At 68.3% G+C, this 111,983-nt stretch carries 106 protein-coding genes and 1 tRNA gene (2 of these 107 running past the window's edge); 59 read left to right on the top strand and 48 right to left on the bottom strand.

Annotated features, from left to right (window positions below):
• From coxB to AC3A6G_RS17645, 3 genes are all read right to left on the bottom strand, one after another.
• Positions 1–169, bottom strand: partial view of a cytochrome c oxidase subunit II gene (gene coxB, locus AC3A6G_RS17655; RefSeq protein ID WP_487874198.1) — the start only. The gene continues 1,010 nt to the left of window position 1, outside the view; the window shows 169 of its 1,179 coding nt (coding positions 1–169); it begins with the start codon at positions 167–169; its stop codon lies beyond the left edge, outside the window.
• A gap of 59 nt (positions 170–228) precedes the next feature.
• Positions 229–705, bottom strand: a complete 477-nt coding sequence (locus AC3A6G_RS17650) for a DUF2244 domain-containing protein (RefSeq protein WP_487862816.1) — start codon at positions 703–705, stop codon at positions 229–231.
• 158 nt (positions 706–863) lie between these two features.
• Positions 864–1,781, bottom strand: coding sequence for a class I SAM-dependent methyltransferase (locus tag AC3A6G_RS17645; RefSeq protein WP_487865186.1), 918 nt, complete (start codon positions 1,779–1,781; stop codon positions 864–866).
• Positions 1,782–1,804: 23 nt separating this feature from the next.
• Between AC3A6G_RS17645 and AC3A6G_RS17640 the strand changes: the two genes are divergently transcribed.
• The 3 genes from AC3A6G_RS17640 (at position 1,805) to AC3A6G_RS17630 (ending at position 3,422) form a co-directional block, all read left to right on the top strand.
• A complete protein-coding gene (locus AC3A6G_RS17640) occupies positions 1,805–2,521 on the top strand; it encodes a ComF family protein (protein ID WP_487874197.1) in 717 nt (238 codons plus the stop codon).
• A gap of 29 nt (positions 2,522–2,550) precedes the next feature.
• Positions 2,551–3,012: a tRNA (uridine(34)/cytosine(34)/5-carboxymethylaminomethyluridine(34)-2'-O)-methyltransferase TrmL gene (gene trmL / locus AC3A6G_RS17635; protein ID WP_487865184.1), complete on the top strand. Its 462-nt coding sequence runs from the start codon at positions 2,551–2,553 to the stop codon at positions 3,010–3,012.
• 110 nt (positions 3,013–3,122) lie between these two features.
• Entirely contained in the window at positions 3,123–3,422 is a 300-nt protein-coding gene (locus AC3A6G_RS17630; RefSeq protein ID WP_487862812.1) for a DUF4148 domain-containing protein, read from the top strand.
• Positions 3,423–3,428: 6 nt separating this feature from the next.
• Here AC3A6G_RS17630 and AC3A6G_RS17625 read toward each other — a convergent pair whose 3' ends face one another.
• Together AC3A6G_RS17625 and AC3A6G_RS17620 are read right to left on the bottom strand one after the other, a co-directional pair.
• On the bottom strand, positions 3,429–3,890 hold the full coding sequence (locus AC3A6G_RS17625; RefSeq protein WP_487865183.1) for a MaoC family dehydratase: 462 nt from the start codon (positions 3,888–3,890) through the stop codon (positions 3,429–3,431).
• Positions 3,891–3,944: 54 nt separating this feature from the next.
• Positions 3,945–4,565, bottom strand: coding sequence for a nucleotide-binding protein (locus AC3A6G_RS17620; protein ID WP_487862810.1), 621 nt, complete (start codon positions 4,563–4,565; stop codon positions 3,945–3,947).
• Between the two features lie 92 nt (positions 4,566–4,657).
• On the opposite strand from AC3A6G_RS17620, the gene kefF reads away from it, so the two are divergent.
• Both kefF and kefC read left to right on the top strand, forming a co-directional pair.
• Positions 4,658–5,287, top strand: coding sequence for a glutathione-regulated potassium-efflux system oxidoreductase KefF (gene kefF / locus AC3A6G_RS17615; RefSeq protein WP_487862809.1), 630 nt, complete (start codon positions 4,658–4,660; stop codon positions 5,285–5,287).
• A gap of 1 nt (position 5,288) precedes the next feature.
• Positions 5,289–7,154, top strand: coding sequence for a glutathione-regulated potassium-efflux system protein KefC (gene kefC / locus AC3A6G_RS17610; RefSeq protein ID WP_487874196.1), 1,866 nt, complete (start codon positions 5,289–5,291; stop codon positions 7,152–7,154).
• A 27-nt stretch (positions 7,155–7,181) separates the two neighbouring features.
• On the opposite strand, the gene AC3A6G_RS17605 is transcribed toward kefC, so the two are convergent.
• Positions 7,182–7,865, bottom strand: a complete 684-nt coding sequence (locus AC3A6G_RS17605) for a TetR/AcrR family transcriptional regulator (RefSeq protein ID WP_487862807.1) — start codon at positions 7,863–7,865, stop codon at positions 7,182–7,184.
• Between the two features lie 211 nt (positions 7,866–8,076).
• Between AC3A6G_RS17605 and AC3A6G_RS17600 the strand changes: the two genes are divergently transcribed.
• Genes AC3A6G_RS17600 through AC3A6G_RS17580 form a run of 5 tightly spaced genes read left to right on the top strand, consistent with a single transcriptional unit; the run spans position 8,077 to position 14,630 of the window.
• Entirely contained in the window at positions 8,077–10,254 is a 2,178-nt protein-coding gene (locus AC3A6G_RS17600) for a hydantoinase/oxoprolinase family protein (protein ID WP_487862806.1), read from the top strand.
• Positions 10,254–11,987, top strand: coding sequence for a hydantoinase B/oxoprolinase family protein (locus tag AC3A6G_RS17595; protein WP_487862805.1), 1,734 nt, complete (start codon positions 10,254–10,256; stop codon positions 11,985–11,987). The genes AC3A6G_RS17600 and AC3A6G_RS17595 overlap by 1 nt, the downstream gene beginning before the upstream one ends.
• A gap of 41 nt (positions 11,988–12,028) precedes the next feature.
• Entirely contained in the window at positions 12,029–13,030 is a 1,002-nt protein-coding gene (locus tag AC3A6G_RS17590; RefSeq protein ID WP_487862804.1) for an ABC transporter substrate-binding protein, read from the top strand.
• Between the two features lie 25 nt (positions 13,031–13,055).
• The gene (locus AC3A6G_RS17585) at positions 13,056–13,829 is read left to right on the top strand and encodes an ABC transporter ATP-binding protein (protein ID WP_487862803.1); all 774 of its coding nucleotides are present in this window, start codon (positions 13,056–13,058) and stop codon (positions 13,827–13,829) included.
• Positions 13,830–13,832: 3 nt separating this feature from the next.
• Positions 13,833–14,630 carry an ABC transporter permease gene (locus tag AC3A6G_RS17580; RefSeq protein ID WP_487862802.1) on the top strand — a complete coding sequence of 266 codons (798 nt, stop codon included), beginning with the start codon at positions 13,833–13,835 and terminating at the stop codon, positions 14,628–14,630.
• A gap of 13 nt (positions 14,631–14,643) precedes the next feature.
• On the opposite strand, the gene AC3A6G_RS17575 is transcribed toward AC3A6G_RS17580, so the two are convergent.
• On the bottom strand, positions 14,644–15,510 hold the full coding sequence (locus AC3A6G_RS17575; RefSeq protein ID WP_487862801.1) for an amidohydrolase family protein: 867 nt from the start codon (positions 15,508–15,510) through the stop codon (positions 14,644–14,646).
• 103 nt (positions 15,511–15,613) lie between these two features.
• On the opposite strand from AC3A6G_RS17575, the gene AC3A6G_RS17570 reads away from it, so the two are divergent.
• From AC3A6G_RS17570 to AC3A6G_RS17540, 7 genes are all read left to right on the top strand, one after another.
• A complete protein-coding gene (locus tag AC3A6G_RS17570) occupies positions 15,614–16,387 on the top strand; it encodes a crotonase/enoyl-CoA hydratase family protein (protein ID WP_487865180.1) in 774 nt (257 codons plus the stop codon).
• A complete protein-coding gene (locus tag AC3A6G_RS17565) occupies positions 16,384–18,237 on the top strand; it encodes a feruloyl-CoA synthase (protein WP_487874195.1) in 1,854 nt (617 codons plus the stop codon). Before AC3A6G_RS17570 ends, AC3A6G_RS17565 begins: the two co-directional genes overlap by 4 nt.
• A gap of 19 nt (positions 18,238–18,256) precedes the next feature.
• Positions 18,257–19,021 carry an SDR family NAD(P)-dependent oxidoreductase gene (locus AC3A6G_RS17560; protein ID WP_487862798.1) on the top strand — a complete coding sequence of 255 codons (765 nt, stop codon included), beginning with the start codon at positions 18,257–18,259 and terminating at the stop codon, positions 19,019–19,021.
• Between the two features lie 34 nt (positions 19,022–19,055).
• Positions 19,056–20,045 carry a Bug family tripartite tricarboxylate transporter substrate binding protein gene (locus tag AC3A6G_RS17555; protein WP_487865177.1) on the top strand — a complete coding sequence of 330 codons (990 nt, stop codon included), beginning with the start codon at positions 19,056–19,058 and terminating at the stop codon, positions 20,043–20,045.
• 17 nt (positions 20,046–20,062) lie between these two features.
• Complete coding sequence (locus tag AC3A6G_RS17550) at positions 20,063–21,817, top strand: acyl-CoA dehydrogenase family protein (RefSeq protein ID WP_487874194.1); 1,755 nt, start codon at positions 20,063–20,065, stop codon at positions 21,815–21,817.
• A 102-nt stretch (positions 21,818–21,919) separates the two neighbouring features.
• On the top strand, positions 21,920–22,399 hold the full coding sequence (locus AC3A6G_RS17545) for an SRPBCC family protein (protein WP_487862795.1): 480 nt from the start codon (positions 21,920–21,922) through the stop codon (positions 22,397–22,399).
• Positions 22,383–22,736, top strand: a complete 354-nt coding sequence (locus AC3A6G_RS17540; RefSeq protein WP_487862794.1) for an ArsR/SmtB family transcription factor — start codon at positions 22,383–22,385, stop codon at positions 22,734–22,736. Before AC3A6G_RS17545 ends, AC3A6G_RS17540 begins: the two co-directional genes overlap by 17 nt.
• Here AC3A6G_RS17540 and AC3A6G_RS17535 read toward each other — a convergent pair.
• The gene (locus tag AC3A6G_RS17535) at positions 22,675–23,313 is read right to left on the bottom strand and encodes an NAD(P)H-dependent oxidoreductase (RefSeq protein WP_487865173.1); all 639 of its coding nucleotides are present in this window, start codon (positions 23,311–23,313) and stop codon (positions 22,675–22,677) included. The two genes, AC3A6G_RS17540 and AC3A6G_RS17535, sit on opposite strands and share 62 nt — an antisense overlap.
• Before the next feature lie 84 nt (positions 23,314–23,397).
• On the opposite strand from AC3A6G_RS17535, the gene AC3A6G_RS17530 reads away from it, so the two are divergent.
• Positions 23,398–24,009 carry a TetR/AcrR family transcriptional regulator gene (locus AC3A6G_RS17530; RefSeq protein WP_487862792.1) on the top strand — a complete coding sequence of 204 codons (612 nt, stop codon included), beginning with the start codon at positions 23,398–23,400 and terminating at the stop codon, positions 24,007–24,009.
• Between the two features lie 24 nt (positions 24,010–24,033).
• Complete coding sequence (locus tag AC3A6G_RS17525; RefSeq protein WP_487862791.1) at positions 24,034–24,519, top strand: MarR family winged helix-turn-helix transcriptional regulator; 486 nt, start codon at positions 24,034–24,036, stop codon at positions 24,517–24,519.
• Between the two features lie 18 nt (positions 24,520–24,537).
• On the opposite strand, the gene AC3A6G_RS17520 is transcribed toward AC3A6G_RS17525, so the two are convergent.
• A complete protein-coding gene (locus AC3A6G_RS17520) occupies positions 24,538–25,200 on the bottom strand; it encodes a TetR/AcrR family transcriptional regulator (protein WP_487865172.1) in 663 nt (220 codons plus the stop codon).
• A 125-nt stretch (positions 25,201–25,325) separates the two neighbouring features.
• On the opposite strand from AC3A6G_RS17520, the gene AC3A6G_RS17515 reads away from it, so the two are divergent.
• Genes AC3A6G_RS17515 through AC3A6G_RS17500 form a run of 4 tightly spaced genes read left to right on the top strand, consistent with a single transcriptional unit; the run spans position 25,326 to position 28,051 of the window.
• Complete coding sequence (locus tag AC3A6G_RS17515) at positions 25,326–25,757, top strand: VOC family protein (RefSeq protein WP_487865171.1); 432 nt, start codon at positions 25,326–25,328, stop codon at positions 25,755–25,757.
• A gap of 15 nt (positions 25,758–25,772) precedes the next feature.
• Positions 25,773–26,192, top strand: a complete 420-nt coding sequence (locus AC3A6G_RS17510) for a VOC family protein (RefSeq protein WP_487865170.1) — start codon at positions 25,773–25,775, stop codon at positions 26,190–26,192.
• A 25-nt stretch (positions 26,193–26,217) separates the two neighbouring features.
• The gene (locus AC3A6G_RS17505) at positions 26,218–27,681 is read left to right on the top strand and encodes a DHA2 family efflux MFS transporter permease subunit (protein ID WP_487874193.1); all 1,464 of its coding nucleotides are present in this window, start codon (positions 26,218–26,220) and stop codon (positions 27,679–27,681) included.
• Positions 27,682–27,691: 10 nt separating this feature from the next.
• On the top strand, positions 27,692–28,051 hold the full coding sequence (locus tag AC3A6G_RS17500; protein ID WP_487862786.1) for a DUF1428 domain-containing protein: 360 nt from the start codon (positions 27,692–27,694) through the stop codon (positions 28,049–28,051).
• A 25-nt stretch (positions 28,052–28,076) separates the two neighbouring features.
• On the opposite strand, the gene AC3A6G_RS17495 is transcribed toward AC3A6G_RS17500, so the two are convergent.
• A complete protein-coding gene (locus AC3A6G_RS17495) occupies positions 28,077–28,835 on the bottom strand; it encodes a sulfite exporter TauE/SafE family protein (RefSeq protein WP_487874192.1) in 759 nt (252 codons plus the stop codon).
• 98 nt (positions 28,836–28,933) lie between these two features.
• On the opposite strand from AC3A6G_RS17495, the gene AC3A6G_RS17490 reads away from it, so the two are divergent.
• From AC3A6G_RS17490 to AC3A6G_RS17475, 4 genes are all read left to right on the top strand, one after another.
• A complete protein-coding gene (locus AC3A6G_RS17490; RefSeq protein ID WP_487874191.1) occupies positions 28,934–29,776 on the top strand; it encodes an alpha/beta hydrolase in 843 nt (280 codons plus the stop codon).
• Between the two features lie 2 nt (positions 29,777–29,778).
• On the top strand, positions 29,779–30,732 hold the full coding sequence (gene lhpI / locus AC3A6G_RS17485) for a bifunctional Delta(1)-pyrroline-2-carboxylate/Delta(1)-piperideine-2-carboxylate reductase (RefSeq protein ID WP_487874190.1): 954 nt from the start codon (positions 29,779–29,781) through the stop codon (positions 30,730–30,732).
• A 139-nt stretch (positions 30,733–30,871) separates the two neighbouring features.
• Positions 30,872–31,123, top strand: a complete 252-nt coding sequence (locus tag AC3A6G_RS17480) for a hypothetical protein (RefSeq protein ID WP_487865165.1) — start codon at positions 30,872–30,874, stop codon at positions 31,121–31,123.
• Positions 31,124–31,283: 160 nt separating this feature from the next.
• Positions 31,284–32,831, top strand: coding sequence for an Ig-like domain-containing protein (locus AC3A6G_RS17475; protein WP_487874189.1), 1,548 nt, complete (start codon positions 31,284–31,286; stop codon positions 32,829–32,831).
• Positions 32,832–32,834: 3 nt separating this feature from the next.
• Here AC3A6G_RS17475 and pcaF read toward each other — a convergent pair whose 3' ends face one another.
• The 3 genes from pcaF to AC3A6G_RS17460 are packed head-to-tail and all read right to left on the bottom strand — an operon-like array spanning position 32,835 to position 35,435.
• Positions 32,835–34,040, bottom strand: a complete 1,206-nt coding sequence (gene pcaF / locus AC3A6G_RS17470) for a 3-oxoadipyl-CoA thiolase (protein ID WP_487874188.1) — start codon at positions 34,038–34,040, stop codon at positions 32,835–32,837.
• Positions 34,041–34,083: 43 nt separating this feature from the next.
• Positions 34,084–34,737, bottom strand: a complete 654-nt coding sequence (locus AC3A6G_RS17465; protein ID WP_487874187.1) for a 3-oxoacid CoA-transferase subunit B — start codon at positions 34,735–34,737, stop codon at positions 34,084–34,086.
• Positions 34,734–35,435, bottom strand: a complete 702-nt coding sequence (locus AC3A6G_RS17460) for a 3-oxoacid CoA-transferase subunit A (RefSeq protein ID WP_487874186.1) — start codon at positions 35,433–35,435, stop codon at positions 34,734–34,736. The genes AC3A6G_RS17465 and AC3A6G_RS17460 overlap by 4 nt, the downstream gene beginning before the upstream one ends.
• Positions 35,436–35,572: 137 nt before the next feature.
• Between AC3A6G_RS17460 and AC3A6G_RS17455 the strand changes: the two genes are divergently transcribed.
• The gene (locus tag AC3A6G_RS17455) at positions 35,573–36,361 is read left to right on the top strand and encodes an IclR family transcriptional regulator domain-containing protein (RefSeq protein WP_487874185.1); all 789 of its coding nucleotides are present in this window, start codon (positions 35,573–35,575) and stop codon (positions 36,359–36,361) included.
• A gap of 109 nt (positions 36,362–36,470) precedes the next feature.
• Here AC3A6G_RS17455 and AC3A6G_RS17450 read toward each other — a convergent pair whose 3' ends face one another.
• Positions 36,471–37,490 (bottom strand): Bug family tripartite tricarboxylate transporter substrate binding protein, encoded by a 1,020-nt coding sequence (locus tag AC3A6G_RS17450; protein ID WP_487874184.1) that lies wholly within the window; start codon positions 37,488–37,490, stop codon positions 36,471–36,473.
• Between the two features lie 208 nt (positions 37,491–37,698).
• Between AC3A6G_RS17450 and AC3A6G_RS17445 the strand changes: the two genes are divergently transcribed.
• The 16 genes from AC3A6G_RS17445 to AC3A6G_RS17370 all read left to right on the top strand — a co-directional run bounded on the left by AC3A6G_RS17445 (position 37,699) and on the right by AC3A6G_RS17370 (position 54,237).
• Positions 37,699–38,826: a YybH family protein gene (locus tag AC3A6G_RS17445; protein ID WP_487865159.1), complete on the top strand. Its 1,128-nt coding sequence runs from the start codon at positions 37,699–37,701 to the stop codon at positions 38,824–38,826.
• The gene (locus AC3A6G_RS17440) at positions 38,793–40,211 is read left to right on the top strand and encodes a L,D-transpeptidase family protein (protein WP_487862774.1); all 1,419 of its coding nucleotides are present in this window, start codon (positions 38,793–38,795) and stop codon (positions 40,209–40,211) included. The genes AC3A6G_RS17445 and AC3A6G_RS17440 overlap by 34 nt, the downstream gene beginning before the upstream one ends.
• A gap of 426 nt (positions 40,212–40,637) precedes the next feature.
• Positions 40,638–40,826, top strand: a complete 189-nt coding sequence (locus AC3A6G_RS17435; RefSeq protein ID WP_487874183.1) for a Flp family type IVb pilin — start codon at positions 40,638–40,640, stop codon at positions 40,824–40,826.
• A 10-nt stretch (positions 40,827–40,836) separates the two neighbouring features.
• Positions 40,837–41,337: an A24 family peptidase gene (locus AC3A6G_RS17430; protein WP_487874182.1), complete on the top strand. Its 501-nt coding sequence runs from the start codon at positions 40,837–40,839 to the stop codon at positions 41,335–41,337.
• 78 nt (positions 41,338–41,415) lie between these two features.
• Entirely contained in the window at positions 41,416–42,432 is a 1,017-nt protein-coding gene (gene cpaB / locus AC3A6G_RS17425) for a Flp pilus assembly protein CpaB (RefSeq protein WP_487874181.1), read from the top strand.
• 124 nt (positions 42,433–42,556) lie between these two features.
• Positions 42,557–43,873, top strand: a complete 1,317-nt coding sequence (locus AC3A6G_RS17420; RefSeq protein WP_487874208.1) for a type II and III secretion system protein family protein — start codon at positions 42,557–42,559, stop codon at positions 43,871–43,873.
• Positions 43,874–43,883: 10 nt separating this feature from the next.
• Complete coding sequence (locus AC3A6G_RS17415) at positions 43,884–45,167, top strand: CpaE/TadZ family protein (RefSeq protein ID WP_487874180.1); 1,284 nt, start codon at positions 43,884–43,886, stop codon at positions 45,165–45,167.
• Between the two features lie 6 nt (positions 45,168–45,173).
• The gene (locus AC3A6G_RS17410; protein ID WP_487874179.1) at positions 45,174–46,487 is read left to right on the top strand and encodes a TadA family conjugal transfer-associated ATPase; all 1,314 of its coding nucleotides are present in this window, start codon (positions 45,174–45,176) and stop codon (positions 46,485–46,487) included.
• Entirely contained in the window at positions 46,480–47,481 is a 1,002-nt protein-coding gene (locus tag AC3A6G_RS17405) for a type II secretion system F family protein (protein ID WP_487874178.1), read from the top strand. The genes AC3A6G_RS17410 and AC3A6G_RS17405 overlap by 8 nt, the downstream gene beginning before the upstream one ends.
• A complete protein-coding gene (locus AC3A6G_RS17400; RefSeq protein ID WP_487874177.1) occupies positions 47,478–48,437 on the top strand; it encodes a type II secretion system F family protein in 960 nt (319 codons plus the stop codon). Before AC3A6G_RS17405 ends, AC3A6G_RS17400 begins: the two co-directional genes overlap by 4 nt.
• Positions 48,434–49,312, top strand: a complete 879-nt coding sequence (locus tag AC3A6G_RS17395) for a tetratricopeptide repeat protein (RefSeq protein ID WP_487874176.1) — start codon at positions 48,434–48,436, stop codon at positions 49,310–49,312. The genes AC3A6G_RS17400 and AC3A6G_RS17395 overlap by 4 nt, the downstream gene beginning before the upstream one ends.
• 44 nt (positions 49,313–49,356) lie before the next feature.
• A complete protein-coding gene (locus AC3A6G_RS17390) occupies positions 49,357–49,740 on the top strand; it encodes a DUF3613 domain-containing protein (protein WP_487874175.1) in 384 nt (127 codons plus the stop codon).
• 35 nt (positions 49,741–49,775) lie between these two features.
• Positions 49,776–50,255, top strand: coding sequence for a TadE/TadG family type IV pilus assembly protein (locus AC3A6G_RS17385; RefSeq protein ID WP_487874174.1), 480 nt, complete (start codon positions 49,776–49,778; stop codon positions 50,253–50,255).
• On the top strand, positions 50,252–50,734 hold the full coding sequence (locus tag AC3A6G_RS17380; protein ID WP_487874173.1) for a TadE/TadG family type IV pilus assembly protein: 483 nt from the start codon (positions 50,252–50,254) through the stop codon (positions 50,732–50,734). Before AC3A6G_RS17385 ends, AC3A6G_RS17380 begins: the two co-directional genes overlap by 4 nt.
• A gap of 14 nt (positions 50,735–50,748) precedes the next feature.
• Entirely contained in the window at positions 50,749–52,785 is a 2,037-nt protein-coding gene (locus AC3A6G_RS17375) for a TadG family pilus assembly protein (RefSeq protein WP_487874172.1), read from the top strand.
• A gap of 15 nt (positions 52,786–52,800) precedes the next feature.
• Positions 52,801–54,237 (top strand): sigma 54-interacting transcriptional regulator, encoded by a 1,437-nt coding sequence (locus AC3A6G_RS17370; RefSeq protein ID WP_487874171.1) that lies wholly within the window; start codon positions 52,801–52,803, stop codon positions 54,235–54,237.
• A gap of 101 nt (positions 54,238–54,338) precedes the next feature.
• On the opposite strand, the gene AC3A6G_RS17365 is transcribed toward AC3A6G_RS17370, so the two are convergent.
• The 7 genes from AC3A6G_RS17365 to AC3A6G_RS17335 form a co-directional block, all read right to left on the bottom strand.
• Positions 54,339–55,898, bottom strand: a complete 1,560-nt coding sequence (locus AC3A6G_RS17365) for a TolC family protein (RefSeq protein WP_487874170.1) — start codon at positions 55,896–55,898, stop codon at positions 54,339–54,341.
• A complete protein-coding gene (locus tag AC3A6G_RS17360) occupies positions 55,895–57,211 on the bottom strand; it encodes an HlyD family type I secretion periplasmic adaptor subunit (RefSeq protein ID WP_487874169.1) in 1,317 nt (438 codons plus the stop codon). The genes AC3A6G_RS17365 and AC3A6G_RS17360 overlap by 4 nt, the downstream gene beginning before the upstream one ends.
• A gap of 50 nt (positions 57,212–57,261) precedes the next feature.
• The gene (locus tag AC3A6G_RS17355) at positions 57,262–59,094 is read right to left on the bottom strand and encodes a peptidase domain-containing ABC transporter (protein ID WP_487862757.1); all 1,833 of its coding nucleotides are present in this window, start codon (positions 59,092–59,094) and stop codon (positions 57,262–57,264) included.
• Positions 59,095–59,172: 78 nt separating this feature from the next.
• Positions 59,173–59,445: a hypothetical protein gene (locus AC3A6G_RS17350; RefSeq protein ID WP_487874168.1), complete on the bottom strand. Its 273-nt coding sequence runs from the start codon at positions 59,443–59,445 to the stop codon at positions 59,173–59,175.
• Entirely contained in the window at positions 59,442–62,510 is a 3,069-nt protein-coding gene (locus tag AC3A6G_RS17345; protein WP_487874167.1) for a glutamate ligase domain-containing protein, read from the bottom strand. The genes AC3A6G_RS17350 and AC3A6G_RS17345 overlap by 4 nt, the downstream gene beginning before the upstream one ends.
• A gap of 49 nt (positions 62,511–62,559) precedes the next feature.
• A complete protein-coding gene (gene pal, locus AC3A6G_RS17340; protein ID WP_487874166.1) occupies positions 62,560–63,066 on the bottom strand; it encodes a peptidoglycan-associated lipoprotein Pal in 507 nt (168 codons plus the stop codon).
• Between the two features lie 91 nt (positions 63,067–63,157).
• Positions 63,158–66,484, bottom strand: coding sequence for a hypothetical protein (locus AC3A6G_RS17335; RefSeq protein ID WP_487874165.1), 3,327 nt, complete (start codon positions 66,482–66,484; stop codon positions 63,158–63,160).
• 283 nt (positions 66,485–66,767) lie between these two features.
• Here AC3A6G_RS17335 and AC3A6G_RS17330 point away from each other — a divergent pair, with 283 nt between their 5' ends.
• Positions 66,768–67,202: a DUF1841 family protein gene (locus tag AC3A6G_RS17330; RefSeq protein WP_487874164.1), complete on the top strand. Its 435-nt coding sequence runs from the start codon at positions 66,768–66,770 to the stop codon at positions 67,200–67,202.
• Here the strand turns inward: AC3A6G_RS17330 and AC3A6G_RS17325 are convergent.
• Positions 67,199–68,206, bottom strand: coding sequence for a LysR substrate-binding domain-containing protein (locus tag AC3A6G_RS17325; protein ID WP_487862751.1), 1,008 nt, complete (start codon positions 68,204–68,206; stop codon positions 67,199–67,201). The genes AC3A6G_RS17330 and AC3A6G_RS17325 overlap by 4 nt on opposite strands.
• Positions 68,207–68,315: 109 nt before the next feature.
• Here AC3A6G_RS17325 and pcaH point away from each other — a divergent pair, with 109 nt between their 5' ends.
• Complete coding sequence (pcaH, locus tag AC3A6G_RS17320; protein WP_487862750.1) at positions 68,316–69,053, top strand: protocatechuate 3,4-dioxygenase subunit beta; 738 nt, start codon at positions 68,316–68,318, stop codon at positions 69,051–69,053.
• Positions 69,054–69,070: 17 nt separating this feature from the next.
• Positions 69,071–69,697: a protocatechuate 3,4-dioxygenase subunit alpha gene (gene pcaG, locus AC3A6G_RS17315; RefSeq protein WP_487874163.1), complete on the top strand. Its 627-nt coding sequence runs from the start codon at positions 69,071–69,073 to the stop codon at positions 69,695–69,697.
• An 89-nt stretch (positions 69,698–69,786) separates the two neighbouring features.
• Here pcaG and AC3A6G_RS17310 read toward each other — a convergent pair whose 3' ends face one another.
• Positions 69,787–70,482, bottom strand: a complete 696-nt coding sequence (locus AC3A6G_RS17310; protein WP_487863113.1) for a c-type cytochrome — start codon at positions 70,480–70,482, stop codon at positions 69,787–69,789.
• Positions 70,483–70,650: 168 nt separating this feature from the next.
• Here AC3A6G_RS17310 and AC3A6G_RS17305 point away from each other — a divergent pair, with 168 nt between their 5' ends.
• From AC3A6G_RS17305 to AC3A6G_RS17275, 7 genes are all read left to right on the top strand, one after another.
• On the top strand, positions 70,651–71,505 hold the full coding sequence (locus AC3A6G_RS17305) for an AAA family ATPase (protein WP_487863114.1): 855 nt from the start codon (positions 70,651–70,653) through the stop codon (positions 71,503–71,505).
• The gene (locus AC3A6G_RS17300; RefSeq protein ID WP_487874162.1) at positions 71,502–71,753 is read left to right on the top strand and encodes a hypothetical protein; all 252 of its coding nucleotides are present in this window, start codon (positions 71,502–71,504) and stop codon (positions 71,751–71,753) included. Before AC3A6G_RS17305 ends, AC3A6G_RS17300 begins: the two co-directional genes overlap by 4 nt.
• Before the next feature lie 31 nt (positions 71,754–71,784).
• Entirely contained in the window at positions 71,785–72,381 is a 597-nt protein-coding gene (locus AC3A6G_RS17295; RefSeq protein ID WP_487863116.1) for a GNAT family N-acetyltransferase, read from the top strand.
• Between the two features lie 15 nt (positions 72,382–72,396).
• Positions 72,397–73,584, top strand: coding sequence for a vWA domain-containing protein (locus AC3A6G_RS17290; RefSeq protein WP_487865136.1), 1,188 nt, complete (start codon positions 72,397–72,399; stop codon positions 73,582–73,584).
• Between the two features lie 74 nt (positions 73,585–73,658).
• Positions 73,659–75,575 carry an autotransporter assembly complex protein TamA gene (locus tag AC3A6G_RS17285; protein WP_487865135.1) on the top strand — a complete coding sequence of 639 codons (1,917 nt, stop codon included), beginning with the start codon at positions 73,659–73,661 and terminating at the stop codon, positions 75,573–75,575.
• A gap of 3 nt (positions 75,576–75,578) precedes the next feature.
• Positions 75,579–79,703, top strand: coding sequence for a translocation/assembly module TamB domain-containing protein (locus AC3A6G_RS17280; RefSeq protein ID WP_487874161.1), 4,125 nt, complete (start codon positions 75,579–75,581; stop codon positions 79,701–79,703).
• A 167-nt stretch (positions 79,704–79,870) separates the two neighbouring features.
• A complete protein-coding gene (locus AC3A6G_RS17275; RefSeq protein WP_487863120.1) occupies positions 79,871–80,089 on the top strand; it encodes a hypothetical protein in 219 nt (72 codons plus the stop codon).
• Here the strand turns inward: AC3A6G_RS17275 and AC3A6G_RS17270 are convergent.
• A complete protein-coding gene (locus AC3A6G_RS17270) occupies positions 80,082–80,957 on the bottom strand; it encodes a LysR family transcriptional regulator (RefSeq protein WP_487865133.1) in 876 nt (291 codons plus the stop codon). The genes AC3A6G_RS17275 and AC3A6G_RS17270 overlap by 8 nt on opposite strands.
• 120 nt (positions 80,958–81,077) lie before the next feature.
• Here AC3A6G_RS17270 and AC3A6G_RS17265 point away from each other — a divergent pair, with 120 nt between their 5' ends.
• The gene (locus AC3A6G_RS17265; protein WP_487874160.1) at positions 81,078–81,317 is read left to right on the top strand and encodes a hypothetical protein; all 240 of its coding nucleotides are present in this window, start codon (positions 81,078–81,080) and stop codon (positions 81,315–81,317) included.
• Between the two features lie 25 nt (positions 81,318–81,342).
• Here AC3A6G_RS17265 and AC3A6G_RS17260 read toward each other — a convergent pair whose 3' ends face one another.
• The 11 genes from AC3A6G_RS17260 to oxc form a co-directional block, all read right to left on the bottom strand.
• The gene (locus AC3A6G_RS17260) at positions 81,343–82,272 is read right to left on the bottom strand and encodes a LysR family transcriptional regulator (protein WP_487865132.1); all 930 of its coding nucleotides are present in this window, start codon (positions 82,270–82,272) and stop codon (positions 81,343–81,345) included.
• 33 nt (positions 82,273–82,305) lie between these two features.
• On the bottom strand, positions 82,306–83,721 hold the full coding sequence (gene pyk, locus AC3A6G_RS17255; RefSeq protein ID WP_487865131.1) for a pyruvate kinase: 1,416 nt from the start codon (positions 83,719–83,721) through the stop codon (positions 82,306–82,308).
• 21 nt (positions 83,722–83,742) lie between these two features.
• Positions 83,743–84,750 carry a 2-dehydropantoate 2-reductase gene (locus AC3A6G_RS17250; RefSeq protein WP_487874159.1) on the bottom strand — a complete coding sequence of 336 codons (1,008 nt, stop codon included), beginning with the start codon at positions 84,748–84,750 and terminating at the stop codon, positions 83,743–83,745.
• Positions 84,751–84,805: 55 nt separating this feature from the next.
• The gene (locus AC3A6G_RS17245; RefSeq protein WP_487874158.1) at positions 84,806–85,579 is read right to left on the bottom strand and encodes a fumarylacetoacetate hydrolase family protein; all 774 of its coding nucleotides are present in this window, start codon (positions 85,577–85,579) and stop codon (positions 84,806–84,808) included.
• Between the two features lie 54 nt (positions 85,580–85,633).
• On the bottom strand, positions 85,634–86,494 hold the full coding sequence (gene sucD, locus AC3A6G_RS17240) for a succinate--CoA ligase subunit alpha (RefSeq protein ID WP_487874157.1): 861 nt from the start codon (positions 86,492–86,494) through the stop codon (positions 85,634–85,636).
• 1 nt (position 86,495) lies between these two features.
• On the bottom strand, positions 86,496–87,683 hold the full coding sequence (gene sucC, locus AC3A6G_RS17235; RefSeq protein WP_487874156.1) for an ADP-forming succinate--CoA ligase subunit beta: 1,188 nt from the start codon (positions 87,681–87,683) through the stop codon (positions 86,496–86,498).
• Between the two features lie 14 nt (positions 87,684–87,697).
• A complete protein-coding gene (locus AC3A6G_RS17230) occupies positions 87,698–88,027 on the bottom strand; it encodes an HAD family hydrolase (protein ID WP_487863129.1) in 330 nt (109 codons plus the stop codon).
• Positions 88,028–88,236: 209 nt separating this feature from the next.
• Positions 88,237–89,487, bottom strand: coding sequence for a formyl-CoA transferase (gene frc, locus AC3A6G_RS17225; protein WP_487874155.1), 1,251 nt, complete (start codon positions 89,485–89,487; stop codon positions 88,237–88,239).
• A 1-nt stretch (position 89,488) separates the two neighbouring features.
• Positions 89,489–89,932: a PAS domain-containing protein gene (locus tag AC3A6G_RS17220; protein WP_487874154.1), complete on the bottom strand. Its 444-nt coding sequence runs from the start codon at positions 89,930–89,932 to the stop codon at positions 89,489–89,491.
• Positions 89,933–90,009: 77 nt separating this feature from the next.
• A complete protein-coding gene (frc, locus tag AC3A6G_RS17215; RefSeq protein WP_487874153.1) occupies positions 90,010–91,287 on the bottom strand; it encodes a formyl-CoA transferase in 1,278 nt (425 codons plus the stop codon).
• Between the two features lie 30 nt (positions 91,288–91,317).
• The gene (oxc, locus tag AC3A6G_RS17210) at positions 91,318–93,141 is read right to left on the bottom strand and encodes an oxalyl-CoA decarboxylase (RefSeq protein ID WP_487863133.1); all 1,824 of its coding nucleotides are present in this window, start codon (positions 93,139–93,141) and stop codon (positions 91,318–91,320) included.
• A 156-nt stretch (positions 93,142–93,297) separates the two neighbouring features.
• Here oxc and AC3A6G_RS17205 point away from each other — a divergent pair, with 156 nt between their 5' ends.
• Positions 93,298–93,906 carry a Crp/Fnr family transcriptional regulator gene (locus tag AC3A6G_RS17205; protein ID WP_487863134.1) on the top strand — a complete coding sequence of 203 codons (609 nt, stop codon included), beginning with the start codon at positions 93,298–93,300 and terminating at the stop codon, positions 93,904–93,906.
• Positions 93,907–93,928: 22 nt separating this feature from the next.
• On the opposite strand, the gene AC3A6G_RS17200 is transcribed toward AC3A6G_RS17205, so the two are convergent.
• The 4 genes from AC3A6G_RS17200 to AC3A6G_RS17185 all read right to left on the bottom strand — a co-directional run bounded on the left by AC3A6G_RS17200 (position 93,929) and on the right by AC3A6G_RS17185 (position 98,007).
• A complete protein-coding gene (locus tag AC3A6G_RS17200; protein ID WP_487874152.1) occupies positions 93,929–94,765 on the bottom strand; it encodes a cytidylate kinase family protein in 837 nt (278 codons plus the stop codon).
• A 24-nt stretch (positions 94,766–94,789) separates the two neighbouring features.
• Complete coding sequence (locus tag AC3A6G_RS17195; RefSeq protein ID WP_487863136.1) at positions 94,790–96,319, bottom strand: tripartite tricarboxylate transporter permease; 1,530 nt, start codon at positions 96,317–96,319, stop codon at positions 94,790–94,792.
• 21 nt (positions 96,320–96,340) lie between these two features.
• Positions 96,341–96,859 carry a tripartite tricarboxylate transporter TctB family protein gene (locus tag AC3A6G_RS17190; RefSeq protein ID WP_487863137.1) on the bottom strand — a complete coding sequence of 173 codons (519 nt, stop codon included), beginning with the start codon at positions 96,857–96,859 and terminating at the stop codon, positions 96,341–96,343.
• 119 nt (positions 96,860–96,978) lie between these two features.
• Positions 96,979–98,007 (bottom strand): Bug family tripartite tricarboxylate transporter substrate binding protein, encoded by a 1,029-nt coding sequence (locus AC3A6G_RS17185; protein WP_487865121.1) that lies wholly within the window; start codon positions 98,005–98,007, stop codon positions 96,979–96,981.
• A 298-nt stretch (positions 98,008–98,305) separates the two neighbouring features.
• Here AC3A6G_RS17185 and AC3A6G_RS17180 point away from each other — a divergent pair, with 298 nt between their 5' ends.
• Positions 98,306–98,545 (top strand): hypothetical protein, encoded by a 240-nt coding sequence (locus AC3A6G_RS17180; RefSeq protein ID WP_487863139.1) that lies wholly within the window; start codon positions 98,306–98,308, stop codon positions 98,543–98,545.
• Between the two features lie 43 nt (positions 98,546–98,588).
• A tRNA-Arg gene (locus AC3A6G_RS17175) sits at positions 98,589–98,663 on the top strand.
• Positions 98,664–98,716: 53 nt separating this feature from the next.
• Here AC3A6G_RS17175 and AC3A6G_RS17170 read toward each other — a convergent pair.
• The 8 genes from AC3A6G_RS17170 to AC3A6G_RS17135 all read right to left on the bottom strand — a co-directional run bounded on the left by AC3A6G_RS17170 (position 98,717) and on the right by AC3A6G_RS17135 (position 104,995).
• Positions 98,717–99,226 (bottom strand): pilin, encoded by a 510-nt coding sequence (locus AC3A6G_RS17170; RefSeq protein WP_487874151.1) that lies wholly within the window; start codon positions 99,224–99,226, stop codon positions 98,717–98,719.
• A gap of 63 nt (positions 99,227–99,289) precedes the next feature.
• Positions 99,290–99,820, bottom strand: a complete 531-nt coding sequence (locus AC3A6G_RS17165; RefSeq protein ID WP_487874150.1) for a pilin — start codon at positions 99,818–99,820, stop codon at positions 99,290–99,292.
• Between the two features lie 626 nt (positions 99,821–100,446).
• Positions 100,447–101,193, bottom strand: coding sequence for a lysophospholipid acyltransferase family protein (locus tag AC3A6G_RS17160; protein ID WP_487874149.1), 747 nt, complete (start codon positions 101,191–101,193; stop codon positions 100,447–100,449).
• 1 nt (position 101,194) lies between these two features.
• On the bottom strand, positions 101,195–102,478 hold the full coding sequence (locus AC3A6G_RS17155) for a dihydroorotase (protein WP_487874148.1): 1,284 nt from the start codon (positions 102,476–102,478) through the stop codon (positions 101,195–101,197).
• Positions 102,475–103,437, bottom strand: coding sequence for an aspartate carbamoyltransferase catalytic subunit (locus tag AC3A6G_RS17150; RefSeq protein ID WP_487865112.1), 963 nt, complete (start codon positions 103,435–103,437; stop codon positions 102,475–102,477). Before AC3A6G_RS17150 ends, AC3A6G_RS17155 begins: the two co-directional genes overlap by 4 nt.
• A gap of 12 nt (positions 103,438–103,449) precedes the next feature.
• Positions 103,450–103,956, bottom strand: coding sequence for a bifunctional pyr operon transcriptional regulator/uracil phosphoribosyltransferase PyrR (pyrR, locus tag AC3A6G_RS17145; RefSeq protein WP_487874147.1), 507 nt, complete (start codon positions 103,954–103,956; stop codon positions 103,450–103,452).
• Complete coding sequence (gene ruvX / locus AC3A6G_RS17140) at positions 103,953–104,396, bottom strand: Holliday junction resolvase RuvX (protein WP_487863170.1); 444 nt, start codon at positions 104,394–104,396, stop codon at positions 103,953–103,955. Before ruvX ends, pyrR begins: the two co-directional genes overlap by 4 nt.
• Positions 104,396–104,995, bottom strand: a complete 600-nt coding sequence (locus AC3A6G_RS17135; protein WP_487863152.1) for a YqgE/AlgH family protein — start codon at positions 104,993–104,995, stop codon at positions 104,396–104,398. The genes ruvX and AC3A6G_RS17135 overlap by 1 nt, the downstream gene beginning before the upstream one ends.
• Between AC3A6G_RS17135 and AC3A6G_RS17130 the strand changes: the two genes are divergently transcribed.
• Positions 104,996–106,513, top strand: coding sequence for a cryptochrome/photolyase family protein (locus AC3A6G_RS17130; protein ID WP_487874146.1), 1,518 nt, complete (start codon positions 104,996–104,998; stop codon positions 106,511–106,513). It abuts the gene before it with no gap.
• Positions 106,514–106,525: 12 nt separating this feature from the next.
• On the opposite strand, the gene AC3A6G_RS17125 is transcribed toward AC3A6G_RS17130, so the two are convergent.
• On the bottom strand, positions 106,526–111,983 hold the 3' portion of the coding sequence (locus AC3A6G_RS17125; protein ID WP_487874145.1) for a hybrid sensor histidine kinase/response regulator. Its footprint extends 554 nt past the window's final position; 5,458 of the gene's 6,012 nt are visible here — the last part of the coding sequence; the start codon falls outside the window, past its right edge — the gene reads right to left on this strand; it ends in the stop codon at positions 106,526–106,528.

The raw sequence follows: 111,983 nt of genomic DNA, 5'->3' as shown, positions 1-111,983 counted from the left end.
GGAAATGCTGTTCCTGCGCGATCTTGGTGACGCCGATCGGGAGGTTCAGCTGGCGCACCGAGGGGCCGCCGGGCAGATCGTTGACTGCGTGCGCCGCGCCGCTGAAAGCCGCGCCGGCCGCCAGCAACAGATTTGCCAGCCTGTACTTATTGCGCCAAATGCTCTTCATCGTGTTCACGTTTCTTCAATTTTTTCAACAAACCCAACCCAGCAGCGCCGCGCGGACCCTCAGGCGCCACGCAACGCCATGCGAATCTCGCGCGCCAATGCGGCCCGCAACTCCGGGCGCACAAAGCGCCCCACCCTGACCGTCCGCCCCTGGCCCGAGACCTCGATCAGCGAACGATCGCCCGACCAAGGCTCGATGCGGACCTGATGCGGCAGGAATTCCGTGCGCTCAAAGTCACCACCGTTCTCGAGCTCCACCACCAGCCGGCCGCCCTGCAGCGCGATCCTCTCTCCGTCGGTCGCGTGCCGTGCATACAGCATGAAGGCGAAACCCACCGCCGCCAGCTCGAGCCAGGCAAAAGGCAGGACCAACGGCGCCCCGTTCAGCCAGAAGGCCGTGCCGATACCGAGCGATACCACGCACAGCGATGCATAGAGCCAGCCCAGCTGGCTCGGCGTCACCGAGCAGTTGCGCTTCAGGAACCATTGGATGCCCTGGCCTGAAACGGTGGCAAAGCGAAACACGGAATTCGACACGGGCGAGTTCTGCAAATCGGTGCGTCGACGCTGTCCAATCCCTTGTCTCCACAGGATCCGGCAGACCTCGTTCGCGGAACCATTCCCGCGAGTTTCACGCAACGGCGGATTGTAGCGGGTCGAGAGAGGCGGCCGCTCGTGAAATGCGTGTTCGCGGCCTACGGCCCGGGGCGGCCGCGCTGGAGCATCGAACGCATTTCGCGCAGGGAAACCGCGCTCTCGGCCGACAGCGCCACGCGCGGTGCCGGCTTGAAGGCATGGCCATAGATCACTTCGAAGGTCATCGCGATGCCACCGCCGCCGGCTTCTGCCGGTGCCAGCTCGGGCAGCGCGCGCTTCAGCGCCGCGTGCCAGGCCTTGCCGCGCAGTGCCGGGAAGCGCGCGGGATGCAGGTTGCGCCCAAGCGTGCGCAGCTCGGCCAGCGCCGCCTCGGGCGTGGTCCAGGTCAGCACGATGCGTTCCATGTCCATCACCGGCTCCGCGAAGCCGGCATGCACCAGCATGTCGCCCCAGTCGTGCATGTCGGTGAATTCGTGACCCGCCGCCGGCCAGCCGAGCCGGGCATGCAGCGCGCGCAGTTCGCGCACCGTGTCGGGTCCGAGACACGAGAACATCAGGAAGCCGTCGGTGGCGACCAGGCGATGCCAGTGCGCGATGAGCGCCTCGGGGTCGGCGGCCATGTGCAGCGACATGTTGGCCCAGAGCAGGTCGACGCCGTCCTCGGGCGGCGGCTCGAAGCGCGTGCGGCCGCCAGCCTGCCAGCGGCGCGCGCTCCACCAGGGCGCGGCGAGCGCCTGGCCGGTCGCGGCGGCGAGCGCCGGTTCGGGCTCGATCACGAAGGAGGCGGCATCGCTGTAGCGCCGGGCCACCAGGTCGTGTGCCTCGAGCCCGCCGCGCAGCGGCGCCCAGTCGGCCCAGGTGCGCGGCTGCGCCTTGATCCATTGCAGCCGGTCTTCCATGCGGCGGCCCACTTCTTCGTGCAACCAGGGCGATCCGGCCTCGGGCACGGTCCGGCGCCAGCGCGAAGCCGCCGTGGGGTCGATGGTCGGCGGTCTTCTTGCGGGGTCGGTGGCCATGGGGCCGTGAGTATATTGAGCCCATGTTCAGCCGCTGGAGCCACCGGCCTTTGACCTCTCTGCTCGCACGGCTGCCCAGCCAGTGCGAGGTCTGCCGCGCCTGGCCTTCGCAGCGCGTCTGCGATGCCTGCGTGGCCCGCTTCGCGCCGCCGACCACGCGCTGCGCCACCTGCGCCTTGCCCGTGCCCGCGGGCGTGGTGCGCTGCGGCGAATGCCTGCGCGATCCACCGCCGCTCGATGCCTGCCTCGCCGCCTGCGCCTATGCGTGGCCCTGGCCGGAGTGCATTGCCCAGTTCAAGTTCCGCGGCGAAGCCGGTTGGGCCGGCCCGCTGTCCACGCTGATGCGCAGCGTGCCGTGGGTGGAGCCGGCGCTCGAGCGCTGCGGCCTGGTGCTGCCGATGCCGGTGGCGCCGGCGCGGCTACGCGAGCGCGGCTTCAACCAGGCGCTCGAGCTCGCGCGCCGGCTCGCCCCGGCCAAGACCGATGCCACGCTGCTGCTGCGCACGCGCGAGACGCCGCCCCAGCGCGGCCTCGCGCGCGCCGAGCGGCTGCGCAACCTGCGGGGCGCCTTCGCCGTCGAGCCCTTGGGCGCCGAACGCCTGCGCGGCAGCCGCGTGGTGCTGGTCGACGACGTGATGACGAGCGGCGCCTCGGTGTTCTCGGCCGCCGCGGCGCTGCGGCTGGCCGGCGCCGCGCATGTAACGGCGATCGTGTTCGCGCGCACCGACCCGCCGCATTGAGCGGCCTCGCCCGCGCCGACAATCGGCGCATGTTCCATATCGTTCTGGTCCACCCCGAAATTCCCCCTAACACGGGCAACGTGATCCGCCTTGCGGCCAACACCGGCTGCGCGCTCCACCTGGTCGAGCCGCTGGGTTTCTCGATGGACGACCGGCTGCTGCGCCGGGCCGGACTCGACTACCACGAATATGCCGAGGTCAAGCGGCACGGCAGTTGGGAGGCGCTGCTCGACAGCGAACGTCCGGCGGCCGAGCGCATGTTCGCGCTCACGACCCGCGGCACGCGCGCCGTGCACGACGTGCGCTTCGCGCCGGGCGACTGGCTGGTGTTCGGCTCGGAAACCAGTGGGTTGCCACCCACGCTGCGCGAGCGCTTCGGCGAAGCCCAGCGGCTGCGGCTGCCGATGCGCGAGGGGCAGCGCAGCCTGAACCTGTCGAACGCCGTGGCGGTGACGATCTTCGAAGCCTGGCGGCAGAACGGTTTCGGCTGAACATTTTTTCGCCGGTGGTGTATCCAACCGGCGTTCGGCTGCGTATAGAAGAGCACGTACGGGGCACAACTGCACCCGACCTCTTCAATCATTCTTTCAAGGAATTTGCCATGGCCATGAACCTCTCCACCCTCCTCGTCGCTGCATCGGCAGCCCTCGCCGCAACGACCAGCGCGCAAGCCTTCCAGGGCGAGCAGAACCCGCTGCCGCCCGCGCCGTTCCAGTCGACGCTGTCACGCGCCGAAGTGCAGGCACAGGCGCGCAACCCGCTGCAGATCAGCAATGGCAGCACCGGCGTCCATCACCTCGCCGGCTCGAAGATCGATCGCGCAACGGTGCGCGCCGGTGCGGTCGGCATCACGGCGGACGGCCACTCCGCCTATGGCGAGGCATCCGGCACGATGCTCTGACGTGCTTCAACGGTAGCGGCGCGCCACCGATTCGGCCACGCAGGCCGGCTTGGCCGCGCCTTCGAGCTCGATCGTGGTTTCCCAGGTCATCTGGTAGCCGTCATCGGCGATCGGCTCGGCCGTAAGCAGCTTCATGCGCGCGCGCAGCCGCCTGCCAACGGGCACCGGCGACATGAAGCGCACCCGGTTGAGCCCGTAGTTCACGCCCATGCGCGACTCGACCACCTCGATCGCCGTCTCGAAGAAGCGCGGCAGCAGCGACAGGGTCAGAAAGCCATGGGCGATCGGCGCACCAAACGGCCCGTTCTTGGCACGCTCGATGTCGACGTGGATCCACTGGTGGTCGCCGGTCGCCTCGGCGAACTGGTTCACCTGTTCCTGCGTCACGGTGATCCAGTCGCTCACGGCGACTTCCTGGCCCACGCAGGCGGCAAGGTCCTGCAGCGTCTGGAATGTCTTCTTGGTCATGCGCGGCACTCTAGCGGGTTGCTGCATGCAGGCGGTGTCGGCCGCGCGACAGCGTCAGCCTTCGAGCCACTGGCAGATCGGCTGCCACTGCTCGAGGTCGCGCTGCACCCGCCCGGGCGCGATGTCGAACAGCGTCAGTCCGCGCGCGGCGAGCTGCACATAGTTCTGCGTGTCGCGCACTTCGCCGAGCACCGGCACGCCGAGGCTCGCGACGAATTCGCCGAGCCGGTCGGCCGCGAGCGTGCGGGCATTCACGCGCATGCCCACGAGGCCGATCTTCGTCTTCTCGGCGCGGCGCTGCGCCATGAGCCGGTCGATGAAGTCGCGCGTCGCGTAGATGTCGAAGATGCTGGGCTGCAACGGCACGATCACGCGGTCGGCCAGCGCCAGCACCTCCTTGAAGCGCCATCCGTGCAGGCCGGCGGGGGTGTCGAGCACGGCATGCGTGGTGCCCTTCGGCGGGCGCACCACGGCGCTGTCGCCCGACGCTTCCCAGGTGGCGATCGGCCGCGCCTGCGGCGGGCGCAGCCCGAGCCAGAGCCGCGACGACTGCTGGCGGTCCACGTCGCCGAGCATCACGGCATGACCCCGGCTCGCGAAATAGCCCGCAATGTTCGTCGCGAGTGTCGATTTGCCCACGCCACCTTTCGGGTTGGCGACCAGAACCACCGGCATAGATAAGCCCTCCAGAGCTGGAACAGCCCGCATCGTAGTGCCTGCCCCTGCGCCCGGGCGGGCCGGCAACTTTGCGCTATGTTCGCGAAATGATGACAACAACAACTACAAGATCCGCCGGCGCCATCTATGTGATTGCCGCCCATCCGCACTGGCGCGAATCGCGCGTCAACCGCCGGCTGCTGGCCGCAGCGCGCTCGGTGCCCGGCGTGGAGGTGAACGATCTCTACGGCACCTACCCCGACCTCGCGATCGACGTGCAGGCCGAGCAGGCGCGTCTCGCCCGGGCCAGCCTGGTGGTGCTGATGCACCCGATCCAGTGGTATTCGGCGCCCCCGCTGCAGAAGCTCTGGTTCGACGACGTGCTCGGCTACGGCTGGGCCTACGGCCGCGGCGGCACGGCACTCCAGGGCAAGGACTGCTGGCTCGTCGCCACCACGGGCGGCCCCGAGCGCAGCTACCACCCGCAGAGCTACAACCGCTATTTCTTCGACGCCTTCCTGCCTCCCTACGAGCAGACCGCCACGCTCTGCGGCATGCGCTTCCTGCCGCCGCTGGTCTTGCATGGCGCGCGCAGCGCCTTGGAGGCGGAGGTCGAGGCCCACCTGGAAGTTTTCGTGCAACGCCTCCAGAGCTATCCCGACTGGCCCGAGATGGACGAACTCGATGCCTGCATCGCCTGCCCGGTGCCGCAGACCGACCGGCCCGCGGAGTCGACCTGAGATGGAACACGCACCCGCCTGGCTGACCAGCAGCCTGATCTACCTCAGCGCCGCGGTGCTCGTGGTGCCGCTTTCCAAGGCACTGGGCCTCGGTTCCATCATCGGCTACCTCGTCGCGGGCATCGCCATCGGCCCGTGGGGGCTCGGCCTGGTCTCGAGCGTCGAGGAGGTGCTGCATTTCGCCGAGTTCGGCGTGGTGCTGATGCTGTTCCTCGTCGGCCTCGAACTCGAACCCAGGCGCTTGTGGAACCTGCGCCGGCCGATCTTCGGCTGGGGCACCGCGCAGGTGCTCGCCTGCGCGGTGGCGCTCTTTGCCGTCGGCTTTGCGGTGGGCGCGCCATGGCGCGTGGCGCTGGTCGCGGCGCTCGGCCTTGCGCTGTCCTCCACGGCGATCGCGCTGCAGGTGTTCGGCGAGCGCAACCTGCTGAAGGCGCCGAGCGGCCAGGCCGGTTTCTCGATCCTGCTGTTTCAGGACGTGGCTGCGATCCCCATCCTCGCGCTGCTGCCGCTGCTGGCCGGCGCCACGGCCGCCGAGCCTGCGATCTCGGGACTGGACCGCACGCTCGAGGGCCTGAAGATCGTCGGCGTCATCGCCGCCATCATCCTTGGCGGCCGCCTCGCGTTGCGGCCGCTCCTGCGCTGGATCGCGCGCAGCAACACGCCCGAGATCTTCACCGCCGCGGCGCTGCTGGTGGTGGTGGCCATCGCCGCGCTGATGCTGTTCGTCGGCCTCTCGATGGCGCTCGGCGCCTTCCTGGCCGGCGTGCTGCTGGCCGAAAGCGAATACCGGCGCGAACTCGAGACCGACATCGAACCTTTCAAGGGCCTGCTGCTCGGGCTGTTCTTCATCGCGGTCGGCATGTCGATCGATTTCGGCGTGCTGATCGCAAGCCCCGGCATGATGGCGCTGCTCGTGGTCGGCTTCATGGCGATCAAGCTGGCCGTGATCTACGCGCTCGCTAAGGCCATGGGCATCGCCTACCAGGAGCGCCCCGTGTTCACGCTGCTGCTGGCCCAGGGCGGCGAGTTCGCGTTCGTGGTGTTCCAGGCGGCCGGCCCCGACGTGCTGCCGCCCCAGACCACCTCGCTGCTGATCGGGGCCGTGGCGCTCTCGATGCTGCTGTCGCCGCTCCTGCTGGTGCTGCTAGACAAGCTGGTGCTGCCGCGCTACAGCCGGCCACCGGCCACGCAGCTCGAGGAAATCTCGGAGCAGCAGGATGCCAAGGTGCTGATCTGCGGCTTCGGCCGCTATGGCCAGATCGTCGGGCGCATGCTGATGTCGCAGGGCCTTGCCGTCACGGTGCTCGACCACGATGCCGACACGGTCGAGGGCTTGCGCCAGTTCGGCTTTCGCGTGTTCTACGGCGATGCGACCCGCCTCGACCTGCTGCGCACCGCGGGCGCGGGCACCGCGAAGGCGGTGGTCGTCGCGGTCGACGACGTGGAGCAATCGCTCGAGATCGTCGACCTGTTCCGCGCGCACTTTCCGCAGGCGGGCATCGTCGCGCGGGCACGCAACGTGGGGCACCTGTTCCAGCTGCGCGACCGCGGCGTGGAACACATCGAGCGCGAACTCTTCGAATCGTCGCTGCGCAGCGCGCGCTCGGTGCTCGAGGTGCTGGGCTGGCCCGCGGCCGAGGCGCGCGAAACGAGCATGCGCTTTCGCCTGCGCAACCTGCAGCTCACCGACGAGATCTACCCGCACTACAAGGACCGCGCCAAGTTCATTGCGGCCAACAAGGAGGGTCGCCAGCAGTTCGAGGCACAGATGGCGCGCGAGCGCGAAGAACGCAAGCTGCGCTCGGGGCAGGACTGGGACCGGTTCGGGGAAGAAAAAAAAAACTCGAACGTCGAAGCCGACGGCTGAGGTGCATACCGCAAGCCGGTCCTCTTCTTACGATGACGCTCCCGAACCCGGCGTACCGGGATGCGTGTTGCACAGATAGCTGAGCACCATGTCCGCCGCGTGCGCGAGCCGCCCTTCGACACGCGCGGGCGTGCCCAGGTCCACGTCCAGCACAAACGACAGCGTGTAGCGGTTGGTGATGAAGTAGGAGCCCAGGCCCGAGATCGACACATAGAGGTCGACCCAGTCTGCGTCCAGGCGGAACACGCCCTTGTCCTTGCCCTTCTGCAGCACCTCCGCGAGCGCGATGCGCAGCGGATTGAACATCGCCTGGATCTGTTTCGACTTGCGGATGTGCGTGGCCTTGTGCAGGTTCTCGTTGGACAGAAGGTGCAGGAAGTCGGGCTGGTCGATGAAGTGCTGCACCGTCTTCATGACCAGTTGGCGCATGTCGGCCACGGGGTCTTCGCCCGTCAACGCAAGCTCGTTCTGTCGCACGCGCATGGCCCCATAGGCCTGCTCCATGACCTCGATGAACAGTGCCTCCTTGCCGTCGAAGTAGTGATAGACCAGGTTCTTGCTGATCTTGCAGCGCGCCACGATGGCATCGATGCGCGCGCCGTCGTAGCCGCGAGCCGCGAACTCCTTGGTCGCGAATTTCAGGATGCGCTCGCGGCTGGCCACGGCGTTGCGGGGGCGTTTTTTCGCGATGGCTGGGAGGGTCGGCGTCATGAGCTCGCTGGTAGGTTCGGGGCCGGACGCCCGACGCGCGGAGTTTACAGATCCCATGCCGTTCCTCCGCGCAAACCCGTAGAAGGAATTCGTTGACAAGCGTGCATTGCGCCTCCTATATTCGCCTCTAATAGTACTAGCCAGTTAGTTAGTAAATGACCGGTGGTAGCGATTATCAACCAGCCGCAAGGCACATGGATCGGAGTGTCGGATGAACTTGAAAAATGAGGCTCCCCGCGGGGTGCGGGTCGGTTGCGACATCGGCGGCACGTTCACGGACATCGTGATGGCCATGCCGGACGGCCGGCTCTACGTGAACAAGACATCGACCACGCCTAACGACCTTGGCCGCGCGATCGTGCAGGGCCTCGGGGCGTTGATCGAGCAGGCCGGCATCGCGCCGGGGGACATCACGGAGATCGTGCATGGCACTACCACAGCGTCGAACACGATCCTGCAGAAAGTCGGCGCGAAGACCGGCGTGCTGACCACCGAAGGCTTTCGCGACGTGCTGGAAATCGGCCGCATCCGCACGCCGACCATGTTCGACTTGGGCTGGTCCAAGCCCGAGCCGCTGTCGCCGCGCCGCTGGCGCCGCGGCATCCGCGAACGCATGGATGCGCGCGGCCGTGTCGTCACACCGCTGGACGAGGCGCAGTTGATAGCCGAGGCGGGCGCGCTCGTGAACGAGGGCGTCGGCTCGATGGCGATCTGCTTTCTCAACAGCTACATCAATCCCGCGCACGAGCTCGCCGCCAAGGCCTTGCTGCAGGCGCATTTCCCCGACGTGCTGCTGAGCGTGTCGTGCGAAGTGCTGCCCGAGATCAAGGAGTACGAGCGCACCAGCACCACGGTGGTCAATGCCTACATCCTGCCCGCTATGCGCACTTACCTGGCCCGGCTGCGCAAAGACCTTGAGCGCATGGGTGTGAAGGCATCGCTGCAGGTCATGGCGTCCAACGGCGGCATGATGGGCATCGCCTCGGCGACCGACAAGCCGGTGTTCGCGGTGGCCTCCGGTCCGGCCGGCGGCGTGGCGGGCGCGGTCGAGATCGGCAAGCTCGGCGGCGACGCGGACCTGATCGTCTTCGACATGGGCGGCACGACGGCCAAAGCATCGATCATTGCCGCCAGCCAGCCTTCGCTCACCAACGAATACGAGTTCCGCGACGGGATCAGCGCGCCGAGCCGCTTCGTGAAGGGCGGCGGCTACGTGCTCAAGGTGCCGGCCATCGACATTGCCGAGGTCGGCGCGGGCGGTGGCTCGATCGCCTGGATCGATTCCGGCGGCCTGCTGTGCGTGGGCCCCGAGTCGGCCGGCGCCATGCCTGGCCCAGCCTGCTACGGCAACGGCAACGACCGCCCGACCGTGACCGACGCCAACATGGTGCTGGGCTACCTCAATCCGCGCGCGCTGGCCGGCGGCAGCCTGCGCGTGTCGCCTGAGCTGTCGAAGGCCGCCATCGCGCGCCACGTGGGTGAGCCGCTCGGCCTTGAGCTGCTCGCCGCGGCGCACGGCATCCGCCAGGTCGCCAACGTCAACATGGCGCGCGCCATCCGTGCCGTGACGGTCGAACGCGGGCGCGATCCGCGCGACATGTCGATGATCGCGTTCGGCGGCGGCGGCCCGCTGCATGCGGTGTCGGTCGCGCGCCTTCTGGGCATCCGCCGGGTGATCGCCCCGATCATGGCGGGCGTGTTCTGCTCGGCCGGCATGCTGTCTGCGGATGCGGAGCACAACTTCGTCAAGGCCATCCTCCAGCCGCTGGCCGACTGCACGCCGGCCGAACTCGGCAGCATGGCAGCCGCGCTTGGCGACAAGGGCTATTCGGTGCTGGCCTCGGAGGGCTACCCGCCCGAAGACGCCACCATTGTTCTTGCCGCGGACCTGCGCTATGTGGGCCAGAGCTCCGAGCTGACCGTGCCGCTTGCGTCGGCACGCGTCGGCAAGGACGCCATCGCACAGCTCACGCACGATTTCCAGGCCATGTACCACCAGACCTTCGGCTACAGCAGCGATGAGCCGCTCGAGCTGGTCAACCTGCGCGTGTCGGCCCGCGGGCGCAGCAAGCACCGGCTCGACTTCGCGACCTGCCAGGTCGACGGCACCGCGTTGCAGGGCGAGGCGGGCACGCGCCTCGTGAGCTTTGCGGCCGGTGAGGCGCCGATCGAGACACGCGTGGTACCGCGCTCGCAACTCGCGCTCGAGCCGCAGCAGGGCCCGGTCGTGATCGAGTCTTACGACACCACCATCGTCGTGCCGCCGCACTGCAGCGCGCGCGCCGATGCCGTTGGCAACATCATCATCGACCTGCAGGAGCAGGAAAGCGCCGCGCAGGCCCGTCCCAAGCAAGCGGGCACCGCAGTGCCACGCACGGAGGTTATCTAATGAGCAACGCCATCGACCCGATCACCTTCGCCGTGATCAAGAACGCGATGGATTCCATCGTCGACGAAGTCGCCTACACGGTCCTGCGTACCGCGCGCTCGGAGATCGTCAAGGACGTGATGGACTATTCGGCCGCAATCTGCGACCGCGAGGGCCAGATGATCGCGCAGGCCAAGACCATCGCACTGCACCTGGGCGCCATTCCAGAGGCGATGGCCGCCGTGAAGGCGCGCTACGACGGCAAGCTCGTGCCCGGAGATGCGGTCATCGTGAACGACCCCTACCAGGGCGGCATGCACCTGCCGGACATCTTCATGTTCGTGCCCTTCTTCTTCCAGGGGCAAATCGAGGGCTTCTGCGTCGTCATCTGCCATCACACCGACGTGGGCGGACGCGTGCCGGGCTCCAACGCCAGCGACTCGACCGAGGTCTACCAGGAGGGCCTGCGTATCCCGATCCTGAAGCTCTACGAGGCCGGTACGGTCAACGACACGGTGGAGCGCATCATCGCGCAGAACGTGCGCCTGCCCGACCGCGTGCTGGGCGACCTTCGTGCGCAGTACGCCGCGTGCCAGGTGGGCGTGCGCGAACTCACAGGACTGTTCGAACGCTACGGCCGCGAGCCGTCGCGCATGTACTTCGCCGAGCTGCTCGACTATGCCGAGCGCCTCACGCGCGCCGAGATCCGCACCTGGCCCAAGGGCACCTTTACCTTCGAGGATTTCATCGACGACGACGGCCTGTCGCCCGAACCGATCCCGATCCGCGTGGCGCTTACCGTGCACGAGGACCACGTCAGCGTGGACTACACCGGCTCGGCGCCGCAGGTGCGCGCGGCCATCAACTCCACGCGCTCCTACACCCACTCCTGCACCTACCTGAGCGTGCGCTGCGCGCTCAAGGGCGACGTGCCCAACAACGCCGGCGTGTTCCGCTGCGTGAGCATCCACGTACCCGAAGGCAGCGTGCTGAACCCGGTTGAGCCAGCGGCCGTGGCGGCGCGCGCGCTCACCGGCTACCGCGTGTTCGACACCATGCTCGGCGCGCTCGCGCAGGTGGTGCCCGACCGCATTCCGGCCGCCGGCGAAGGCGGCAACACGGTGGTCTGCCTCTCGGGCCAGGACGATGCGGGCAAGCCTTACATCATCGTGGACATGATCTGCGGCGCGTGGGGCGCCCGTCCGCATGCGGACGGCGTGGAGGCCATCACCAACGCATCGCAGAACCTGTCGAACACGCCGGTCGAGACGCTGGAGGCGCAACACCCCGTGCGCGTCGAAGCCTACGAAATGGAGCCCGACTCCTGCGGCGCCGGCCGCTACCGGGGAGGGCTCGGCATCCGCCGCAGCTACCGCGTTCTGGCCGACGACGTGCTGCTGCAACTGCGCGCCGACCGCATGAAGTTCCAGCCTTACGGCCTGGACGGCGGCGGCCCCGCCAAAGCTGCGGTCAACACGCTGACGCGCGGAGCCGACGATGAGATCGACGAAGCGCTGCCGAGCAAGGTCGGCATGCGAATTGCTCGCGGCAATCGCGTGACGCACATCCAGCCGGGCGGCGGCGGCTTCGGCGATCCGATACTGCGGCCGCTGGCCGAACTCGAGCGCGACGTCTGGAACCACAAGCTCAGCGCGGCCTTCGTTCGCGAGCACTATGCGGCTGTGCTCGACCCCGACACCGGAAAGCCCGACCTCGCCGCCACCCGGACCCTGCGCGACGTACGACCGACCTGACGCCCTCTCACCCACGACCAACCTGCAACCGGAGAAAAGCAATGAAACGACGGATCCTCAACCAGGGCTTGGCGGCGATGCTCGCAGCGCCCGCACTGTCGCTGGGCAGTTCGCTGGCTCGTGCGCAAGGCGCCGAAAAGCTGCGCGTGCGGCTCGACTTTTCACCGTGGGGCATGCACGCGGCCATGCACCTTGCGTTGCAGAAGGGGCTGTTCAAGGCACAGGGCCTGGACGTAGAGGTGCAGGACGGAACGGGCACGATCTCCACGTTGCAACTGCTCGCCGCCGGCCAGGTCGACATCGGCCAGGTGGCACTGGGCACCATGGCCGTCGCCAAGGAAAACGGGCTCGACCTCATGTCGATCGCCGGCTTCGCGCGCACCGGCGACCTGGCCGTTCTGGTCGACCAGACCCAGGGCGTGAAGACGCCGAAGGACCTGACCGGCAAGAAGCTCGTGTGTTTCACGACCAGTCCCTGGGCGCCGTTCATCGAACCCTTTCTCAAGGCTAACGGCATGAGCAAGAGCAGCATCAACCTCGTGATGGTCGCGCCCAGCGCCATGATCTCGACCTACGCTTCGGCCAACAGTGACGGCTTTCTCTCGCAGGCGCCGTTCGGCCAGCCCATGGTGCTCAAGTCTCGCAAAGCCTCGGCCCTGCTGCTGGGCGACAGCGGCATCAGCTTCCCGAGCTATGGCCTGGCCGTGACACCCAAGGCGCTGGAGAGCAGGCGCGAGGCGATCGCCAGATTCGTGCAGGTGCAGGTTCGCGCATGGCAGTACATCTACGACGGCCATGTCGACGAGGCGCTGGCGGCCATCGTCGCGCAACGGCCCAACGCGCGGCTGGATCCCGAGGTGCTGCGTGGCCAGATCGTGGCCTATCGCCCCTTCTTCGAAAGCCCCAGCAGCAAGAACCAGCCCTTCGGCCTGCAGAGCGATGCAGACTGGGCCGCCGCCATCCGGTCGATGGAACAGACCGGGCAGATCAAGCCCGGCCACAAGCCTTCGGACTACTACACCAATGCGCTACTGGCCGTCTGACCTTCCCCCCGCGAGGAGCACGCCCGTGTCCAGCTTTCTCGAGATCGAACGGCTGAACAAGATCTACCGGTCGGAGCGCAAGCCCATCCACGCCCTGCAGGACATCGACCTGCGCATCGAGGAAGGCGAATTCGTCTGCATCGTCGGACCGAGCGGCTGCGGCAAGAGCACGCTGATGCGCTGCATGGCCGGCCTCGAACCGATCTCCAGCGGCAAACTGGCGCTGCACGGGCGCGACATCGTGGCGCCGCCGGACGACATGGGCGTGGTATTCCAGCGCGACCTGCTGCTCGAATGGCGCAACATCCTCGACAACGTGCTGGTGGCGGCCGAGTTCCACGACCGCGACAGGCGCTCCCTCGAGCCGCGCGCACGCGAACTGCTTGCCCTGTTCGGCCTGTCGGCCTACCTCGACCGCTTTCCGCGCGAGCTCTCGGGTGGCATGCGGCAGCGCGTGTCGATCTGCCGCGCGATGCTGCTCGACCCCCAACTGCTGCTGATGGACGAGCCCTTCGGCGCGCTCGATCCGTTCACGCGCGACGAGCTCAATGCGGAGCTGCAGCGCACTTGGCTGGAGACACGCAAGACCGTGGTCTTCATCACGCACTCGATCACCGAGGCCGTGTTCCTCGGCAGCCGCGTGGTGATGATGGCGCGCGGGCCGGGGCGCATCGCTGACATCGTGCCGATCGAACTCGAGCGCCCGCGCGGCCTGGATGTTCGCGAGAGCGCCGCGTTCGCAGCCTACGTCGCGCGCATCCGCGACACCTTCCGTGAACTCGGCGTCTACAAGGGATAAGCCATGAAAAGCATCTGGGCGCGCACGCAGCGCAACTGGCAGGCCGTCGTCACCATCGCGGTGCTCCTGGTGATCTGGGAAGCGGCCGTGCGGCTGATCGGCATCCGCGACTTCCTGCTGCCCGCGCCGACGAAGATCGTGGGGCAGTTCTTCGCGCAGCCGGGCTATCTGTTGCTCGAGACGCTCGACACCATGCGCACCACGCTCTACGGCTTTGCGCTGGCGCTAGCGCTGGGCGTGGCCGCAGCCATCGGCATCGTGTATTCGAAGTTTCTCGACCGCACGCTCTACTCGCTGTTGGTAGCGCTCAACGCGGTGCCCAAGGTTGCGCTGGCGCCGCTGTTCGTGATCTGGATGGGCACGGGCACGATGCCCAAGGTGGCGATCGCGATGCTGATCGCGATTTTCCCGATCCTCATCGACACCGTGCTTGGCCTGCGCTCGACCGATCCGGACATGCTGGACATGGCGCGCGTCAACCATGCGTCGCGGGCCAAGATGCTCTGGAAGATCCGCTTCCCGAATGCCTTGCCGAGCATCTTCGCGGGCATGAAGGTGGGCGTGTCCTTCGCGCTGGTGGGGACCATCGTGGGCGAGTTCGTGGCCGGCGAGTCGGGCCTGGGGCACGTGATCCTCGTGGCACAGGGCAGCTTCGACACCTCGACGGTGTTCGTGGCCCTGGCGCTGCTGTGCGTGCTGGGGGTGGTGCTGTTCAAGGCCATCGAGATTGCCGAAGCGCACTGGCTCGTGTGGCACGCGTCGCAGCGCGAAAAGCCCGCGCTGGAAAGCGTGCCGACCTGAGGCGGGCGCCAGCTCAGCCTTCGAGCCCCAGCAACCGCACCGCGTTGTCCTTCAGGATGCCCGGCATCACCTCGGGCTTGAAGCCCGCGGCCTCGAAGTCCTTCATCCAGCGATCGGGGGTGATCAGCGGGTAGTCGCTGCCGAACAGCACGCGATCCTTCAGCAGCGTGTTGGCGTACTGCACCAGCTGCTTCGGAAAGTACTTGGGGCTCCAGCCCGACAGGTCGATCCAGACGTTGGGCTTGTGCGTGGCCACGCTCAGCGCCTCGTCCTGCCACGGAAAGCTCGGGTGCGCCATCACGATCTGCATGTCGGGGAAGTCGATCGCCACGTCGTCCAGGTGCATCGGGTTGCTGTATTCGAGCCGCAGGCCGCCGCCGCAGCGCATGCCCGAGCCGATGCCGCTGTGGCCGGTGTGGAAGATGGCCGGCAGCTTGTGCTCGGCAATCACCTCGTAGAGCGGCCAGGCCATCCGGTCGTAGGGATGGAAGGCCTGCACCGTCGGGTGGAACTTGAAGCCCTTGACACCGTGCTCCGCGATCAGCCTGCGCGCCTCGCGCGCGCCCATCTTCCCCTTGTGCGGATCGATGCTCGCGAAGGCGATCATCATGTCGCTGTTCTTCTGGGCGGCCTCGGCGATCTCCTCGTTCGGGATGCGCCGGCGGCCCATGTTCGACTCGGCGTCGACCATGAACATCACCAGCCCGATCTTGCGCTCGCGGTAATAGGCCACGCTCTCCGCAATGGTCGGACGGCCGCTCGAGCCGAAGTACTTGTCGGCGGCGCGGTCGTACTCTTCGCCGTAGTTGTCGAACGGATTCCAGCAACTCACCTCGGCGTGCGTGTGGATGTCGATGGCAATCAGGTTCCGGTGGTCCATGTCGTGGTCTCCAGTACGGGTAAGTCCCTAGGAATCAGTGCGCTCCAGCGCCTTGAATTGGTTATTTATCATAACCATAATCGAACTCACGGACGAACGCAACATGACCCATCCCGACCTTCACCTCGACATCCGCGACGACGTCGCCATCATCCGCCTCGCGCGCGGCGCCAAACGCAATGCCCTTTCGGACGGGCTGATCCTCGCGCTGCGCGATGCCTTCGAGAACCTGCCCTCGAGCGTGCGCGCGGCAGTGCTCGACGGCGAAGGCCCGCACTTCTGCGCCGGTCTCGACCTCAGCGAGCTGAAGGAGCGCGACGCGGGCCAGGGCATGCAGCACTCGCGCATGTGGCACAGCGCGCTCGATCTGGTCCAGCACGGCCCGGTGCCGGTGGTTGCGGCGCTGCACGGCGCGGTGGTCGGTGGCGGCCTCGAACTGGCGAGCGCCTGCCACATCCGCGTGGCCGACCGCTCCACCTTCTATGCGCTGCCCGAAGGCTCGCGCGGCATCTTCGTGGGCGGCGGCGGCTCGGTGCGCATTCCCAAGCTGATCGGCGTGGCGCGCATGACCGACATGATGATGACCGGCCGGGTCTACAACGCCGAAGACGGCGAGCGCGCCAACTTCGCGCAGTACCTGGTCGACGAGGGCACGGCCTTCGACAAGGCGTTCGAGATCGCCAAGCGCGTGGCCACCAACGCGCCGCTGACCAACTACGCGCTGATGCATGCGCTGCCGCGCATCGCCGAGCAGTCGGCCGACCATGGCTTCTTCACCGAGGCCCTGATGGCGGGCATCGCGCAGGCCGCACCCGAGGCCAAGGCCCGCGTGCGCGACTTCCTCGAAGGCCGTGGCGCCAAGGTGAGCAAATCATGACCCCGATTCGCTACCGCCCGCTGACCTTCGGCGTGACGCGCGCCGTGCTGCGCGCCGGCCCGCCCGGCACGCAGTACCTGCAGGCCGAGACGCCGCTCGGCGCGTACCGCGGCCGCATGACCGACCGGCTCGTGCACTGGGCCGAGGCCGCGCCCGACCACACCTTCATCGCCGCGCGCGAGCGCCTGCCCGACGGCAGCACCGGCGAATGGCTGCGCGTGAGCTATGCAGAGGCGCTGTCGCGCGCACGCAGCATCGGCCAAGCGCTGCTCGAGCGCGGCCTCGGCCCCGAGCGCCCGCTCGCGATCCTCAGTGAGAACAGCATCGACCACGCGATGCTCGCGCTCGGCTGCCTCTACGTGGGCGTGCCGTACTGCCCGGTCTCGCCGCCCTATTCGCTCGTGAGCCAGGACTTCGAGAAGCTACGCCACGTGCTGGCGACGCTCACGCCGGGCCTGGTGTTCGCCGCCGATGCCGCGCGCTATGGCCGCGCCATCGAGGCCGCGGTGCCGCACGACACCGAAGTGGTGCTCGGCGAAGGCCGGCTCGAAGGCCGTGCCGCCACGCCGCTGGCCGAGCTGCTCGCCACGCGGCCCACGCCCGCGATCGACGCCGCGCTGCAGGCCACCGGGCCCGACACCATCACCAAGTTCCTCTTCACCTCGGGCTCGACCAAGATGCCCAAGGCGGTCATCAACACGCACCGCATGTGGTGCGCCAACCAGCAGCAGCTGCGCCACTCGATCCCCGCCTTGGGCGAGGAGCCGCCGGTGCTGGTCGACTGGCTGCCATGGAACCACACCTTCGGCGGCAACCACAACGTCGGCATCGTGCTCGACAACGGCGGCACGCTCTACATCGACGAGGGCAAGCCCACGCCCACCGGCATGGCCGAGACGCTGCGCAACCTGCGCGAGATCGCGCCCACCATCTACTTCAACGTGCCGACCGGCTTCGAGGCCATCGCGAATGCGATGGAGACCGATGCGGTGCTGCGCCGCAACCTGCTCTCGCGGGTGCGCATGTTCTTCTACTCGGGCGCCGCGCTGGCGCAGCCCATTTGGGACAGCCTGCACCGCACGCAGGAGGCCGAGGTCGGCGAGCGCATCGTCATGGGCACCGGCCTCGGCATGACCGAATCGGGCCCGTTCGCGCTCTACGTCACCGGTCCCGACGTGAAGTCGGGCGACATCGGCCTGCCGGCGCCGGGCATCGAGCTCAAGCTGGTCGAGGTCGACGGCAAGACCGAGGTGCGCTACCGCGGCCCCAACATCACGCCGGGCTATTGGCGCGCGCCCGAGGCCACGGCCGAGGCCTTCGACGAGGAAGGCTTCTTCTCGACCGGCGACGCGGTGACGTGGATCGACGAATCGAACATCCACCGCGGCCTACGCTTCGACGGCCGCATCGCCGAAGACTTCAAGCTCGCCACCGGCACTTTCGTGAGCGTCGGGCCGCTGCGCGCGAAGATCATCGCGGCCGGCGCGCCCTACGTGCAGGACGCGGTGCTGACCGGCATCAACCTGAAGGAAGTCGGCGCGCTGATCTTCCCGACGCAGAAGGTGCGCCAGCTCGCCGGGCTCGCAGCAGACGCGCCGATGCAGCAGGTGCTCGAAAGCGCGCCGGTGCAGGCGCACTTCCAGCAGCTGGTCAACACGCTCGCCGCAAGCGCCACCGGCAGCGCCAACCGCATCGCCAGGCTGCACCTCGTGGCCGAGCCGCCGTCGATCGACAAGGGCGAGGTGACCGACAAGGGCTCCATCAACCAGCGCGCCGTGCTCAAGCACCGCGCCGCGCTGGCCGATGCGATGCACGCGGGCACGCTGCCCTTCACCCTCATGCCCCGCTAGACATTCCAGGAGACATCCCATGAAGATCCAAGGACAGGCCGCACTCGTGACGGGCGGCGCATCGGGCCTCGGCGAGGCCACCGCGCGCGAGCTCGCGCGGCTCGGCGCCAAGGTCGCGGTGCTCGACCGCAACGCCGAACTCGCCGAGAAGGTCGCGGCCGAGATCGGCGGCATTGCCTGCGCGTGCGACATCACCGATACCGACAGCGTGACCGCGGCGCTCGACAAGGCCGAAGCCGCGCACGGCAGCGCACGCATCCTGATGAACGTGGCCGGCATCGGCAGTGCCAAGCGCATCGTCGGCAAGGACGGCAACCCCGCGCCGCTCGAAGACTTCGTGCGCGTGGTCAACATCAACCTGATCGGCAGCTACAACATGGCGCGGCTGTTCGCGGCGCGCTGCGCGAAGCTCGAGGCGCTCGACAACGCGGAAAAGGGCGTGATGCTCTTCACCGCGTCGGTCGCAGCCTTCGACGGCCAGGTCGGCCAGCAGGCCTACAGCGCATCGAAGGGCGGGCTCGTGGGCATGACGCTGCCGATGGCGCGCGATCTCGCGCAGCACGCGATCCGCGTGTGCACCGTCGCGCCGGGCCTGTTCGCCACGCCGCTGCTGATGGAGCTGCCCGAGCCGGTGCAGCAGTCGCTCGCGGCGTCGATCCCGTTCCCGCCGCGTCTCGGCAAGCCGTCGGAGTTCGCCGAGCTGGCCTGCCACATCGTCACCAACGGCCATCTGAACGGCGAGGTGATCCGCCTCGACGGCGCCCTGCGCATGGCGCCGCGCTGATCCCATTCCAAGAACATCCAGGAGACACAGCACCATGACCAACCGACGCCAATTCGTGAACCTGCTCGGCGGCGCCGCCGCGCTCGGCGCGCTGCAGCCGCTGACCGCGTTCGCGCAGATCGTGCAGCAGGCCAAGATCTACTACGGCTTCCCGGCCGGCAGCGCTGGCGACAGCGTGGCCCGCCGCGTGGCCGAGAAGCTCGGCGACACCGCGTTCTCGAAGAACAGCGCGGTGGTCGAGAACAAGCCGGGCGCGGGCGGGCGCATCGCGCTCGACACGCTCAAGGCCTCGGTGGCCGACGGCTCGGTGCTGGCGCTCGCGCAGGCCTCGGCGATCTCGACCTATCCGCACATCTACCGCAAGCTCGGCTACACCATGGCCGACTTCGCGCCGATCTCTATCGGCGCCGTCATGACGCACGGGCTCGCGGTCGGCCCGATGGTGCCGGCCAGCGTCAAGACGCTCAAGGACTACATCGCCTGGGCCAAGGCCAACCCGGACCAGGCCAGCTACGGCTCGCCGGGCGCGGGCTCGACGCCGCACTTCCTGGGCGCGCTGCTGGGCATCCACACCGGCACCGACCTGCGGCACGTGCCGTACCGCGGGTCGCTGCCCGCCGTCAACGACGTGGTCGGCGGCCAGATCGCCTCGAGCATGACGCCGGTCGGCGACTGCCTGCCCTTTGCCAAGGCCGGCAAGCTGCGCGTGCTCGCCAACTCGGGCACGCAGCGCCCGGCCTACCTGCCCGACGTGCCCACCTTCACCGAACAGGGCTTTCCCGAGATCGTGGCCGACGAATGGTTCGGCTTCTTCGCGCCAGCCAAGACGCCGGCCGCCACCATTGCTGCCGCGAGCAGCGCGATCCAGGCCGCACTCAAGGACAAGGCCGTCGCCGACGGGCTGCTCGCGGTCGGGCTGGTGGCCAGCGGCTCCTCGCCCGAGGACATGCGCAAATCGCTCCAGTCCGAATTCGACCGATGGGGTCCGCTGGTCAAGAAGATCGGCTTCACCGCCGAGTCCTGATACTTCTTCCACCATCGATGAGCTACACCCCCCGCCCTGAAGACCAGCGCTTCCTCCTGAACGCGGTGCTCGATGCACCGTCGCAGCTGCGCGCGCTCGCCCCGTTCGCCGAAGTGGATGATGCGCTCTGTCAACAGGTGCTCGGGGAGGCGGCGCGCTTCGTCGGCGAGGTGATCGCGCCGCTCAACCGCGGCGGCGACGAGATCGGCTGCCGCTTCGCCGATGGCGAGGTCACGACGCCGCCCGGCTTTCGCGAGGCCTACCGCGCCTTCGTCGACGGCGGCTGGCCCGCGCTCGCGGTCGCGCCCGAAGACGGCGGCCAGGGCCTGCCGACGGTGCTCGAGGCCATCGTCTACGAATGGATGAGCGCGGCCAACCACGGGCTCACGATGGCGCCCGGCCTGCTGCATGGTGCCTATGCCTGCCTCAAGCACCACGGCAGCGATGCGCTGAAAGCGCGCTACCTGCCGAAGCTCGCGAGCGGTGAGTGGCTGGCCACCATGTGCCTCACCGAAGCCCATGCGGGCAGCGACCTGGGCCAGGTGCGCACACGTGCCGTGCCGCAGGCCGACGGCAGTTTGCGCCTCGCCGGCGGCAAGATCTTCATCTCGGGCGGCGAACACGACCTCACGCCGAACATCGTGCACCTCGTGCTGTGCCGCCTGCCTGATGCACCCGCCGGGCCCAAGGGGCTTTCGCTCGCGCTGGTGCCAAAGCACCTGCCCGATGGCGCGCGCAATGCGGTGCACTGCGAACGCATCGAAGAAAAGATGGGCCTGCACGCGAGCCCCACCTGCGTGATGCGCTTCGACGAGGCCACGGGCTGGCTGGTCGGCGAGCCGGGCCGCGGCCTGGCCGCGATGTTCGTGATGATGAATGCGGCGCGGCTGCACGTGGCGCTGCAAGGCATCGGCCTGCTCGACGCCGCTTGGCAGAAGGCCAGCGCGTATGCCGCGGAGCGCCGCCAGATGCGCGCGCCCGGCCCCGCGCCGGCCAGCCGTGGCAGCGAGGCCGCCGACCTGATCGCCGAACATCCCGCGATCCGGCGCATCCTCGACACGCAGCGCGCCTGGGTCGAGGGCGCACGCACCCTCGCCTACCGCAGCGCGCTGATGCTCGACGTGGCCGCGCACGACGCCGACCCCAAGGCGCGCGAGCGCGCGCAGCGCTGGTGCTCGCTCGTCACGCCGGTGCTCAAGGCGGCCTGCACGCACCAGGCCTTCCATGGCGCGAGCGACTGCCTGCAGGTGTTCGGCGGCCACGGCTACGTGCGCGAATGGGGCATCGAGCAGATCGTGCGCGACGCGCGCGTGACCATGATCTACGAAGGCACCAACGAGATCCAGGCCATCGACCTGCTGGTGCGCAAGGTGCTGCCCGACGGCGGCGCCGCAATGTCGGCGCTGCTGCTCGAGCTGCGCGACACGCTCGACGCCGCGCGCGAGGTCGATGCCGACGTGCAGCGGCGCCTGGCGCAGCTGCGCTACCTGGGCACCACGATCGCGATGGCCGCACATGCCGACCCCGCGCTGCCGCACGAGGTGGCCGACGACTACCTGCGCCTCGTGATGCTCGCGCTGCTGGCCTGGGCCTGGGCGCGCATCGACGCCGCCGAGGCCACGCCAACGGAACGCGCCGCACGCACAGCGCCCGCTGCGGCCTTCCGGCGCTGGGTGCTGCCGGAGTTCGAGATGCGCCACGGCATCGTCAAGCGTGCCTGCGAGGGGATTGCGCTGTCGCATGCGGCTGCAGGGACTCTCGCGCGACCTTGAAGGATTTGCAACCATTCAGTTGCGGATTTTGGCGGACCATTGCACAATAGATAGGCAACCATTTTGTTGCTCATTGATGTCCGCCATTCTTCAGGAGACCCCATGACCGACGACTCCCGCACCGAATCCGCCGACTGCATCGAGCGCAGCATCGTCATCCAGGCGCCGCGCGCGAAAGTGTGGAGCCTGCTGTCCGACGCCGAAACCTTCGGCCGCTGGTTCGGCGCCGACCTGAAAGGACAGCGCTTCACGCCCGGAGAGGTGACCCGCGGCCCGATCACGATCGAGGGCTTCACGCACGTCATGTTCGACGTCCGCGTCGAGCGCGTCGAGCCGCAGGACCTGCTTTCCTGGCGCTGGCATCCCTATGCCGTCGATCCCGAGGTCGACTACAGCCAGGAAGAACCCACGCTCGTCACCTGGACGCTGCACGACGCGCCGGGCAACGCCACGCTGGTCAAGACGGTGGAGTCGGGTTTCGACAAGGTGCCGCCGCAGCGCCGCCTCGAGGCTTTCCGCATGAACACGGGCGGCTGGAAAGAGCAGCTCGACAACGTGCGCCGCCATGCCGAACAAGGCTGAGCCGCCCGCTATCGCCGCGCCGCCCGAGCGGCTCGCGAATGTGTTCTTCGCGCTCGGCGATACCACGCGACTGCGGCTGGTGGCGGTGCTGTGCGCGGGCGGCGCCTTCTCGATCGCGCAGCTCACGGCCAGCACCGACATCAGCCGGCAGGCCGTGACCAAGCACCTTCAGGTGCTCGGCGACGCCGGGCTCGTGACCGACCTGAAGCTCGGCCGCGAACGGCTCTGGCAGTTCGATCCGACGCAGCTCGAGGAGGCACGCCGCACGCTCGAAGTCATTGGACGGCAGTGGGAAGCGGCGCTGGCGAAGCTGAAGGCGTTCGCCGAATCGGACTAGACGCCACCTTGCCACCGAGCGCGTCGGCCAACTCGAAGTTCTCGCGCCAGTCGCCATCGGCTGGCTCGAGCAGCAGTTCGGTGCGCGGCACCTGCGCGCCGCAGTAGTCGAAGATGCCGTGGTCGATCTGGGTCCGCATGGCGCCGAAGTAGCCATGCCGCGCATAGGTGCGCCAATCCGCGCCGCCGACCGCGGCCAGGTACACCGGCAGCCCGCTGAGCTTTCGGGTCAACGGTGTGCCGGGCGCCTCGTCGTAGGCCCAGCCGTTGGAAAACACGCGGTCGATCCAGCCCTTGAGCAACGCTGGAAACGACCACCAGTACACCGGATAGACCAGCACCAGCGCATCGGCACGGTCGATGCGCGCCTGCTCCGAAAGCACGTCGGCGGCGGGCGCGCGTCGCTCCCGATGCACCGCGACGTCGTGTTCGGTGAAGCGTGGATCGAAGCCTTCGGCCGCCAGGTCGGCGATCTCGGCCGAATGCCCGGCGCGGCGCACGCCTTCGGCGACGCGTGCCGCGATGGCATGGGTGGCGGAGCTGGGCTTGGGATGGGCAACGACGATGAGCGCATGCATGAGGAGACTCCTTCGCTATATACGTTTGGTAGGTTAATGCCTGCAATGTACCATTCGTACATAACCACACCGAACACCCCGACATTGACCGAAGCTCCTCCTCGCAAGCGCCTCGCGCGCAGCGACCGCTACCGCCAGCTCATCGGCGCGGCCTGGGCGCTGGTGCGCCATGAAGGCATGGACGCCCTGACCCTTGGCCGGCTGGCCGAGCAGGCGCAGGTGGCCAAGCCCGTCGTCTACGACCATTTCGGCAGCCGCAACGGCCTGATCTCGGCGCTGTACCTCGACTTCGAGGCGCGCCAGACACTCATCATCGACGCCGCCATCGCAGCGAGCGCCCCGACGCTGCCCGCGATGGCGAACGTCATCGCCTCGACCTACGTGGACTGCGTGCTTGCGCAGGGCCGCGAACTGCCGGGCATCGTCGGTGCGTTGGCCGGTGCGCCCGAACTCGAACTCATCCGTCGCGAATGTTCCGACGCGTTCCACGCCAAGTGCCGCAGGGTGCTGGCGCCGTTCGCGCCCGGCGGGCAACTGGCGCCGCTGCGCGTGCGCGCAATGCTCGGCGCGGCGGAGGCCCTGTCGTACGCCGCGGTCTCGAACGAGATCACGCCCGCCCAGGCTACGGCCGAGCTGCATGCAACGATCGTGCTGCTGGTCACGACGCCGAAGACGCAAATGCCGTCGGCGCGGTAGGCCGACGCGTTACGCTCCGGGCCTATGCCTCGACCCTCCAAGAAAAGCACGCCCAAGGCCGAACCCGCGGCCGCCGGCAAGCACGACCGGCTCGATGCCCGCGTGCTAGAAGACTTCGTCGGCTACAACGCGCGGCGTGCCTGGCTCATCGTGAGCGACGTGTTCGCCGAACGCATGGCGCCCTACGGCCTCAAGCAGATCGATTTCTCGGTGCTGTCGCTGCTGGCGCACAACCCGGGCGCCACCTCGCGCCAGCTCTGCAACACGCTCGACATCCTGCCGCCCAACCTCGTGAGCCTGGTGTCCACGCTCGACAGCCGCGGGTTGATCGAGCGCCGCCCGCATCCGCACGACGGCCGCGCGGTGGGCCTGCACCTCACAGAAGCAGGCGAGAAGCTGATCCGGGAAGCCGAGCAGACGGTGGTGCAGCTCGAGGCCGATGCGAGCGCCCGGCTCACCGCGCGCGAGCGCGAAACGCTGATCCGGCTGCTGCAGAAGATCTATCTCTAGGCCGCGCGCCGCGCCGCGTCAGAGGCCGCGCTCCACCATGTCGATGAGCTGCTGGCCGAGCGCATGGATGCCGGCCGCATCCATGGCCTTGAGCGGGCCGTCGATGATCAGCAGCGCGAGCCCGTGCACCGCCGACCAGGCCAGGTACTCGGCATTCAGGCGGCGCGCGGGATCGAGCGCTCCCGCCTCCACGAGCTTGTCGATCGCGCCGCCCAGCAGCTGGAACGGGTCGAGCCCGCTCTCGCCCGCGCTCCCCGGTCCGACGTCGCCCTGCGCATCTTCGGACGACACCACGAACGCGGTGCGGAACAGCCCCGGCTCGGCCTGCGCGAAGCTCAGGTAGGCCGTGCCGATGGCGCGCACGCGTGCGCGCGCGAAGTCGGCGGGCGGCTGCTCGCAGGGCAGCACCGCCAGTTCCTTTTCCATCGCCACCGCCGCGGCCGAGAGCGCGGCGGCACGCACCGCCAGCAGCAGTTCGCGCCGGCTCGCGAAGTGGCGGTAGGCCGCGTTGGGCACCACGCCGGCGCGCCGCGTCACTTCGCGCAACGCCACCGCCTCGGGGCCGCCGTCGCGTGCCAGCTCGATGCCCGCGTCGAGCAGCGCCCGGCGCAGGTCGCCATGCCGGTAGGTGCTGCGGGCGGCAGGCGGCTTCGGGGCGGGCGGGACAACGCGCGGACTCATCGGAAAATCTCCATGTGGACAGTGTCCATTATGTCTGCTATTCTTTGTGGACGGTGTACACAAACTAGGTATTCCGTATTCGCGCAGTGTCTTGCGCGCCCGTTCATCCCTCCAAAGGAATCGCCATGAAAGTCCAGTCCTATCTCTCGTTCGAAGGCCGTTGCGACGAAGCGATCGCTTTCTACAAGCAGGCGCTCGGCGCCGAAGTGGTCCAGTTGATGCGCTACAGCGAGGCACCCGAGATGCCTGCGTCCGAAGCCGAACAGGGCTGCGCGGGCGGCACGCCCGCAGCCGACAAGGTGATGCATTCGGTGCTGCGCGTCGGCGAAACCGAGCTGATGCTGTCCGACGGGCAGTGCTCGGGGCAGGCGGAGTTCAAGGGCATCATGCTGGCGATCACCGCCGCCACCGACGCCGACGCACGCAAGTGGTTCGATGCGCTGGCCGCCGGGGGCCAGGTGATGCAGCCGCTGACGCCGACCTTCTTCACGTCGAACTTCGGCATGCTCGCCGACCGCTTCGGCGTGGGCTGGCTGATGGTTGTCGCTGCCGCGTAATCCGAAGGAAACACCATGTCTCCCATCCACGCCTATCTCACCTTCGACGGCCAGGCGGCCGAAGCCATGCGCTTCTATGCAAAGACGCTCGGCGGCACGCTCCAGATGATGATGACCGTCGGCGAAACGCCCGACGCCGAGCACTTCCCGCCCGAGGCTCGCGGCCGCATCATGCATGCCTCGCTGGCCTACGGCGACGGCATGCTCATGGCCTCCGACAGCATGCCGGGCCAGCCGTACGAAGGCATGAAGGGCTTCGGTGTCGCGCTCACCATCGACTCGCTGGCCGAAGCGAAGCGCGTGTTCAACACCTTCGCCGAAGGCGGCCAGGTCGGCATGCCCTTCGAGAAGACCTTCTGGGTCGAAGGCTTCGGCATGGTCACCGATCGCTTCGGCACGCCGTGGCTCATCAACGGCGGCAAGCCCCTCGTCTGATCTTGTCTTTCTTGCAGGAACACCCATGACCGACTCACCCGACAACAACAACCGCAAGCGCTGGCTGGCCCTGATGGTGCTGTGCCTCGGCGTGCTGATGATCGTGCTCGACACCACGATCGTGAACGTGGCGCTGCCGTCGATCCGCACCGACCTCGGCTTCACGGAAACCTCGCTGGTCTGGGTGGTGAATGCCTACATGCTGACCTTCGGCGGCTTCCTGCTGCTGGGCGGACGGCTCGGTGACCTTTACGGCCACCGCCGCATGTTCCTCGCCGGCCTCGTGCTGTTCACGCTCGCCTCGCTGGCCTGCGGCATCGCCAATTCGCAGGGCCTGCTGATCGCGGCGCGTGCGGTGCAGGGCCTGGGCGGCGCAGTGGTGTCGGCGGTGGCGCTCTCGCTGATCATGAACCTCTTCACCGAGCCGGCCGACCGCGCCAAGGCCATGGGCGTGTACGGCTTCGTGTGCGCGGGCGGCGGCAGCCTCGGCGTGCTGCTCGGGGGCCTGCTCACGAGCACGCTGAGCTGGCACTGGATCTTCCTGGTCAACCTGCCGATCGGCGTGGCGGTGTATGCGCTGTGCGTGGCGCTGCTGCCGAAGGCGCGCGGCCATGCCCACGGCGAGAAGCTCGACGTGGCCGGCGCGGTGGCGGTAACGCTGTCGCTGATGCTCGCGGTGTACGCCATCGTCAACGGCAACGAGGCCGGCTGGCAGTCGGCGCAAACGCTCGGCCTGCTCGGCGCGGCCGTGGTGCTGATGGTGCTTTTCATCGCCATCGAGGCACGGGTGCAGCATCCGCTGATGCCGCTCGGCCTGTTCCGGCTGCGCAGCGTGTCGGTGTCGAACGTGGTGGGCGTGCTGTGGGCGGCCGCGATGTTCGCGTGGTTCTTCATCTCGGCGCTCTACATGCAGCTGGTGCTCAACTACACGCCGATGCAGATCGGGCTGGCCTTCCTGCCGGCCAACCTGCTCATGGCGCTGTTCTCGCTCGGCGTGTCGGCCCGGCTGGTGATGCGCTTCGGCATCCGTGGGCCGCTTGCCATTGGGCTCGGCCTCGCGGCCGTCGGCCTGGCGCTGTTCGCCTGGGCGCCGGTGAACGGCAGCTTCATGCTGCATGTGCTGCCGGGCATGCTGCTGCTCGGCCTCGGCGCGGGCATGGCGCTGAACCCACTGCTGCTCGCCGCGATGAGCGAGGTGAGCCCTACCGAATCGGGGCTGGCCTCGGGCGTGGTGAATACCGCCTTCATGATGGGCGGCGCCCTGGGCCTGGCCGTGCTCGCGAGCGCGGCGGCGGCACGCACCGGCGCCATGACCGCGGCCGGCGCGCAGCTTCCGCTCGCGCTCACCGGCGGCTACAACCTGGCCTTCCTGATCGGCGCGGTGTTCGCGGCCGTGGCGGGGCTGCTCGGCGGGTTGCTGCTGCGCACTGCGTCGCCGGCTGCATCGCAGGATAGCGACAACAAATCGTTCTTTTCCCCTCAACCCTAGGAGACTTTCAATGGCTCGCTATATCGATGGTTTCGTCGTTCCCGTTCCCTCCAACAACATCGAGGCCTACCGCAAGCTCGCGCGCAAGGCCGGCAAGATCTGGATGGAATACGGCGCGCTCGAATACGTGGAATGCATTGCCGACGACGTGAAGCCCGGCAAGTACACGTCCTTCCCGCAAAGCGTGAAGCAGAAGGCCGACGAGACGGTCGCCTTCTCGTGGATCGTCTACAAGTCGCGCAAGCACCGCGACGCGGTCAATGCCAAGGTGATGGCCGACCCGCGCCTCGCCGCGATGGACCCGAAGACCCTGCCGTTCGACGGCAAGCGGATGATCTTCGGCGGCTTCAAGCCCATCGTGGAGTTCTGAGCGAGCGCTGCGCCGGGCCTGCTGTTCAGGCCAGAAAGCCGTCGTAGACGAGCTTCAGGCCCGTCAGCAGCATGCCCAGGTACACGAAGCGGTAGAACCACGTGGCGTCGATGCGCCGCGCGATGCGGATGCCGACCCAGACGCCGAGGGGCGCGAGCGGCATCAGCACGACCGAGGTGGCCAGCGTGCGCAGGTCGATCAGGCCGAGCCACGCGTAGGGAATCCACTTGCTGAGGTTCACCACGAAGAAGAAGTACGCCATCGTCGCGGTGAACACCACGGGCTTGAGCCGCAGCGGGATCACGTAGGCATTGATCGGCGGCCCGCCCGCATGCGCGATGAAGCTCGTGAAGCCCGACACCGCGGTCAACACCGCACCCACCGCGCGCGAGGGCAGCGGATCGTCGGGCTTGGGCGGAAACACCAGCCGCTGCGCCAGGAACAGCAGCGTGAACACGCCCACGATGCCCGCCACCGTGTGCGGCGGCAACACCCGGAACAGCAGCGTCCCCACCACCGTGCCGACGAGCCCGAACGGGATCAGGAACTTGAGCAGCGCACGGTCGAAGTCGTTGCGGAATGCGGCCAGGCCCAGCAGGTCCATCAGCAGCAGCAAGGGCATCAGGATGGCCGCGGCCTGCGGCACCGTGACGGCCAGCGCCATCAACGGCACCGCGAGTGAGCCGAAGCCCGCGCCGAAGCCGCTCTTGCTGACGCCGAGCAGCAGCACGGCGGGAATGGCGACCGCATAAAAATGCGGATCGGTGATGAGGGGAAAGACCATGGGGGAGGCGGCGCAGAAAAATGCCCGCGCGGCATTCGGGGCGGGCCGCCCGAGCGTAGCAGGATGGCGTGAGCGATGCCTGCGCTATCCTCCGCGCGATGAACTGGCACAAGCTGGCCTCGATGCTCGTCCTGCCCGCCTTGCTCGGCGGCTGCGTCCAGTCGATGTTCTATTACCCCGACCGGGTGCGCTACGAGACGCCCGAGGCGCTCGGCCTGCAGTACCTGGCGGTGCGTTTCCACAGCGCCGACGGCACGGCACTCGCGGGCTGGTTCATTCCCGCCAGCGGGCGCGCGGACCCGCGGCAGGCCAGGGGCACCGTCGTGCATTTCCATGGCAATGCGCAGAACATGTCGTCGCACTGGCGCTTCGTGGCCTGGCTGCCGAAGCAGGACTTCAACGTGTTCGTGTTCGACTACCGCGGCTACGGCGAGTCCGAGGGCAAGCCGGAGCCGAAGGGCGTCTTCGAAGATTCGAATGCCGCGCTCGACCATGTGCGCTCGCGCGCCGATGTCGATGCCGAGCGGCTCCTGGTGTTCGGCCAAAGCCTCGGCGGCACCAACGCGATCGCCGTGGTGGGCGCGGGCAACCGGGCCGGCGTGAAGGCCGCGGCCATCGAATCGACCTTCTTCTCGTATTCGTCGATCGCCAGCGAGAAGCTGCCGGGCGCCGGCCTGCTGGTAGGCGACACCTACGCCGCCTCACGCCACGTGGCAGCGGTGTCGCCCATTCCGCTGCTGCTGATCCACGGCACCGCGGACGCGGTGGTCCCGCATTCGCATTCGCAGCGCCTGCTGGCGGCGGCGCGCGAACCGAAGCGGCTGATCGAGGTCGCGGGTGCCGGCCACCTCGGACCCATGGCGGCCGCGCGCTTCGGCACCACGTACCAGCGCGCGCTGGTCGAGTTCTTCAACGCTTCGCTACCGCCACGGCAACCCTGACCATGCAACATTTCGACGAAGCCGTCACCCGCGCGCCGCTCGGCTTCGAGCAGCTGGTGCCCGCATTGCGCGCGGCCTTTGCAGCCGATGCCCAGGTGCCGCCGCGCCATGTGCACGCCATCGAGACCACCGGCGCCGACCAGGGCACGGTGCTCATCATGCCGGCCTGGAGCGACGCGGGCTTCCTGGGCATCAAGACGATCAACATCTTTCCGGGCAATGGTGCGCGCGGCCTGCCGGGCCTGCATGCGACTTACGTGCTGTACGACGCACGCACCGGCGTGCCGCTCGCGCTGATGGACGGCAACGAGATCACCGCACGCCGCACCGCGGCCGCCTCGGCGCTCGGGGCTTCGTTCCTCGCGCGCCAGGACGCGCGCCGCCTGCTGGTGCTCGGCACCGGTCGCATTGCGCGGCTGCTGCCGGCCGCGCATGCGAGCGTGCGCCCCCTCGGCAGCGTGCAGGTGTGGAATCACCGCCCCGAAAGCGCCAGGGCGCTGGCCGCGCAATGGCGCGCCGAAGGCTTCGACGCCAGCGCCGCCACCGACCTCGAAGCCGCCGTGCGCGAGGCCGACATCGTGAGCTGCGCCACGCTCGCGACCGCGCCGCTGGTGCGCGGCGAATGGCTCGCGCCGGGCTCGCACCTCGACCTGATCGGCAGCTTCACGCCCGCCATGCGCGAGGCCGACGCGCGCTGCTTCGAGGGTGCCCGGGTCTTTGTCGACACCCCCGAGGCACTGCAGAAGGCCGGCGAACTGCTCGACGCGATCGCCGCCGGCACGCTGCGCGCCGACGCAGTGCAGGGCACGCTGACCGCACTCTGCCGGGGCGAAAGCACCGGCCGCGCAGGCCGCGAGGAGCGCACGGTCTTCAAGGCGGTGGGGAGCGCGCTCGAGGATCTGGCTGCGGCCACGCTGGTTTGGCAGAACGCAGGGCCGTTTTTTCCTAGGCCTTAAGGACTACCCATCGTCGCCACAGCGCGCAACGAAAGCCATTGACTGACACGCGCACCGGTCATGCGGCCGATGGCACGCCTCTTGCGCGCTGGCTAAGCTGAAGCGCCCTGGTTCACAGAGGTTCAGAGAGGCCCGCCGCATGCTTACCGTTCTCCAGAAAGCCACCATCCTCGGCAAGGCCGGTTTCGACGTGCCGGCTCGTCCGGTCGACGACGCCACTGCCGCTGCGCCGGGCCTGGCCACCCCCTCGCTCGCGGTGCACGACTGGGCCCGCGCCATCGAAACGATGTACGTGAGCTACGTGGCCGCCCGCGCAGCCAAAAGCCTGCGCGACGCCGAGGAATCGCGCCAGGCCGACCTGCTGCGGCGGCTGTCGCTCGCCGGCTCGTAACGAGTCCGAAACCACCATTGGCTCGTTAATGTGTAGAAAAGTTCACACTTTCGGGCATTTGCCAGGTAACTCGCGCCCCACCCACCCCGGATAGACAAGGAGCGTCGACCGGACTGCCGGCAGGCCGACGCGTTTGCGTCCTGCCGGCGGGGGTTCGTGCATGTTGTTCAGGTTGGGGAGTCGCTTCGCGGATCGCGCCGTCGAAGCCGTCGGTGCAGTGGCGCACCTGCGCCGGGCGGGTGCAGCCGTCGCTTGGGCCATGGTCCTGCTGCCGCCGTCGATGGCCTTGGCAGCGCTCGACGAGGTCGGCAAGGCGCCGCAGAGCGTGCACCGGCTCAAGTTCTACGTCGACCCGGTGCATGCCTCGGCCATCGGCGCGGAAGAGGCAGGGCGGCGGCTCGCCCGGTACGTGGCCGACATCAACAGCGTGTTCGCGCGCGAAACGGTGCGCAGCTTCGTCTTCGACCCGGCGCAGGACCTCCGGCTGGTCGCGCCCAAGGCCGCGCCGCCCTGCACCTTCAACGACCTCGTCGACCGGGAGATCGTCGTGTGCGTATCGGCTTCGCAGCGCGGCTACAGCCATGGCGGGCTCGCGATGAGCTGGACCTACCCGCAGAAGGGCGTGATCTGGAACCTCAACTGGACCGCCATCCACGACCCGGATGCCTTGTCGCGCGATATCGTGCCCGCAGCGCCCGAGTCGGTCGAGAAGGACTACCTCGGCCGCCAGCTCAAGACGCTGCTGCACGAGCTGGAGCATGTCTTCGGCGCGGGCTCGGGCGAGTACTACAACGCGAGCCATGTGACCGACACCACGGGCGTCGCGCCGAAGGCCGATCTCGCAATCTCCAATCCGCGCGATGCGTACTGGTGGCCGCGCCAGCACTGGCGGCACGATCCGCTGCTCGGCAGCGTGTTCGAGGAGCGCTTCCGCCCGCAGGCCAACCGCACCGCCACGCTCGCGATGACCCGCTTCACCGCGGGCACCAGGGCGATGATCAACACCGACTGGCGGCAGTGGCCGCGCTGGGCCAGCTCGACCTACATGGCCGGCACGGCGCACACGCAGGTGGCGGTTACCGATCGCCGGACCGGGGCCGTGCTGCCCGGCGCGCGCGTCGCCGTCTGGCGCGATCCGGGCCGGCACAAGCCGCTGGTGCAGGTGGCCGAGGGCCGCACCGACGCCAGCGGCCGCTTCGTCTTCGACTGGGGCTGCGGGCACAGCTGCTTCGCGGTCGGCAAGACGACGCTGCTGGTCAAGGCGCAAGCCGAAGGCCGCGTGGCCGGCGCCACATGGTTCACCATCTTCGATGCCTTCGAGCAGAAGGCGGTGCAGGGCCGCGACGGCTTCACGATCGACCTGGCGCTCGGCACACCCGACAGCCACCGGCCGAGCGTTTCGGTCGCCGCGCCCGCGGCCGCGGTGGTCGGCCAGGCCACGGTGGTGACGCCCACCGTGTCGGACGACGCCGGGGTGACGGGCGTGAAGGTGATGCTGGCCGGCAGCAGCCTACCGCTGTGCACCTTCACTGCCGCGCCCTACGTCTGCCACTGGACCCCGGGCAATGCCGGACTGCAGACGATCGAGGTGCTTGCGACCGATGCAGCGGGCAACACGGCCGTCGCATCGGCGCGCGTGCAGGTGGCGGCGCAGGCCGACGAGCGCGGCCTGGCCCTGGCCTTTGCGGAGATCTTCACCGCGCCGTAGCGTTCAGACCCGTTCCAGGATCACGGCGATGCCCTGCCCCACGCCGATGCACATCGTGCACAGCGCATAGCGGCCGCCGCCCTTGTGCAGCTGGTTCACCGCAGTGGTGGCCAGGCGTGCGCCGCTGGCGCCGAGCGGATGGCCGAGCGCGATGGCGCCGCCGTTGATGTTCACGCGCGCATCGTCGTCGGCGAGGCCGAGCAGGCGCAGCACCGCGAGGCCCTGCGCGGCGAAGGCTTCGTTGAGTTCGATCACGTCGATCTGGTCGAGCGTGAGGCCGGTGAGCGCCAGCACCTTCTGCGTGGCGGGCGCGGGGCCGATGCCCATCACGCGCGGCGCGACGCCCGCCGTGGCCATGCCGACGACGCGGGCGCGCGGCGTGAGGCCATGCTTCGCGGCGCTGGCTTCGTCGGCCAGCAACAGGGCGCAGGCGCCGTCGTTCACGCCGCTGGCGTTGCCCGCGGTCACGGTGCCGTCGGGGCGCACCACGCCCTTGAGCTTGGCGAGCGACTCGAGGCTGGTCTCGCGCGGATGCTCGTCCTTGCTGACGATGAGCGGATCGCCCTTCTTCTGCGGCACGGTCACGGGCACGATCTCGGCGTCGAAGAAGCCGGACTTCTGCGACGCCACGGCGCGCAATTGCGAGGCGAGCGCCATGCGGTCTTGCGCCTCGCGCTCGATCTTGTAGTCGGTCGCCACGTTCTCTGCCGTCTCGGGCATCGAGTCGACGCCGTACTGCGCCTTCATGAGCTTGTTGACGAAGCGCCAGCCGATGGTGGTGTCGTACACCGCGTTGTTGCGGCTGAACGCGCTCTCGGCCTTGGGCATGACGAAGGGCGCGCGGCTCATGCTTTCGACGCCGCCGGCGATCATGAGGCCGGCTTCGCCCGCGCGGATGGCGCGCGCGGCGCTGCCCAGTGCATCGAGGCCCGAACCGCACAGGCGGTTGATGGTGGCGCCGGGCACTTCGATCGGCAGGCCCGCGAGCAGCGCCGCCATTCGCGCGACGTTGCGGTTGTCTTCTCCGGCCTGGTTGGCGCAGCCGTAGAGCACGTCGGTCACGGCCTGCCAGTCGACCTTGGCGTTGCGTTCCATCAGCGCCTTGAGCGGCACGGCGCCGAGGTCGTCGGTGCGCACGCTGGAGAGCGATCCGCCGTAGCGGCCGAAGGGGGTGCGAACGGCGTCGCAGATGAAGGCTTGCTGGGTCATGTGTGTGTCTCTGTGGAAGGGGTGGTCGGTTCTTGGGCCGGTGTCATGCAGCGATCGGCAGGCCCACGAGCTGTTCGAGCTGCTCGCGGCTCAGCCCTTCGACGGTGTCGATGAGCTTCAGGCCCTGGGGCGTGCATTCGAGCGTGGCGAGGTCGGAGTACACGCGCTTGACGCAGCCGATGCCGGTCAGCGGATAGGTGCATTCCTGCACCAGCTTGCTCGTGCCCTGCTTGGTCAGCAGGTCCATCATGACCCAGGTCTGCTTGGCGCCGATGGCCAGGTCCATCGCGCCGCCGACGGCGGGGATAGCGTCCTTCTCGCCCGTGTGCCAGTTCGCGAGATCGCCGGTGGCCGAGACCTGGAACGCACCGAGCACGCAGATGTCGAGATGGCCGCCGCGCATCATCGCGAAGCTGTCGGCGTGGTGGAAGAACGCGCCGCCGGGCAGCAGCGTCACCGGTTGCTTGCCGGCGTTGATGAGGTCGTAGTCCTCTTCGCCGGCCTCGGGCGCGGCGCCCATGCCGAGGATGCCGTTCTCGCTCTGCAGGATGACCTCGCGGCCCTGCGGCAGGTGGTTGGCCACGAGCGTCGGCTGGCCGATGCCGAGGTTGACGACGGCGCCGTCGAAGATGTCCTGCGCCACGCGCGCGGCGAGCTGGTCCTTGGTGCGGCGGGTGTAGTTGTTGCTGCTCATCATGCTGCCTTCTTGAAGCCGCCGGCCTGCGTGACCGTGCGTTCGATGCGCACCACCTGGTGCACGAAGATGCCGGGGGTGACGATGGTCTCGGGGTCGAGCGTGCCGAGCTCGGCAATGTCGTGCACCGTGGCCACGGTCTTCTTCGCGGCCATGGCCATCACCGGGCCGAAGTTGCGCGCGGCCTTGCGGTAGACCAGGTTGCCCCAGCGGTCGCCGCTCTCGGCCTTGATGAGCGCCACGTCGCCGTGGATCGGGTACTCGAGCACGTATTGCTTGCCGTCGATTTCGCGCGTTTCGCGCTCGCCCGCGAGCTGCGTGCCGTAGCCGGTTGGGCAGAAGAAGGCGCCGATCCCCGCGCCCGCAGCGCGGATGCGCTCGGCCAGGTTGCCCTGCGGCACCAGCTCGAGCTCGAGCTTGCCGCTGCGGTAGAGCCCGTCGAACACCTGGCTGTCGGCCTGGCGCGGGAAGCTGCAGATGATCTTGCGCACGCGGCCGGCCTTGAGCAGCGCGGCCAGTCCGGTCTCGCCGTTGCCGGCGTTGTTGTTGACCACGGTGAGGTCCTTGGCACCCTGCTCGATGAGCCCGTCGATGAGCTCGCCGGGAATGCCGGCGGTGCCGAAGCCGCCGATGAGCACCGTGGCGCCGTCGGGAATGCCCGCCAGCGCATCGGCGACCGAGCGCGCGATCTTGTTGATCATGAAGCCTGTCTCCGGAGAAGAAAGAAGAAGGAGCGAACCGGGCGGCCGACCGCGCAACGGGACGCTGTGCAATGCGTCAAAATGTTCGTATAAAGAACATTTGTTCGTATAATGAATTCTAAGGACGATCGCTCAGCATGGCAACCCACCCCCTCCAGACCGGCACCACGCCCGCGCCCGGCGACAGCTACGTGCAGTCGTTCGCGCGCGGCCTGCAAGTGATCCGCTCGTTCAGCGAAAGCGCGCCGCGCCAGACGCTGAGCGAGGTGGCCGCCGCGAGCGGCCTCACGCGTGCGGGTGCGCGGCGCATCCTGCTCACGCTGCAGACACTGGGCTACGTCGTGAGCGACGGCAAGTTCTTCACGCTCACGCCGCGCATCCTCGACCTGGGCTTTGCGTACCTTTCGTCGATGCCGATCTGGAACCGCGCCGAGCCCGTGATGGAAGCGCTGGTGCAGCAGGTGCAGGAGTCATGCTCGGCCGCCGTGCTCGACGCGACCGACATCGTCTACGTGATGCGCGTGCCGACGCAGAAGATCATGCGCATCAGCCTGGGCGTGGGCTCGCGCCTGCCGGCCTACTGCACCTCGCTAGGCCGCCTGCTGCTGGCCGACCTCGACGACGACGAGGTGCGCGCGCGCCTCGAAGCCTCGCCGCGCGAGGCGCTCACCGAGCACACCGTGACCGACGTCGACACGCTCATGGACAAGGTCGCGCAGGCGCGCCGGCAACAGTGGTGCCTCGTCGACCAGGAACTCGAGGAAGGCCTCGTCTCCGTGGCCGCGCCCATCGTCGATCGCCAAGGCCGCATGGTGGCCGGCCTCAACATCAGCGGCCAGGCCAACCGCACCAGCGCCAAGGCGATGCAGGAAACGATGCTGCCCGCACTGATCGACGCCGCCAAAAAAGTCTCGCAACTGCTTTAGAACCCGCTTCCAACCCATTGCACCCGTGGAACGGGCTTTGCCCGGCCACCGGGTGCGCCCCCCAGTGGGGGGAGGCGGCTACACGAAGTGAGCCGCATCGGGGGGCGTCTTATCCTTCTGACTGAATGCCCTTCATGATGATCACGCCGCCGAGCCGAGCCGTGTCGGCGCGCATGCGGCGGGCCAGCGCCTCGGGCGGGCCGGGCTGGGCCTGCCAGCCGGTCTTGAGCAATGCGGCCGCGACCTCGGGTGAACGGATCACCTCGGTCAGCGCGGCATTGAGGCGGGCCACGGCGGCCGGCTTCATGCCCGCGGGCGCGGCAAGCGCGGTCCATATCTCGAGATCCGCGCCGCGCACGTCGACGTCGCGCACCGTCGGCAGGTCGCCGGCCAGCGGACTGCGCTCGGGCGAGGTCACGCCGATCGCCTTGATCTTGCCCGACTTCACATGCGGCAGCGCGAGCCCCGGCGGCAGCAGCGCCAGCTGGATCTCGTTGGCGAGCAGGCCGGCAATCACCTGCGGATTGCCGGTGTAGGGCTTGTGCTGCGCGGTGATGGCCGCACGGCTCTTGATGAGCTCCATGCCCAGGTGGCCCACCGTGCCCACGCCCGGCGTGCCGTACCTGCCGCCGCTGCTCAGGTTGCGCACCCACAGCAGTTGCTCGGCGGCCGTCTTGCCCTCGGCCGCACCCGACACCGCCAGCACCAGCGGCGCGGTGCCGACCAGGCCCACGGGCGCGAAGTCCTTCTCGGGGTCGAAGCCGAGCTTGGGATTGAGCAGCTTCGCGATCGTGAGATTGCCGTTGATCAGCGCGCCGATGGTGTGGTCGTCGGTGGCCTTGGCCACCAGGTCGGCCACCAGATTGCCGCTTGCACCGGGCTTGTTCTCGACGATGACCGGCTGGCGCAGGATCTTCGACAGCGGCTCGGCGATGGCACGCGCCGCGAGGTCCGGCGAAGCGCCGGCCGGAAAGCCCACGAGGATGCGCAGCGGCCTGGTGGGCCATGCGGCGTCGCTGGCGGCGGCAGCCGGCGCGGCGGCGCGCTGGGCCAGTGAAGCGGGCGTGAAAAGCGTTGCGGCAAGGGCGGCGGCGCCACTTTCGAGCAAGCGGCGTTTGGTGATCTTCAAGGCGGCTCCAGAGAGTGAGAGGCAGGAAGTGTCGGGGGAGGTCTCGGCGAGGCCGGACTTACAGAACGTTACATGAATGTTTCCTATCGCGCAAGCCAGGCGCCTTGCCCGTTAGCGACGGCCATGCTCGGTATCCGGAAGTTACCCGCCCACATACAATTCCTGCCGCGTCCCACTCCCTTTTCTCCCCTACGAGGTCTTGCCCGCAATGCCCAAGAGCCCCCTGCTGCGCGCCCGTTTCGGCTCGTTGTCCCCCGTTGTTCGCGCCCTGCTCGTGGCGACGGCTTGCGGCATCTCGTTTTCGGCGCTCGCAGCACCGGAGCACGACGAGGTCGACCGCCTCGTGCAGGCCGGCAAGTTCGACGAGGCCCAAACCCGTGCCGACGCGTTCCTGAAGGACAAGCCCAAGGATGCGCAGATGCGCTTTCTGAAGGGCGTGATCCAGCTCAACGCAGGCAAGCGCAACGAGGCGATCGCCGTGTTCACGCAGCTCACGCAGGATTCGCCCGAACTGCCCGAGCCCTACAACAACCTGGCGGTGATCTACGCCGGCCAGAACCAATTCGACAAGGCGCGTGCCGCGCTCGAAAGCGCGATTCGCACCAATCCGAGCTACGCCACGGCGCAAGAGAACCTCGGCGACGTGTATGCACGGCTGGCCAGCCAGGCCTACAGCAAGGCGCTGCAGCTCGACCAGAACAATGCGGCGGCCGTGCAGCCCAAGCTGGCGGTGATCCGCACGCTGTTCACGCCGCCGGCGGGCAGCGCAGCGGCGGCGCCGGTCGCACCGGCACCTGCACCGGTCGCGAAGGCGCCGGCCGCGCCCGCGCCCGCAGTTGTTGCCGCTGCAGCCGTTGCACCGCCGGCGCCCGCGCCGGCCCCGACCCGCGCCACCACTGTCCCTGCCCCGGCCGCACCGCCCGTCGCGATCGCCAAGGCCCCCCCGTCGGCTGCTGCACCCGCGCCCGCGCCTGCACCAGCCGCCGCGCCCGACGCGAGCGCCGACGTCGAGAACGCTGTGCGCACCTGGGCGGCGGCCTGGGCGGCGCAGGACATGGACCGCTATCTCGCGGCCTACGGCCCCGACTTCAACCCCGGCGGCGGCCAGAGCCGCAAGGCCTGGGAAGAAGAGCGCCATGCGCGCATCGTCGGCAAGTCGAACATCAGCGTGAACCTCGAGAACCTCGTGGTCCACGTCGACGGCCAAGTGGCCACCGCCAAGTTCCGCCAGATCTACCGCGCGGACAACCTCAACATCAGGAGCCGCAAGACGCTGGAGCTGCAGCGCACGTCGGGCAGCCAATGGCAGATCCGCAAGGAAAGCGTCGGCGGCTAGTGACGGGTGTCGTCCGGCCCCAGACGCCTCCGCTGCGGCGCGGGGGGCGCCTGCTCGCCGCGCTCGCGGCGGCAACGGCGCTGCTGGTGTCCGCGCCCGCTGCCCTCGGTGCTTCGGCCAAGCAGGGTCAGGGCAAGACGAGCAACGCCAAGAGCGCGAAAGCGACCAAGTCGAAGGTGGCGACCGGCAGCCGCCGGGCGGAGCTAAAAAGCGCGGCCCGGCCGAAAAACGCCACGCGCAGCAGAAGGGCCGCCCCGGCCGGCCCGATCGAGCAGGCCAGCAGCGCCGAGGCCCGGCTCATCGGCGTTTACGAACTGTTCGGCCGCGGCCAGGCCCGCCCGGCCTTGCAGAAGGCGCGCGAACTGGTGCGCGACCATCCCAACTTCCAGTTGGCCCAGTTGGTCTATGCCGACCTGCTCGCCACCCAGGTGCCGCCCGCGCACGGTTTTTCGGATGCCGCGAGCGTCGGCAAGCTGCGCGGCAGCGCCGCCATGGCCGAACTGCGCGAAGAGTCGCGCCGGCGCCTGCAGGCACTGCGTGACCGGCCGCCGCCCGGCACCGTGCCCTCGCAGTTCCTCGCGCTTTCCACGCGCAGCCGCTATGCCATCGCCGTCGATGCCTCGCGCTCGCGCCTGTACCTGCTCGAGAACTCCGACAAGGGCTTGCAGCTCGTCGCCGACTACTACGTCTCCGTCGGCAAGTCGGGCATCGGCAAGGTCAGCGAAGGCGATGCACGCACCCCGCTCGGCGTGTACTACGTCACCAGCAAGCTCGACCCGAAGTCGCTGAAGGACTTCTACGGCGCGGGCGCGCTCCCGATCAACTATCCGAACCCGTACGACGTCCGCCGCGGCAAGACCGGCAGCGGCATCTGGCTGCACGGCACCCCGCCGCAGCAGTACGCCCGCGCGCCGCTCGCCAGCGACGGCTGCGTGGTCATGGCCAACCCCGATCTGAAACAGCTGCTGCGCAAGGTGCAGATCGGCGCCACGCCGGTGGTCACCGCACCGAGCCTGCAATGGATTTCGCGCGCGCAGGCCGAAAAGGAAGCCCAATCGTTCACCAGCGCGATGGCGGCCTGGAAAGACGCGCGCGCCATTGGCAATGAAGCGCAATTGAAGAAATTCTATTTGCCGGATTTCCAGCGCGGCGGCAGGAAATCGGCAGAACCGGCTTCGGTTTTCCAGGACGAAGTGGAATACGCCCAGGGCAAGCGTGTCCAGTTCAAGGAAATGTCGTACCTGCACTGGCGCGACGGCGACGACACCATGGTCGCCACCTTCGGCGAAGTGTTCGAAGGCGAGAAAAGCGGGCGCACCCGGCGCCAGTACTGGCTGCGGCAAGGCAGCGAGTGGAAGCTTTTCCACGAGGACATCCTCGGCTAAAGCCTCAATTTGCCCCTGCCAACCGGGGGGCTATGGGGCTGGATGTGTGACTTTTTTCTCACTTTCTCCCCCAATATCGACCGTTACATCTGGTCGCTCAACCGTGGTGTTACGTGACGCGAAACGCATGTGTTCCCGTAACGTCAACACCTTCGCACCCCTCTGTTCCACGTAACGTGGGTACCACATTCATGGTATGGGTACCTCTGTTTACAGAGGTAAGAATCCGCCTACGAACCGGTCAGGGCGCGATGGCGCAGAGGTGGTTCGGAGGGTGGCGCTGGGCTGGCAGCCATCCTGCTTAGTGAGTAGGGCTATCACAACCGCGGCCGCTTCCCGTTGGTTGGCCCTGTTGATACACAGAGTTACGCCGTATAACATCAAGCCTCCCAGCCGTTCGTTAACATTTTTCAAAGGGTAAAAATCATGCTTCGCTCTATCACTCGGTTCCTGCGCGACGAAGAAGGCGCTACTGCAATTGAATATGGAATTATTGCGGGGCTGATGGCAATTATTTTGGTGGCGGTTTTTGGCACCAGCGCCACCACTGGCCTCGGAAAAATTCTGTCGGACATTTTTGTCGGCGTTGGCAATGCAGTGAAGGCGCCGGTTTAATTCACGACAGATGCCCTATTTGTGGCTGCTCTGGCTGCTGCTGATCACGGCCTATGACTCCCGACAACGTCGCGTCCCCAACTGGCTGGTGCTGGTTGGCGCGGCGCTTGCCGTGGGGGCGCTTGCCATGAATGCACAGCCTTTCGGCATCCACTGGAAAGACGCGCTGACAGGGGCCGCCTTGGGCTTCGGTTTTCTCCTCCTTTTCTACGTGGCCGGCCTCATGGGGGCGGGCGACGTCAAATTTGCCGGTGCGCTCGGCCTTTGGGTCGGTGCGGCACCCCTGCTGCCGATCTGGATCGGCGCCAGCCTGCTGGCCGGTCTGCATGCGGTGCTCTGGCTGGTGCTGCAGCGGCTGCCGTGGTTCCCGGGCATCGCACTGATGCTGTCGGGCAGGCCGCGCGCCACCACTGGCGCCCCGGGTCCGCGCAAGTACACGCGCCCGATCCCCTTTGCGGCCTACCTCGCGGTAGCTGCCGCGGTCTGGATGGTCTGGGGCCGACAGAGTTAGCCCCGCGCTGCTCGTCACCGTGGGCTTTCACCTTCCTCCTCCTGCCGACAGGCTGCCCCACCTCCTCAACCGCCGTTCATGATCCACCTCACCAAAATCATCGCCGCCATCCTGGTACTGCTGGCCATCGCGCTTGGCGGCTATGCCTGGGTCCTGAGCCGGCAGCCCGCCAAGCCGCCGCCGTCCGCCGCAGCGCCTGCCGCGGCCTCGTCGAACACTGCGCGTGTTCCCACGTTCCCGGTGGTCGTCGCATCGAAGCCCGTGGCGGCGGGCCAGGCCATCGCGATCGACGCAGTGCGCGTGGAACAGCTGCCGATCAACCCCGCCGGCGCCTTCAAGGAAACCGCCGACGTGATCGGACGCGTGCCGGTATTCGATCTCGGCGAAGGTACCCCGCTGCTCGAAGGCCAGCTCGCCTCGGGGCTGGCAATGCGCGTCGAGGAGGGCGAGCGCGCCGTGGCAGTCAAGGCCGACGAAGTCATGGGCGTGGGCAACAAAGTCCAGCCCGGCGACTTCGTCGACGTGTTCGTGATGCTCAAGTCCGATGGCAGGGATGTCGACCGCACGCAGGCGCGCTTGCTGCTGTCGCGCAAGAGGGTGCTCGCGTTCGGCAGCGCCTCGGTCGACGGGCTACCGTCCAAGGCTGGCGAAGGCCGCGCCACACCGCCGCAACAACAGCAGCAGCAGCGTGCCGAAGCGGCGCGCACGGCCGTGCTCGCCATCCCGGTGGCCGAAATCAACCGCCTGACGCTCGGCGAATCGAGCGGTCGCCTGCTGCTGGCACTGCGCAACCCGCTCGACACCGCCCTGCCCGACCCCGCACTGCTGGCCGAGCTGCCGCCCGCACTGCAGCCTCCCGCGACCAAGCGTGGCGAGCCGGCGCGCGGGCCGCTCGAAGGCCTCGACAGCGCCCAGGCAGGCCTGACCACCGTGGACCTCGTCACCGGGGGCGGTGCCACAGGCCGCCGGCTGCTGGCGGAATCCCGGGCCGCCAACGCCGCCGCACCGCGGCCAGCCAGTGCCGGCACCGGCGGGCGCGGTGGCAACGAGGTCGAAATGATCCGCGGCGACCGCAGCGAAACCGTTCGCTATTGACCTGAACGAACGGGACCAGCCTCTCATGACAGTTTCCTTCCGACAACAAGAAAGCCTCTCCATGCCGCACCCGCAGCGCGCGACGACGCCCTTTGCCACACGCCGCGCCCTGAACCGGCTCGCGCTGCCTTCGGTGCTGCTGCTGTTCGCCCTGGGTCTGCCGGCTTCCGCCGCCTGGGCCGCGGAGCCGGCGGCGCCCGCCGTGCCGGGACAGCCGCCCGTCCCGTTCGTCGTGGCCGCCGGTTCGCAGCGCGAGCTGATGGTTGACCGAGGTGTGGACCGTATCGCACTCGCCGACGAGGCGGTGGCTGGCGTCACGGTCACGCGCAAGACGCCGGGCTCGCCCGCCGCGCGCCTGATCGTCACGGGCAAGCAACCCGGGCGCACCACGCTGATGGTGTGGGAAAAAGGCCAGACCGCGGCCACCACCTACACGCTCGACGTCCAGCGCCGTGCTGCGACGCTCGGGGGCAGCCTGGACAGCATGCCTGCGTACCAGCGCGCACGCGACGTCGCGCTCTCGACCCAGCCCGACAAGGCGCCGGTCAACGACGCGGCGACGATCAACGTGCGCAGCCACACGGTCCAGGTGGCCGTGAAGGTGGTGGAGTTCAATCGCAGCGTGCTCAAGCAGGCCGGCCTCAACATCTTCAGCACGCGCGCCAATTCGAGCGGCTTCAGCTTCGGCGTGTTCACGCCCTCTTCGCTGGCCAGTGCATCGTTCGGCGGCGATGGCTCGATCTCGGGCGAATACAACAAGCCGCTCGCGCAGGCCTTCAGCCTGCTGCTCAACTTCGGGCGCGCCGGCGTTGGCCTCAACGTGGGCTTCCTCGAAGGCAACGGCATGGCCCGCGTGTTGGCGGAACCGACGCTGGTGGCGATGTCGGGCCAGAGCGCCAGCTTCCTGTCAGGCGGCGAACTGCCGGTGCCGGTGCCGCAGGGCCTCGGCTCCACCGCCATCGAGTACAAGCCCTTCGGCATCGGCCTCACCGTGACACCGACGGTGCTGTCGAACGACCGCATCGTGCTCAAGGTGGCGCCCGAGGCCAGCGACCTCGACTACACCAATTCGCTCAGCCTCGGCGGCGTGGCCGTGCCCGCCATCACCACGCGGCGCGCCGACACGACGGTCGAGCTCGGCGATGGCGAGAGCTTCATCATCGGCGGCTTGGTGAGCCGCACCACCACGTCGAACGCCGACAAGATCCCGCTGCTCGGCGACCTGCCGATCCTCGGCGCCTTCTTCAAGCAGAGTAAATACCAGATGAGCGAGAAGGAGCTCGTGATCGTGGTCACGCCGCACCTGGTGAAGCCGATCGCGCGCAACACCGACCTCGCGCCGTATCTGCCCGGCAGCGCCGAACAGCGCGACGGCGCGGTGTGGCGCTCTTATTTCCTTGGCGGTGCTTCCAACGCCGCGGTCCCGGGTTTCTCTCGCTGATCGAGGCCCCATGAACGCACCCCGCGACAGCCTCCCGGACATCGGCACCGACACCTACCTGTTTGCCTCGGGCAACGGGCGCCACATCACGTGGCTCACCGATGCGCTGGGCCAGACAGGATCGGTGGTGGTGCTCGAGCCCGACGCGAAATCGATCGACGACCGCATCGCGATGCTCGGCCCGTCGGCCGTTTTCATCGACTTCTCGCCCGACCAGCTCTCGGCGGCCACCCAACTCCACGAGCGCCTGAAGCGCGACTGGCCCGCGCTGCCGGTGCTGGCGGCCGGCGAGTCTGCCGAACCGGCCGCCATGCTCGCCGCACTGCGCGCCGGGGTGGACGACTTCGTCGACATGTCGGCCCCGCCTGTCGAGGCCGTGAGCACCCTGCGCACGCTGATGGGCAAGCGCGCGAGCATGCAGGTCGGCCTGCGCGGCTGCACCCTGGCGCTGCTCGGCGCACGCGCGGGGCTTGGCGTGACCACGCTGGCCGCGAGCCTTTCGCTCGCGCTGCACGAGCAACTGGCGCAACCGCCTGTGCGACCGACCGGGCGCGCGCTGCGGCAGGGCGTGGCGCTGCTCGACTTGGGCTTGCCGGCGCGCGACGGGCTGCTCTACCTCGACACGCAGAGCGGCTTCAGCTTCGTCGATGGCGTGCGCAATCTGCGACGACTCGACCAGACGCTGTTGCACACCGCCGTGGCGCACCATGCGAGCGGCGTCGCGGTGCTGCCGCTGCCGGCGAGCCTCGCGCAGGTGCGCGAGATCTCGCATGCCGACTCGGTGGCGCTCATCCGGCGCCTTGCGGACTTCTTCGATTTTCAGGTTGCCGACCTCGGCGGCTTCTCGACCGTCGACTTCATGGCGCAAACCGTCCGCGAGGCTCAGCAGACCTGGGTGGTCTGCGACCAGAGCATCGGCGCCATCGTCTCCACCGCCACCCTGCTCAAGGAGCTGCGCGCGCGCAGCGTCGATATGGGCCGTCTGGGGCTCGTGGTCAACAAGTTCGACAAGCATGTCGGCCTCGCTGCCAAGGACATTGCCGAGCGCCTCGAGCTGCCGCTCGGTCACGTGCTGCCCGCACGCAGCACGCCGCTGCTCGCGGCCGCCAGCCGCGGCGAGATGCTGGTGCGCACCGCGCGCAACGACCCCTATTCGCAGGCCGTGATCGGCCTCGCGCGAAGCCTGGTCCAGCAATACATGCCGGCCATCGGCCAACCACCGCCCAAGGATCCAGGCTGGACTGCGCTCAAGTCGCAGCTCACCGGCTTCTGGAAGAGTTCAAACCAAGGTTGAGCCTTTATGTCCAACGAAATCGAATTTGCCGACGACGACCAGGCATTCATCAACTCGCAGCAGTTCCAGGACATCAAGAGCTGGACCCATGACCACCTGCTGAGCCGCATCGAGGAACTCGGCGCGGAATTCGGCCGCTGGTCGCGCGCGTCGATCCAGCAGTTCGTCGAACTCGAGGTCGACAGCTTCGTGCGCCTGCGCCGCGTGCCGATCAACGACCGCGAGATGCAGCTCATCTCCGATGCACTGACCAAGGAGCTCGCGGGCTTCGGCCCACTGGAAGACCTGCTCAACGATCCCGGCGTCGAGGACATCCTGATCAACGGCTACCAGAACGTGTACGTGTCGCGCCGCGGCGTGCTCGAACGCGAGACGCTGCGCTTTGCCGACTCGGAGCACGTGATGCGCATCGTGCGGCGCATCCTCGCGCCGCTTGGACGCCGGCTCGACGAGGCCAACCCGATGGTGGATGCGCGCCTGCCCGACGGTGGCCGCATCAACGTGATCATCGAACCGCTCGCGATCGACGGGCTCTCGGTCTCGATCCGCAAGTTCCGCAAGGAGCCACTCACGCCGGCCGACCTCGTGAAGCTCGGCACCTTCGACGCGGGCATGGCGCAGCTGCTCGAGATCGCGGTGCGCGCGCGCTGCAACATCCTCGTGAGCGGCGGCACCAGTTCAGGAAAGACCTCGCTGCTCAATGCGCTCGCGAGCTACATCCCGCAGACCGAGCGTGTCATCACCATCGAAGACACGGCCGAGCTGTCGCTCGGCCACACCCACGTGGTGCGCCTCGAAAGCCGCCCAGGCGGCTTCGACGGCACCGGCGTGGTGTCGATCCGCGATCTGCTGCGCAACAGCCTGCGCATGCGGCCCGACCGGATCATCGTGGGCGAGGTGCGCGGCGCCGAGGTCATCGAGATGATGCAGGCCATGAACACCGGCCACGAAGGTTCGATGGGCACCATCCATGCGAGCTCGCCGCGCGAATGCCTCTACCGCCTCGAGATGCTCGCGGGCTTCGCGGGCTACCAGGGCAGCGAGACCAGCCTGCGCCGGCAGATCGCCAACGCCATCGACTTCATCGTGCAGATCGGCCGTCTTTCGGGCGGGCAGCGGCGCATCCTCTCGCTCAGCGAGGTCACCGGCGTGAACGACAACGTGGTCGCGATGCAGGAGCTCTACCGCTACGACCCCGTGGTGTCGCCCGACGGCGAGGAGCGCGACCGCTGGGTGTCGCTGGGAATCGCGCCGCATTCGCCCAAGATCACGCGCTTTCGCCAGACGCTCTCGCGGAGCTCGGGAGATCGCCGTGCGTGAAGGCCTGCTCACGGTCGCTTGCATCGCGCTGCTGATGGCAGCCGCGGGGCTGCTGCTGTGGCACTGGGCCTCGACCCGGCAGGCCAGGCGACTTGCCGGCGAGCACCTGAAGCAGCGCATCGATGCCAGCTTCTCGACCGACGACCTGGTGCCGGCCACTGGGCGCACCGAGTCGCTGTCCGCGACCGGTGCCGCCGCCATGCCGCTGTCCGACCCCTGGGCTGCGTCGGCCGCGGCCGAGCAGGTGCAGGCGCCGCGCAGGAACCGCCTCGAAGCACTGCTGCCCGAATGGATCGAGGGCGTCGTCGCCACACGCGTGCTCGCCCTGGGCGCGGTCGCCATCGCGCTGATCACCGCGGTCGCGGGCCTACTCGGCGGCTGGCCTGCCGGCCTCGGTTCGCTGCTTTTCCTCGTGCTGCTCGCCACTTTCGCGCTGTGGCTGCGGTTGCAGAAGTTCCGCCGCCAACTCGTGAGCCAGTTGCCGGCGTTCATCGATGCGATGGTGCGGCTGATCACCATCGGCAACTCGACGCAGGCGGCATTCCAGCTCGGCATCGCGTCGACGCGCGCGCCGTTGCGCGGCTACCTCGAGCGCGCCGCCGGGTTGGTGCGCGCGGGCGTCGACCTCGACCGTGCGCTGCACCAGATGGCCACGCGCGTGCGGGTGGAAGAGCTGTTCCTGCTGGCCTCGATTCTGGGGCTGGGCGTGCGCTACGGCGGTCGGGCCGACCTGCTGCTCGAGCGCGTGGGTAACTTCATGCGCGACCGCGAGCAGGCCGAGCACGAACTCGTGGCGCTCTCGGCCGAGACCCGCCTCTCGGCGTGGATCCTCGGGCTGCTGCCGGTCGGCGTGGGCTCGATGATCATCATGCTCAACCCCTCCTACTTCCTGCGCATGTGGCAGGACGCCACCGGCCAATACATGGTGTTCGGCGCTCTGGCGCTGCAGGCCACCGGCGCGTTCCTGCTCTACCGCCTGGCGAGGTTCGCATGAGCGCCGCCAGCTTCACGCCGGCCCAACTCGGCATCCTGAGCCTCGCGCTGCTGGCGCTGGGGCTGCTCGCGATGGCCGGCCTCCTGATCGGCGGCGAACTGCGGCGCGCCCGCCGCGGCGACGTGCTGGGCCGGGCCCTCCGCCGTGGTGCCGAAGAAGCATCGCCCGCAGTCGCTCCCGTGCAGGACGCGACGCCTTCCGCGGACGTCGAACTGCCTTTCCACTGGCTCGATACGCGGCTCGGTCGCGTGCTGGTGGCGAACGAGGATCGCAACCTCATCGACCAGTGCGGCTTCCCTTCGCTGCGCGCACAACTCATCTTCCTTGTGCTGCGCGTGTTGCTCGCCGTGCTGCTGCCGCTGGCGGCGTATTCGCTCTGGGCGGCAGGCCAGCCGCAGCGCCATGTCATCGCGGTGCTTGCCGGTGCCTTCGTGCTCGGGTTCATGGCGCCGAAATGGCTGCTGGCCCGTCACGCCGGTGCGCGGCGAGAAAGGGTGGCGCACGAACTGCCGCTCTTCGTCGACCTGCTTCGGCTACTGCAGGGCGTGGGACTGAGCCTCGACCAGAGCCTGCAGATCATGGCGGCGGATTTCTCGCACGTGCTGCGCGTGCTGGGCCATGAACTCGCCATTGCCAACCGGCAGTACAGCCAGGGCCGCACGCGCGAGCATTCGCTGCAGCGCCTGGCCACGCTGCACAAGAACGACAACCTCGCCGGCCTGGTTGCGCTGCTCGTGCAGGTCGACCGCCACGGCGGCGCGGTGCAGGAGCCGCTGCGCCAGTACAGCGACCGCCTGCGCGAACACCGCCGGGCCGAGATGAAAGCACGCATCGGCAAGATCACCGTCAAGATGACCGGCGTCATGGTGATCACGCTGCTGCCGGCGCTGGTCATCGTGACCGCAGGCCCGGGTTTCCTTGCCGTCTTTCGTTCGCTCGGAGCCCTCGCCAAATGACCGGTCGCCCCGCACTTCTCTCATTCGGCCACCGGCCGGCATTCGTCGCCCTTGCGATCGCATCGGCGCTCGCCGCCGCGGGCTGCGCAGGCCCGAAGGACGCCTATCCTGCGGTCGCCGAGGCCCAGCAGCGGCAGGCCGCCGAGGAAGGCCTGAGCGCGCGCGCGGGGAGCAACATCGACACGCAGGCCACCTACCTGAAGCTCGTCGAGCAGATGCAGCAGGAAGGCCTGTGGTTCGCTTCGCTCGCGCACATCGACGCGCTCGAACAGCGGTGGGGCACGTCGGCCGAGTCGACGCGCGCGCGCGCCGAAGCGCTGCGCCATGCGGGCCAGGCCGCGCAGAGCGAAGCCGCCTACCGGCGCCTGCTCGGCACCCCGCTCGCGGCGGCCGGCTACCGCGGCTTGGGGCTGCTTGCGGGCGCTCGCGGCGACTATGCCGAGGCCGTGCGCATGCTCAGGCAGGCGCGCGACCGCAATCCCACCGACGCGCTGCTGCTCAACGACCTGGGCTATGCGAGCCTGCGCGCCGGCCTGATCGACGAAGCGCGGCTTCCGTTGATGCAGGCGCTGCAGCTCAAGCCCGACAACCCGCAGGCGCAGGCGAATCTCGCGATGTACCTCGAGGCCACGCAGCAGCGCGAGCAGGCTACCGCCCTGATGGACGCCAACAAGACGCCGCCCGCCACGCGGGCTGCGATCCGCGAGGCGGCGCGGCAGCTTGTGGCGGCCTCAGCGCCTACAGCCGCGGTCACCGCTCCACCCACGGCCGGCGGCCCGCTGCTCGACGACAGCGCCGTGCCGCTGACGCTCAGGGCGTCCCAATCCACCCTCCGGCCGCGCGCCGGCTCGACCTCCAAAGGTACCCCCCCATGAAGCCGCAAGCCCTTTTCCGCCGCCGTTCCGCACTCCCACTGCGGATGCTGCAGACATCCGCGCTCGCCCTGCTGGCTGCACTGGTGCTCATGGCCGGGCAGGCCCGCGCCGAACCGGCGAAGCCCGCGGCGCCGATGGTGGTGGAGACCGCGCCGCCGACGGAACATGCGGCGGAGGAATACGTCGAAGAGGACGACGAGGCCTACGCGGACGAAATGTTCGCACTGCCACCGCTGCGCGTGGGCGATGCCACCGACACCCTGTTCGCGCTGCAGCGCTCGGGCGATATCGCGTCGCCCACGCCGCGTCCGATTGCCGGACCCGTGGCCCACCGCAGCTACGAGCGCTACCTGAAGAGCTTCGAGCATCCGATTCCGGAGTACCTGAACTCGTCGGTGAAGAAGGCGCCGAGCGGCACCGGACGCTAGCCCGCCGACTGCTCGTCACGACCGGACGCACTGCCATGAAGAACCTTCTGCATCGCCGATCCGCCCGCGCGCAGCGCGGCGTGTACGCGATCGAGTTTTCCATCGTGTTCCTTCTCGTGTTCACGATGCTCTACGCGCTCATCAGCTACGCCATCGTGTTCGCGCTGCGATCGGGCCTGCAGAACGCGGCCGAAGACGGCGCACGGGCAGCATTGCGCTACCAGTCGACCTGGGAAGACCGCCGCGACGAGGCGATCCGCGTGGCCGAGTCGCGGATTTCCCTCAACCTTCCTGTACCCCCGGTTGTGACGGCGCGGCGCTGCCAACTTACCGATGCAGGAACCAGCGATTGCATCACGCCGAACTGCGGCAGCGCATGGACCCAGCGCTGCCAGGTGGTGGTGACTGTCACCGCCACGTCCATGCGGACCGTACTGCCCCCACTACCCGCGTTCGCGGTGCCGGAAAGCATTGCCGGCCAGGCAAGTGCGCTGCTCGACGGAGGCATGCTGTGAGAACCGCCGCCCGCAAGCAGCGCGGCGTCGCTGCCATCGAGTTCGCACTCGTCTTCATGACGCTCTTCTTCATCATCTACGGGATCGCGACCTTCGGCGCCGTGCTCTACACCCAGCAGATCGTCGCGCGTGCAGCCGAAGAAGGCGCGCGCGCGGTGCCGCGGCTGCTGTCGCCACCCGTGGCCGTCAACGATGCACGCGTGAAAGCGGCGGTGTACGACGCGCTCGCGGCCGCGCTGGTGGTGCCAGCCGCCAACAACGGCAGCTGGGGCAGCAAGCGCAGCTGGATCGCCGCCAATACCACCGTCGCCGTGACGCTCGCAAGCGGTGTCGGCGCCGGTGCTGGCACCACGGCGGTGGTGACGTTGAGCTATCCGTACAGCGCGAACCGGCTGCTGCCCACTTTGCCAGTGCTGGACACCAGCCGCTGGATGCCCGACAACCTGCGCAGCCAGGCGGCCATCGCGATCCCGTCGTGAAAGTGAGCGTACCGATGGAACCGACACACGCCAGCCTCTCGTCCTCTCTGCGCCGCCGCACCATGCAGTCGGTCGGCGACGGCCGCCGGATGCGCGGCTCCGTGGTGGTGAACGCGGTGATCGCCGTCTCGCTGGTGCTGATCGTGCTGATCGGCACCCAGGTGGGCTACATGTTCTTCATGAAGCGCGAGCTTCAGAAGACCGCCGATCTCGCGGCGCTTTCGGGAGCACAAGCGGTACTGCCTGCGAGCTGCGCCAATGCAACAGCTGCCGCGGTTGCGAACGCCGCACAAAACTTGCCAGCGATGCTTGCGCCCGTGACCGCGGCGGAGATCACGTGCGGCCACTGGGACCCAGCTGCACGCCCTGGGCCGCATCACTTCGGCGCACCCGTTGCGGGACAGATCCTCAACGCGGTCCAAGTCACGATCACGCGGACCGCGCCACTGCTGCTGCCAGCGCTGCCAGGCAGCCAGTCGTTCGCGATCAGCGTGGAAGCGCTGGCCGCCAAGCGGCAGCCGCTTGCGTCGTTGAGCATCCGCAGCACGCTCGCCACCGTCGATACGAAGCGCTCTGAGCTTCTCAATGCGCTGGTCGGCGGCATGCTGGGTGGGTCACTGGCAGTTGATGCCGTCGGCTGGAAGGGGCTGGTCGATACCGATCTCAAGCTGCTGACCTTCGTGGACGAGTTGGGCGTCGAACTTGGACTCGGCGTAGGCAAATACGACCAGGTGCTCGGAAGTGATGTGAGCGTGGGGACTCTTGTCAAGGCGATGATCAGCGCGCTGGAGCGAACGGGCTCCACCGCAGCCGCCACCATCGAGGCGCTCGGCTTGATCCAGGCCGCAGCCGAAGTGTCGCCGACCATCGTGAAGTTGGGGGACCTTCTGGGCGTTCAGACGGGCGTGGACGCGGCCGGGCTCAATGTCGATCTGCAGGTCTTCCAGTTGCTCCAGGGCATCGTGCAGGTTGCAAACGGAAAGAACGTGCTCGTCGCCACCCTGCCGGTGACGGTGCCCGGCGTGCTGAACATCACAACGAACCTCCGAGTGATCGAACCGCCGCAGCTCTCCGCCGTGGGCAACCCTGCGCTCGCGAAGCTCGATCCGACAGGCCCGGACCAGATCTATGTTCGGAGCGCCCAGGTCCGCGCGCTGGTCTCGATAGAGCTTCCGGTGCTGAGCGGCATCTCGAACCTCTCGAACGCAGTCACCACCCTGGTATCGCCCGTCACGACACTGCTGAATGACGTGCTCGGATTGAAGCTGAGCGTCCTCGGGGACGTCCTCGGCTGCCTGATCGCATGCACGAAGGACGTGACGGACGTGGACATCCTTCCGGCACCGACACGGCTGGACATCAACCTCGATGCGGGGGGCGGCGAATCCAGGGTTACCGACTTCAGTTGCCCGTCCGCCGGAAAGAGCCTGACAACCCAAACGACAACCTCCGTCGCCAAGCTGCGCATCGGGAAAATGGGAACTTCGGCCGAAGACGCGAAGAACAGGGTGTTCTCGTCCGCCGCAGCGCCTGCTGTGAGCGCCGTTCCCGTGATCGACATCGGCTCCATGAAGTGCACGCGGCTGCTGCTCGGATTGATTCCGGTCGCCTGCGACGAGGCGGGCCGCAAGGCATTCCACGGTGGCGGCCTCGGCATCAAGGCCGACGTGCCGGTCGGAGAATCGTCCGCGCCACAGACCTTCGTTGATCCCCCGGATCTGGTGGACTCCGAAACGCCAACGCCTTACCTCTCGGTGTCCTCCGAGAACATTGTCGACAGCCTGACGGCAACCGTTCAGGGCCTCAACCTTTTGAGCCCGATCGCTGCAACCGGCAGCGGCAATGGCGGGCTGCACTCTTTCCTTTCTGCCTTGACCGATGCACTCGGCGTGGTCACCAGCATCCTGAAAGGGGTGATCTCCAGCGTCCTCACGCCCTTGCTCGACACCCTGCTCGACGCTCTCCTGAGCGACGCGCTTGGCGTGAACCTGGCGCAGACTGAAGTCGGTGCGCGACTTTCATGTGACGGAAGTGCAGAGCTTGTCTACTGATTCAGATTCTCCGAAATGAGCGCAGCCACCAACTTCGACGAACTCGACCTCTTTGTCTGGGAAGGCAAGGCCGACATCCTCGACCGCATCGCGCGCTGCATGGCGAGCTTCGACGTCGAGGTGATCCGGGCCGACGGCATGCCTGCTCCGTCACAGGACCGCGGCGCCGCGCTGCGGCCCTCCGTGGCGATCCTGAGCGTGACGGTCATCGACAACGGCGGGCTCGCGCATGCGACCGAGCTGCTGCAGGGGATGCCCGTGATCTGGGTCGCGGCAGCGGCGCGCGAGCGCGACTCGCGGACCTACCCGCCCGAGTACCTGCACGTGCTGCCCTACGACTTCACCTGCGCGGAGCTGCGCACGATGGTGGCAAAGCTCGTGCGGCAGCTGCGTGCGCGCGAGGTGGCACCGCAGCCGCCCGACGAGCTGGTGGCGCATTCGGAGGCGATGCAGTCGCTGCTGGCCGAAGTGAACGCCTTCGCCAACTGCAACCACAGCGTGCTGGTGCGCGGCGAGACTGGCGTGGGCAAGGAGCGCATCGCGCAGCAGCTGCACCTGGGGCACGAGAACTACGGCAAGGGCGCGTTCGTGGCGGTGAACTGCGGCGCGATTCCCGACGGGTTGTTCGAATCGCTCTTCTTCGGCCATACCAAGGGCTCGTTCACCGGCGCCGTGCATGCGCACCGCGGCTATTTCGAGCAGGCCACGGGCGGCACGCTGTTCCTCGACGAGATCGGCGACCTGCCGAAGTACCAGCAGGTCAAGCTGCTGCGCGTGCTCGAGGACAACACGGTCACGCGGCTGGGCGCGACCGCACCGATCCGGGTCGACTTTCGGCTCGTGGCCGCCACCAACCGCAACCTGCGCGAGATGGTGGCGAGCGGCGAATTCCGCGCCGACCTGTTCTACCGGCTTGCAGTGATCGAGCTGCATGTGCCGAGCCTCGAGGAGCGCGGCGAGATCGACAAGATCGCGATCTTCAAGGCGCTGTTGCGCAACGTGCTCGGCGACGATCTCGAGACGTTGGGCGAGACGCCGCACTGGCTCTGCGATGCAGTCGCCGAGATCTACTTTCCGGGCAATGTGCGGCAGTTGCGCAACCTCGCCGAGCGCGTGGGCGTGATCGCACGGCAGCTGCGCGGCTGGGACCAGAACCTGATCCAGCGCGCGATCGCGCTCACGCGCGGCACACCGACGCCGGCGATGTTGGCCGCGAACGGCGGCGGTGGCATGGGCGCGGGCAGCAGCAACGGCGTGGCGCTCGACGGCAGCGGCGAGCGCCGGGGCTGGAACAGCAGCGAGCGCAACCGCATCATCGCGGCGCTCGAGACCAACGACTGGAAGCGCCAGGACACGGCGCAGCACCTTGGCATCAGCCGCAAGGTGCTGTGGGAGAAGATGCGCAAGTATCAAATTCTCGACGGCGAGCCCGGCATCCCGGAAGAGACTTAGCCCACCCCCGAAGCGGCTCACTTCGTGTAGCCGCCTCCCCCTCAAGGGGGCGACACCGACGGCCCGGCAAAGCCGGTTCCGTGGTGTCCCTGGCTTAAGGCTTAGCGCGTGGGGAGTCTTGCAGTGCTGCGCAGCCCGAGGGCAGAACCCGTCGCGCTCGCGCTCCGGTCGACCACCGCCTCGTTCGCACAGGCCGCGTTGCTCGCAATGCACAGCATCGCGAGCATGCCGTCGTCGCTCAGCACCGGGCGGGTCGGCGGGCCGAAGATGCGGTCGATCCAGTTGTTGCCGGCTTCGGGGTCGATGCGCAGTTCACCCACGGTGCGCGCGAGGCGCAGCTCGGTGATGCGCAGGTCGAAGACCGAATCGACATAGTCGAACAGCAGGGTGTAGTAGTCGAGCTGCGCGTCGAGCACGGCGGGCAGGGTCTCGCGGCCGAACTCCATCAGCCGGCGCCGGCCGCGGAACGACTGGCCCGACGCGTTGACGGCCTCCATGAGCTGGCGTTCGCGTTCGCGGCCCGACACGGTGCGCGACCACGAGGCCGACGTGAGTTCGAGCAGGTTGAGCCGCACGCCTTCGAGCTTGGCTTCCTGGTTGGCGACCTCGGCGAGCGCGGACTTCAACTTCATTTGCCGGTCGAAGCCGTTGCCGAAATTCCAGTTCAGCTCGAAGGCCGCGCGCGTCGGGTCTTGCGGCGAGACGCCGCGCGGGTCCTTGCTCTTGACGACCACCGCGTCAACCGTGGGCCAGATGCTGGCTTCCTGCTGCTCGACCAGCGCCTGCGCGCGCGCAACGCGGCCCCTGGCCTCGGCGATCTCGGTGCTGCGCTCCTCGGCACGGCGCAGGGCCTCGTCGCGCGACACGATGCGCCAGGCTGCGGGCGCGGCGAGCACGGGCAGCGACGAAGGCTCGGGCGTGAAGCGGAAGTAGGTGTTGAACTTGGCCAGCGCCTCGTCGCGCTGGGCCTCGAAGTCTGCCTCGCGCGCGGCCACGGCGGCGCGGCGCGAGGCCGCCATGTTCAGGTCGTTCTCGCCCGTCGCGCCGAGTGCGACGCGCCGCGATTCGACGCGCGAGAGCTCGGCCACCACTTCGGTGGACTTGCGCGCGATCTGCTTCTTCAGGTCGAAGCGCTGCACCTGCAGGTAGGCGGTGAGCGCATCCAGCACCACCTTCTGCGAGGTGGTGACAACCGCGTCCTCGTCGGCCTGGTTGCCCGCCTCGGCAGCGCGCACGGCGGCGCTCATGGCACCGCCGTCGATCAGGCTCACGCGTGCTTCGGCGGTCAGCACGGTGTAGTTCTCCGTGGCGGCATTGGCAGCGCCGCTGTTGTAGGTGCCCGAAGCAGTGCCCATCTTGAACCGCGGATAGCGCGCCTTCTTGGCCGTCTCCACGCCGAAGCCGCTGGTGTTGGCGGCGGCCTGCGCGGTCTGCACCTCGGGGAATTCCTGCGACAGCGTGAAGAGCGCCTGCTTCACGCGCTGCACGGAGCTCGCGGCGCCGAGCGATGGCGACGAAAGGCGGCGCGCGGCCGCCAGCGTTGGCGGTGCCTCCTGCGCCAGCGCGGCTTCGGGCGGCAGCAAGAGGCCGGCGCACAGCGCCGCACAGAGGACGCCGGTGCCCGTGGTTCGGCGCCGGCCTGTATCGGTCGTCGCGCTCATGGTTCGCGGAACGCTTCACGTCGCAGCTTGAGCACCGGACGAAGGATGTACCAGATGAACGGATCGGTGCCCACCTTCAGGTCGACCTCCGCTTCCATGCCGGCGGTGATGCGGTTTTCCTTTTGCCCCACGAAGGTCTGCTCGGTGCCGACCAGGATGCGGTAGTAGGGCGTCGAGTTGGCGACGGCCGGGTCGCGGTCGGCGTCGGCCGCCACCAGCGTGACCTGGCCGTCGACCGCGCCGTAGCGCAGGTAGTCGTAGGCCGTGATCTTCACGCGCGCGCCCTGCCCGATCTCGACGAAGCCCCGGTCGTTCGGGTTCAGGCGCGCCTCGATCATGACCTCGTCCTTGTCGGGCACCACTTCCATGATCGCCTCGCCGGGCTTGATGACCCAGCCCGGGCTCGCGCTGCGCAGGCCCTTGATGATGCCGTCGGCGGGCGCCTTCACGGTGGTGCGCGAGCGCTGCGTGCGGGCCCGCGCGAGGTCTTCGCTGAGGCTCGCGAACTGGCGCTCCACGGTGGCCAGCTCGTCGGATGCGCGGCGGCGGAAGCGGCCTTCGGCCTCGGCCATCTTGGCCTGGGCCTCGGCGATGGCGGCGCCGGCCGAGATCGAGCCCTGACGCGCCACCGCGAGTTCGCTGCGCACGCCCTCGACCTGGCGGCGCTTCTCGAGCACCTCGACCTGGCCCACGAGCTTCTCGCTGAGCAGCTGCTCGGAGATCTCGAGTTCCTTCTGCATCAGCGCCAGCCGGTCGTTCAGGCCCTTGACCTTGGCCTGCTGCTCGAGCTGCTTGCTGCGCGCCTGCTCCAGCATCGACACCGCACCGGCCATCACGCCGCGCTGCTCGAGCGAGCGCGCTTCATAGGCGCCGACCTCGCCGTCGAGCACGCTGGCGTCGATGTCGGCGGCAAAGCTGTCGCGCCGCAGCGGCTGGCCCCGGCTCTCGGCCATGAGCCGGATGCGCGTGGCCTGCGTGGACGCATAACGTGCAGAAAGCTCCTCGAAGTTCAGGCCGCTGCCGCCCAGGTCGATCTCGACCAGCGACTGGCCCTGCTGCACCCGGTCGCCTTCCTTCACCATCACCTCGCTGACGATGCCGCCTTCGAGATGCTGGATCGACTTGACCCGGTCGGACGGAATAACCCGCCCCGGCGCCACCACCACCGTCTCCATCGGAAAGCCCAGCCCCACCACGGCCAGCAGCGCCACCGCGCCGCCGATCACCCATTGGCGCCGTCGGCCGCTGGGCGACGTCTGTGCCGAGCGCTTGCTTTCCTCTTCCTGGAGGATCTGCGGCAAATCTGATTTCAATTCGGTCCCCACATACGCATCGATCGGTCGTTCTTCGTTCGTTCGTTCGTTCAAGCCATGGAGCGGCTGGCGCCGGCGCCGTGCGCGGCTTCGTCGTCGCCCGCACCGCCATCGCCCAGCGCCACCAGCGCCTTCTTCACGCCGAAGAGCTTCGGCACCATGACGGCCGCCGTTCCCTGCTCGACATTGCCCTGCCCCGTCACGTGGTAGACCGTGGTGGCGGCCGACACGATGCGCAGCGAATGCGTCACCACCACCACGGTGCGCACCTTGGCCACCGCAAGCAGCGTGGCGAGCAGCGTGCGCTCGCTCTGGAAGTCGAGGTCGTTGCTTGGTTCGTCGAGCACCAGCACCGAAGGCTTGCGCAGGAAGCTCATGGCCAGCGCGAGCTTGCGCCGCTCGCCGACCGAGAAGCCCACGCCGCCCTCGCCCACCACGGTGCGGTAGCCGTCGGGCAGCCGCGAGATGAAGTCGTGCGCGCCCGAAAGCTTGCAGGCGGCCACCACCTGCTCGTCGCTCTGGCCCGGCGCGGTGCGGCGCATGGTGTCGATCAGCGGCCCGCCGAACCAGTAGACCTCCTGCGACAGATAGCTGATCCAGCGAGACAGCTCTTCGCGGCCGAACTGCGACAGGTCGTATTCGCCGATGCTGATGACGCCGCGCGTGGGCGTGTACAGGCCCGAGAGCAGCTTGACCAGCGTCGACTTGCCGGCGCCGTTGCGCCCCACGATCACGTGCAGCCCGCCGGGACCGATGTCGAGGTCGACGTTCTCGAGCACCGGCTTGTGCGACTCGGCGCTGAAGCTGAAGCTCACGTCCTTGAGCGTCACGCGGCCGAGCGGCTGCGGCAGCGTCATGCCCGACGGCGGCTTCTCGACGGGCTCGCCCAGCACCTTCTCTAGCCGCTTGGCCGCTTCCTTGGCAGCGGCCAGCGAGCGCCAGCTCGAGACCAGGCCGGCCACCGGCTGCAGCGCCTTGAGCGCCAGCATGTTCGAAGCGACGAGCCCGCCAACGGTCATCCACTGCTCCATGACCGAGATCGCGCCCACCGTGACGATGATCACCGAGAACACCGTCAGCAGCACCGTGGTGCCGTCGCGCGCGGTCTCGATCTGGCCGTTCTTGCTGAAGCTCTCGCCGAGCCAGTCGTTGTAGGTCTGGCGCCACATCTCGACGGTGGGACCGTCGTTGGCCTGCGTCTTGAGCGTTTCGCGCGCGTTGCAGATCTCGGCTGTCATGCGGTCGAGGCCGCGGCCGCGCTGCACTTCCTCGACCCGGCCGGTGCGCACCTCATCGGCCCACCACCAGGCCAGGAAGGCCATGATGCCGAGGAACAGCACCACCACAGGCAGCACCGGCAGTGCCACGATGCCGATCACGGCCAGCGCGAACACCGCCATCGGCAGGTCGAAGATCGATTGCGCCAGGCCGCCCGTGACCGTGCCGCGCACCGAGGCCACGTCGCGGAAGAACTGGTGCCATACCGAAGCCGGGCGCGCCTCGAGTGCGCGCAGCGGCCGGTTCAGCATCGAATGCAGCAGCGCCCCCGAGACACCATGGTCGATGATCGCGCCCGCATTGCGCAGCAGGCGAGAGCGCCGCATGCGCAGCCAGAACTCGATACACAGGAAGAACAGGATGCCGCAGACCAGCGCGGCCAGCGTCGAGACACCGCTGCGCGACAGCACGCGGTCATACACCTGCAGCAGGAAGATCGACGGCAGCAGGCCGAACAGGCTGATCGGCAGCGAGCGCCAGGCCGCGCTCTTGACCAGCGGATAGGCATCGCGAAACGCCTTGTGCAGCGCGCCCGCGTAGGGGCTCGAGCCAGCCTCCTCCGGCGGGTCGGCCAGCAGCTGGCTGGGCAGAAGAAACTTGATCATGGGAAAAGGCCGATCCGTGCGGCAATGACGCCTGCGTCATTATCGACTGTTACCCAAATGTTACGAAGCGATTTTCTTTTACGCACCACTGCATCGAAGCGCTTCCCGCAGCGTAGGCGGCGCGGTCATCGCGGTCGCGCCATCCTGAAGCCCGCAATCAACGGGCTTGCGGGCCACCGGGCGCTCCGGCTCCCGCGGCTGCTGGTCCTGCGCGAGCACGAGCGCGACGTTGGCACACAGCAACATGCACAGCAACCATGCGCAAAGAAGCTGAAACCATCCGAGCCACCAGCGGCGCGGGGTCGCGGGCGAAGCCTCGGCGGAAAGGGGAAGGGAGAGGCTGGGTTTCATGGCAGTGCTTTCAATACCCGGGCGAGGCGCGAGAGGCCGACACCGGGGGAACTCTTGGCCAGCACCCAGTCGCCCGGCTGCAGCAGGCCTCCGAGTGCGGTCGACAGATCGGCCACGTCGACGAACCAGTGCGAACGGACCTTGGTGCTGATGCGCGCATGCAGCGCGCGCATCAGCGGTCCGCACAGCAGCACGCGGTCGGGTTGCGAGGCGAGCAGCTCGGGCTCGAGGTCGAGGTGGTGGCGTTGCGCGGCGGGGCCGAGCTCCTGCATGTCGCCGAGGATCGCCACGCGGCGCGCGGGCTCGCAGGGCGCCTGCGACAGCAGTTCGAGCGCAGCGCGCATCGAACTCGGGTTGGCGTCGTAGGTCTCGTCGATCAGCTTGAAGCTGCCGCCGCCGATGTGGATGGTGTGCAGCGCGCCGCGCGCGCCGGAGGGCTCGAATGCGGCAAGCGGCTCCACCGCGGCCGCGAGCTTGAGCCGCATCGCATGCAGCGCCGCCAGCGTGGCCACGGCGCTCAGGCCCATGTGGCGCCCCGGCGCGTTGAGCCGCAGCTGGAACGGCTCGCCGAGCACTGCGACTTGCGCCTCGCCGTGGTCGAAGGCCAGAAGCCGCAGGTCGGCGTCCTGGTGCTCGCCATAGCTCACGATCTGGAGCTGGTGTGCCATGGCGGCTTCGGCGAAGGCCGCGAACTCGGGGATGTCGCGGTTGAGCACCGCGGTGTCGCCAGGCGCCATGCCCTCGAAGATGCGACTGTCCTGCCGCGCGGCGGCGTCCGAAGGGCCGCTGCGCTTCTGCGCAGAGGCCGACAGCCCGGTGACCACGGCCAGCATCGGGCGCACCAGCTCGGTCAGCGCGGGCAGGTTCGGCGAACCCATCTCCAGCACCCAGTAGGCGGCGCGCCGCGGCATGCAGGTCAGGTTCCAGGCCATGCCCGAGGGCAGGCTGACGTTGCCTTCGGGCCGGCCGACCTCGCCCCAGACGCCCAGGGCATCGGCCAGCATCGCCGCCACAGTGCTGCTGGCCGCGCCGCTGCCCACCACGCCGCAGACACGGCCCGCGAACTCGGTGCGCGCATGCGTGCCCAGCGCCAGCACCGCCTGCGGCAGGTTCTGCACCTGCAGCACCGGTACGCGCTTGTCGAGGTGTGCAGAGGCGTCGGTGCACAGCACGGCGGCCGCGGGCTGCAGCACGCCCTTGAGGATCACTGCGGCCAACGGCGCCTTCGAGGGGCGCGTCTGGTGCTCGAACACCACGCGGCCCTTGCGCAGGAACGAGCGCTGCGTGATGCCGGTGGCGCGCCAGCCGTCGTCGGGCCGCACCACCCAGTCGCCGCCGGTCACGCGCGCCATCTCGTCGGCGGTCCATTCGGCGCCGTCGTCCCTGAGGTTGCCCGCACCCGGCACGGCCGGCCGCTCGAGCAGGTAGCGGTGATAGGCCACGAAGCCCGACATGTACTGCGCCACGTCGTCGATGCGCACGCGAAACGCATGGTGGCGCACGAAGAATGCGCCGGCAATGTGCGACGGACGGCGAAAGTACATCGCCATCTCGGGCCAGAAGAAGCCGTTCTGAAGGTAGTGCGCGCGGTAGTCGAGCGCGCGGTAGAACTTCTCGGTGTCGAGCTCGTCGAGCAGGTGCCGCATGGCCGCCATGCCCTCGAGCCGCTGCAGCATCTGCTGCGCGGCCAGCATGAGTTCGAGCAGCGTCGGAAAGGTGGTCTTGCGGTCGAGCACGAAGTCGAGGTAGCCCGCGACGTTCTGCAGGCCGAAGCGAAAGTAGCGCTCCTGCGGGCTCCAGCGCGTGAGCTCGTTCACGCAGCGGCTCAGCCAGTGGTCGTGCGCCTGCCAGTGCTGGCTGGCGATGAAATGGTCGAAGGCCTTCTCGACCACCGCGAGCCAGCGCGGATCGCGCGTGAGGCCGTAGAGCCGCATGAGGCCGAACACCGCCTCGCCCTCGTGGTAGACGGCACGCGCGGCCTGCTTCACGCGCAGGTCGGCGGCGTGCAGCACATGGTTGAAGCGGCCGGTGGCAGGGTCCTGCAGCGAGGCGATGCCCAGCGCGAGCTTCTCGAGCAGCGGCAGCCAGCGGCGCGTCTCCATCGCCTCGCCGTGCGCCACCAGCGCGAGGATGCAGGCGGCGTTGCCGCCGAGCGTGATCTCTTCGCCGTCGACCAGGAAGGCGGCCTCGCGGCCGTCGGGCAGCTTGTATTCGCGGATGAAGCGGCTCGCGAGCGGCGGCAGCGCGCGGTCGATCGCGGCGCGCAGCTTCTCGTCGCGCGTGAGCTCCCAGGCCTCGACCATGGCGCTGACCACGCTTGCATGGCGCATCGCGTCGTAGGTCGGAATGCGGCGGTCGAAGCAGGGGAAGTAGCCGGAGACGAACAGCCCGTCGTCCTGCACCTGGCGCGCAAGATAGACCGCGCCGCTGCGCACCAGCTCGAGCGCCGAAGGTGGCGTGAGCGCAGGCGACTGGCGGCGTCCCGCATCGAGCCCGGTGCCCACCAGCTTGTGCACCACGCCGTCGGCCTGGCAGAACACGCCCACTGTCGCGAGCAGGTAGACCGGGTGGTCCGCGAGCAGATCGAGCGCCAGCGCGCGGGCAAAACGCGCTTCGGCATAGAGCGCGAAATTGCGCGCGTTCACCACCGCATGCGCGATGGTCGAATCGCCGCTCAGCATCGCATTGGCGTTGAGCTCCTGCTCGGTGAAGGCGGTCTCGAAGTCCTTGTCGAAGGCCAGGCCGAGACGGAAGTAGTTGCGCTTGACGGCGCCGAGCTGGGCCTTGAATTGGCCCCACCCCAACGGGCTCGCGCCCTCGACCCAGTCGATGCGCAGCCACGGCGCGACGAGGCCGCAGTCGCGCACCCGCCGTTCGACCGCTTCCGCGCCTTCGCGCCACGCGGTCTCGAAATCGGCCGCGCGTGCGTGCACCACATGCGCGCGCTGCGAACCGTCGGTGACCGAGAAGAAGAGCGTGAAGGCCGGATAGGGCGGTGGCAGCGCCGCACATACCGAGGCCAGGCGCTCGTGGCAGGCATGGAGCTGTTCGGAGAAGGACATCATTCAGCCCAGGGCCTGTTCACGCTGCGCAAGGGGGTCGCGTTCTCCGGCTTCAGCGGTAGCTGAATTCAGCTCGGCGATTGAGCTGATAGCCCTCCTCGGTGTTGTCGGGCGACGCAGGCTTCTCGATGCCCCAGCTGATGGCCTCGATGCGCTCGGCCGGCACGCCCAGCTGCGTGAGCGCACGCTGCACGGCTTCGGAGCGGCGCTGGCCCAGCGCCAGGTTGTATTCGCGTCCGCCGCGCGAGTCGGTGTGGCCTTCGATCACCACGCGGCTCGTGGGACGGTTGCGCAGGTAGCTCGCGTGCGCCTCGACCACGCTGCGGTCCTGCGCACGGATGTTGTACTTGTCGAAGTCGAAGTACACGATGCGCGGCACGCCGACCGGGCCGTTCTGCGCCAGCGGCGCCGGCGGCGCCTGCACCCTGGCCACGTTGCTCGCGGCCTTGTTCGAAAAGTAGTACTTGGCGTCTTCGCGGCCGTCCTTGGGGCCGGTGCCGCAAGCAGCAAGGCTGGCGGCCAATGCGAGGGTGGCGAGTATCCGGAATTTCTTGCTCATGTTGATCGTCCTTTTGGCGGGACAGGCCGGGTTGCGGCCTGTCCCTGTGCTGTCGTTCTTTTGATGGGTTGCCCCGTGGTGTTTCCGGGGCTCAGCCCAGCAGGCCGTGCAGGATGTTCGACACGGGCGTCAGCACGCTGTTGTTGCCGGCGACCTGGTCGACCAGGCTGGTGATCGGGGTCACGACGTCGGTCACGATCGGCGCGGCATGCTCCACCGTGTCGACCAGCCCTGCGACCGTCTCGATCACCGGCGACAGCGTGGTACCCGCACCGGCCAGGATGTCGGTCACCGGTTGGGCCACTTCGGACACGGCAGCCACGACTGGCTCCAGCGTCTCGGCGGCGGTGCCGGCCACTTCGAGCACCGGATCGAGGATGTTGGCCACCACGCCACCGAGCAGGCCGTCGCTGCCGAGCAGGCTGCCGACCAGGCCGTCCTGGCCCAGCAGGCCGCCGCCCAGGAGGTCGCCACCGAGCAGGCCGCCGACGATGCCGTCTTCGCCCAGCACGCCGCCCAGCAGGTCGCCGCCAAGGAGGTCACCACCCAGCAGGCCGCCGACGATGCCGTCTTCGCCCAGCACGCCGCCCAGCAGGTCGCCACCCAGGAGATCGCCACCGAGCAGGCCGCCGACGATGCCGTCTTCGCCAAGCACGCCGCCAAGCAGGTCGCCGCCAAGGAGGTCGCCACCGAGCAGGCCGCCGACGATGCCGTCTTCACCAAGCACGCCGCCCAGCAGGTCGCCGCCAAGGAGGTCACCACCCAGCAGGCCGCCGACGATGCCGTCTTCACCGAGCACGCCGCCGAGCAGGTCGCCGCCGAGGAGGTCACCACCGAGCAGGCCGCCGACGATGCCGTCTTCACCGAGCACGCCGCCGAGCAGGTCGCCGCCAAGGAGGTCGCCACCGAGCAGGCCGCCGACGATGCCCTCTTCACCGAGTACGCCGCCGAGCAGGTCGCCGCCCAGGAGGTCACCACCGAGCAGGCCGCCGACGATGCCGTCTTCGCCGAGCACGCCACCCAGCAGGTCGCCACCCAGGAGATCGCCGCCCAGCAGGCCGCCGACGATGCCGTCTTCACCGAGCACGCCGCCGAGCAGGTCGCCGCCCAGGAGATCACCACCGAGCAGGCCGCCGACGATGCCGTCTTCGCCGAGCACGCCGCCCAGCAGGTCGCCGCCGAGCAGGTCGCCGCCAAGGAGGCCGCCACCCAGCAGGCCGCCGAGCAGACCGTCTTCGCCCAGCACGCCATCCAACAGGTCACCGTTCAGCAGGCCGCCGATCGGGCCATCGTTGCCGAGCAGGCCGTCCGCACCCAGAAGACCGCCGCCGAGGCCGTCGTCGCCAAGCAGGCCACCGAGCAAGCCGTCGTCGCCCAGCACCCCGTCGGTCAGGCCGCCTAGCAGGCCGTCTTCGCCGCCCAGCAGGCCGCCGAGCGGGCTGTCGGCCAGCAATCCGCCCAGTGCGCCGTTCGCGCCGAGCAGGTTGTCCACCAGGCCGTCCTGGCCCAGCAGGCCGCCCGTGAGGCCTTCGCTGCCCAGCACGCCGGCCAGTGCACCGTCGCCACCGAGCAGGCCGCCGACGATGCCGTCTTCGCCGAGCACGCCGCCCAGCAGGTCGCCGCCAAGGAGGTCACCGCCGAGCAGGCCACCGACGATGCCGTCTTCGCCCAGCACGCCGCCGAGCAGGTCGCCACCGAGGAGGTCACCACCGAGCAGGCCGCCGACGATGCCGTCTTCGCCCAGCACGCCGCCCAGCAGGTCGCCGCCGAGGAGGTCGCCGCCGAGGAGGTCGCCACCGAGCAGGCCGCCGACGATGCCGTCTTCGCCGAGCACACCACCCAGCAGGTCGCCTCCGAGGAGGTCACCACCGAGCAGGCCACCCACGAGACCGTCTTCGCCGAGCACACCACCCAGCAGGTCGCCGCCAAGAAGATCGCCGCCCAGCAGCCCACCGATCAGGCCGTCGTCGCCCAGCACGCCGCCAACCAGACCGCCCACCAGACCGTCTTCACCGAGCAGACCGCCAACGAGGCCTTCTTCGCCCAGCAGGCCGCCCAGCAGGCCGTCCGGGCCCACCACGCCTGCCAGCAGGCTGTCTTCGCCAAGCAGGCCGTCGAGCACTTCGCTGACCACGCCGTCTTCGCCGATCAGCGTGTCGATCACGCCGTCGAGGCCCAGCGCGTCGGTCACGCCCGTCAGGATGCCCTCTTCGCCCAGCAGGTGGTCCAGTCCGTTCTGAACCGCGTCGGTGACGTAGTCGACCTGGCCGAGCAGCGCGTCGGTGGCGCCTTGGCCAAGCAGGCCGTCGACAACGGGGCTGGCCGCACCGTTGAGGCCGTCGAGCACGACGCCGGCGAAGTGGTCCACCGGCTCGAACTGGTTCGGGTTGTCCGCAACGAAATCGGAGCCGAGCACGGGCGCGACGATGTCGTCGATCAGGTCGGTGGTCTGGTCGACCAGGTCTGCGACCGGCTGGAGCGTGCTGCCCAATCCGCCGCTGCTGCTGCCGCCGGTTCCGAGAAGACCGTCCGCGAGGTCGTCGACCGGGTCGAGCAGGCTGTCGCTGTCTGCATCTGCATCTGCATCTGCATCTGCATCTGCATCCGCATCCGCATCCGCATCGGCGTCGGCATCCGCGTCCGCGTCGGCATCTGCGTCGGCATCCGCGTCCGCGTCGGCATCTGCGTCTGCATCCGCGTCGGCATCGGCATCGGCATCGGCATCGGCATCGGCATCGGCATCGGCGTCACCGTCCGCATCCGCATCGGCGTCCGCATCCGCGTCGGCATCGGCATCGGTCTCGCCGCCGCCGATCGGTGAAAAGAACGAAATACCGCCGTCACCGCCGCCACCGCCGCCCAGAGCGGCACCCAGGCCCACGGCACCGAGCGCGCCGAGTGCGAATTCGCCCAGTCCCAGGCCGCCGGCTGCCGGAAGCTTCTTGCTGACCGCCAGCGCGGCCGCATCGGCGTCGCTGTCGGGCGGCGTGACCTGCAGGTCGCCCTGGGCCACGTCGACGTTCACTTGTTCAAGGCCGCCCGGCAGCTTGGTCGAGCCGATGGTCGCATCGGTGCCGCTGGTGAAGACGCCGGCCAGCGGCGCCTTGTTGCTGGCCGAGCCGGGGAACAGCACGTTGGCCTGTCCGCCCTCGGGGACCAGCACGCGGTCGCCTGCGATCAGGCTCTGATTGCCCTCCACCGGAATGCGGACACCGTCGCGCATCACGGCGACGCCCTGCGTGGCATTGGACAATGTGCCGATGCTTGCGGGTGCCGCGGCGGCGGCAGGTGCCGACGAAACGGCCGCGGCGGATGTGCCGAGCGGCGCGCCCGTGTTGGCCTGGGCAATGACCACGGGCGCCACGCCACTGGCGGCGAGTCCGTCGGTCGAAGGGGTCGATGCTTGTGGGTCGTTCATGGCAGCCTCTGTGACAAAAGATGCCTTTACAGGGGCAACTACCGTGCCGCCTCGAAGATCCGCAGGGCATTCGCGCCTACAAATTTGCAAGCCTTTGATTTACATGGATATTCTTGAGACGATGGGCGCCGGACCGCTGCCGTGGACGGCCTCTGGCGGCGTCTTTGAGCCACTTGTTACGTAACGACGTAACGTGGCGCTACCGGAACGTCGCCCCCCATTCCCGGCCGCTCGGCGCCGAGAATCCTTCCCCTCCGACCCCTTTTTCTTGTTTCCTACAGATATGTTCAATCCCTCCCAGGAAGACGTGCGGCGCTTCTTCTGCGACGTTTTCGCGAAGCAGCGGCAGGGCCTGCCGATGGAAGCACTCGAGACGCTCGCGGCCGGCTGGATCGAGGCCCATCCCGAGTACCACGACGACCTGGCCGATGCCGATGCCGCAGTGGCGCGCGTGTACGACGGCGCGTCGGGCCGCGAGAACCCGTTCCTGCACCTGTCGATGCACCTGTCTATCAGCGAGCAATGCTCGATCGACCAGCCGCGCGGCATCCGCCAGGCGGTCGAACTGCTGGCCGCGCGCCGGGGCTCGCTGCTCGATGCGCACCACGAGGCGATGGAATGCCTGGGCCAGATGATGTGGGAGAGCCAGCGCGCCGGCCGCCCGCCCGACGGCAATGGCTACGTGGATTGCGTGCAGCGCCGCGCAACGCGCGACTAGACGCGAACGGAGGGCTTCTTCCGGGACCGGGCCAGCGGCGCACCCTGCTCCCGGGCCGCCTCGCGCAGCAGCGCGGCCATGGCGGCGCGGGGCAGCGAGGGCTCGGCATCGCTGCGCAGCAGCAGGCCCACGGGTTCGTCGGTGCCCGTGGTGTCGATGCGCAGGCGCACGAGGCGCTGGTCGGCCAGCTCGCCGCGGGCGGCGCCAAGCGGCGTGATCCAGACCGCGTCGGACACCGCGACGAGCCCGCGCGCCAGGGCCACGTCGAGCGTCTGCAGCGCATCGGGCGGCAGCGCCAGGCCGCGCGCCTGCAGGAAGCTTTCGGTATGGTGGCGCGGGACCGTGCCCTCGCCGTACACCACCAGCGGATAGCCGAGCACCGCCTGCACCGACACCGCCCGCGCGGGCGAGCGCGCCAGCAGCGGATGGCCCGCACGCACCGCGAACACCAGCGGCTCGGTGTAGAGCAACTCGAAGCTGAGTCCGCCGATGAGCCGCGGGTCGCTCATGCGGCCGACCACGAGGTCGAGCTCGCCGGCGCGCAGCTCGTCGAGCAGCACCGGATTTGCGGCGCTCTTCACCAGCATCTGCACCGCGGGCCAGCGCTCGCGAAAGCGCGCGATCGGCCCCGGCAGCAGTGCCGGCGCCACGCTCGGGAGCGCCCCGATGCGCAGCCGCTCGACGCGCTCGCCCGAGGCCGGTGCCACCGCCTGCGCGCTGGCGTCGAGCGCCTCGAGCACGCGCAGCGCATGCGCGAGCAACTGCTCGCCGGCGGGCGTGAGGCCCTGCACGCCACGCCGACCCGCCCTGCTGCGCTCGACCAGTCGCGTGCCGACGATGGCTTCGAGCTCCGACAGCGTCTTCGACACCGCGGGCTGGCTCAGCGCGAGCCGCTCGGCCGCGCGCGCCAAGTGACGCTCCTGCGCCACCGCGACCAGGCAGCGCAAATGGCGCAACTGCACGTTGCGCAAAAAATCCTGGCGGAGATCGGCGGAGTCTTTCAATTACCTGTGGTTATTCAAATGAGACCAATCTTCAATTTACATCATCGGACCGGCCTTCTAGAGTTCGATGTTCGGACAAGACCCCGCCCCACCCAGGAGACGACATCCCATGTTGACCAAAACCCAGGCCATCGAGGCCGCCCCCGCCGCCGTGCTCACGCCGCGCGACTGGCAGGCCCATCCCTCGTACATCTATCCCGGCTACAAGTCGACGATGAAGCGCGGCCCGCAGAAGCCGCTGGTGCCGCTGAAGGCGGCGCTCGGCGAGCTGCAGCAGCCGGTCTACGGCCACGACAGCATCGGCGCGCTCGACCACGACCTGACGCGCAACGCGTGCAAGAACGGCGAGCCGCTCGGCGAACGCATGATCCTCACCGGCCGTGTGCTCGACGAGCGCCGCCGCCCCGTCGCCAACACGCTGGTCGAGCTGTGGCAGGCCAATGCCTCGGGCCGCTACGTGCACAAGGTCGACCAGCACGATGCGCCGCTCGACCCCAACTTCCTCGGTGCTGGCCGCTGCCTCACCGACAGCGAAGGCCGCTACCGTTTCCTGACCATCAAGCCCGGCGCCTACCCCTGGGGCAACCATCCGAACGCCTGGCGCCCGCAGCACATCCACCTGTCGCTGTTCGGCCAGAGCTTTGCGAGCCGGCTGGTCACGCAGATGTACTTTCCCGGCGACCCGCTGCTGCAGTACGACCCGATGATCACCGGCACGCCCGAGCGCTACCGCAACCGGCTGATCGCCGACTTCAGCCTCGACATCACCGAGGAAGGCTACGCGCTCGGCTACCAGTTCGACATCGTGCTGCGCGGCGCCGACGAGACCCCCTTCGAGAACCGCTGAGCCAGGAGACGCACGACATGGACAAAAGCAACAACCAGCTCATGACCGCCCAGCAGGCCGACTTCGGCCAGACCCCGTCGCAGACGGTGGGCCCCTACTTCGCCTACGGCCTCACGGCCACGCAGTACGGCTACGACTTCGACCAGCCCTTCGATGCCGCCGTGGCGCTCGACGACGCCGCGGGCGAGCGCATCCGCCTCGAGGGCCGCGTCATCGACGGCGACGGCAACCCGATCAACGACGCGATGGTCGAGATCAGCCAGGCCGACGGCCAGGGCCGCTATCCGCAGACACCGGCCGAGGCGCGCGAGATCGGCTTTCGCGCCTTCGGTCGCGTCGGCACGGGCACCGACGCGCAGAACCGTTTCGTGTTCCACACGGTGAAGCCCGGCGCCGAGTCGCCCGGCGAGGCACCGCACATCAACGTGATCGTGCTCATGCGCGGCCTGCTGCTGCACACGTTCACGCGCATCTACTTCAGCGACGAGGCCGAGGCCAATGCGCGCGACGCGGTGCTCGCGAGCGTGCCGGCGGAGCGGCGCCACACGCTGATTGCCGAGCGCTTCGAGCAAGGCGGCGCGGTCGGCTACCGCTTCGACATCCGCATGCAGGGCGCCGACGAGACGGTGTTCTTCGACGTCTGAGCCACGGCCACGGTGCCACGAAAAAAGCCCGCGAAAGCGGGCTTTTTACTTGGTTGCGTGGGCGGCAATGCGGGCTGCCGCCCCGGGGCTCACTGGCCGCCGCTGTGGTGCAGGCGCGAGTCCGGCACCGTCTTGAGTTCGCCGGGCAGCGAGGCGATGTAGTTCGAGAGCGTCTTGAGTTCGGCGTTGGTGAACTTCTTGGGCTCGACCTGCTGCGCCATCACCGCGTTCGAGCGACCCAGGTGCAGGTTGTTCTTGACGCGGTACGACTTGAGCGCGACGAACAGGTAGTCGGCATGCTGGCCGGCCAGCTTGGGCACCGTGCCGTCGTTCGGCGTGTTGAAGTTGGCACCGTGGCACTTGGTGCAACTGTTGTCCTTGTCACGCGAAACCAGCGCCTGGATGTTCTCGGGCATCGGCTTGGCCGGCGTGGCCGGGGGCGCATCGCCCTCCTTCAGGCCGAGCTGGCTGTAGTAGGCCGAGATGTCGGCGATGTCCTGCTCGGTCAGCGAGTCGGCGATCGCGCGCATGGTGGGGTGCTTGCGGTCGCCTCCCTTGTAGGCCGTGAGCGCGGCGCTGATGTAGCTGGCGCTCTGGCCGGCGATCATCGGCACCTTGTGGATCTCGGGAAAACTCGCCTGGTAGCCGATGATGCCGTGGCAACCCACGCACATGGCGACCTTCTTGGCGCCGTCCTGGGCCTTGCCAGTGACTTGCTGGGCTTGCGCCGAGACCGTCACGCAAGCGACAGCGAAGGCAAACATCGTGGTCAACAACTTGTTCATTTTGCGCGCACAATCTCGTGGAAATACAGTTTTTCGAATCAACATTCGATTATATGCAAGGGTCTTCGAAGACCCCATGCAGGCCGCTCAAGAGCTTGCGTCAAGCGGATCGAGTGTGTTCTTTTCTCCACCCCGCCTTTCCTCCAACCTGCTCGCTCGCCTCCACTCATGAAATTCAAGGGCTCTGACAACTACGTCGCCACCCAGGACCTGATGCTGGCGGTCAACGCCGCCATCACGCTCAAGCGCCCGCTGCTCGTCAAGGGCGAGCCCGGCACCGGCAAGACCATGCTGGCCGAAGAGGTGGCCGAATCGCTCGGCCTGCCGCTCTTGCAGTGGCACATCAAGTCGACCACCAAGGCCCAGCAGGGCCTGTACGAATACGACGCGGTGAGCCGGCTGCGCGATTCGCAGCTGGCCGACGTCGACGGCGGCGAGCGCGTCAAGAACATCCACAACTACATCGTGAAGGGCGTGCTCTGGCAGGCCTTCACGGCCGACGAGCCGGTGGCACTTCTGATCGACGAGATCGACAAGGCCGACATCGAGTTTCCGAACGACCTGCTGCGCGAGATCGACCGCATGGAGTTCTACTGCTACGAGACGCGCGAGCTGATCCGCGCCAAGCACCGGCCGGTGGTGTTCATCACCTCGAACAACGAGAAGGAGCTGCCCGACGCCTTCCTGCGCCGCTGCTTCTTCCACTACATCAAGTTCCCCGACGCCGAGACCATGAAGCAGATCGTGGCGGTGCACTTCCCGGGCCTCAAGCAGGAGCTGCTCACGGCCGCGATGAAGACCTTCTACGACGTGCGCAACCTGCCCGGCCTGAAGAAGAAGCCCTCGACCTCCGAACTGCTCGACTGGCTCAAGCTGCTGATGGCCGAAGACATCCCGCTCGACGCGCTGCAGAGCAAGGACGACAAGGTCGCGGTGCCGCCGCTGGTGGGCGCGCTGCTCAAGAACGAGCAGGACGTCACGCTGTTCGAGAAGCTCGTCTTCATGCAGCGCAACAACCGATGACCCGGCCCACCGCGCCGCATCCCGTCGGGCAGTTGCTCAAGCTCGGCCTGGCGCAGGCCGTGCTGTTCGTGCTCGGTGCGCTGCTCGGGCGCTGGGTCGGGCTGCAGTTCGGGCTCGATGCGTTCGGCGCCGGCGGCTGGGGCAACAGCGAGATCTTCGGCATCCTGCTGATCGGCCTGGGCGGCGGCGGCGGCGTGCAACTCGCACGGGCCTGGTACGACCGCAAGTACGGCAAGCCCCCGCGCTGAGCCCCTCCCCTTTCTCGAAAGTAGCTCGAACATGGCGTTCGTCGAACCTGTCACGCTGAAGGCCCGCGACCTCGCGCTGGTGCCGCTCTCGCTCGACCACGAAGAAGGCCTGCGCACGGCCGCGGCCGACGGCGAGCTCTGGAAGCTGCGCGTCACCTCGGTGCCCGAGCCGGAGGAGACACGTGCCTACATCGAAGCCGCGCTGCAGGGCCGCGAGGCCGGCCACCGCTTCGCTTTCGCCGTGACCGAGGCCGCAACCGGCGCCGTGCTCGGCAGCACCAGCTTTCACGATATCCTGCCCGCGGTAAAGCGCGTGGAGATCGGCTACACCTGGTATGCCAGGCGCTGCCAGCGCACGCACGTCAACACCACCTGCAAGCTGCTGATGCTGAGCCACGCCTTCGATGCCCTCGGCTGCAACGTGGTGGGCTGGCGTACCGACAATTTCAACTTCGCCTCGCAGGCCGCCATCGAGCGGCTCGGCGCGAAGAAGGACGGCGTGATCCGCGGCCATGCGATGCGCCGCGACGGCACCGTCCGCGACACCGTGATGTACAGCCTGCGCGCAGGCGAGTGGCCCGAGGTCAAGGCCCAGTTGCTCTACCTGCTCGACAAGCCGCGAAGCTGAAGGAGGCCCGCCGCCATGCTGATCGATTTCTTCTACACGCTGCGCTCGGCCAAGCTGCCGGTCTCGGTCAAGGAATACCTCACGCTGCTCGAAGCGCTGCAGGCCGACGTGGTCGGGCCCAATTCCGACGGCGCCTTCGGCATGGACGACTTCTATTACCTCTCGCGCACCGCGCTCGTGAAGGACGAGAAGCACTACGACAAGTTCGACCGCGCCTTCGCCGCCTATTTCAAGGGCGTCGAGATGCTGGCCGACTTCACCAAGGAAGTGCCGCTCGACTGGCTGCGCAAGACGCTGGAGCGCGAATTCACGGCCGAGGAAAAGGCCAAGATCGAGAAGATGGGCTGGGACGAGCTCATGGAAACGCTCAAGAAGCGCTTCGAGGAACAGAAGGAGCGCCACGAGGGCGGCAACAAGTGGATCGGCACCGGCGGCACCTCGCCGTTCGGCCATGGCGGTTACAACCCGCAGGGCATCCGAATCGGCGGTGCCGGCAAGAACAAGAGCGCGGTCAAGGTCTGGGACCAGCGCGCCTACAAGGACTACGACGACAGCCAGGAGCTCGGCACACGCAACATCAAGGTGGCGCTGCGCCGGCTGCGCAAGTTCGCGCGCGAAGGCCACGAGGACGAGCTCGACCTCGACGAGACCATCCACAAGACGGCCGCCAACGCCGGCCTGCTCGACATCAAGATGCGCCCGGAGCGCCACAACAACGTCAAGGTGCTGCTGCTGATGGACGTGGGCGGCACGATGGACGAGCACATCCAGCGCGTGGAAGAGCTGTTCTCGGCCGTGAAGACCGAGTTCAAGCACCTGGAGTTCTATTACTTCCACAACTGCGTCTACGACTTCATGTGGAAGAACAACAAGCGCCGCTTCTCCGAAAAGTTCGCGACCTGGGACATCCTGCGCAAGTACAACAAGGACTACAAGCTCATCTTCGTCGGCGACGCGACCATGAGCCCCTACGAGATCCTGCAGCCCGGCGGCAGTGTCGAATACAACAACGAAGAGGCCGGCGCCGAGTGGATCCAGCGGCTCACCCACGCCTTTCCGAAGTTCGCCTGGATCAACCCCGAACCGCAAGGTGTGTGGCAGTACCGCCAGAGCATCGCGGTGATGCAGCAGCTGATGTCCAACCGCATGTACCCGCTGACGCTGCGCGGCCTCGAGGAAGCGATGCGAATGCTTTCGAAGTAATACCGCACACTCAGGACACATGTGTGTACGTGCGTCCTACGGGAATTGCGTGCAGTTGCTGTCAAAATGGCCCGATGTTCAGGGTGGTTCCAGCTTTTTCGCCGGCGTGGCTGCCGGCTTTGCTTTTTGTGGGCGCCCTGCTTCTGCAGGGATGCAGCTTGCTGCCGAAGAAGGACGCTGCGAACGACAAGGGCGCATCCCCGCCGGTGCTGGTCCAGAACGGAGACACCGCAACCGGCAAGAAGAGCGACGACAAGGACGCCTTCACCGTCGAGGTTCGCGGCCCCGAGGCGGTGCGTGAGTACCTCACGCTGCACCTCGAGCTCCAGCGCTACCGCACGCTCGACGACCTCGGCGCGACCGAGATCTCGCGGCTCATGGTGGCGGCCGAAGCCAACGCACGCGAGCTGCTCGCCACACTCGGCTACTTCACGCCCACGCTGACGCTCGAACTCAACGAGACGCCCGCCAGCACGCGCGCCCCGCGCGAGATCATCATCACCGTGGTGCCGGGCGAGCCCACGCAGGTCAGCACGGTGCAGATCGACTACGAAGGCGCGATCGCCACCGACCCCACGGCCGAGGCGCAGCGCGACGCGATTCGCACCGCCTGGACCCTGCGCGCAGGCCAGCCTTTCACGCAGCAGGGCTGGGACGATGCCAAGGCCATAGCCCTGCGCCGCCTCACGGCCAGGCGCTTCCCCACCGGCAGCATCGGCATGAGCCGCGCCGAAGTCGACGCCGACCGCCAGGAGGCCCGGCTCAGCGTCACCTACCAGTCCGGGCCGGCCTATCGCTTCGGGCCGCTGGTGCTGCGCGGCGTCGAACGCTACGACGCCGACGGCGTGCGCCGCATCGCGCAGCTTCCCACCGGCACCGACTACGACCAGCAGAAGCTGCTCGACGCGCAGCAGCGCCTGGCGAGCAGCGGCTACTACGACTCGGTGTTCCTCACGCTCGACACCGAGAGCGGCACGCCACTGGCCGCACCCGTGATCGCGCAGCTGCGCGAGGCGCCGCTGCAGAAGGTGGTGCTCGGCGCCGGCTTCACGACCGACAGCGGACCCCGCCTGTCGGTCGACCACATCCACAACAAGCTGCCGCTGCTCGGCTGGCGCGCGGTGTCGCGCCTGTCGGTCGACCGCGAAACCAAGTCGCTGGGCACCAACTGGCAGGCGATCCCCGACGAACGCGGCTGGCGCTGGCTGGCCGGCGCCGAACTCAAGAGCGAAACCTCGGGCAGCTACGTGGTCGACAGCGGCCGGCTGCGCAGCGGGCGCAGCAAGTCGAGCGGCCACATCGACCGCACCTATTTCCTGCAGTACGACTACGCGCAGAACCGCGGCATCGACGCGCCGCCCTCGGCCTCGGCCCTCACCGCCAACTGGGGCTGGACGGGCCGCTACTTCGACGACAACGCCGCGCCGACGCGCGGCTTCGGCCTGGCGCTCGAACTCGGCGCCGGCTACACCCTCACCGGCGAGCGCCTGCCCTTCACACGCACCTATGCACGCTGGCTCGGCGTGCTGCCGCTGGGCTTTGCCAACGGCCGCGACGCCGCCACGCTGGCACGCCGGAGCCGGCTCCAGCTGCGCGCCGAGGCTGGCGCGGTGGCCGCCAAGGAGAGCGCGCAGATCCCGTCCACGCTGATGTTCCTGACCGGCGGCGACACCACCGTGCGCGGCTACAGCTACCGCCAGATCGGCACCGAGCGCGCCGACGGCCAGATCGTCGCGGGCCGCTACCTCGGCGTCATGAGCCTCGAATGGCAGCGCCCGTTCGTCTACAAGGGCAAGCTCACCGAGTGGGAGAGCACGGTCTTCGTCGATGCCGGTGCAGTGGCCGACAAGCCGGGCGAGCTCAAGCCCAAGGTCGGCGTGGGCGTGGGCGCGCGCTGGCGCAGCCCCGTGGGGCCGGTGCAGGCCGACATCGCCTACGGCGTGGACACCAAGAAGTTCCGCCTTCACCTCCGCCTCGGCTTCACCTTCTGATCGATGCAGACAGACCCGTCCAATCCCACGCCCACGCCCGCCGCACCGCGACCGCCGCGCACGCGCGCGCGCCGCGTCCTGCGCGCGCTGGCATGGACCGTGGCGGGCCTGCTCGCGCTGGTGCTCGTGCTCGGCGCAGCTGCATGGTGGTGGGTCGGGTCCAACCAGTCGCTGGCCTTCGCACTGGCCCAGGCCGCGCGCTACATGCCCGCAGGCCAGACGCTCGAAAGCCGCGAGGTCAGCGGCTCGCTGCGCACGGGCGGGCGCATCGGCTGGCTGCGCTGGCAGAGCGAGAGCCTCGCGGTCGAAGTGCACGAGGCCGACATCGGCTGGCAGCTCGCGCCGCTGTTCCAGCGCAAGCTGCAGCTCGGCGAAGTGCATGCGAAGGAACTGCTGATCGAGCGCCGCGGCCCGCCGAGCGACACGCCCACCGAACCGCTCGAGCAGATCACGCTGCCGATCGAAGTCGACCTGCCGTTTCGCATCGACGCGCTGCGCTGGGCCGGCCCGCCCGCGCTCGAGGCACTGCAGCTCGCAGGCCACTACCGCTACACGGGCGCGCAACATGAACTGGAGATCGACGGCGTCGACATTGCCGACGGCCACTACAGTGCCCGCGTGAAGCTGCAGGGCGCCGCACCGATGGCGATCGAGGCCGCGCTCGAAGGCCGCGTGAAGGCGCCGCTCGCCGAGGACCGCAGCATCGAGGTGCTGGCCAAGGCCGGCATCGAGGGCACGCTGGCGGGCACCGATGCGCGCCTGCAGGTGGCCGCCGAGCTGAAGCCGGCCGAGCCCGACGCCGAGGCGCCGATGGAAGCCAAGCTGCAGGCCCGGATCGCGCCCTGGCTGCCGCAGCCGGTGATCGATGCCAACGCGGACTTGCGCAACGTCGATGCGGCCAGCCTCTGGCCCGGCGCGCCGCGCACGCGCCTGTCGGGCACCGTCGCGCTCGAGCCTGATGCGGCCACGGGCCCGGACGCCTGGCAGGCCACGGCCGACCTGCAGAACGCGCTGCCCGGGCCCTGGGACAAGGGCGCGCTGCCGCTCGAAAAGCTCGAGGCCCGCGTCGGCTTCGACGGCACCAACTGGAACATTCCTGCGGCCACGCTGCGCGCGGGCGGCGGCCGCATCGAGGCCGAGGGCCGCTGGAGCCCCGCGCCCGCGCCCTGGGAGGCGCGCGCCACCGTGCGCGGCGTGCGCCCGGGCCTGCTGCACAGCGAACTCTCCGGCGCGCCGGTCAACGGCACCGCGACGGCGCGGCAGCGCGACGATGCGATCGGTTTCGAGCTGGCGCTGCGCGCCGAGGGCGGTGCCGGCAGCGCGGCATTGCCCGGCTTCGGCCTGGAGCGCATCGCCGCCACGGGCCAATGGAAGGAACAGGTGCTCGACCTGCGCAGCCTGCGCGTCGAAGCCGAGCGTGCGAGTGTCGAGGGCCGCATGCAGGTGCGCGTGGCCGAGCAGGCCGCGAGCGGCAAGCTCGCGCTCGCATTGCCGGGCGGCAGCGCCCAGTTCGAAGGCCGTATCGCGCCGTCGGTGGGCAGCGGTGATGTGCAGGCGCGCATCGACGATGCCGAAGCCGTGCAGCGCTGGATCGAAGGCCTGCCCGAGCTTTCGGGGCTGTTCGCAGGCAGCAGCGCGAAGGGCTCGGCGCGCCTCGATGCGAGCTGGCAGGGCGGTTGGCAGACGATTCAGCGCCGTATCGAAAATCCCGGCGCACCGCCCCAGCGCGGCGCGGCCGAGCCGAGCATCAAGGCGTCGCTCGCCTTGCCGCGGCTCGAGGTACGCATGCCCGCGGCGCAGCCAGCCAATGGCGGCAGTGGCACGAACGGCACGAATGGCGCCACCACCGTCCGGTTGAACGACGTGCAGGCAGACCTCGCCGGCACCCTGGCCGATGCCACGCTCGCGCTCAAGGGCGAAGCCACGTCCGGCACGCAGAAGCTCACGCTCGATGCCCGCGCCAATGGCGGCCGCACGGGTGCCGACCAATGGCGCGCGGTGCTCGCAAGCCTGCGGCTGCAGGCGCGGGACAGCGCGCGCCCCGGCCCCGGCGGGCCATCGGCCGCACCCTGGACGCTGGAGCTCGGCCGCGAAGTCACCGCCTCGGTCAAGACCGGTGGCAGCGGCGCCACGCGCCGCCTCGAACTCGAAGCCTCGGCCGCCAACGCCACGCTGCGCGGGCCGGTGCCCGGCACGGTGCGCATCGAATGGGAGCCGCTGCGCTTCACGCGCAGCGGCGCGGCGCCCAACCAGGCCTTCCGCGTTCAGTCCAAAGGCAGGCTGCAAGGCCTGCCGATGGCGTGGGCCGAGGCCTTCGGTGCCAGCGCCACCTTCGACGAGATCGGCGTGACCGGCGACCTGCTGTTCGACGGCGAGTGGGACATCGATGCGGGCGACACGCTGCGCGCCCGCGCGCGGCTCGCGCGCCAGAGCGGCGACATCCGCGTGCAGGCCGGCGAAGCGGCTCTGGTCACGCGCATCCACAGTTACGGCACCGGCACCGCGAGCGAGCGCACGATGAATTCCGCGAGCGCCGACGGCACCACCGCGCCGAGCACGCCCGCGGGGCTCAGGCAGGCCGAGCTGCGGCTCGATGCCGACGGCGAGGCGGTGCGCGCCACGCTGGCCTGGGACAGCGAGCGCGCCGGCAAGATCGACGCCGAGCTGGCCACGCGCATGCAGCAGCGGGCCGACGGCTGGGTGTGGGCCCCCGATGCGCCGCTCGCGGGCAAGGTCAAGGCCACGCTGCCGAACCTCGGCGTCTGGTCGATGCTGGCACCGCCCGGCTGGCGCATCGCGGGCACGCTCGACGCCGACGCGGTGCTCGCAGGCAACCGCGCCGCACCGCGCTGGAACGGCACACTGGGCGCCGACCGGCTCGCGCTGCGCGCGCCGGTCGAAGGGCTCGACCTGCGCGATGGCCGGCTGCGTGCCACGCTCACGGGCGATCGCCTCGAGATCAACGAGTTCACGCTTCAGGGCGGTGCGGGCACCTCGGCGCGGATCGCGGGCCAGAGCGGCAACCGGAGCACCGCGAGCAGCGAGGCGGCTGCGGGCGGCGGCTCGCTCACCGCGCGCGGCGATATCTTTTGGGGCGCCGCCGGCGCCTCGGCCAGCGGCATCCGCATGGCGCTGAATGCCGAGCTGCGTGCGCTGCGCGTGCTGGTGCGCACCGACCGCCAGGTCACGCTGTCGGGCAACCTTCAGGCGCGCCTCGAGGGCGGGCAGTTCAGCGTGCGCGGCAGGCTGCGCACCGACCGCGCCGTGATCATCCTGCCCGACGAGACGGCACCGAGCCTCGGCACCGACGTGGTCGTGCGCTCCGCCGCCAAGGACCGCGAGGCGGCCGAGAAGGCCCGGCGCGAGGTGGCGCGCAGCGAGGCGCAGGCCGCAAAGCCGCAGACCGCGAAGCCGCCCGACATCGTCGTGACCTTCGACCTCGGCGACGACTTCGCGGTGCAGGGCCGCGGCATCACGACGCGGCTCGAAGGCGAACTCGAGATCCGCAGCAACCGGCTCGATGCGCCGCCGCGCATCGTCGGCGAAGTGCGCACCGTCAAGGGCCAGTACCGCGCCTATGGCCAGCAGCTCGACGTGGAGACGGGCCTTGCGCGCTTCAACGGGCCGTTCGACAACCCGTCGCTCGACATCCTCGCGATCCGGCCCAACATTGCGCAGCGCGCGGGCGTGCAGATCACCGGCACTGCGCAATCGCCGCGCGTCAAGCTCTATTCCGAGCCCGTGCTGTCCGACGCCGAAACGCTGTCGTGGGTGGTGCTCGGCCGCGCCTCGGCCACCAGCGGCGGCGAATCGGTGCTGCTGCAGCAGGCCGCGCTGGCGCTGCTCGGCCGCGTCAGCAAGGGCGCGAGCGGCGGCAGCCTCGCCAGCCGCTTCGGCCTCGACGAGCTCGGCTTCAAGGGCCCCGGCGACGGCGGCGACCTGCGCGAATCGGCCGTCACCTTCGGCAAGCGGCTCTCGAAGGATTTCTATCTCACCTACGAACGCAGCCTCGGTGGCACCTTCGGCACCATCTTCATCTTCTATGACCTGACCAAGCGCCTTACGCTGCGCGGCCAGGCCGGGCAGACCAGCGGCGTCGACCTGATCTACACCGTCAAATACGACTGACGCCCCCTCCGGGTCTGCCGCATTGACCGGCCTCGTTTGTCGAGCTAACAATGGTTAGCGCCCCGACAAAAAGAGGAACGAAGATGCACGATGATGGAGACAAGGGCGAGTGTTCAATGCTGGATCGTCAGAAGTACGACCCTCCTGGGTACTCGCGGACCACGTTCTTGCATCACGCACTGCTGTGCGTGATGGCCGTCATTGCCGCTGGCGCCGCAGTGGCGTCGATCCCCTACTGGGGCGGCGGCGACTTTCCGTTGATGAGCCTGATCATCTACGTGGCCGGCATGGTGTTCGTCGCCATGCCGCTGTGCCTGTACTACGAAGCGCGGCTGCAGTCGCACCAGGAACGCGTGGCGCACGCACGGCACATGATCGTCAACTGAGCGTTTCGCCGGCAGCCGGCCCGGTGGTGCCGACCACCACCTGCCGCAGCCCCTCGAGCGCCGGCTCGACGATCGCGCGATCGGCGCCCACGGCATACACGGCATAGGCCGGATACAGGAACTCGGGCGTGCCGGGCACGCGCCGCAGCCGGCCCGATTCGAGATGGCTGCGCACCACGTCGTGGCGGAAATAGCCCGTGCCGCCCGCGGCCAGCAGGTATTCGCGGCCCAGCGGGCCCAGCGCCGAACTCACCGCCGCATGCGACAGCTCGGGGAACGCGAGGCCGTGCTGCGCCGCGAACTCGGGGCCCCAGTCGACGTACACGTAGTCGGCCGGCTGCGGCACCTTCGGGCGCTTCGCGGTCGTCACCATCACGAGCTTTTCCTCGATCAGCAGTTCGACGCGCAGGCCCGGGCGCTGCTGCGGCGCATAGGCGATCGCGATGTCGAGCACGCCCGCGGCCACCTTGTCGAGCAGGTCGTGCGGAAAACCGACTTCGGTGCGCAGCGCGAGCTGCGGCGCCGCGGTGCGCATCCACAGCAGCCATTGCAGCAGCAGCGGGTCCCAGAGGCTGATCTCGCAGCCGATCGCGAGCACCGCGCGGCTGCCGGGCGGCACCGCCACCTGGTGGCGCGCGCGCTCCCACACCTGCACCAGCGTGGTGGCATGCGGCAAGAACTGCTCGCCGGCCGTCGTGAGCACCGCGCCGGCCTTGTTGCGCACGAAGAGCGGCCGGCCCAGCAGTTCCTCGAGCGAGCGCACGCGGGCGCTCACCGAGGTCTGCGTGACGTGCAGCCGCTCGGACGCGCGCTGGAAGCTGCGGGTCTCGACGATCGCGAGGAAGGTGCGGGCCAGGTTGATGTCCATCTGCGGACTCCAGCTATTTCAATGCATTATTTTTGCATTGAACTCCCAATTAATATCGTTTTACTTGCGATCAACATGGGCAGAAGATGAAGGCATCCCAAGCAACCAAGGAGCCACCCCATGACCACACTTCACCAGCCTCCTTTCCATGCCAGCGCCACCGAGACCTTTGCCGATGCGCTCAAGGCCATCGTCGACGAAGTCCTGATGCTGGCCGAGACCTTGCTGAGCCCCAACCGGATCATCGGCGAGGTCGAGCAGATGCGCGCGCTGCAGGTGGCAGCCGACAACATCGAGGCCGAAGACCCGGCGCGCGCCCAGGCGCTGCGCACGCAGGCCTCGCGCATCGGCCTGCGCTGAAGCGCGGCGCGCGCCGCCCGCGCCCTCAGGCCGCCGCCTCGAACGGCACGATCTGCGAGATCAGCGCCGAGCCGTCGGCAAGCAGGAAGTCCTTGAAGGCCTGCGCAACCGGCGGCAGGCGCTTGGTGCGCCGATGCACCACGTACCAGTTGAGCATCAGTGGAAAGCCATCGACGTCGAGCACGCGCAGGCTGCCCGCGCGCACCTCCTGGCTCACGGTGTGGGCCGACATGAAGCTCACGCCCATGCCCGCGATCACCGCCTGCTTGATGGTCTCGGTGCTGCGGATCTCCATCGCGATGTTGATGCCGCGGAGGTCGCCACCGAAACCGTCCTGCATCGAATGCCAGGTGTCCGAGGCCTTCTCGCGCACCACGAAGGGCTCGCGCATCAGCCGTGCGAGCGGGATCTTCTGCACGCCCACGAGCGGATGGCCCGGCGCCGCGACGATCACGTAGGGGTGCGGCGCAAAGGCCTGGTTCTGCGTGTCGAGGTCGGTCGGCGGACGCACCATGATCGCGAGGTCGGTGAGGTTCTCGGCGATGTGCGTCATGAGCTCCGCCCGGTTGTGCACGGTGAAGTTCAGCGTCACGCCGCGGTGCCGGCTCGCAAACTCCACCAGCAGGCGCGGAAAGAAGTAGTCGCCCGCGCTGATGACGCCCACGTTGAGCTTGCCGCCCGAGACGCCGTTGAACTGCAGCATCGCGTTCTCGGCCGCCTCGAACTGCTGAATGATCGCGCGGCTGATCTGCAGCAGCTCGGTGCCTGCGGGCGTGAGATAGATCTTCTTGCCGAACTGCTCGAACAGCGCATTGCCCGCATGCTCCTCGAGCTTGCGCACCTGGGTGGAAACGGCTGGCTGCGTGAGGTGCAGTTCCTCGGCGGCGCGCGAGAAGCTCAGAAGCCGCGCCACCGCCTCGAAGACCTTCAACTGGCGCAGGGTGGCGTGCTTCATTCGGCGTGGCGCGGGTGGTGGCTGCGGACCGGGCTATGGTATTCGTGCGACGTGCAGCAGGTTGGTGGTGCCCGAGAGCCCGAACGGCAGGCCCGCGACCACCACGATGTCGTCGCCCGAGGCCGCGAAGCCTTCGGCGCAGGCGGTGCGGCAGGCGCACTCGATCATCTCGGCCACGTCGTGCACGTCTTCCACGGGCACCGCATGCACGCCCCACACCATCGCCATGCGGCGCGCGGTGGCGATGTCGGGCGTGAGGCTCAGGATCGGCACCGCAGGCCGCTCGCGCGCGGCGCGCAGGCTGGTGAAGCCCGAGGAGGTGTAGGTCACGGTGGCGGCGGGCGCGAGCAGCCCGGCCACCTGTCGCATCGAGGCGCAGACCGCGTCGGCCGTGGTCGACAGCGCTGCATCGTGCGTGGCATCGATGCCCGTGCGGTAGGTGACGTCGGCTTCCACGCGCAAGATGATGCGCTCCATCATCGAGACCGCCTCCAGCGGGTACTTGCCCGAGGCCGATTCGGCCGAGAGCATCACCGCGTCGACGCCGTCGTACACCGCGGTGGCCACGTCGGACACTTCGGCGCGCGTGGGCACCGGCGCGGCGATCATCGATTCGAGCATCTGCGTGGCCACCACCACCGGCTTGCCGCCCTTGCGGCAGGCTCGCACGATGAGCCGCTGCAGCTCGGGCACGCGCTCGGGCGGCAGCTCGACGCCGAGGTCGCCGCGCGCCACCATCACGCCGTCGCACAGCGCGACGATGGCGTCGAGGTGCTCGATGGCTGCTGGCTTTTCGAGCTTGGCCATGATCCATGCGCGCGTGCCGATCAGCGCGCGCGCCTCCTCGATGTCTTCGGGGCGCTGCACGAACGACAGCGCCACCCAGTCCACACCCATCGCCAGGCCGCAGGCGAGGTCGTCGCGGTCCTTCGGCGTGAGCGGCGAAATCGGCAGCACCACGCTCGGCACGTTGACGCCCTTGCGGTCAGAGATCGGCCCGCCGACCAGCACCGTGGTCTCGGCAAAGTCGGCACCGTGGCTGTCGACGCGCAGCCTGAGCTTGCCGTCGTCGAGCAGCAGTTCGGTGCCCACCTGCAGCGCCGCGAATATCTCGGGATGCAGCAGCGGCGCACGGCGCGCATCGCCGCTCGCGGGATTCATGTCGAGGCGAAAGCGCGCGCCGGCATCGAGCTGCGCGCGGCCGCCCTCGAAAGTGCCGAGTCGCAGCTTCGGGCCCTGCAGGTCGAGCAGCACGCCGATGGGCCGGCCGAACTCGGTCTCGAGCCGGCGGATGGTCTCGAGCCGGCGCGCATGATCGTGCTGCGTGCCATGGCTGAAGTTGAGCCTGAACACGTCGACGCCGCGCTCGAACAGCGCCCGGATCGCGGGCTCGTCGGTGGTCGAGGGGCCCAGCGTGGCCACGATCTTCGCGCTGCGTGTACGTCGCATCATTCGGTTCCGTTCTTTCTTTCAGGCCGCCGCAAGGCAGACGCGGCCCCGCTCGGCTTCCATCGTACGCGCGAGCAGCTTGACCAGCGCATACACGGTGTCGATGTGTGGCGTGGGCGTGTCGGTGAGCCGCGCGAGTTCGACCACCGCGCCCACCAGCGCGTCGATCTCGGGCGCGCGGCCCGCCTCCACGTCCTGCAACATCGAGGTCTTGTGCTTGCCGACCTTTTCCGCGCCGGCAATGCGCTTGTCGAGTGTCACGCGGAAACCGATGTCGAGCTTGTGCGCCACGGCCTCGGCCTCGCGCATCATCGCGGCCGCGAGTTCGCGCGTCAGCGGGTACTGGCAGATGTCCACCAGGGTCGAGTGCGACAGGCTGCTGATCGGGTTGAAGGTGAGATTGCCCCAGAGCTTGAGCCAGATCTCGGCGCGGATGTTGTCGAGCACCGGCGCCTTGAAGCCCGCTGCGCTCAGCGCCGCCGAGACACGGTTCACGCGCTCGCTCGAGGAGCCGTCGAGTTCGCCGACCGGAAAGCGGTCGCCTTCGATGTGCTTCACCACGCCCGGCGCGATGAGCTCCGACGCGGGATACACCACGCAGCCGATGACGCGCTCGGCCGGGATCTTGTCGGCGACGAGGCCGGTCGGGTCGACGCTGCGCACCGGCGTGCCCGCGAGCGCGCCGCCATGGTTGTGGAAGTACCAGAACGGGATGCCGTTCTGCATCGTCACCACCACCGTCTCGGGGCCGAAGAGCTTCGGCACGTCGTTCGCCACCGCCTCGACCTGGTGCGCCTTCATCGCGAGGATCACGACGTCTTGCGGGCCCGCCTGCTCGTAGCGGTCGGTGGCCTTGACGTCGAACGCCACCTGCTCCTCCCCGTCGGCACCGATGAGCTTGAATCCATTGGTGGCAATGGCGTCGAGGTTCTTTCCTCGCACGATGAACGTGACGTCCTCGCCGGCCAGCGCGAGCTTTGCGCCCACGAGGCCGCCGATGGCGCCTGCGCCGATGACTGCAATCTTCATGTCGATCCCCAAGTTGTTGATTCTGTGTGGCCGCCGCGCGCGGGGCGCGAAGGCGCTAGCCGTAGCGGTTGCCGAGCGTGCCGATGCCGCCGATCTCGACCTCGACCTCGCTGCCGGGCTTCATCGAGCCGACGCCGATGGAGGTGCCGCAGAGGATCACGTCACCGGGGTACAGGGTCATGTCGAAGGAGATCAGGCTCACGAGCTGCTGCACCGAGAAGCGCATGTCGCTGATGGGATAGTTCTGCCGCACCTCGCCATTGAGCCGTGTGGTCACGCTGAGCGTGGCGGGGTCGAGACCGGTGGCCACGGAAGGGCCCATCGGGCAGAAGGTGTCGAAGCCCTTGGCGCGCACCCACTGCGCGAACGAGGCGTCGCGGTTCAGGATGTCGGCCACCGTCACGTCGTTGGCGCAGGTGTAGCCGAACACATGGCCGAGTGCCTCGGCCTCGGGCACGGCCGTGGCCGTCTTGCCGATGACGATGCCGAGTTCGCCCTCGAACACCACCTTGCCGTCGCACAGCGGCTGTCGGATCGGCACGCCGGGCGCGAGGTAGCTGTTGGGCGCCTTCAGTAGGTAGAGCGGCTCGGCCGGCACCGGCAGGTTCAGCTTCGCGCCAAGCGCATGGAAGTTGTTCCACAGCGCGAGGACCTTGGTCGGCTCGGTCGGCGTGAGCAGCCGCACGCCCGACAGCACGAACACGCGGTCCGTCGGCTCGGGATGGTCGAACATGTTGCCGCTGTGCTCGCGCACCGTGCCGTCGCCCTCGAGCGTGCCGAAGCCGACCTCGCCACCGTGCTCGAAACGGACCCATTGCTGTTGTTGCATGCCTTGCTCCTTGGCGCGTCGTTTGTTGGAATGGTTTTGACCTGAGCCCGGTGCTCAGTCGAAAGGCAGGTAGTCGGGCACGACCAGCGAGGCGAGCAGCTTCCCGATCTCGGCGGGGTTCTCGGTCACGTGGATGCCGCACGCCTTCATCACCGCGAGCTTGCGCTGCGCGCTGCCCTGCCCGTCGGGCTCGCTGGCACCCGCGATGAAGCCGACCACCGGCTTTCGCATGTGCTCGGCGATCCACTCGGCGCAGGCTTCCTCGTCGCTGCCGCCGATCTCGCCGACCATGATCACCGCGTCGGTGAGCGGATCGTCGTTGAAGCGCTTCAGCACGTCGATGTAGCGCAGCCCGCAGACGGCATCGCTGCCAATGCCGACCACGGTCGATTGCCCGATGCCGAAGCGCCCGAGCTGGCTCGCGGCCTCGTAGCCGAGCGTGCCCGAGCGCGACACCACGCCGATGCGGCCCCGCTGGTGAATGTGGCCCGGCATGATGCCGATCTTGATTTCGTCGGGCGTGATCAGGCCCGGGCAGTTGGGGCCGAGCAGCAGAGTGCGGCTGCCTTCCATGCGGTGACGCGTGCGGACCATGTCGCGCACGGGAATGCCCTCGGTGATGCACACCACGAGCTCGAGCCCCGCGTCCACGGCCTCGTCGATGGCCGCGGCCGCGAACGGCGGCGGCACGTAGATCACCGACACGGTGGCACCGGTCTCGGCCTTGGCTTCGGCCACGGTGCCGTACACGGGGATGCCGTCGAAGGACTTGCCGGCCTTGTGCGGGTTGACGCCCGCGACGAAGCACTTGCGTCCGTTGGCATAGTCGCGGCACATCGCGGTGTGGAACTGGCCGGCCTTGCCGGTGATGCCCTGCGTGATGACGCGCGTGTGCTTGTTGACGAGGATCGACATCTCAGTGGGCCCTCCGCGGCGTGGACAGTGCGGCAGCCACCGCGAAGCCGGCCGCTTCGTCGATGTCGTCCGCGTGGATGATCGAAAGGCCCGACTGCGCGAGCAGGGTCCGGCCCAGCGTTTCGTTGGTGCCCTTCAGGCGCACCACCAGCGGCACCGTGAGCTCGACCTCGCGCAGCGCCGCCAAGAGGCCGCGCGCGACCACGTCGCACTTCAACAGGCCGCCGAAGATGTTGACCAGCACGGCACGCAGCCGCGGCGTGCGCAGCATCAGCCGAAGGGCCTCGGCAACTTTCTCGGCGCTCGCGCTGCCGCCCACGTCGAGCACGTCGGCCGGCGCACCGCCGTGGAGGCGGATCGCGTCCATCGTCGCCATCGCGAGGCCTGCGCCATTCACCAGGCCGCCAATCTCGCCGTCGCGCGCCAGGCACGAGAAGCCGTGCCCCGAGGCCTGCGACTGGACGGAGTCTTCCTCGTCGAGGTCGCGCATCGCCGCGATGGCCGGCTGGCGGAAGAGCGCATGCGGATCGAAGGCAAAGCGCGCACCGAGCGCGATGACGCGGCCGTCGGGCGTGAGCACCAGCGGATCGATCTCGGCCAGCGAGGCATCGCTGGCGTCGAAGGCCTGGTAGAGGTTCTGCACCAGCGTACGCACCTGCGGCAGCAGCTTGCCCGAGAAGCCGATGTCGCGCGCAAGGCCGTCGGCCTCGGCGGCCCGCACGCCGGCGGCGGGATCGATCAGCAGCCTGCGGACCTTCTGCGGCGCACGCGCTGCCGGGTCGCCGGGCGCAGCACCGCCCTCACCTTCGCCCGCGGTCAGCACCACGCGGCGCGCCTCGCGGTCGAGCGCCAGGCGGAGATGGAAGGTCTGCGCGACCTCGAGGCTCTCCTCGACCAGCAACCGGCGCACGACGCGGCTGGCGCAACCCGGACGGGGCGCTTCTAGCGCCGTGCCCAGCAGCCCGGCTGCATGGCGCCGCACCTCGTCGGGCGACCACGCGCGCCGCGCGACGGCATCGTTGTTGCCGCGCACGCCCCCATGCACCTGCGGCTTGACCAGCCAGGCCCGGCCGCCGACCCGCGCGGCGGCGTCCACCGCCTCGTCGGGCGAAAAGCATGCATGGCCACGCGGCACGGGCACGCCGTATTTGCGCAATACGTCCTTGCCTTGGTATTCGTGGATATGCATGGTCGAGGCTTTATTCAGGCGCCGAGTTCGGTGCCGCGGCTTTCGGCCCAGTTGAAATAGCGGCCGCGGATGGCGCCGACTTCCAATTCGCGTTTCTGGTGCTCTTCCTTCTTCTGCTCGATCACTTCGGCCAGGAATTTGGCATCGTAGGCACGCAGAAGATGCGGCTGGTGAGTATTCAGGTAGTAGCAGATGCGCTCGATGCCGTCCTGGGCCTGGCGCAGCAGTTGGCAATAGATTTCGCGGTCCCAATGCCAGCGGAATCCCAATTCATAGAACGCCGCGTTGTAGGCATTGCGTTCGGTTTCGCTGTTCCAGTATTGCTGAGGCAAATTGTCGATCATGGAATTTCTCCTAGAAATTGAATGCCGGGCGACAAGTGGATGACGGATCGGCATGATCAAAATGTAGGTTTTATGATCGATAAATAATAGTTAAACTATTTTATTGAATGTATTTGCAAAGAGTTATACATTAATAGCCGCAATTCCCCTGGGCGTCCAAAGACACGGCGAAATCGGCGGCTATGCGGGGCGAGCCGCCCGGCGCTTCTTCAAATGACGCCTTCGGCCCGCAGCGCTGCGATGTCGCCGTCGGCATAGCCGAGCTGGCTCAGCACCTCGTCGGTGTGCTCGCCGAGCAGCGGCGAGCGCGTGACTTCGGTCGGGCTGTCGGACATCTTGATCGGGTTGCCCACGGTCAGGTACTTGCCCCGCGCCGGATGGTCGACCTCGACGATGGTGCCGGTCTCGCGCAGCGACGGATCGGCGGCGATCTCCTTCATCGAGAGGATCGGACCGCACGGAATGTCGTACTGGTTGAGGATGTCCATGGCCTCGAACTTGTCCTTGGTCATGGTCCACTGCTCGATGCGCGCGAAGATCGGCTTCAGGTGCAGCAGGCGCGCGGCGGGCGTGGCATAGGCCTCGTCGTCGATCCAGCCTTCCTCGCCGATCACCTTGCACACCGCGGGCCACACGGCCGCCTGCGTGATGAAGTAGATGTAGGCGTTGGGGTCGGTCTCCCAGCCCTTGCACTTGAGGATCGAGCCCGGCTGGCCGCCGCCCGAGGCGTTGCCCGCGCGCGGCACCGCGTCGCCGAACTTGCCGTCGGGGTACTGCGGGTATTCGTGCATCGTGCCGGTGCGCTCCAGGCGCTGCTGGTCGCGCATCTTCACGCGGCAGAGGTTCAGCACCGCGTCCTGCATGGGCGCGAGCACCTTCTGGCCGCGGCCGCTGTGGGTGCGCTGGTAGAGCGCGGCCACGATGCCCAGCGCCAGGTGCAGCCCGGTGCCGCTGTCGCCGATCTGCGCGCCGCTGACGACCGGCGGGCCGTCCTCGAAACCCGTGGTCGACGCCGCACCGCCGGCGCATTGCGCCACGTTCTCGTAGACCTTGCAGTGCTCGTACTTGCCCGGGCCGAAGCCCTTGACCGAGGCCACGATCATGCGGGGGTTGATCTCCTGGATGTGTTCCCAGGTGATGCCCATGCGCTCGAGCGCGCCCGGGGCGAAGTTCTCGACCATCACGTCGCAGGTGCGGATCAGCGCGTCGAGCACCTTCTTGCCCTTGGGCTTCTTGGTGTCGAGCGTGATCGAGCGCTTGTTGTGGTTCAGCATCGTGAAGTAGAGGCTGTCCACACCGGGAATGTCGCGCAGCTGCGCGCGGGTGGCGTCGCCTTCGCCGGCGCGCTCCACCTTGATGACATCGGCGCCGAACCACGCCAGCAGCTGCGTGCAGGTGGGTCCCGACTGCACATGCGTGAAGTCGAGGATGCGAACGCCTTCGAGTGCCTTGCTGCCCATTTCAGTTGTCTCCGGTCTTGATCTTGGCTTCGAGTTCTACCAGACGCGCACGCAGCTTGCGGTCTTCGGCAAAACGCGCACTTTCGTCGCGCACGATGGCGACGATGCCCGAGACCTTGCCGTCGTCTCCGAGCAGCAGGGAGACGGTGAAGGCGATCGACAGGGTGTGGCCGTCCTTGTGCAGGGCCGGCACCTTCAGCAGGTCCGCGCCGTAGCGCGTCACCGCGGTTTCCATGGTCTTGTTGTAGCCGTCCCAGTGGCGCTGCCGCTGGCGCTCGGGGATGATCAGGTCGAGCGACTTGCCGAGCGCCTCGGCCTGCGAGAAGCCGAAGATGCGCTCGCAAGCCTTGTTCCACAGCACGATGGCGCCCTCGGCATCGCAGACGGTGATGGCATCGCCGGCACCTTCCACCAGTTGCTTCAGGTCAATGTTCGAAGAAGCCAAAACTCGGGTCCCCGCATACCAATAGGAAATTCGTTCGATCCAGACACCAGGGCCCGCTTTCGCGGGCCCGGTGCAGGTCAGACTACCTTGCCTTCATGCAAGGCCGCGATCTGTTGCTGGGTGTAGCCCAGCTCCACCAGCACCTCGTCGGTGTGCTCGCCCAGGAGCGGCGAGGCCGTGACTTCGGGCTTCAGGTCCGAGAACTTGATCGGGCTGCCGATGGTCCAGTAGCTGCCGCGCTCCTTGTGCGGCACTTCGACGATGGAACCGCTCTTGCGCAGCGACTCGTCGTGCAGCAGTTCCTTCATCGAGAGCACCGGCGCGCACGGGATGTCGTGCTTGCGGAAGATGTCGACGGCCTCGAACTTGGTCTTGTCCTTGATGAAGTCCTCGATGGTCGCGAAGATCTGCTCGATGTGCGGCTGGCGGGCCTTGGCGGTCATGTAGTCCGGGTCGGTCTTCCACTCGGGCTTGCCGAGCGCGTCGCAGATCGGGTCCCAGGCATGGCCCTGCACGGTGAAGTAGATGTACGCGTTGGGGTCGGTTTCCCAGCCCTTGCACTTCAGGATCCAGCCTGGCTGGCCGCCGCCGCCGGCATTGCCGCCGCGCGGCACCACCTTGTCCTTGAAGGCGTCCATCTCGTGCGGGTACTGCGGGTACTCCTCGAGGTAGCCGACCTTGTCGAGGCGCTGCTGGTCGCGCATCTTCACGCGGCACAGGTTGAGCACCGCGTCCTGCATCGAGCAGGCCACCTTCTGGCCCTTGCCGGTCTGCTGGCGGCCGATGATGGCCGTCAGGATGCCGATCGCCAGATGCATGCCGGTGTTCGAATCGCCGAGCGCGGCGGCCGAGATCGTGGGCGCCGAGTTCTCGCCCTTCCACCAGCCGGTGGTCGAGGCGGCGCCGCCGGCGCACTGCGCGACGTTCTCGTAGACCTTCAGGTCCTCGTAGTGGTGGCCTTCGCTGAACCCCTTGACCGAAGCATGGATCAGCTTCGGGTTGAGTTCCTGGATGCGTTCCCACGAGAAGCCCATGCGATCGAGCGCGCCGGGGCCGAAGTTTTCCACCAGCACGTCGGACTCGCGCACCAGCTGCTCGAGCACGGCCTTGCCTTCAGGCTTCTTGGTGTCGAGCGTGATCGAGCGCTTGTTGCTGTTGAGCATGGTGAAGTACAGCGCGTCGACGTCCGGAATGTCGCGCAGCTGGCCGCGGGTGACGTCGCCGGCGCCCGGGCGCTCGACCTTGATCACGTCGGCGCCGAACCAGGCCAACAGCTGCGTGCATGCGGGGCCGGCCTGCACGTGCGTGAAGTCGATGATCTTGATGCCGGCGAGGGGTTTGTTGTTGCTGCTCATCTTGCGTATCTCCTTGGATGAATGAACGAATTACTTCTTCTTGGCCGTGGCCGGGTTGAGACTGGTGATGCGGCCGCTTTCGGTGCCCGCGGTCTCGTCGATGACGGCGTTGATCAGCGTCGGGCGGCGCGAGGCGACGGCTTCGGCCAGCGCCTTCTGCAGCTCGTCGGCGGTGGTGGCGTTGACACCCACGCCGCCGAAGGCCTCCATCAGCTTGTCGTAGCGCGCGTTCTTCACGAACACGGTGGGCGCGACGTCGGGCGTGCCGCTGGCGTTCACGTCGGTGCCGCGGTAGACGCCGTTGTTGTTGAAGACGATGATGCAGATCGGCAGGTTGTAGCGGCAGATGGTCTCCACCTCCATGCCGCTGAAGCCGAAGGCGCTGTCGCCCTCGATGGCGATCACCGGCTTGTCGGTGACCACCGCGGCGGCCACGGCAAAGCCCATGCCGATGCCCATGATCCCCCAGGTGCCCACGTCGAGGCGCTTGCGCGGCTCGTACATGTCGACGATGCTGCGCGCGAAGTCGAGCGTGTTGGCCCCTTCGTTCACCACGATCGCATCGGGGCGCGCCTTGACCTGGTCGCGGATCACGCTGAGCGCACTGTGGAAGTTCATCGGCGACGGGCGCTCGGCGAGCGTGGCGGCCATCTTCGACAGGTTCTTGTCCTTGCGCTCGGCGATCGCGCCGGTCCAGTCGGCCGGCGGCTTGGCCCATTTGCCGTCGATGCCCGCGAGCAGCGCCGCCACGCACGAGCCGATGTCGCCGATCACCGGGGCCGCGATGGCCACGTTGCTGTCGATCTCGGTCGGTGCGATGTCGATCTGGATGAACTTCTTGGCGCCCTTGTCCTGCGCCCAGGTCTTGCCCTTGCCGTGCGAGAGCAGCCAGTTCAGGCGCGCGCCGACCAGCAGCACCACGTCGGCCTCTTGCAGCACGTACGAGCGGGCCGCAGCGGCCGACTGCGCATGCGTGTCGGGCAGGAGGCCCTTGGCCATCGACATCGGCAGGTACGGAATGCCGGTCTTCTCGACCAGCGCGCGGATGTCGGCATCGGCCTGCGCGTAGGCCGCGCCCTTGCCGAGCAGGATCAGCGGCTTCTTGGCGCTCTTGAGCAGGTCGAGCGCGCGCTGCACCGCGTCGGGCGCCGGGATCTGCCGCGGCGCGGGATCGACCACCTTGATCAGCGAGTTGCGGCCCTTGACCGCGTCCATGGTCTGCGCGAACAGCTTGGCCGGCAGGTCGAGGTACACGCCACCCGGGCGGCCCGACAGTGCCGAGCGGATGGCGCGCGCAATGCCCACGCCGATGTCCTCGGCATGCAGCACGCGGAACGCGGCCTTGCACAGCGGCTTGGCGATCGCGAGCTGGTCCATCTCTTCATAGTCGCCCTGCTGCAGGTCGACGATCTCGCGCTCACTCGAGCCGCTGATGAGAATCATCGGGAAGCAGTTGGTGGTGGCATTGGCCAGCGCCGTCAGGCCGTTCAGGAACCCGGGCGCCGACACCGTCAGGCAGATGCCGGGCTTCTGCGTGAGAAATCCGGCCGCCGCGGCCGCGTTGCCCGCGTGCTGCTCGTGGCGGAACGAGATGACGCGCATGCCTTCGGCCTGTGCCATGCGCGTGAGGTCGGTGATGGGAATGCCAGGCAGCCCGAAGATCGTGTCGATGTCGTTCAGCTTCAGCGCATCGATGACCAGGTGGAAGCCGTCTGTAGTCTCCGCCTCCTGTTGTTCGTCGCCGGGCTGCTTGAGCGCGTGCACGACCGAATCGCCATCGGTGGCCCGGGGCTTGGGCTTGAGGGCGTCGTCCAGGGTCGTGGATGCCTCTTTGTCCGTTCTTACTGAAGACATGTCTCTCCTTCTTGCTTTGGTGAATGGCCGAGGCCCGAGCCGGGACTATGATTCGGGGGCATGCTTTCGAACGTTGACCGCGGTCAACTTTCGCGAAAACGGCCAGCGGCCAGACGAACCAGATGTGAAGTTGCGAATTCGAGCAAAACGGGACCCATGACGTTGTTGGAAAACCACCCGGAGAAAAACATCATTCGCGCACAGCTCCGGCAGAACATCCTTCTCAAGGACCTGAGCGAGAGCGATCGCGCCGAGCTGGAAACCCATCTCGTCATCGTGGACGGCAACAAGGGCGATTTTTTGCTGCACCAGGGCGTGCGCGAGATGGAGCAGTACTTCATCCTCGACGGCATCCTCAAGCGGGTGGTGAGCAACCCCGAGGGCAAGGAAATGATCCTGCGCTTCGCCGACGCCCACGACATGGAGACCAGCTACGCCGCGCTGCGCCTGGGCACGCCCACGCCCTACGGCATCGTCTGCGTCACCAAGGCCCGCGTGGCGAGCCTGCCGCTGAAGGAATGGATCGCCTTCCTGGACCGGCACGCCGAGACCAAGGAACTGTTCGAGTACTGCGTGATGCGCGGCATGAGCGAAATCATGGCCCACACCATCACGCTGCACCTGCTCGATGCGCCGGGCCGCGTGCACCGCTTCATGCGAAAACACCCCGAGCTCGAGGACCGCATTCCGAGCAAGGAACTGGCCTCGTACCTCAACCTCTCCGCGGAAACCCTGAGCCGACTCCGCAAGCGCGGAAAAATCTAGCTCGCTCGCGCCGGCCGCGCGCTCAGGTCTGCTTCGACGACGCGAAACGCCGCGGCACGGTCATCAGCCGCAGCGCGTTGTCGACGCCACCCACGCCGTCGACCTTGGCGGCCACTTCCTGCGTAAGCGTGCGCTCTTCCTCATTGAGCACGATGCCGCGCAGCGTGACCTGGCCCTGGTCGGCCTCGACCGTCACGCGGATGTCGGCCGTGGCCTCGTTGTCCTTCAGCGCCGATTTCACGCGGGCCGCCAGCGCCATGTTGCCCAGCAGCGCGCGCGAAGCCGGGGTTTCGGCGAACTCGGGGCGCTGGACCAGCGCCGCGATCTGCGCCACGCAGCTGTCGACCGAGAGCCGGTCGGTGTTGAGCACCAGGTCGTAGAGCACCGGGTCGCCCCAGGTCACGCCGAACTGCGCATGCATGCGCGCCGCATGCGCGTCGTCGCTGCGCCGGATCTCGGCCTCGGCGAACTCGGCGTCGTCGGTTTCGAGGTGCGCCATCAGCCATTCGACGCGCTTCTTCATCGAGCGCGTGATGCGCACGCACACCACGTGCGGCACCGGCCGCAGCAGGCAGGTCGCGCCCCAGCCGCGCAGCACCACGTTGCCGCGGTCGGCCAGCGCGAAAAGCTCTTCGGCCGTGTAGAGCGCCAGGCTGCGCCGGTCGGCCGTGAAGCGTTCGACGAAACCGGCCTTGCCGCCGCGCAACCGGCCGATCAGGCTGGTCGGCACCTGCATGCGGTCGGCCACGCGCTCGATCGTCTCGTGGCGCATGATCTCGAGGCCGAGCTGCTCGGCCAGGCGCTGCGACACGTCCTTGGCGAGCGAGCCCATCTCCTGGGTGAGTGCGATGACTGGCATGGTGTGTGTGCTCCGTTCGATCGGTCAGTCCACCGGGCGCTCGACGGCGAACTCATCCGGCTTCTTCGGCTTGATATACGACATCACCTTGGAGATCAGCGGCCAGAACAGCAGCACCAGCGCCAGGGTGGTGATGCCGCCGACCAGCGGGTTCGAGAACATGATCATCACGTCGCCCTGCGAGACCAGCATGGCCTGCCGGAACGAGTCTTCGGCCTTGTCGCCGAGCACCAGCGCCAGCACCAGCGGCGCGAGCGGATAGTCGAGCTTCTTGAACAGGTAGCCCATCACGCCGAACCCGAGCATGAACCAGATGTCGAGCATCGCGTTGTGCACCGTGTAGGCGCCGATGGCGCAGATCACGATGATCACCGGCGCGATGATCGAGAACGGGATGCGCAGGATCGACGCGAACAGCGGCACCGTGCTCAGCACCACGATCAGGCCCACCACGTTGCCGAGGTACATGCTCGCGATCAGGCCCCAGACGAAGTCCTTCTGCTCGACGAACAGCAGCGGTCCGGGCTGCAGGCCCCAGATCAGCAAGCCACCCAGCAGCACCGCGGCCGTGGGCGAGCCCGGAATGCCGAGCGCCAGCATCGGCAGCAGCGCGCTGGTGCCGGCCGCGTGCGCCGCGGTCTCGGGCGCCACGATGCCTTCCATCTGGCCGGTGCCGAACTTGGAGCCGCGCTTGGACATCTTCTTGGCCAGGCCGTAGGCCATGAACGAGGCCGGCGTTGCGCCGCCCGGGGTGATGCCCATCCAGATGCCGACCAGCGAGCTGCGCAGCGAGGTCACCCAGTACTGCGGCAGCTGCTTCCAGGTCTGCAGCACGATCTTGGGATCGATCTTGGCGCTCTTGCCCGAGAACTTCAGGCCCTCTTCCATCGACAGCAGGATCTCGCCGATGCCGAACAGGCCGATCACCGCGATCAGGAAGTCGAAGCCGCGCATCAGCTCGGCCTGGCCGAAGGTGAGCCGCAGCTGGCCCGTGACCGTGTCCATGCCCACGCTCCCCAATGCGAAGCCGAGCGCCATCGATGCCAGGATCTTGAAGGGCGAGCCCTTGCCCATGCCGACGAAGCTGCAGAAGGTGAGCAGGTACACCGCGAAGAATTCGGGCGAACCGAACTTGAGCGCGAACCGGGCCACCAGCGGCGCAAGGAAGGTGATCATGATCACCGCCAGCAGCGCACCGATGAACGACGAAGTGAAGGCCGTGGTGAGCGCCGCGCCTGCATTGCCCTGCTGCGCCATCGGATAGCCATCGAAGGTGGTGGCCACCGACCATGGCTCGCCCGGGATGTTGAACAGGATCGAGGTGATGGCCCCGCCGAACAACGCGCCCCAGTAGATGCACGACAGCATGATGATCGCCGAGGTCGGCGACATCGTGAAGGTGAGCGGCAGCAGGATCGCCACGCCGTTGGCGCCGCCCAGTCCGGGCAGCACACCGATCAGAACGCCCAGGATGATGCCGAGGAACATCAGGCCGATGTTCGTCGGCGTGAGGATCACCGAGAAGCCCTGAAGGAGGGCACTGATTTCTTCCATTTCGCCTGTGCTCCGTGAGATTCAATAACCGAGAAAGGCGAGGGGATCCAGCGTGCCCTTGAACAGCGGCACCTTGAACCAGACCTCGAACATGAAGAAGAACAGCGTGTTGACTGCGAGCGCCGCGATGGCGCTCTTGATCCACGAGTACTTGCCCAGGAGCACCATGAACAGCGCGATGTACACCGCCGAGGCGACATACAGGCCGAACAACCAAATGGCGAACACGTAGACCATCGCCGGCAGGAGCACGGAAAGCACCCGCTTGAGCTGCACCGAATCGACGAACACTTCGGTGTTGCGCTCCTTGCCGAGCAGCGCCTGGTACAGGATGCCGGCCGCGGAAATGGTGACGATCACGCCGATGTAGAACGGGAAATATCCCGAACCGGGCCCATCGCTGGTCCAGCCCGAGCCGAGGCGCTGACTTTCGTAGATCACCACCAGTCCCACCACCAGCAGGATCGCCGCCACCACCGCCTCGACCACGTTGGTCGCTACGCCCGTGCGCGGGCCTTCCGAAATCTCATCGTGCTCCATGGAATCCCCATCGTTCGTGTGTGTGTCTGCTGCAAAGCCGGAATGCAGCGGCCCGCCCGCCGTCCCGCAGGACGACGGCCGCCATCAGGAGCGTGCGCCGCGCACGCCCGGCCGCTTACTTACTTGCTGCTCGCGGCGAGGAAGCCCGCTTCGCTCATCAGCGTGCGGTGCGTGGCTTCGGCCTGCGTGAGCCACTTGGTGAACGCGTCACCCGTCATGAAGGTCGGGTTGAAGGCACCCTTCTCCATGTATTCCTTCCAGTCGGGCGTGGCCGTGATTTTGGTCAACAGGTCGACGTAGAAGGCCAGTTGCTCGGGCTTCACGCCAGCCGGCATGAAGATGCCGCGCAGCATCGTGTAGTTGGTCGGCACGCCGGCTTCCTTGCACGTGGGGATGTCGTTCCACGACTGCGTGTCGGTCACCTTGGTCTTGAAGGCCATGCGCTCGTCGTCGAACACGCACAGCGCGCGCAGCTTGCCTGCACGCCATTGCGCCACCGCCTCGATCGGGTTGTTGACCGTCGACTGCACATGGCCGCCCACCAGTTGCACCGCCACTTCGCCGCCGCCCTTGTACGGCACGTAGATGAACTTGGTGCCCGTGGCCTTCTCGAGCGCCACCGTGATGATCTGGTCTTCCTGCTTGGAGCCGGTGCCGGCCATCTTGAACTTGCTCGGGCCGGCCGCCTTGGCCGCTGCGATGAACTCGGCGGCCGTCTTGTAGGGCTGCTCGGCGTTGGTCCACAGCACGAATTGGTCGAGCGCCAGCATCGCGACGGGCGTCATGTCCTTCCAGTTGAATGGCACGCCCGTGGCCATCGGCGTGGTGAACAGGTTGGAGAGCGAGATGATGATCTTGTGCGGATCGCCCTTCGCATCCTTCACCGCGAGGAAGCCTTCGGCGCCCGCGCCGCCCGACTTGTTCACGACGATCAACGGCTCCTTCATCAGCTTGTGCTTGATGACGATGCCTTGCAGCAGCCGCGCCATCTGGTCGGCGCCGCCGCCGGTGCCTGCGGGGATCACGAACTCCACCGGTTTGGTGGGTTCCCATGCTGCGGCGGGGGTGGCCACCGCGAGCGCCATGACGGCTGCGGTGAGGACGTTGGTCCGGCAGGTGCGGACACGCGAAAGGAAGTTCTTCATCATTTGTCTCCTGTGTAAGGTGCGCTCTTTTTTTCTGAATCCGAGCTGAGATGCGAACAGGGCAGATGGTGCGCGCTGGAAGAACTCGGCGGCTTGACCATGGTCAACTTTTCGGAGAATTGTGTCTCGGGGTATGCCCGCGCCGCTTGACGCGTGCGGGGACTCTTATGCAACCGCGAGCCCTTGCGATGGGGCCGCTTTCAGTCCGCTCTAAGGCCTTGTTTTCCTCGGTTTTCGGTCGGTTTCGGGTAAACCCTAAAATACGGGTATTCCCTTAACTTTCCGCAACCAGGAGATTCCTATGCCCACCCTTGACCGTTCGACCGGCGCAAGCGCCATCGGCAGTGGCTTGACCGGCGCGCTCAAGGCGCTGGCCATCGAGGCCGGCGTGCTCGTCGGCGCCCTGCTGAGCCCGCGCAAGATCATCGAGGAAGTCGAGCAAATGCGCGCCCTGCACAAGCGTGCGGACCGCATCGAGGCGTCCGACCCCGCGCGTGCTGCGGCGCTGCGCTGGCAGGCCTCGCGCATCGGGCTGCGCTGAGCGAGCTACGGGCGGTGCCGGTGGTAAAGTCCGGGCCGCTGCCGTCTTCGTAGTTCAATGGATAGAACGGGGTCCTCCTAAGACTCAGATACAGGTTCGATTCCTGTCGAAGGCACCACCGGTTCGTCATGAAAGCCGTCGATTTTTGTCGACGGCTTTTTCGTTTGGGCGCTAGAGCGGGCAGGCCGGGCTGGCGTACTTGGAGTCGATGTGGGCGGCGCGGCAGGACCAACTTCCATCGGCGGTTCGGCTCCACGTGATCGTCCCAGCGGTCGGCATTTGCAGGGGAGCGCCGGCGAGATTTCCAAACGTCGCGACGATGGTCGACGTGCTGGTGGTGGAGAGCGAGACGTGCGGAACGCCGAGCCCGCGTGACGACCAAGGAAGCTCGATCGTCGGAGCTGCATTCCCGGCAGTAGCTTGCAGGTTAGAACCAACGGCTTGCGGGTCGCACTTGCCCGACGTCGATGAGTTCCCCACCTCGGTTCGGCCACTCAGGATGCACAACTCTACGGCGGGCTTCAAACCGGCAGTCTCGCCGACGACGCGCTGGACATGTGACCTGTAGATATAGGTTTGGTATTGCGGGATCGCGACGGCCACGACGATCCCGATGACTGCCACGATGACCATCAATTCGACCAACGTGAAGCCTTGGGCTTCGTGCTTGGACTCGGGCATATCGTTCTTTAGCAGAACAAAAAAGGCCGCCCGAAGGCGGCCGTTTGGGGCTATCTCGAAAGATCAGCCTGCTACAGCAAGCGGGCAAGCCGAGGTCGTGTACTTGGCCTCGATTTCCGCGGCCGTGCAAGTCCAGGAGCCATCAACAGCGCGGCTCCAAGTGATGGTGCCGGGACCCGACGAGAGAACCGTCGCAGCGCTGTTGCCAAAAGTGGCGACGACCGTCGAAGCTGCAGTTGCCGAGAGGGTCACTTCGGGGACACCCGAGCCAGCAGTAGCCCAAGTCTCAGCGATGGTCGGAGCAGCATTGCCGTCAGTTGCCTGCAAGTTCGAGCCAGTGGCTTGAGGATCGCAGTTGGTCGCCGCATCCGCGGGGTCGCCAACCGTCGTTTTGCCATCCAGCAGGCACGCTTCGATCGCTGTCTTGATTGCCCCAGCTTCCGACACGACGCGCTGAACCTGCGACTTCGCGACATAGGTCTGGTACTGCGGAATAGCGATAGCGGCCAAGATGCCGATGATCGCCACAACGATCATCAGTTCGATCAGCGTAAAGCCGGCTTGTGCGCGGCGAGCGAGCGTGCGGTGGTTCATGAGACAAGTCCTTGGAGAGGGTTGGAAAAATCACCGGGGGAACGCCCCCAGGGCCCACTCTCCATCGCAGGTCGCATGCCAACCTGTAAACGCAGCCAACTGTCCTCCAAAAGTTTTCACAACACTTGATGCGTAGCGCATAAACGACAATATTTGTTAGTGAAAGCGACAAATGCCGCAAACAACTTACAAAATTGTCAACTCAAGTGACATTTAGAGCGCTGACGGGCTGCGCCCGCGCCGCTGGCTGTGACGCAGCAAGCTCTACAGGTGCTGCCTCACAAGCACCACCGCGCCAGCGAGGGAAATGGCCCCGCCGAGCAACTTGCGAAATTTGTTCAACGTCATTGGTCCGGCTCCTTGGATTTGAGCCTCCATGATCCGACGCATCGCGCCCGCGCGGGTTGGCAATCTTCATCGCCGACATAGCCATCAGCACAGATGTAGGCACCCGCCCACGTCCGCCGACTGACTTCTCCCGCAAGCCCCCGCCCGCGCCGCGCTCACGCTCCAAGCCAGAGCCCAGGTCGCAGAGGCAGCCTGGGCGGTCCGTTTCCTCCTCACGACGCATCCGTGCGTCGTTAAGCGCTCCTTCGGGAGCGCTTTTTTTGTGGAACGCCGCCGCGTCAGTGCATCTCGCGCCGCAGCTGCTGCACATCCGCATGCAGCGACTGGGCCCAGGCGCGGCGGGCCTGGCCATGGGAATCCTGCGGCTCGCCAAAGCGCACGATGGCCAACAGCGGCGGCGCGCGCAGGGTGTTCCAGAGGGAAGTCAGCAGGTTGTCGTCACCGATGTAGCGCGGCGCCTGGCTGGTCTCGCGGGTGGAGGCGTCGGCAAAGCGCAGCGCGGCGGGAACGATGGGCGCGCCCGACGAGATGGCGGCCTGCAGCAGGTTGGCGTGAAACGGCAGCAGCCCTCGGCCGTCGCTGGTGGTGCCTTCGGGGAACACGCCGATCATGTCGCCGTTGCGCAGCGCCTCGGTCATGTGGTGCACCACGCGCAGCGCGTCGCGCTGGCGCTCGCGCTCGATGTAGAGCGAACCGGCGCCCGAGGCGAGCGTGCCGATCACCGGCCAGTGCCGGACGCCGGCCTTGGAGACGAAGCGCAGGTGGCAGGCGGCATGGATGCTGGAGATGTCGAGCCACGAGAGGTGGTTGCAGATCACCAGCACCGGCCCGTGCGCCGGCGGCGTGCCCTGCACCTCGAGCGTCACGCCCATGATCTGGAGCAGGCGCAGCGACCACGCCTGCACGCGCGCATTGCGCTCGGCCGGCGTGAGGCGCGGAAAGGTGAAGCGAATCGTCCACCAGCCGCCGAGCACATGCACCACCGCATGCAGCAGGCGCCGGCAAGCGTTCAGCGATTGCAGCATTTCAGCCGTGAACGACGCGGCCCGCGACCAGCGTGTGGCGCACGCGCCCCTGCATCGGGTAGCCGGCGAACGGCGTGTGCTTGCCCTGGCTGCGGAGCGCCTCGGGCTGCACCTGCCATTCGAGCGCCGGATCGACGACGCAGAGGTCGGCCACGCCGCCGACCGACAGCCGCCCGATGCCGCTGGCTGCATCGGCCGCGGCGAGCAGCCGTGCGGGCGCGGCGGTGATCGCCTCGATGGCGCGCGCCAGGCCGGCGCCGCTGCGCTCGGCCCATTGCAGCGCGAGCGGCAGCAGCAGCTCGAGGCCGGTGGCGCCGGGTTCGGCTTCGGCAAAGGGCAGCGTCTTGGCGTCGGCCTCGACGGGCGTGTGGTCGGACACCAGGGCGTCGATGGTGCCGTCGGCCAGGCCGGCCGAGAGCGCATCGCGGTCGCCCTGCTGGCGCAGCGGCGGGTTGAGCCGCGCGCGGCTGTCGAAGAAGCCGATGTCGGTGTCGGCCAGGTGCAGCGAATTGATGCTGACGTCGCAGGTGAGCGGCAGCCCGCGCGCCTTGGCCTCGCGCACCAGCGCGACGCCGGCGGCGCTGGAGATGCGGCACAGGTGCACGCGCGCGCCGGTGCTCTTCATGAGCTCGACGATGGTGAAGATCGCGATCGTCTCGGCCGACACGGGCACGCCCGAGAGGCCGAGCCGCGTGGCGAGCGGGCCGCTGGCGGCCACGCCCTTGCCGAGGTCGCGGTCCTGCGGGCGCAGCCAGACGGTGTAGCCGAAGGTGCTGGCGTAGAGCAGCGCGCGCTGCAGCACCTGGGTGTCGGCCAGCGGCACGTCGGCCTGGCTGAAGCCGATGCAGCCGGCCTCGGTGAGCTCGGCCATTTCGGTCAGCACGCCGCCGGCAAGGCCGCGCGTGAGCGCGCCAAGCGGGAACAGGCGCGCGCCCTGCAGCTTCTCGGCGCGGAACTTGAGCATCTCGACAAGGCCGGGCTCGTCGAGCACGGGGTCGGTGTCGGGCGGGCACACGAGGCTGGTCACGCCGCCCGCGACGGCCGCGGCCATTTCGCTCTCGAGCATGCCCTCGTGCTCGTAGCCGGGCTCGCGCAGCCGCGCGGCGAGGTCGACGAGGCCCGGGGCCACGATGCAGCCCGCGGCATCGATGGTGCGCTCGGCCTTGAAGCCGGCGGGCATGCTGCCGACGGCGGCGATGCGGCCATCGGCGACGGCGATGTCGGCCTGCTTGTCGGTGCCCGAGGCGGGGTCGACGACACGCCCATTGGTGATGTGGATGTTCATGCTTCGTTACCTGCGACGATGCTCATCACGGCCATGCGCACCGCGATGCCGAAAGTGACCTGCGGCAGGATCACGCTCTGCTTGCCGTCGACCACGGCCGAGTCGATCTCGACGCCGCGGTTGATCGGCCCCGGGTGCATGACGATCGCATCGGGCTTGGCGAGCTGCAGCTTCTCGGGCGTGAGGCCGAAGGTCTTGAAGAACTCCTGCGACGACGGCAGCAGCGCGCCGCTCATGCGCTCGTTCTGCAGCCGCAGCATGATGATGACGTCGCAATCGCGGATGCCTTCTTCGAGCGTGTGGCACACGCGCACGCCCATGCCGGCCATGTCGGTGGGCACCAGGGTCTTGGGGCCGACCACGCGCACCTCAGCGCAGCCCAGCGTGGTGAGCGCGTGGATGTCGGAGCGCGCCACGCGCGAATGCAGCACGTCGCCCACGATGGCCACCGTGAGGTTCGAAAAGTCCTTCTTGTAGTGGCGGATCGTGTACATGTCGAGCAGCCCCTGCGTGGGGTGCGCATGGCGGCCGTCGCCGGCGTTCACCACGTGCACGTGCGGCGCGACATGCTGCGCAATCAGGTACGGCGCGCCCGACTCGCTGTGGCGCACCACGAACAGGTCGGCCGCCATGGCGCTCAGGTTGGCGATGGTGTCGAGCAGCGATTCGCCCTTGGTGGCCGAGGACCGCGCGATGTCGAGGTTGATGACGTCGGCCGACAGCCGCTTGGCCGCGATCTCGAAGGTGGTGCGGGTGCGCGTGGAGTTCTCGAAGAACAGGTTGAACACGCTCTTGCCCCGCAAGAGCGGCACCTTCTTGACCTCGCGGTCGCTCACGCTCGTGAAGTTGGCCGCGGTGTCGAGGATGTGCGTGACGATGTCCTTCGGCAGGCCCTCGATCGACAGCAGGTGGATGAGCTCGCCGTTCTTGTTGAGCTGGGGGTTTCGCTTGTAGAGCATGGGGTCGTCCGCCTAGTTGCTTTGCTCGACCTTGAGGCTGAAGGCGCCGTCGTCGGCCCGTGCCAGGGCCAGCAGCTGCGAGGCCGGCAGCGTGAGCCGGGCGGCCGCGAAATCGGCCGCCACCGGCAGCTCGCGCCCGCCACGGTCGACCAGCACGGCCAGCCGCACGCAACCCGGCCGGCCGAAGTCGAACAGCTCGTTGAGCACGGCGCGGATGGTGCGGCCGGTGTAGAGCACGTCGTCGAGCAGCAGCACGTCGGCGCCGTTCACGTCGAACGGCAGCGCGGTCTGCGCGCTGGCCGAGAGGCCGCGGCGCGCGAAGTCGTCGCGGTGCATGGCCGACGAGATGACGCCGGGCGCGCCGGCGAGGCCGAGGTCTTTCTGCAGCCGCTCCACGAGCCAGGCGCCGCCGGAGGTGATGCCGACCAGCCGGGTGTCGGCGCGCATCAGCGCCTTCACGCCGGCGAGCAGCTGGGTATAGAGCGCTTCTGCGTCGGGAATGGCGGGATTGGAACTCACGGAAGACTCCTCAGGAATTGCTCCAGGATGATGCAGGCCGAGGCCGCGTCGGCGTCGCGCGCGCCCGAGGCCAGCGCCTCGGTCGTGCTGTAGCGCTCGTCGACCTCGAACACCTGCAGATTGAACCGCCCGCGCAGCTGGCGCGCGAACTTCTGCGCGCGGCGGGTGTTCTCGTGCGGGGCGCCGTCGGGGTGCCAAGGCACGCCGACCACCAGCGCATCGGGCTGCCATTCGCGGATACGGGCCTCGACCTGCGCGAAGCGGGCATCGGCGCCCTCGGCCTTGATCGTGGCCTGCGGCGTGGCGGTGCCGAGCAGCCGGTTGCCGCTCGCCACGCCGGTGCGCTTGGCGCCGAAATCGAAGGCCAGGAAGCTCTGGAAGTGGGCGGGAACGGAAACGGCGGAAGTAGAAGAAGGAGCGTCCGTCATGGCGGCAGCCATCACGCGTGCCCCGCTTCCGGGGACAGCTTCCAGGCCTCGAGCCCGAGCAGCAGCAGCGCCTTGTCGTAGCGCTGCTCGATCGGCGTGTCGAAGATCACGGCCGGATCGGCGCCCACGGTGAGCCAGCTGTTCTCGGCCAGTTCCGACTCGAGCTGCCCCTCGCCCCAGGCCGCATAGCCGAGCGAGACCAGCACCTTGCGCGGGCCGGCGCCGGTGGCCAGCGCCTCGAGCACGTCCTTCGAGGTGGTCATCTCGAGCCCGCCGGGAATGGTCATGGTCGAGGCGTAGACCGATTCGTCGGGCTTTTCGGCGTGCGAGAACACCGGCTCGTGCAGCACGAAGCCGCGCTCGGTCTGGACCGGTCCGCCCTGGAACACGGGGGCGTCGCCGATCTCGGGGCGCGACAGGTGGAGCTCGATCTTCTCGAACAGCACCTTGAGGTTGATGTCGCTGGGCTTGTTGATCACGAGCCCGAGGGCGCCGCGCTCGCTGTGCTCGCAAAGGTAGACGACGCTGCGGTTGAAAGTTTTATCTTCCATCCCCGGCATCGCGATCAGAAAGTGATGCGTGAGGTTCATCGGGGCAGAATCGGCAGCCATATGCCCCCGATTTTACTGGCCGTCGACAAGCCCTATCCAAAAGGGCTCATGTGGTTTCGCCGCGACCTGCGCGTGGACGACAACGCAGCGCTCTACCACGCGCTGCGCAGCTGCCGCCAGCTGCTGTGCGTTTTCGTCTTCGACCGGCCGATCCTCGACCCGCTGCCGCGGGCCGACCGGCGGGTCGAATTCATCCGCGAATCGCTCGTGGCGCTCGACGCCGAGCTGCAGGCGCTCGGCGGCGGGCTGATCGTGCGGCATGCCGCCGCGGTCGACGAGGTGCCGGCGCTGGCCCACGAGATGGACGTGCAGGCGGTCTTCGCCAACCGCGACGACGAGCCCGACGCGCTGGCGCGCGACGCCCAGGTGCTCGGCGCGCTGGCCAATGCGGGCGTGAGCTTTCACACCTACAAGGACACGAACGTGTTCGACCGCGACGAGGTGCTGACCAAGGTGGGCCAGCCCTACACGGTCTTCACGCCCTACAAGCGAGCCTGGCTCGCGAAGGTGGACGACTTCTTCCTCAAGCCCTACCCGGTGCGGGCCTATGCCGAAGCGCTGGCGCCGCCGCCCGAGCCGCACCGCGCGCCGGTGCCTGCGCTGGGCGACATCGGCTTTGCCGCCACCAACCTGGCCGAGCTCGGCATTCCGCCCGGCAGCGCGGGGGCCGCGGCGCTGTTCGAAGATTTCTTCCAGCGCATCGACCGCTACGACGCTGCGCGCAACTTTCCAGCGGTGCGCGGGCCGAGCTACCTGGGCGTGCACCTGCGCTTCGGCACGGTGTCGATCCGCCAGGTGGCGGGCGTGGCGCACCAGCTGTCGCTGGGCGGCAACCCGGGCGCATCGACCTGGCTCAGCGAGCTGATCTGGCGCGACTTCTACTTCCAGATCCTGGCGCACTTCCCGCACGTGCACGCGAACGGCGAGTCGAAGAGCTTCCGCCCCGAGTACGACAAGATCCAGTGGCACCACGGCAAGCACGCCGACCAGCTGTTCGAAGCCTGGTGCCAGGGCTGCACCGGCTATCCGCTGGTGGACGCGGCCATGCGCCAGATCAACCAGAGCGGCTACATGCACAACCGGCTGCGCATGGTGGTGGCGAGCTTCCTCTGCAAGGACCTGGGGCTGGACTGGCGGCGCGGCGAGCGCTACTTTGCGCTGCACCTCAACGACTTCGAGCTCGCCTCCAACAACGGCGGCTGGCAGTGGGCCAGCTCAAGCGGTTGCGACGCGCAGCCCTACTTCCGGATCTTCAACCCCGTCACGCAGAGCGAGCGCTTCGACCCCGAAGGCAAGTTCATCCGGCGCTACCTGCCGGAGCTGGCGGGCCTGTCGAATGCCGCGATCCACGCGCCGTGGGCCGCGTCGCCGGTCGAGCTCGAGGCCGCCGGCATCACGCTCGGCGAGACCTATCCGAAGCCGGTGGTGGACCATGCCGAGGCGCGCGCGCAGACGCTGCACCGCTACGGCGCCGCGCGCGGCGCGGACAACAAGCCCGCGCGTCGAAGCGGCCCTTGAGCGTGCCCGCGCTCAGGTCGCCGCCAGGGCCGCGGGCTCGCTCGTGTAGGCGCGCACCAAACGCAGCAGCTCGTCTTCGGAATAGGGCTTGCCGAGGTAGTGGTTCACACCGAGCGTGCGCGCATAGTCGCGGTGCTTCTCGGCGATGCGCGAGGTGATCATGATGATCGGCAAGCCGGCCATCGCGCTGTCGGCGCGGATGTTGCGCGCCAGGTCGAAACCGTCCATGCGCGGCATCTCGATGTCCGACAGCACCACGGCCGGGCGCTCCTGCTGCAGCCGCTCGAGCGCCTGCAGGCCATCGGCCGCGAGCGACACACGGTAGCCTTCGCGCTGCAACAGGCGCTGCGTGACGCGGCGCACGGTGATGGAGTCGTCGACCACCAGCACCAGCGGGATCTGCGCCACCGGCGGGGCGAGCGGTGTATCCGACGCGCCGTTTTCGCCGGCTGCATCGGCCGCCTGCGCAGGCGCGGCCAGCGCCGCGGCCTGGCGCCTGCGCGCCTGCTCGCCGTGCACGGCCGCGAGCGCCACCGGGTTGTAGATCAGCGCCACCGCACCCGAGGCGAGCACCGAGATGCCCGCGAGTCCCGGCAGGCGTGCCAGCTGCGGGCCGAGGTTCTTGACCACGACTTCCTGGTTGCCCAGCACTTCGTCGACGTGCAGCGCCACGCGCTGTGCCGCGCTGCGCACGATCACCACGGTGTTGTTCTTGCCCGCGAACTGTTCGCTGCGCGCCGAGGCCTGCAGCAGCGCGCCTGCCCAATAGAAGGGCACCTGTTCGCTGCCGAAACGGTGGCTGTCCTGCCGGTACGCAGCCTCGAGATCGGCAGCGCCCACGCGCTGCACCAGCTCCACGAGGTTCGACGGCACGCCGATCGACACCTCGCCTGCGCGCAGCATCACCACGTGGGTGACGGCGGTGGTGAGCGGCAGCACCAGCTTGAAGGTGGTGCCCTGTCCCGGGGTGCTGTGCGTCTCGATGCGGCCGCCGAGCGCGGCGATCTGCGCGCGCACCACGTCCATGCCGATGCCGCGGCCGGCCAATTCGGACACCTGCCCTGCGGTCGAGAAGCCGGGCTTGAAGATCAGCTCGGTGGCTTCGTCGGGCGACAGTTCCTGGCCAGGCGCGAGCAGGCCGAGCGTGCGCGCACGTTCGGCGATGCGGCCGTGGTCAAGGCCGGCGCCGTCGTCGCGGAAGCTCACCGACACGTCGTTGCCTTCGTGGTGCAGCTCGATCGCGATCAGCCCGCTCGGCTCCTTGCCGGCCTGTGCGCGCGCGTCGGCCGTTTCGATGCCGTGCGCCACGCAGTTGCGCAGCAGGTGCTCGAAGGCCGGCGTCATGCGGTCGAGCACGCCACGGTCCATTTCGATGGAGCCGCCGACGATGTCGAGGCGCACCTGCTTGCCGGTGTCCTTCGAGGCCTGGCGCACCACGCGGTAGAGGCGCTCGGAAATGCCCTCGAACTCCACCATGCGCGTGCGCAGCAGGCCGCGCTGCAGTTCGCGCGTCTGGCGCGCCTGCACGCTGAGGTCGTCTTCGGTGGCCTGCACCGTCTTCTGCAGCGTGCGCTGGACCGTGGCCACGTCGTTGACCGACTCGGCCATCATGCGCGTGAGCTCCTGCACCCGCGTGAAGCGGTCGAACTCGAGCGGATCGAAGCTCTGCTGCGAATCCTTGGCCTGCGCGAGGCGCGACTGCATCTGGCTTTCGGCCTGCACCTCGATGTCGCGCAGCTGCTGGCGCAGGCGGTCGAGGTTGCCCGTGAGGTCGGCGAGCGAGGCGCGCAGCTGGCCGAGCTCGGCCTCCAGGCGCGAGCGCGTGATGATGACCTCGCCGGTCTGCGCCACGAGGCGGTCTAGCAGCTGGGTGCGGATGCGCACCGCCTGGCCCGAGGCCGGGCGCAGCGGCATGAGCAGCGCGGGCGCGGAACGCGGCAGCAGCGCAGCGGCAGCGGGCACGGCCGCGGTCGGGTCCTCGGATGCGGCGCCGGCTTCGTCCTCGTCGTTCGCGGCGGCCGGGGTGTCTTGATCGCCGGCGGCAGCGGCCGATTCGGCGGCCACCTGCACCAGCTGGACGCCGGGCGATGTGGCAGAGGCCGAGGTCATGCGCTCGGCCACTTCGGCCTGGGTGGCATCGTCGGCGGCGCGCAGTGCGTCGAAGGTGGCCTGCAGCGCATCGAGGCGTGCAAGCAGCTTCTCGATCTCGCCGCGGTCGGCCGCCCCCTGGGTGCCGAGCAACTCGATCTCGGACTCCATGCGGTGCGCCCGCTCGCCGAGGCGCATCGCGCCGGCCAGCCGGGCGCTGCCCTTGAGCGTGTGCAGCGTGCGCAGCACCGAGGCGCGCGGGGCGCTGTCGTCGGGATGGTGCGCCCACTGGCGCAGTGCCTGGGCGAGCTGTGGCAGCAGTTCCGCCGCCTCTTCCTCGAAGATCGGGAACAGGTCGACGTCGACCGCGTCGCTCACGTCGAGGGCGTCTTCGGAATCGTCCAGCGCCACGTCGGCGATGCCCCCCGGTGCCGGCATCTGGACCGGGCGCGGTTCCATGCGGAAGGCGGCCTCGGCAGGCATGGGCGCGGCGGCGATGTCGCGCAGCGCCTGGAGCGTGCCTTCGGACGGCTCGCGCAGCAAGCCGGCGGCAAACTGGTGCAGCAGGCGGCGAAGCTCGTCGGCGGCGGCTACCAGCACCACGCCCTGCTCGCGCGTGCCGCTGCCCTGCATCTGCAGATGCTGCAGCGCGGCCTCGAACAGCCGGGCCATGCCCGACAGGCTGTGGAAGCCGACCGTGGCCGAACTGCCGGCAAGCGAATGCGCGAGGGCGATGGTCGAGTCGGGCAGGCGCTCGTGCGTTTCGAGCGCCCATTCGCCGACGTCGGTGGCGAGCTGGCGCGACCACTCGTCGGCTTCGTTCAGGTAGACGTTGTAGAGCGCGATGCCGATGCGCAGCGGACCGATGACCTTGACCTGGTCTTCCGCGCTGGTGGTGCCGGCTGGCTCGGCAGGCGGCTCGGGCTCGAGCTGCGCCGGGGTTTCGGCGGCTTCGGGCTCGGGCTCGGCTTCGGGCTCGGGTTCTGCGACAGGCTCCGCAGCCGCTTCGATGGCGGGCAGTTGCACTTCGAGCGCGGCAGGTGCTTCGTCCACGGCGGGCGGGGCAGATGCCTCCTCGGGCTGCAGCAGCAGGGCCGCGGCGGCAACGGGCTCTTCCTCGGGCGGCGCTTCGATTGCCCACTCGAGATCGGGCAGCGCCTCGAGGGGCGGTACCTCCGGCGCGGCCGGCGCAAGCGCCTCGGGCTGCTGCTGCGGCTTCGCCGGCATCGAGAAGTCGAAATCCTCGTCGGTCAGGGTTTCGAAGGTTTCGATGCCGGATTCGGGCTTGGCGTCGAAGTCGAGGAAGTCGGTCGAGGCGAAATCGTCGTCGCGCTCCGACCGATCGAACGGCTGCGGCACTTCGGCCGGAAACTCGAAAGCGGCGTCGCGCGGCAGTTCCCGCGACAGTGTCAGGTCGGGCAGGTCCGGAAGCTGCGGCATCGCAAGCGGTGCCACTGCGGGTGCGGGTGCGGGCGCGGGTGCGGGAGCAAGCGCCGGCGGCTCGGCCGCGATCTGCCGGGCCGCGACCGCGAGCGCATCGGCACCGGTGGCCCAGGTCGGCGCCGCCGGCACCGCTTCACCTGCAAGCAGGGCATTCGCCACGCGGCTGAAGTGTCCGGCCTGCCAGCCGTGCGGCGTGCCCGACGCGATGGCCTCGACCCACTGGCTGAATTCCTCGAGCGCCTTGCGGGTGCCCGACAGCAGCTCGGGCGTGGCGGCGCGCTGGTCGGCGAGCCAGGTGTTGAGCACCTGCTCGAACGACCAGGCGGCGTCGCCGAAATCGGTCAGGCCGACCATGCGCGAGCTGCCCTTGAGCGTGTGGAACGCGCGCCGCAGGATCGTGAGTTCCTCGGTATCGTCCGGATGGCTGCCGAGCTCGTCGATCGCAGCCAGGCCGTTCTGCACCACCTCGCGCGCTTCCTCGAGAAAGATGTTCTGCAGGTCGTCTTCTTCGAGTTCGGTGACCTCGGTGTCGGGCAGCGCGCCAGGGCCGGCGATCTTCTGGGTCCAGCTGTCGGCCTTGCGGCTGAATTCCTCGATCGGCGATGCCTTGGCCTTGCGGCCGGGCGCGGCGAGCGCCGCGAGCTTCGAGGCGATCTGGGCATCGACCTCCTCGATGCTCAGCACCGGGTCGGCGCCCACGGCCAGGCCGGGCGCGGGCGCTTCGGCCGCCGCATGGTCGCCATGGCGGCCCATCAAGGGCTTGAGTTCGCCGGCTTCGGCGTCGAACACGAACAACCGCTTCGCAAGCGCCGGCTGGTAGCCGAGCATGTCGATCAGGAAGCCGAGCGCGCCCAGGTTGTTGCCGAGCGCGTCGAAGCTCTGCATTTCCTCGACCGGCGAGGCACTGCCGACCAGCATCTGCTCGACGTCGTCGCGCATGCGCTGCACGGTCTCCGCGGCCTGCTCGAGGCCGAGCACCGAGAACACGCCGCGCATCTGCAGCAGCTGGCTCGGCACAGTGCGCAGCAGCGCCTTCTCGGTCGGGCGGCGGAAGTACTGGTCGAGCGACTTCTCGAGTTCGCCCATGTGGCTGCGCAGCTCGTCGACCACGGTGCCCATGGTCTGGCGGTCGCTGACGCGGCGGTACAGGTCCTCCATCCAGGGCTCGAGCGGCTCCGAATGGCCGCCTTCGCGCACGCGCTCGATGCGCCCCGCGAGCTGCAGCGTGCGCGCGGTGAGCTGCGGATCGCTGGGGTCGAGGTCTTCGAGCGCGGCCTCGAGGTAGAGCACCGAGGTGGCGACTTCCATCGCGAGCTCGGTGTCGGGCGGCTGGCCAGATCGCACCGAGGCGTCGACCGCATGCGTCAGCGCCTCGACCATCGGCAGGCTCGGCGGATGCAGCTTCTGCAGCGACTCGCCGAGTTGCGCAAAGGTGTCGGCCACCTGGCGCGTGCGCGTGATGTCACCGCCCGAAAGCGCCGACCACATTTCCTTGGCGGTCTCGATGCGCTTGCGCGCCTGCGCGAGCACCAGCGGATCGAAACGGCCGAACTGCTCGACCGCATAGTCGATGTACGGCTCGCCGGCCACGCCCCAGGCGGCGCGCACGGTGCGCAGCGTGGCGGCTTCCTGCCGGGCAGTGGGCACGGCCTGGGCACAGAAGAACAGCAGGTCCTGGCCGAGCCGGTCGGACACGGCGCTGTCGCCGCGCGCGAGCGTGGCGTATTGCAGCAGCACGCGCGAGGCGGCGCGCTTGACGTAGGTGTCGGCAGGAATCAGCGCCAGCGCCAGCCCCTCGAAGAAGCCCGCGGCCAGGGTCCAGAAGCTCGCGACGCGCGGCAGCAGCGCGCCGCGCCCGAGCCCGAGGCACAGCGCATGCAGGTGACGGGCGGCCTGCGGATCGCCGGTCTTCACGAGCTGCAGCACCTCGCGGTCGAGC

The sequence above is a fragment of the Variovorax sp. Soil_C_26 genome, from assembly GCF_057657075.1.
This window is presented reverse-complemented; position numbering and strand designations above follow the sequence as displayed.

Bases quoted from the DNA above. Each gene is read 5' to 3' on its own strand.
- frc (WP_487874153.1), bottom strand. From the start codon at position 91,287: ATGAGCAGCAACAACAAACCCCTCGCCGGCATCAAGATCATCGACTTC.
- AC3A6G_RS17475 (WP_487874189.1), top strand. From the start codon at position 31,284: ATGTTGTTCAGGTTGGGGAGTCGCTTCGCGGATCGCGCCGTCGAAGCC.
- trmL (WP_487865184.1), top strand. From the start codon at position 2,551: ATGTTCCATATCGTTCTGGTCCACCCCGAAATTCCCCCTAACACGGGC.
- AC3A6G_RS17365 (WP_487874170.1), bottom strand. From the start codon at position 55,898: ATGAGCGCGACGACCGATACAGGCCGGCGCCGAACCACGGGCACCGGC.
- AC3A6G_RS17500 (WP_487862786.1), top strand. From the start codon at position 27,692: ATGGCTCGCTATATCGATGGTTTCGTCGTTCCCGTTCCCTCCAACAAC.
- AC3A6G_RS17155 (WP_487874148.1), bottom strand. From the start codon at position 102,478: ATGAACATCCACATCACCAATGGGCGTGTCGTCGACCCCGCCTCGGGC.
- AC3A6G_RS17545 (WP_487862795.1), top strand. From the start codon at position 21,920: ATGACCGACGACTCCCGCACCGAATCCGCCGACTGCATCGAGCGCAGC.
- sucC (WP_487874156.1), bottom strand. From the start codon at position 87,683: ATGCATATCCACGAATACCAAGGCAAGGACGTATTGCGCAAATACGGC.
- AC3A6G_RS17160 (WP_487874149.1), bottom strand. From the start codon at position 101,193: ATGCTGCAATCGCTGAACGCTTGCCGGCGCCTGCTGCATGCGGTGGTG.
- AC3A6G_RS17620 (WP_487862810.1), bottom strand. From the start codon at position 4,565: ATGCCGGTGGTTCTGGTCGCCAACCCGAAAGGTGGCGTGGGCAAATCG.
- AC3A6G_RS17295 (WP_487863116.1), top strand. From the start codon at position 71,785: ATGGCGTTCGTCGAACCTGTCACGCTGAAGGCCCGCGACCTCGCGCTG.
- AC3A6G_RS17460 (WP_487874186.1), bottom strand. From the start codon at position 35,435: ATGATCAACAAGATCGCGCGCTCGGTCGCCGATGCGCTGGCGGGCATT.
- AC3A6G_RS17130 (WP_487874146.1), top strand. From the start codon at position 104,996: ATGCCCCCGATTTTACTGGCCGTCGACAAGCCCTATCCAAAAGGGCTC.
- AC3A6G_RS17465 (WP_487874187.1), bottom strand. From the start codon at position 34,737: ATGATGAGCAGCAACAACTACACCCGCCGCACCAAGGACCAGCTCGCC.
- AC3A6G_RS17480 (WP_487865165.1), top strand. From the start codon at position 30,872: ATGCTTACCGTTCTCCAGAAAGCCACCATCCTCGGCAAGGCCGGTTTC.
- AC3A6G_RS17570 (WP_487865180.1), top strand. From the start codon at position 15,614: ATGACCCATCCCGACCTTCACCTCGACATCCGCGACGACGTCGCCATC.
- AC3A6G_RS17550 (WP_487874194.1), top strand. From the start codon at position 20,063: ATGAGCTACACCCCCCGCCCTGAAGACCAGCGCTTCCTCCTGAACGCG.
- AC3A6G_RS17180 (WP_487863139.1), top strand. From the start codon at position 98,306: ATGCCCACCCTTGACCGTTCGACCGGCGCAAGCGCCATCGGCAGTGGC.
- AC3A6G_RS17645 (WP_487865186.1), bottom strand. From the start codon at position 1,781: ATGGCCACCGACCCCGCAAGAAGACCGCCGACCATCGACCCCACGGCG.
- AC3A6G_RS17290 (WP_487865136.1), top strand. From the start codon at position 72,397: ATGCTGATCGATTTCTTCTACACGCTGCGCTCGGCCAAGCTGCCGGTC.
- frc (WP_487874155.1), bottom strand. From the start codon at position 89,487: ATGGGCAGCAAGGCACTCGAAGGCGTTCGCATCCTCGACTTCACGCAT.
- AC3A6G_RS17135 (WP_487863152.1), bottom strand. From the start codon at position 104,995: ATGGCTGCCGATTCTGCCCCGATGAACCTCACGCATCACTTTCTGATC.
- AC3A6G_RS17435 (WP_487874183.1), top strand. From the start codon at position 40,638: ATGCTTCGCTCTATCACTCGGTTCCTGCGCGACGAAGAAGGCGCTACT.
- AC3A6G_RS17590 (WP_487862804.1), top strand. From the start codon at position 12,029: ATGAAACGACGGATCCTCAACCAGGGCTTGGCGGCGATGCTCGCAGCG.
- AC3A6G_RS17555 (WP_487865177.1), top strand. From the start codon at position 19,056: ATGACCAACCGACGCCAATTCGTGAACCTGCTCGGCGGCGCCGCCGCG.
- AC3A6G_RS17580 (WP_487862802.1), top strand. From the start codon at position 13,833: ATGAAAAGCATCTGGGCGCGCACGCAGCGCAACTGGCAGGCCGTCGTC.
- AC3A6G_RS17265 (WP_487874160.1), top strand. From the start codon at position 81,078: ATGACCACACTTCACCAGCCTCCTTTCCATGCCAGCGCCACCGAGACC.
- AC3A6G_RS17335 (WP_487874165.1), bottom strand. From the start codon at position 66,484: ATGAACGACCCACAAGCATCGACCCCTTCGACCGACGGACTCGCCGCC.
- AC3A6G_RS17190 (WP_487863137.1), bottom strand. From the start codon at position 96,859: ATGGAGCACGATGAGATTTCGGAAGGCCCGCGCACGGGCGTAGCGACC.
- lhpI (WP_487874190.1), top strand. From the start codon at position 29,779: ATGCAACATTTCGACGAAGCCGTCACCCGCGCGCCGCTCGGCTTCGAG.
- kefC (WP_487874196.1), top strand. From the start codon at position 5,289: ATGGAACACGCACCCGCCTGGCTGACCAGCAGCCTGATCTACCTCAGC.
- pcaG (WP_487874163.1), top strand. From the start codon at position 69,071: ATGGACAAAAGCAACAACCAGCTCATGACCGCCCAGCAGGCCGACTTC.
- AC3A6G_RS17490 (WP_487874191.1), top strand. From the start codon at position 28,934: ATGAACTGGCACAAGCTGGCCTCGATGCTCGTCCTGCCCGCCTTGCTC.
- AC3A6G_RS17540 (WP_487862794.1), top strand. From the start codon at position 22,383: ATGCCGAACAAGGCTGAGCCGCCCGCTATCGCCGCGCCGCCCGAGCGG.
- AC3A6G_RS17205 (WP_487863134.1), top strand. From the start codon at position 93,298: ATGACGTTGTTGGAAAACCACCCGGAGAAAAACATCATTCGCGCACAG.
- AC3A6G_RS17185 (WP_487865121.1), bottom strand. From the start codon at position 98,007: ATGATGAAGAACTTCCTTTCGCGTGTCCGCACCTGCCGGACCAACGTC.
- AC3A6G_RS17440 (WP_487862774.1), top strand. From the start codon at position 38,793: ATGGCAGATCCGCAAGGAAAGCGTCGGCGGCTAGTGACGGGTGTCGTC.
- AC3A6G_RS17305 (WP_487863114.1), top strand. From the start codon at position 70,651: ATGAAATTCAAGGGCTCTGACAACTACGTCGCCACCCAGGACCTGATG.
- AC3A6G_RS17415 (WP_487874180.1), top strand. From the start codon at position 43,884: ATGAACGCACCCCGCGACAGCCTCCCGGACATCGGCACCGACACCTAC.
- AC3A6G_RS17250 (WP_487874159.1), bottom strand. From the start codon at position 84,750: ATGAAGATTGCAGTCATCGGCGCAGGCGCCATCGGCGGCCTCGTGGGC.
- AC3A6G_RS17310 (WP_487863113.1), bottom strand. From the start codon at position 70,482: ATGAACAAGTTGTTGACCACGATGTTTGCCTTCGCTGTCGCTTGCGTG.
- AC3A6G_RS17385 (WP_487874174.1), top strand. From the start codon at position 49,776: ATGAAGAACCTTCTGCATCGCCGATCCGCCCGCGCGCAGCGCGGCGTG.
- AC3A6G_RS17245 (WP_487874158.1), bottom strand. From the start codon at position 85,579: ATGCAACAACAGCAATGGGTCCGTTTCGAGCACGGTGGCGAGGTCGGC.
- AC3A6G_RS17330 (WP_487874164.1), top strand. From the start codon at position 66,768: ATGTTCAATCCCTCCCAGGAAGACGTGCGGCGCTTCTTCTGCGACGTT.
- AC3A6G_RS17575 (WP_487862801.1), bottom strand. From the start codon at position 15,510: ATGGACCACCGGAACCTGATTGCCATCGACATCCACACGCACGCCGAG.
- AC3A6G_RS17525 (WP_487862791.1), top strand. From the start codon at position 24,034: ATGCCTCGACCCTCCAAGAAAAGCACGCCCAAGGCCGAACCCGCGGCC.
- AC3A6G_RS17625 (WP_487865183.1), bottom strand. From the start codon at position 3,890: ATGACCAAGAAGACATTCCAGACGCTGCAGGACCTTGCCGCCTGCGTG.
- AC3A6G_RS17510 (WP_487865170.1), top strand. From the start codon at position 25,773: ATGTCTCCCATCCACGCCTATCTCACCTTCGACGGCCAGGCGGCCGAA.
- AC3A6G_RS17630 (WP_487862812.1), top strand. From the start codon at position 3,123: ATGGCCATGAACCTCTCCACCCTCCTCGTCGCTGCATCGGCAGCCCTC.
- AC3A6G_RS17515 (WP_487865171.1), top strand. From the start codon at position 25,326: ATGAAAGTCCAGTCCTATCTCTCGTTCGAAGGCCGTTGCGACGAAGCG.
- AC3A6G_RS17170 (WP_487874151.1), bottom strand. From the start codon at position 99,226: ATGCCCGAGTCCAAGCACGAAGCCCAAGGCTTCACGTTGGTCGAATTG.
- AC3A6G_RS17455 (WP_487874185.1), top strand. From the start codon at position 35,573: ATGGCAACCCACCCCCTCCAGACCGGCACCACGCCCGCGCCCGGCGAC.
- AC3A6G_RS17495 (WP_487874192.1), bottom strand. From the start codon at position 28,835: ATGGTCTTTCCCCTCATCACCGATCCGCATTTTTATGCGGTCGCCATT.
- AC3A6G_RS17375 (WP_487874172.1), top strand. From the start codon at position 50,749: ATGGAACCGACACACGCCAGCCTCTCGTCCTCTCTGCGCCGCCGCACC.
- AC3A6G_RS17400 (WP_487874177.1), top strand. From the start codon at position 47,478: ATGAGCGCCGCCAGCTTCACGCCGGCCCAACTCGGCATCCTGAGCCTC.
- AC3A6G_RS17195 (WP_487863136.1), bottom strand. From the start codon at position 96,319: ATGGAAGAAATCAGTGCCCTCCTTCAGGGCTTCTCGGTGATCCTCACG.
- ruvX (WP_487863170.1), bottom strand. From the start codon at position 104,396: ATGGCTGCCGCCATGACGGACGCTCCTTCTTCTACTTCCGCCGTTTCC.
- AC3A6G_RS17260 (WP_487865132.1), bottom strand. From the start codon at position 82,272: ATGAAGCACGCCACCCTGCGCCAGTTGAAGGTCTTCGAGGCGGTGGCG.
- AC3A6G_RS17230 (WP_487863129.1), bottom strand. From the start codon at position 88,027: ATGATCGACAATTTGCCTCAGCAATACTGGAACAGCGAAACCGAACGC.
- AC3A6G_RS17395 (WP_487874176.1), top strand. From the start codon at position 48,434: ATGACCGGTCGCCCCGCACTTCTCTCATTCGGCCACCGGCCGGCATTC.
- AC3A6G_RS17505 (WP_487874193.1), top strand. From the start codon at position 26,218: ATGACCGACTCACCCGACAACAACAACCGCAAGCGCTGGCTGGCCCTG.
- AC3A6G_RS17165 (WP_487874150.1), bottom strand. From the start codon at position 99,820: ATGAACCACCGCACGCTCGCTCGCCGCGCACAAGCCGGCTTTACGCTG.
- AC3A6G_RS17150 (WP_487865112.1), bottom strand. From the start codon at position 103,437: ATGCTCTACAAGCGAAACCCCCAGCTCAACAAGAACGGCGAGCTCATC.
- kefF (WP_487862809.1), top strand. From the start codon at position 4,658: ATGACAACAACAACTACAAGATCCGCCGGCGCCATCTATGTGATTGCC.
- sucD (WP_487874157.1), bottom strand. From the start codon at position 86,494: ATGTCGATCCTCGTCAACAAGCACACGCGCGTCATCACGCAGGGCATC.
- pal (WP_487874166.1), bottom strand. From the start codon at position 63,066: ATGAGCAAGAAATTCCGGATACTCGCCACCCTCGCATTGGCCGCCAGC.
- AC3A6G_RS17560 (WP_487862798.1), top strand. From the start codon at position 18,257: ATGAAGATCCAAGGACAGGCCGCACTCGTGACGGGCGGCGCATCGGGC.
- oxc (WP_487863133.1), bottom strand. From the start codon at position 93,141: ATGTCTTCAGTAAGAACGGACAAAGAGGCATCCACGACCCTGGACGAC.
- AC3A6G_RS17200 (WP_487874152.1), bottom strand. From the start codon at position 94,765: ATGCCAGTCATCGCACTCACCCAGGAGATGGGCTCGCTCGCCAAGGAC.
- AC3A6G_RS17565 (WP_487874195.1), top strand. From the start codon at position 16,384: ATGACCCCGATTCGCTACCGCCCGCTGACCTTCGGCGTGACGCGCGCC.
- cpaB (WP_487874181.1), top strand. From the start codon at position 41,416: ATGATCCACCTCACCAAAATCATCGCCGCCATCCTGGTACTGCTGGCC.
- AC3A6G_RS17445 (WP_487865159.1), top strand. From the start codon at position 37,699: ATGCCCAAGAGCCCCCTGCTGCGCGCCCGTTTCGGCTCGTTGTCCCCC.
- AC3A6G_RS17535 (WP_487865173.1), bottom strand. From the start codon at position 23,313: ATGCATGCGCTCATCGTCGTTGCCCATCCCAAGCCCAGCTCCGCCACC.
- AC3A6G_RS17640 (WP_487874197.1), top strand. From the start codon at position 1,805: ATGTTCAGCCGCTGGAGCCACCGGCCTTTGACCTCTCTGCTCGCACGG.
- AC3A6G_RS17605 (WP_487862807.1), bottom strand. From the start codon at position 7,865: ATGACGCCGACCCTCCCAGCCATCGCGAAAAAACGCCCCCGCAACGCC.
- AC3A6G_RS17600 (WP_487862806.1), top strand. From the start codon at position 8,077: ATGAACTTGAAAAATGAGGCTCCCCGCGGGGTGCGGGTCGGTTGCGAC.
- pcaF (WP_487874188.1), bottom strand. From the start codon at position 34,040: ATGACCCAGCAAGCCTTCATCTGCGACGCCGTTCGCACCCCCTTCGGC.
- AC3A6G_RS17300 (WP_487874162.1), top strand. From the start codon at position 71,502: ATGACCCGGCCCACCGCGCCGCATCCCGTCGGGCAGTTGCTCAAGCTC.
- AC3A6G_RS17410 (WP_487874179.1), top strand. From the start codon at position 45,174: ATGTCCAACGAAATCGAATTTGCCGACGACGACCAGGCATTCATCAAC.
- AC3A6G_RS17285 (WP_487865135.1), top strand. From the start codon at position 73,659: ATGTTCAGGGTGGTTCCAGCTTTTTCGCCGGCGTGGCTGCCGGCTTTG.
- AC3A6G_RS17390 (WP_487874175.1), top strand. From the start codon at position 49,357: ATGCTGCAGACATCCGCGCTCGCCCTGCTGGCTGCACTGGTGCTCATG.
- AC3A6G_RS17355 (WP_487862757.1), bottom strand. From the start codon at position 59,094: ATGATCAAGTTTCTTCTGCCCAGCCAGCTGCTGGCCGACCCGCCGGAG.
- AC3A6G_RS17280 (WP_487874161.1), top strand. From the start codon at position 75,579: ATGCAGACAGACCCGTCCAATCCCACGCCCACGCCCGCCGCACCGCGA.
- AC3A6G_RS17520 (WP_487865172.1), bottom strand. From the start codon at position 25,200: ATGAGTCCGCGCGTTGTCCCGCCCGCCCCGAAGCCGCCTGCCGCCCGC.
- AC3A6G_RS17270 (WP_487865133.1), bottom strand. From the start codon at position 80,957: ATGGACATCAACCTGGCCCGCACCTTCCTCGCGATCGTCGAGACCCGC.
- AC3A6G_RS17370 (WP_487874171.1), top strand. From the start codon at position 52,801: ATGAGCGCAGCCACCAACTTCGACGAACTCGACCTCTTTGTCTGGGAA.
- AC3A6G_RS17595 (WP_487862805.1), top strand. From the start codon at position 10,254: ATGAGCAACGCCATCGACCCGATCACCTTCGCCGTGATCAAGAACGCG.
- AC3A6G_RS17430 (WP_487874182.1), top strand. From the start codon at position 40,837: ATGCCCTATTTGTGGCTGCTCTGGCTGCTGCTGATCACGGCCTATGAC.
- AC3A6G_RS17345 (WP_487874167.1), bottom strand. From the start codon at position 62,510: ATGATGTCCTTCTCCGAACAGCTCCATGCCTGCCACGAGCGCCTGGCC.
- pyk (WP_487865131.1), bottom strand. From the start codon at position 83,721: ATGCGACGTACACGCAGCGCGAAGATCGTGGCCACGCTGGGCCCCTCG.
- AC3A6G_RS17350 (WP_487874168.1), bottom strand. From the start codon at position 59,445: ATGAAACCCAGCCTCTCCCTTCCCCTTTCCGCCGAGGCTTCGCCCGCG.
- pcaH (WP_487862750.1), top strand. From the start codon at position 68,316: ATGTTGACCAAAACCCAGGCCATCGAGGCCGCCCCCGCCGCCGTGCTC.